Below are 114,409 nucleotides of genomic sequence, written 5' to 3'. Positions count from 1 at the left end.
CCTTTACTGTGCCCCCAGTGCGGCGGTGAGGGGTGGACCATCGGGCCCGCGGGGGCGACAGGGATGCCGATCCCTTTTCGTCCGGGCAGCGCCGAGTGGGGTGCTCTCTCTTTTGGCATTGCCACCATCGAGGTGGTTCCTTTTCCTTGAGCAAGCAAAGAAAAGTGACCCGGCCTCCGTCCCGCAGGGACTCCCTTCGGTCGCAGGCTATCCCGAGAGCGGCCCCGTTACTTCGTGAGGGAAGAGCAAAGTCACTGGGTCCCTGCTTTCGCAGGGACGACGCTGAGAACTGATGGGAATTTGCGGGCCGTGGGTGCGTTCGATGCTTCATTCCGCTGATTGGTTGACTCAACCCGTCAGATCGAAAGTGACTCGCGTAGCTGTAAAGCGCCCGGCGCAGGCTCAACGGAAACCACGGAGACGCGACCCGGCCCCTTAGGTTCTATGCTATCGCCCATGAGCACGCCCCCCGATCGCGAATCCTGGCTGGCCGCCCTGCGCCAGCGCATCCCCGAGTTGTCACCCGCCGAGGCGCTTGCCCGGCAGTCGCGAGGCGCGTTGCTGATCGACGTGCGCGAGGACGGAGAGCGCGCCAGCGGAAGTCCGCCCGGCGCGCTGGGCCTGTCGCGTGGTTTCCTCGAGCTTCGCATCGAACAGCTCGAAGCCGATCGCGAGCGAGACATCCTCACCTTGTGCGGTGGTGGCCAGCGTTCGTTGCTGGCGGCCGAGGCGCTGGAGCGCCTCGGTTATCGTCACGTTTCATCGGTGGCTGGCGGCTTCAATCGCTGGAAAGCCGAGGGTCTGCCAGTCGCGCTCGGCGCCCTGGATGCCGATGCCGCCGAACGCTACTCCCGCCAGCTGCGACTGCCGCAGGTCGGTGAAGAGGGGCAGGCGCGGCTGGGGCAGTCTCGCATCGCCTTGCTCGGCGCGGGCGGTCTTGGCGCCCCGGCTGCGCTGTATTTGGCCGCTGCGGGTGTCGGGCAGCTCACCCTGATCGACGACGATGTGGTCGAGCGCTCCAACCTGCATCGCCAGGTGATCCATGCGGACGCGCGTGTCGGCATGTCCAAGGCCGAATCGGCGCGCATCACGTTGGCCGCGCTGAATCCGCGTGTGCGGGTGGACGTGCGCCATGAGCGCCTGCAGGCCGACAACGTCGAGCGCCTGCTGGCCGGTCATGACCTGGTGATCGATGGCGCGGACAACTTTCCGGCGCGCTATCTGGTGTCCGCCGCGTCGCAGCGTTTGCGACTGCCGATGGTCTACGGCGCGGTCGAGCGCTTTGCCGGACAGGTCAGCGTGTTTGATCCACGGCGTGCGGATTCGCCGTGCTATCGCTGCCTGTTCCCGGAGCCGCCCTCGGCGGCCGAGGCGCCCAACTGCAGTGAGGCGGGTGTGCTCGGCGTGCTGCCCGGCATCGTCGGATTGTTGCAGGCCACCGAGGCGCTCAAGTTGCTGCTCGGCATTGGCGAGCCACTGGTCGGGCGGCTGCTCGGTTTCGATGCGCTGGCCATGCGTTTCCGGGAAACACGCCTTCCGCGCGATCCGGCGTGCCCGGGGTGCGGCGCCGAGGCGGCGTTTCGCGGTTACGAGGATATCCAGCAGCTTTGCGCTGCGCCGGGCTAAGCCGGCTCAGTCGAGATCGCCTGTCACCAGTGCGTAGACGGCGGCGTCTTGCGGCTGTCCATGCAGCGTTAGCCGTTGGCGGGCAATGCACTCGAGTCGGGCGCCGGCTTTTTCCGCCACCCGGCGGCTGGCCAGATTGTCGGCCGCGGCCACGATTTCCAGCCTCTGTAGTTCGGGCACCTGCAAGGCATGGCGGGCCAGCATGCGCACGGCCGCTACGGCCGCGCCCTGGCCCTGGCGCGACTGCCGCACCCAGTAGCCCAGGTTGGCCATGCGGAAATCGGACTGCCAATGATTGAGGCCGATGCTGCCGACCAGTTGGTCCTGGCGATCGACGATGGCCAGCGCGCATTCGTCGCCGACGCCGCGCCAGGCAAGCCGGGTGCGGGCGATCCAGTGTCGGGCGTCGTTGAGGGAGTACGACGGCGAGCACCAGCCTTGCCAGCGACCCACCGTGTCCATCGACTCGTGCAGGGCGGCGTGCAGCGACTCGGCATCATCGGGGCGATAGGCGCGCAGTCGCCAGGCGCCATCGTCCAGTTCCGGAGCGGGTACCGTCTCGCCGCGGTCCGGTGGCAGCAGTGAATAGACCGCGGCGGGCATGGCCTGGCCGTGGTCGACGATGCGATCGGGCGAGATGCCGTCAAAGTAACCGCCGGCCCGCTCGGCGGTGCGCCGGCTGGCCATGTTGTCCACCGCGACGACGACCTCGATGCGCGCAAGGCCCAGCGTTTCGAATGCAAAGGTGGCAATGGCCCCGACGGCCGCCAGGGCAATGCCCTTGCGCTGCTCGGACTGGCGCACCCAGTAACCCAGGTTGGCGCTGCGGCGATCCGCATCCAGCCGGTTGAGACAGATGTCGCCCAGCAGCCGCCCCGACACATCGAAGATGCCGAAGGCGTACATGGCGCCGTGCGCCCAGCCCTGCTGGCATTGCGCAATCCGGGCGGCGGCGTCCTCGTGGCGATAGCCGGCTTGCAGGCGCGGCAGCCAGTGGCCGGCAGTCTCCATGGATTCGCCGACCGCCTCGCACAACGCATTGATGTCGTCGCCCTGCCAGGGCCGCAGGCGCAGGGTGGACGTGGCGAGTTCGAGTGCTTCGGTCGGACGGGCGAGGGCGTTCATGCGATCCCGTTTGTGCGAGTAGGGTCGAGCCGGGATAATACGTCTCTTTGCAGGCAGCCCCCCGACCATGACCGCACGCATCCTTGACGGCAAGCGTATTGCACAGGAACTGATGGATCGGATCGGCCGCCGCGTCGTCGAGCGCAAGGCCAAGGGCCTGGACGCGCCGGGCCTGGCGGTGGTGCTGGTTGGCGATGACGCAGCCTCGTCGGTGTACGTGCGCAACAAGCGCAAGGCCTGTCATCAGGTCGGCTTCCGTTCCTTTGACTTCGACATGCCGTCCAGCACCACGCAGGAAGAACTGTTCGCGTTGATCGACCGGCTCAATGCCGATCCGGCCGTGCACGGCATCCTGGTGCAGTCGCCGTTGCCGGACCATATCGACGAGGACGCGCTGGTCGATCGCATTGATCCGGTCAAGGACGTGGATGGCTTCCAGGCAGTCAACGTAGGGCGTCTCGCGCTGCGCCGCTTCGGCCTGCGTCCATGTACGCCGCGCGGCGTGATGACCTTGCTGGGCCACACCGATCGTCCGGTACGTGGCCAGCACGCGGTGGTGGTCGGCGTGTCCAACCACGTGGGCCGTCCGCTCGCGTTGGAATTGCTGATCGCCGGTTGCACCACCACCTGCTGCCACAAATTCACGCGTGACCTGGAGAGTTTCGTGCGCCAGGCCGACATCGTGATCGTCGCGGTGGGCAAGCCAGGCCTGGTCAAGGGCGAATGGATCAAGCCTGGCGCCGTCGTGGTGGACGTGGGCATCAACCGCCTGGAAGACGGCCGACTGGTGGGTGACGTCGACTTCGCCGCCGCCGCCGAGCGCGCCAGCTGGATCACTCCGGTGCCGGGCGGCGTGGGCCCGATGACGGTGGCCACGCTACTGGAAAACACGCTGGAAGCGGCCGAGGAGCGCGCGCTGCTGCAGCACGGCTGAGGTCACGCGAGAGGGTCATTGTCGCGTCTGCGACAACGGATTGTTCATGCGGCGTGTGGCGAGCATGCCGCGTTCCGCGTATAATCCTCTCTTTGCAGCGGGACTTTTCGCATGCGCATCCTCGCCGAGGCTCTCACCTACGACGACGTCTACCTCGTTCCGGCCCATTCGGCCGTCCTGCCGCGTGACGTAGACACTTCCACGCGGCTGACCCGAAACCTGCGCCTGAACATCCCCATCGTGTCCGCCGCCATGGACACGGTCACCGAAGCCCGCCTCGCCATCACCATGGCCCAGCAGGGCGGCATCGGCATCATCCACAAGAACATGACCGCCGAGCAGCAGGCCGCCGAAGTGCGCCTGGTGAAGAAGTTCGAGGCGGGCGTTATTCGCAGCCCGATCACCGTCGGTCCGCACACTTCCATTGGCGAAGTGCTGCGCCTGACCCGCGCGCACAACATTTCCGGCGTGCCGGTGGTGGAAGGCGAAAAGCTGGTTGGCATCGTCACCAGCCGCGACCTGCGCTTCGAGCGCAAGCATGAAGATCCCGTGCGCAACATCATGACCCGCCAGGACAAGCTGGTGACGGTGCGTGAAGGCGCCAGCCAGGACGACGTGCTGCAGCTGCTGCACAAGCACCGCATCGAGAAGGTGCTGGTGGTGAATGACGACTACCAGCTGCGTGGTCTCATCACCGTCAAGGACATCCAGAAGGCTCGCGACAATCCGAACGCCGCCAAGGATCGCCTTGAGCGCCTGGTGGTCGGCGCTGCGGTCGGCGTGGGCGGCGACACCGAGCAGCGCGTGGAAGCGCTGGTTGATGCCGGCGTCGACGTGATCGTGGTCGACACCGCGCATGGCCATTCGCAGGGCGTGATCGATCGCGCCGCGTGGGTGAAGAAGCGCTTCCCGCAGGTGCAGGTGATCGCCGGCAACATCGTCACCGGCGAGGCCGCGCGTGCGCTGCTCGACGCTGGCGTCGATGCGGTGAAGGTGGGCGTGGGCCCGGGCTCGATCTGCACCACGCGTGTCGTCGCTGGCGTGGGCGTGCCGCAGATCACCGCCATCGACCTCGTCGCCACCGCGCTGAAGGACGAGATCCCGCTGATCGCCGACGGCGGCATCCGCTACTCCGGCGACATCCCCAAGGCGCTGGCCGCCGGCGCATCCACCGTGATGCTGGGTTCGATGTTCGCTGGCACCGAGGAATCGCCGGGTGAAGTCGAACTGTTCCAGGGCCGCTCCTACAAGAGCTACCGCGGCATGGGCTCGCTGGGCGCCATGGCGCTGGGCTCGAAGGATCGCTACTTCCAGGACGAGGCGGACGCCGACAAGCTGGTGCCGGAAGGCATCGAAGGTCGCGTGCCGTACCGCGGTCCGCTGCGCAACATCATCCATCAGCTCATCGGCGGCCTGCGCGCCTCGATGGGTTACCTGGGCGCCGCCACCGTCGAGGACGTGCGCCAGAAGGCGCAGTTCGTGAAGGTGACCAGCGCCGGCGTGACCGAAGCCCACCCGCACGACATCCAGATCACGAAGGAAGCGCCGAACTATCGGCTGAATTCGTGAGGCAAGGGATGGCGCCGCGACTCCATCGCAGGCGCCGTCTCGCGTTACACACTGGGATGACCTTGCAGAGCCGTCATTCCAGCGCAAGCTGGAATCCAGCGTCTTTGGTTTCGTGCATAAAGGCACTGGATGACTCGCGAAGCTCGCCCCTTGGGGGCCGCCCTTTGGGCGTTCTGCGCGCTTCGCGCTTGTCCGGCTTTCGCCGGGATGACGGTAGTGAAGTCATTCGCAGGTCGGGGCGTTGCGGCGTTCCGACCTTTCTCTTTTTCAAACTCTGATTCCCGCCGCCATGACCGATATCCATAGCGACAAAATCCTCATCCTCGACTTCGGCGCGCAGTACACCCAGCTGATCGCCCGGCGCGTGCGCGAGATCGGCGTGTATTGCGAGATCTGGGCCTGGGACCACGATCCGGCCGAGATCGCCGCGTTTGGCGCCAAGGGCATCATCCTGTCCGGTGGTCCGGAGTCGACCACGCTGCCGGGCGCCCCCAGGGCGCCGCAGGAAGTGTTCGACTCGAGCCTGCCGATCCTTGGCATCTGCTACGGCATGCAAACGCTGGCCGCGCAGCTGGGCGGCGCCACCGAGGCGGCCGATGCGCGCGAGTTCGGCCACGCGGAAGTAGACATCGTGGCCAAGAGCCGACTGTTCGCCGAACTGAGCGACCACGACAGCGTGCATCGCCTGGATGTGTGGATGAGCCACGGCGATCACGTGTCCAAGGCGCCGCCGGGATTCGTCATCACCGGTTCCACCGACCGCATCCCGGTCGCCGTGATGGAGAACGAGGACAAGCGCTGGTACGGCGTGCAGTTCCATCCGGAGGTGACGCACACCAAGCAGGGCACCGCGCTGCTCAAGCGTTTCGTCACGGAAATCTGCGGCTGCCAGACGCTGTGGACCGCCGCGCACATCATCGAGGACCAGATTGCCCGCGTGCGCGAGCAGGTTGGCGACGACCATGTGCTGCTGGGCCTCTCCGGCGGCGTGGATTCCTCCGTGGTGGCGGCTCTTCTGCACCGTGCGATCGGTGACCAGCTCACCTGCGTGTTCGTCGATACGGGCCTCCTGCGCTGGCAGGAAGGCGACCAGGTGATGGCCACCATGGCCGAGCACATGGGCGTGAAGGTCATCCGCGTCAACGCCGCCGAGCGCTACTTCACCGCGCTGGAAGGCGTTGCCGACCCGGAAGCCAAGCGCAAGATCATCGGCCGCCTGTTCGTCGAGATCTTCGACGAGGAATCGGCCAAGGTCACCAACGCCGGCCACGGCCAGGTGAAGTGGCTGGCGCAGGGCACCATCTACCCCGACGTGATCGAGTCGGCCGGCAGCAAGACCGGCAAGGCGCACGTGATCAAGAGCCACCACAACGTGGGCGGCCTGCCGGAGCACATGAAGCTCAAGCTGGTCGAGCCGCTGCGCGAGCTGTTCAAGGACGAGGTGCGCCGCATCGGCGTGGAACTCGGCCTGCCGCGCGAGATGGTCTACCGCCATCCGTTCCCGGGCCCCGGCCTGGGCGTGCGCATCCTGGGCGAGGTGAAGCCGGAATACGCCGAGCTGCTGGCTCGCGCCGACGCCATCTTCATCGAGGAATTGCGCGCCTGGGATCTGTACGACAAGACCAGTCAGGCCTTCGCCGTGTTCCTGCCGGTGAAGTCGGTGGGCGTGGTGGGCGATGCCCGTGCCTACGAATGGGTGATCGCGCTGCGTGCCGTGGAGACCATCGACTTCATGACGGCGCATTGGGCGCACCTGCCGTATGACTTCCTTGGCAAGGTTTCTAATCGTATTATCAATGAGTTGCGCGGTGTTTCTCGTGTCGTTTATGACATCAGTGGCAAGCCGCCCGCAACCATCGAGTGGGAGTGAGTCGGGCTACCCTTGATGGCTCGGCGAGTCTCAAGAAGTCTTGATAACTGCTTGATGGTAAAGACTTTATGATGTCGCCGGCTTCTGATCGTTGCGAGCTGCTGTTCTCCTACGGGACGCTGCAGCTCGAGCGTGTCCAGCTCGAGTCTTTTGGCCGGTTGCTGGATGGCGAGGACGACGCCATGCCGGGCTATCGCCGGACCATGGTGGAGATCACCGATCCAGACGTTCTCCGCAAGAGCGGCGAACGCTTCCACCCCATCGTCGCGCCCAGCGACAACCCGGCAGACGAAGTCGCCGGCAAGGTGTTCCGGATCACCGCGGCGGAGTTGGCCGCGGCTGATCGATATGAAGTCTCGGACTACAAGCGGGTCACCGTGCGTCTCAGGTCCGGCAGAAAGGCCTGGGTCTATATCCAGGCCTGACCCCGCCAGCGGGCGCGGGCGCCGCCTTCGGCATCACCAGGGCACGGTCTCGCCCAGGCGCGTGAGGTACTGCAGGCCGCTGCGACCGGTCTGCGCGGTCACCACGTCGACGACGCGCGGGATGCTCTCGCTGATCTCGAAGGTGGCGCCGGATCCGCCCATGTCGGTGCGCACCCAGCCCGGCGCGATCAGCAGCAGGGTGCGGGTGGATACGGATTGGCGGGCAGCGTAGCTGCGCATCAGGGTGTTGAGCGCGGCCTTGCTGGCGCGATAACCCTCCCAGCCGCCGTCATGGTTGTTGGCGACGCTGCCGAGTCCTGAGGACATGGCGGCGATCACGCCGCCGGGCGACACGAGCGCATCCAACGTTTCAATGACGCGCATCGGGCTGAGCGCGTTGGTGGTCATCATGCGGAGGAAGGCGTCGGTGCTGGTCTGGCCGATGGGCTTGTCTGCCTCGAGCGAGATGCCGGCGTTGACGAACAGCACGTCGAGCGGCGCGCCTTCCAGTCGCTGGCGCAGGGCGGTGATCTGTTCGGGGACATCGATGTCGAGATGCTCGATCAACAGCCGGCCATCGGCGCCGGCCTGCAGTTCATGCAACGGCGAGTGGCCCGATCCGCGCACGGTGCCGATGACGTTCCACCCACGCTTGAGGTATTCGGCGACGAGCGCATGGCCCAGGCCGCGCGAGGCGCCAATGATGAGCGCGGTCTGTTGCTTCTGTTGTTCGTTCGATGTCATGTCACGCCTCGTCGATGGGTATCAGGCGGATCGATCGAGCAAGCCTTGCAGCACGGTTTCCAGTGTGGTCACGGCCTTGCGTGAGCCGGCCTGACCGTGCTCGAAATCGATCCAGCCCTCGTTGAAGCCGTCGAGCATACGCATGCGAGGCTCAGGGTTCTGCATGCCTTGTGTGTGAAACAGGTGTTCCCAGGTGTCCCGGGGCACGGGTTCTGTGCGCACAGGGCGGCCGAGCACAGCAGCGAAGCCGCTGGCGATATCGAGGGCAGAGTAGCGGCGCGGGCCCTCCAGTTCGATGACACGATGACCCTGCCAGCTTTCCACCAGCGTGCCCGCGACCGTGCGCGCAAGGTCGGCCGTCGCGACCATGGGTATCGGGTGATCCAGAGGCTGCAGGAAGCTGGGAATCAAGCCGCTGCGGGCAGCGGCGACGTCCCATGCGGCATTCTCCATGAACCAGCCGGCGCGCACGAAGGCGGTGGGGATCGGCAGCTCGCGCAGTGCGGCCTCGACCATGCGGGAGTTGTTGAGCAACGAGAAGGTTGCGACGTGTGCGCCGACCGTGGACAGGAACACCAGCTTGTCTGGGCGCGCCACGGTCACGGCCTGGCTTACCGTCGCGATGATCTTGCGGATGCCGGGAAAGCCGGGCGCGGGATCGTAGTCGGGCGGAATCATCAGGAACACGCCGTCCACGCCGGCAAAGGCGGCGGTCAGGGCGTCGGCATCGTCGGCGGTGGCCAGTGCGATCTCGCAGCCCCGATCGATCCAGCGGGCCGCCTTGGCTTCATCGCGCAGGATCGCGCGGACGGCGTGGTCCGTTTCCAGCAGTTCATTGGCTACTTGGCCGCCAACCTGGCCGGTGACACCCATCACGGCATACATGTTCGACATCCTCGATGTGGCGGCGACGAGCCGCGTTCGGGGGTGATTTTGGGCGTCGGCCACTAGTTTCGCGATAACATCAATGGCAATTGATAGATGACAAAAGAGCACTAATTCATGGCCTTCGACGAACGCATGCTCAATGGCATCAGCGTATTCGCTGCGGTGGTCGACAGCGGCAGTTTTGCCGCTGCCAGTGAGGTGCTGGACATGTCGCCGCCCGGCGTCAGTCGGGCGATCGCGCGGCTGGAGGCGCGGCTGGGCATCCGCCTGCTCGATCGCACCACGCGCTCGGTTCGCCTGACGGACGAAGGCCGACGCTTCCACGCCCAGGTGCTGCCCTTGCTGGCGGGGCTGGAAGAGGCCGCGGCCAATGCGGCGCAAGGTGCGACCATCGTGCGCGGACGGTTGCGCGTGCACATGGATCCCTTGTTCTCGCGCCTGGTGCTTGCCCCGCGCGTGGGTGAATTCATGGCGGCGTACCCGCAACTGGAGGTGGAGCTGGCCACGCGCGATCAACTGGGCGACATCGTGGCGGACGGGTTCGATCTGGCCGTCCGTTTCGGCGAGCCGCCAGACTCCAGTCTGGTGGCCCGCAAGCTGCTGGAGACGCGCATCCTTACCGTCGCTGCGCCGTCGTATCTGCGTCGCCATGGACGGCCATCACAGCCGCAGGACCTGGAAGGCGGCGCGCACGTCTGCATCGAGTTTCGCGATCCGGCGACGGGCCGTACGTTTCCCTGGGAGTTCCACCGCAAGCGCAAACGCGTCGCCGTGAAAACCTCGGGTCGCCTGATCGTCAACGATGGCGGCACCATGCATGCGGCTTGCGCGGCGGGCTATGGCATTGCCCAGGTCATGGACGTGGCCGCCGGGCCGCTGGTCGCAGGCGGCCAATTGATCGAGTTGTTTCCTGATTGGCCGGACGAGCGTTTTCCGCTCTATGCGCTCTATCCCTCGCGCCACCATCCGTCCGCCAAGGTGCGTGCCTTCCTCGATTTCGTCGTCGGCCTTGCTGCAGCGGTGTAGTGCCGGCTGGCCACTCGCCTTGAGCATCAAGTGGGAGGCGGCGCCCTGGCGAGTCCGCCGGATGGAAGGCATTCCCGTCACTGACGCCATGGAAACGTGGGTGCACGCGGTAGAATGCCGGCTCGCGCACGTTTCCGCAGCCATTTATGACCGACCAGATTCCGCTCCCGGAGCCGGCCTTTTCCGAGCAAGACGAACGTTACATGCGCCGTGCGCTGCAGCTGGCGGCGCACGCGCGCGATGCCGAGAACGAAGTGCCGGTGGGCGCCGTACTGGTACAGGGCGAAGAGATCATCGGCCTCGGCTGGAACCGCAACATCACGCTCAACGATCCCAGCGCGCATGCGGAGATCATGGCGCTGCGAGCGGCGGGCGAGAAGCTGTCGAACTACCGCATGCCCGGCGCGACGCTGTACGTGACGCTGGAGCCGTGCGCGATGTGTTCCATGGCGCTGGTGCATGCGCGCATTGGGCGCGTTGTCTATGCGGCGACTGATCCCAAGACCGGCGCCGCAGGCAGCGTGTTCGATACGCTGATCTCGGACCGGCACAATCATCGCGTCGCGGTGGAGGGCGGTCTGCTGGCGGACGAATCCTCGACCATGCTGCGCGAATTCTTCCGCGCCCGCCGCTGACGTCTCAGTGCGCGTGGGGGCGCCAGTAAGGACGCAGTTCTTCCAGTCGCGTCAGTGAATGCACGGACTTCTTCGAAGCATCGAAAGCCATGCGCTTGGCCCAGCGGCGAAACGGCTTGAGCTGGGGGCCTTCCTCGCCGCTCCCTGCCAACGACGGCAACAGTGCGCTTCCCATCATGTAATCGTGCGCCTGTCCGAGGTGGCCTTGCAGGTCCGCCAGTTGCTTGAGCCACGCGGCTGACGACTGCCTGGGAAACACGTGCTGATACAGCTCGATCGTGTAACGCAGCTTCTTCGTGGCGGTGCGCAGGCGATGCAGGCGTTTCTGGCCGCCATCCAGCTTGGCGGCGCGCTTCTTCAGCGTCCCGAAACGCTCTTCGATCGCCGCCGCCGCCACCTGACGCACCGCGCTGTCGCTGGGCGGATCCAGTGACAACACCCAATGTCGCCATGCCTGCAAGGGAACCGCGAGATCGTGTTTCTTGAGCGCGATCACCGCCTGGCGATGGGCTTCCTGTTGCCGGTCGGACACTGTCTGCCGCATTTGCTCGGGATCGCCGAGCCTGGCGCCTTCCTTGCCGATGAACGCAGGCAAGGTCGCGTCGCTGAGGATGTCGATGTCCCGGCAAGACCCGGTGGCTTCGCGGCACTGGCGCAGATAGCGCAGCACGTCGTCCAGATCATCGTCGGAAAACCTGGCGACGTCTTTCAAGGTAGCGGTAACGCGGCGCAAGGACACGCGCCAGGCGTGCAGCAATTTCGCGTCGTAGGGCTCTTCGAGCAGGCGCTTGCGTGCGTCATGCGCCTTGGTCATGTGGCTGTCCAGCGATTGCCGGATGCAGTCGAACGCCGACTGCCTCTCCGTGCGCCCCCTCGCTCGACCCGAGGAAACACGGGATGCGGTACCGCGATGCTGCAACCTGGCATTCATGGAAACCTTCCAGACGACCGGGGATTTCTACTTTGCATCAAATTGTCACAATTCGCGAGAGACTTACCGTCGCGGGCTTCACACTATGAAAGCCAGGGCCCCGGCGCAGGATTGTTCGATTTTCAGGCTGAGCAGCGGATCGGCGCGGGTGCGCCCCAGGTTGATCGCCGCAATCGGCTTGCCGTCGCGCGCGGCGGCCGCCACGAAGCGGTATCCCGAGAACACCATCAGCGACGAGCCGACCACGAGTACGCCGTCGGCTGCGTTCAGCGATGTGATGGCGGCGTCAACGCGCCCGCGCGGCACGCCTTCGCCGAAAAACACCACGTCGGGCTTGAGGATTCCACCGCAGTCCGGGCAGGGTGGAACATCGAAGGTGGAAAAATCCCGTCCCTCCAGATCCGCGTCGCCGTCTGGCGCGTCTCCGGCGTCGAGCTGCGCCCACGTCGGATTGAGCTCGACCAGAGTCCGCTGAAACTCGTCGCGGGGAAGGCGACGATCGCAGGACATGCAGCGCACCTCGTCCAGACGGCCGTGCAGGTCGATCACCTGACGGTGTCCGGCCGCCTGGTGCAGGCCGTCCACATTCTGGGTGAGCAGCATGGCGACATGGCCGTGCTGCTCAAGGCGCGCGAGTGCGTGATGGGTGGCGTTGGGGCGGGCTCGCCCGAAGCGTCGCCAGCCAACCAGGCTACGCGCCCAGTAGCGCTGCCGGGTCGCCCGCTCGCCCATGAAGGCCTGGTAGGTGACCGGCTGCGGGCGCTTCCAGCCGCCGTCGCTGTCGCGGTAATCGGGAATGCCCGAATCCGTGCTGCAACCGGCGCCGGTCAGTACGAACAGGCGCGGATGCGCGGCGATGAAATCGCGCAGGCGCTCGCGGTCTTGCTCCAACGACGGCGATGCGGTTGAAGCGCTTTCCGGGGACATGGTTTCAGGCGACTGCACGAGCCCGTAGCTCCTCGACGGCGCCGGCGATGTCCGCCGGATCGTCCACCTGAACCACATGCGAGCCGCCGTCGACGAAGTCGGTATCGGTCTCGTGCGCCCAGGTGACGTGGTAAGGCATGTAGACGCCCCATCCACCCAGCTGCACCACCGGCGCGATGTCAGAGCGCAGAGAGTTGCCAACCATGGCGAAGCGTTCCGGCGTCAGTGAGAACTCCTCGAGCACGCCGAGATACGCGCGCTCGTCCTTCTCCGAGACGATCTCGATGCGGTGGAACAGGTCGGTAAGGCCGCTGTTCGCCACTTTCTGCTCCTGGTGGAACAGGTCGCCCTTGGTGATCAGCACTACGCGGTGGTTCGCTGCGACTGCTTCCACGGCGGCGCGGATCCCGGGCAGCAATTCGACCGGATGCGCCAGCACCTGCTTGCCGAGTTCAATGATGCGGTGCAGGTCGTCGGCGCTGATGCGCGACCGCGTGATCTCGATGGCCGATTCCAGCATCGACAGCGTCATGCCCTTGGCGCCGTAGCCGAACAGCCTGATGTTGCGCCGCTCGGTGGCCAGCAGGCGGTCGTGGACGTGGACGTCCGCCAGATCCACGTACTCGCCGATGATGCGCTCGAACTCACCGTGCGCGGCCTGGTAGTAACCCTCGCTGTGCCACAGCGTGTCGTCGCCGTCGAAACCCACCAGTTCAATCACGTGATTCACCTGCTGCGTGTTGCCATCAGCGCGCCTGTCGCGCTGGCGTAGGAATTTTCCCAGAAAACCCGCGCGACCGCCGAGGGTCTTAGCAGACACCGTTCAGGACAAGCGACTGTGGCAGGAGGACGCAGGCCGGGCACGCGGCAGCGGACGTCCTAGAATGGCTCATCGCCCCTCAGGCATCAGCCCCATATTCACCATGCCTACCACACTGTCGCTCGTACCCAAGGCGCCGCTTCCCCAGCCGACACTGCACAGCGAGTGCTCCGGAACCTCGGATCGCTGCGCGTTTTCGCATGAATGCCTTTCCACCGGCTATCGAAGGAACGAGCTGGAGGCGCTGCACGGCCTGGTCGAGCACATGCAGGAGCATGACGAGGGCAAGCATCTGTTTCGTCGTGGCGAGCCATTCCGCGCGATCTATGCCGTGCGCAGCGGTTGCGTGAAGACCTCGATATACAGTCGCGACGGCCGCGAGCAGGTGCTCGGCTTCTACCTGCCCGGCGAGGTGGTTGGCCTCAACGCCATCTATCCCGATTGCTATCCGTGCGATGCGATCGCGCTCGAGTCCACCACGTTCTGTCGCTTCTCGTTCCCGGCGATGAGCCGTCTCGCCGCTGAGGTTCCGGTGGTGCAGAACCACCTGTTCCGGCTGCTGAGCCGCGAGCTGGGCATGGCCAGCATGCTGGCGGGCGATCACACTGCGGACGAGCGCGTCGCCGCGTTCCTGCTCGACCTGGGCGAGCGCCAGGGTCGCCGCGAACATTCCACCACCGTGTTCCATTTCCCGATGTCGCGCAGCGATATGGCCAACTACCTGCGCCTGGCGCCGGAGACGGTGAGCCGTGTGCTGAGCCGCTTCCGTGACCGCGGCTGGGTGGACATCACCGGCCGGCATGCCCGCCTGCGCGATCCCGTCGCGCTGCGCGAGGTCGGCGCCCCCTTGCTGCAGGCGGCCGCGGCCGGCTGAGCCGATGCGCCGCTCAGTGCGGCGCGTCGACCTTTTCGGTGGAGAGTGCTTCGGAGGAGGATGCCGCGTCCTGTGGCTTGTCTTCCGGCTCGGGCTCTTCCATCAGCGGCAACATGCCCGGGCTGTCCAGGTCGTCGAACTGCTGGTGGTTGACTGCCCAGAAGAAGATCACGACCGCCACGATCACGATCAGCAACGTCACCGGGATGAGCACCAGAAGGATATTCATGCCAGCACGTCCGCTTCGCGGGCGACGGGACGCCCGATGCGCCAGGCATTGAGCACCACGGCCAGCGAACTCACCGACATGCCAATGGCCGCCAACCAGGGTGGCACCAGGCCCAGCGCCGCGAACGGCACGGCGCAGAGGTTGTAGCCAAGCGACCAGCGACGCCCCTGGGCGATCACGTCCCGCACCTGGCGGGCGATGGCGCGCGCCTCGACCAGTCCGTGCAGGCGCCCGTGCAACAGCAGGAAATCGGCATGCGCCTGGGCCAGGTCCGTACCGCTGGCCAGTGCGGCCGACACGTCGGCGCCCGCCAGCACGGGTGCATCGTTGTTGCCATCACCCACCGCCAGGGTGATGTGGCCCTCGTGGCGCTTGCACTCCAGCAGGGCGAGCTTGTCCTGGGGCGTGCAGGGCGCATGCCACTCGGTGACGCCAAGACGGTCGGCCATGGCGGCCGCGCGCGCCGCGGTATCGCCGCTGGCGATGACGGCGCCGATGCCCAGTCCGCGCAGGGCCTGCAGGGTCTGGGCGGCGTCTTCACGTGGCGCCTCGCCGACGCTGAAGGCGATCAGCGGGCCGGAGTCATCGGCCAGCCACAGGTCACCCTCCGCCGCGTCGGCAACCACGCCGGCGAAACGGGAGTGCCCGAGACGCAGGGCTAGGCCTTGTGCGACACCGCTGATTCCGCCTCCGCTGGCGACCTCGACACGCTGGGCGTCCGGCACGCTCGCGTGGCCCGCAGCGGCGGCGACGGCGCGCGCGAGCGGGTGGGAACTCTCGCGGGCGAGTGACGCGGCCAATGGCAACCAGTCGGCCGCATCGCGGCCGCGGCAGCAACGCGCCTGGGCGACGTCAATGTGCGGCTCAGTCAGCGTGCCGGTCTTGTCGAACACGGCGATGTCCACCTCGGCCATGCGCGCCAAGGCGGCGCTGTCCGCAACCAGCACGCCGCGCTGGGCGAGCACGCCGAGAGCCCGGGTCAGGGCGCTGGGTGAGGTAAGTGCGAATGCGCAGGGGCAGGCGATCACCAGCACGGCCACTGCCGATTCAAACGCGCGCTGCGGATCGACCAGCAGCCAGCCGGCGGCGGTCAGCAGAGTGAGCAGCAACACGCGCGCCACAAAGCGGCGCAGCGCCACGTCGTCCGCCGAGGCGGCGGCGTCACGGGCAATGCGGGCCTGGGTGCTGAGGGCGCCCACGCGCGCGGCGGCGGTGTCATTGCCGCTGTGCTCCACCTGCAGCTCGATCGGGCCGCCGACCAGCACGCTGCCGGCGACCAGATGATCGCCGCGGTAACGCACCACCGGCCGCGACTCGCCCGAGAGCAGGGATTCGTCGACCTGCACCTGCTCGCTCGCCAACCTGCCGTCGGCAGGCACGATGCCGCCTTCGCGGACGAGCACCCGGTCGGCGGGCAGCAGTTCGATGGCCGGGACGGTTTCGAGGCTGCCGTCGGCGAGGCGCCGCTCCGCAAAGAGTGGCGTGCCGTCGATCACGGCGTCGCCCAGCGCGCCGCTGCGGTGGCGCGCCTTGAGTTCGATGTAACGTCCCGCCAGCAGCAGGAACACGAACATGCTCACCGAGTCGAAGTAGATCTCGCCGCTGCCGCGCACGGTGTTGATGGCGCTGGCGACGAACACCAGCCATACCGCGATCGCCACCGGAAGGTTGATGCCCAGGCGGCGCTCGCGCAGCTCCTGCAGCGCGCCGCGCACGAACGGATGGGCCGAATAGAACACGACCGGCGCGGTGGAAATCAGGCCGAGCCAGCGGAACAGTCCGCGCGTGGTGAAATCGACAAAGTCGACCACGCCGATATAGATGACGAAGGCGTACGTCATGACCTGCATGGCGCACATGCCGGCGACCAGCAGCCGCTTGAGCATGTCGTGGGCTTCGCGTGAACGCGCGTCGTCGATGCTGTCGCTGCGCAGCGGCTGCGCCATGCAGCGCATGGCGGCGAAGGTCTGCAACAGGGCCGGCAACGAGGTGCGCTCGCCGTCCCACACCACGCGCACCCGCTTGGCGGGCGCGTCGACGGCGACGCGCCGCACACCGGGCAGCGAGTGGATCATCTGCTCGAGTCGCAGCACCTGCCGCGCGCCCTGCAAGGCGTCAACGCGCAGCGCGACCTCGCAGTGCCCGTCCTGCCGCCTGCGCACCACCTGGGCCGCCAGTTGCGGATGTGACCATGCTTCGTAGGTGTTCATCGTGGCGCGCTGCTATGGCTGCTCGACGGCACGCCGAACACCGGATGCTGCGTTGCCAGTGGCTTGTCCGCGTAACGGGCTCCGAGCACGATCATCCACACGCAACCGGCAAGAGAGGCTGCAAAGATCGCCACGCCAAGCCAGAGGATCGGTTGCCGATACCAGGGCGAGCCTGGTACCGGCGCAGCGGGATGGTTAATCGACATGGTCCGGGTGGGACAGGCTGTACACGTACGAGGCCAGCACGCGGATCTGATCGTCAGTCAGGCGCGGGCTCCAGGCCGGCATCTGGCCCTGGCGGCCGCCACGGATGGTGGTCTCGATATCCTCCACGGTGCCGCCGTGCAGCCAGATCTTGTCGGTGAGGTTGGGTGCGCCCAGCGCCTGATTGCCCTTGCCCTCCGGGCCATGACAGGCGGCGCAGGTAGCAAACAAGGGCTTGGCCGCGGCCGCCTGCTGCTCGTTGTGCGGCGAGCCGGAGAGGCTCAGCACGAACTGCGCGAGGTTCTTCACGTTCTCCTCGCCCAGGCTGGCCCAGGGCGGCATGACGCCGGCGCGGCCATCATGGATCGACGTGAAGATCGCCTTGCCGTCGCCGCCATAAAGCCAGTCGTTGTCGGTCAGGTCCGGGGCGCCCAGGCGCTGGTTGCCCTTCGCTTCGCGCCCATGGCAAGCGGCGCAATTGTCCAGGAACAGCCGCCGGCCGAGCTGCTGGGCGGCAGGGTCGTGGGCAAGCTGCTCGATCGGATAGAGCGAGAAGCGCTTCATCATCTCGTTGAGCTTGGCGTTGTTGGCGGCGACGTTCGCGCTCAGCTCGCCATGCGAAGTCCAGCCGAGCAGGCCCTTGACGCGACCGAAGCCGGGAAACAGGGCCAGGTAGATGAAGCCGATGACGAACATCGTCGCCGACATGAATATCCACCAGCGCGGAAGGTTCTGCAGACCCTCGCGCAGCACGCCGTGGGCCCACACGTGGCCGGTGGTGCCGTCTTCCTGCACCGGAATCTTGGCGCGGGGGGCCCACACGAACAGGAACAGCGTGATGCCCAGGTTGAGCACGATCAGGAACATGATCCAGAGCGACCAGAACAGGCTCATGGCTGCTGATCCTTTGCGGGCGTCGGTTGCGCCGCGGCTTGGTTGTCCAGGTCATCTTCCATCGGCAACTGCGCCATGCGCGTGAACGGCTGCTTGTGGCGGCCGCTCCAGGCCCAGGCCCAGATGCTGATGAAGGTGACCATCATCACCACGATGATCACGCCGGTCAGGTGACCCCAGAAATCCGCCCAGACGTCGCTCATGGCTCGCCTCCGTCATTGGCTGGGCCGGTGGAACCGCCGAGGCCGCCGGCGGGTTCGTTCTTGATGCCCAGTCCCTGCAGGTACGCGATCAGCGCCTGCATCTCGGTCTTGTCCTTCACGGCATCCGGAGCGCTTGCGATGTCGGCGTCGGTGTATGGGTCGCCGAGCTTGCGCAGGCCGCGCATGCGCGCCTGGATGTCGGCGCCATCGATCTTGGCCTGGGTCAGCCACGGATAGCCCGGCATGTTGGACTGCGGCACCACCTGGCGCGGATCGATCAGGTGCATCTCATGCCAGCGATCGGAATACTTGCCGCCGACGCGGGCCAGGTCCGGACCGGTGCGCTTGGAGCCCCACTGAAACGGGCGGTCGTAGACCGATTCCTCGGCCACCGAGTAGTGCCCGTAACGCTGCGTTTCGGCAGCAAGCGCGCGGATCATCTGCGAGTGGCAGAGGTAGCAGCCCTCGCGCACGTAGATGTCGCGACCGGCCAGGCGCAGTGCGTCGTACGGCTTCACGTTGGCCGGCGCCTTGACCGCATGGGCTTCCATGAACAGCGGGGTGATCTCGGCGAGGCCGCCGAGCGACACCATTACTGCGGTGAGGATGCCCAGCAGGGCGGCATGCTTCTCGATCGCTTCGAATTGCTTATAGGACATGGCGCGCTCCTCAACCGGCCGCCGGGATCGGAGCGGGCACCTGGTGCGGCTCCGGTTCGGGGATCGGCACCGGGATCGGCTTGATGATCCGGGCGCGCGCGTCGGCCGCGGTGTGCCACAGGTTCCACGCCATCACCACCATGCCGCTGAGCACGAACATGCCACCAAGCCAGCGGATCAGGTACATCGGCTTGATCGCGATCAGGCTGTCCAGGAAGGAGTAGGTCAGCGAGCCGTCCGCATTGGTGGCGCGCCACATCAGGCCTTCGGTGACGCCGGCGGTCCACATCGAGCCCAGGTACATCAGCAGGCCGGTGATGTGCAGCCAGAAATGCAGTTCCATGGCCTTGTTCGAATGCATGGCCGGCTTGCCCAGTGCGCGTGGCGCCATGGCGTACAGCGAACCGATGGTGATCATCGCCACCCAGCCGATCGCGCCGGAGTGCACGTGGGCAATGGTCCAGTCGGTGTAGTGCGACAGCGAATTGACCGTCTTGATCGCCATCATCGAGCCTTCGAAGGTGGCGGCGGCATAGAACACCAGCGCGAGCACCATGAACTTGGCGGCCGGGTCGGTCCTGAGCTTGTGCCAGGAGCCATTGAAGGTCAGCAGGCCGTTGGCGGCCGAGCCCCAGCTGGGCATCAGCAGGATCAGCGAGAACGCCATGCCCACCGACTGCACCCAGTCAGGCAGCGCGGTGTACATCAGGTGGTGCGAGCCCGCCCACATGTACACCGAGATCAGCGCCCAGAAATTGACGATGGAGAAGCGGTAGCTCCACAACGGCTGCTGGGCCTGGCGCGGCACGAAGTAATACATCATGCCGAGGAAGCCGGCGGTGAGGAAGAACGCCACCGCGTTGTGGCCGTACCACCATTGCACCATCGCATCGACCACGCCCGAATAGACCGGGTACGACTTGGTCAGGCTGATTGGCAGCGCGATGTTGTTGACGATGTGCAGCAGGCCGACGGCGATGATGAACGCGCCGTAGTACCAGTTCGCCACGTAGATGTGCCGGATGCGGCGTCGGGCCAGGGTGGCGAAGAACACCACGCCGAACGACACCCACACCACGGCGATCAGGATGTCGACGAACCATTCCGGCTCGGCGTATTCCTTGCTCTGGGTGATGCCCAGCGGCATGGTCGTCATCGCCAGCACGCACACCAGCTGCCAGCCCCAGAAGGTCATCTCCGCCAGCTTCGACAGCGCCAGTCGGGTGTGGCCGGTGCGTTGCACCACGTAGTAGCAGGTGCCCATCAGCGCCGAGCCGCCGAAGGCGAAGATCACCCCGAAGGTATGGTCGGGGCGCAGGCGGCTGAAGGTGAGCCAGGGAATGTTGAAGTTGAAGACTGGCCACATCAGCTCGGCGGCGATATAGACGCCAACCGACATTCCGATGATGCCCCACACTGCGGCGGCCAGAAGAAAGAGGCGAACGACTTTGTCGTCGTAGTACTCAGTGTTAGGCATAACGAACCACCCTGTTCAATTGAAGGATGTTGCCTTGCGCGAACGTCGCACTTCGATGACGCAGATCAATTTTTCCAGGCAGCCGCGCTCGCAAGTCGCGTGGCTCATTGCCGCAGTCCGAAAATCCCTCCGGATAATGATGCGCGCTTCCCCGGCCAGCTTCCACTGTCGCGGGCGACTGATTTGAGTCAGTGACCGTGGCTGATCCCGTGGGCAACCTCCGCGGTCGACCCAAGCGGAGGCGGTATGACCCACGTCGTCACGGAAAATTGCATCAACTGCAAGCACACTGACTGCGTGGAAGTGTGCCCGGTGGACTGCTTCCACGAGGGGCCCAATTTTCTGGTGATCGATCCGGACGAATGCATCGACTGCACGCTGTGCGTCGAGGAGTGTCCGGTGGACGCGATTTACGCCGAGGATGACGTTCCGGCGGAACAATCGCTTTTTGTTGCGATCAATGCCGAGCTGGCGCGCCAGTGGCCGGTGATCGCCACGAAGATCCCGGCCTTGCCCGATGCCGAAAAGTGGGACGGCCAGCCGGGCAAGCGGAACCTGCTGGTGCGTTAAGGCAATACCTGTTCAGTATTGCCTTGAGGACTGCTCAAGCGCTCCGGGCCCGCCAGCGATTGACGGTGAAGCCGATGGCGAGCATCGCGGCGACCGCCAACTGCGCCAGCAGTGACTGCCAGGTCGGATAGATGCCAAGCCATTCCACCGACGGCACCGGCGCGATGCTTACAGCCGTCCATCCCGCCTCCTGCAGCGCCGCCACGCCCTTGCCGGTGAGCACGACGGCAAGCACCGCGATCAGCGCCGAACTGGCGGAGAAGAACACACCCAGCGGAAGGCGCCGACTGGTTCGCAGCAGCACCCAGGCGATCAGGCCCAGCACCAGCGCGCCGGTGGCGATGCCAGCCAGCAGCCATGCGCCCTGGCCCTCACTCCATAGCGCCGCGTAGAACAGGATGGTCTCGAATACCTCGCGGTAGACCGAGATGAAGGTCAATGCGAACACGAACCACGCCGAGCGACGGTCCAGCGCGGTGGCCATCTTCGCCTTGAGATAGGCCTGCCACCGGCCACCGATGCTCTTCTGGTGCATCCACAGCCCGACGCCGAGCAATACGGCGGCGGCGAACAGCGATGACAGCCCCTCGGTGAGCTCGCGGCTGGCGCCGCTGATGGTGATGGCGTAGCTGGCGAGCGCCCAGGTGATGGCGCCGGCAAGCAGGGCCAGTAGCCAGCCGGCGTGCACGTAGCGGACGGCATCGTGGCGCTCGGCCTTGCGCAGGAACGCGAGCAGCGCCACCACCACAAGCAACGCCTCGAGGCCCTCGCGCACAAGGATGGTGAGAGCGCCGAGAAACACCGTGAGCGGGCTGTTGGCCGTCTCGGTCAGGAGATGGTCGGCTTGCACGAGCAGGCCATCGATTGCAGCGGCGTGCGCGGCCACCTCTTCGGCGGTCGCCCGATCGGAAAGCAGGGTGCGGTAGGCGCCCATGCCGGTTTCGATCTGCGCACGCAACGCGACATTGCGTGCATTGAGCCGGGCTTCCATCGGCTCGACGCCATCAAGGTAGGCCGAAAGGGCGTATTGGCGTGCATCCTCCGCATCACCGTGGCGATAGCTCGCCACGCTTGCCGCCAGGCGCGCCCGCGCCAGCGCGATGCCTGACAGGGCTTGGTGCACGGCAGTGGGGTGGGCGCGCAGGTAGCCGATGATGAGCCTCGCCTGATCGGCGCCCAGCGTGGTCGCGAACTGGTTCACGCGTGCGCGGGACAATTCATTGAGCGAGGTGATGTCGCTGCGCGCAGCGTCGCTGCCTTGCCAGGCCCGTTCACCTTGCTCGGCAGCCTGCGGATACGCCAGCGTGCCCACGTAATAGGCCAACGCCCAGCGATCGTCGCTGGAGAGTGAGGACGCGAAGCCCGCCATCGGCGTACCGGCCACGCCCTGTGTGATCACTTCGTAGAGAGAAAGCGCACTGCGCTGGTCGGCGCGTGTCGGGTCGGTGAAGTCGATGGGGCGTGGCGATAGCGTGCGGCCGATCGGGCCGTCGCCATGGCCGCCGGCGCCGTGGCACGCGGCGCATTGGGACTGGTAAAGCTCGGCGCCGCGCGCCAGATCAGGCGCGCGGGACGGCGCCGTGGGAACCGGATAGGCCTGCAACAAGCCGTCGGCCAGGGCGTGCGCCTGCTGGGCCACCCGTTCCGACGAGGACTTGGCGTCGATGGAGGCGACCAGTGCATCAGCATCGCGCAGCAATGTCGGAGTGGTCGACGAAGGCGGCAAGCTGCGAATGTGCTCGCGCGCCTGGCCCGCGAACTCGCGCATTTCGTTGTATTCCGATGCGCTGGTAATGGCGCCGTCGTGCACGGCGCCGGCATAGTCCGTGGCCAGGTAGTCGAGCATCTGCCACGTCTGCGCGACGGTGGCGGCCGTATCGCCAGTCGCTGGCGACTGGGCTCGCGCGGGAACCACGGCCAACCCGAGGGCGAGCAGGCAGGCATACCACACGCCAATAAGAGTCATTCGCATTTGTGCAGTTTACGCCTGTGCTTGCGCGTTGACGAGAGATCGGCGTCGACGTTTTGTCGCGGCCGGATCAGCGCACGATGTGCAGCGGTCCGAGCGCCCGCGAGGGATGCTCCAGCGACAAGCGGCCCATATCGAGGCCCATGCTCAGGCCCTGGGCCACGCGTTCAGCGGTGGCGATGAACAGGTCGGCCGGGCCCGGCTCGAACACTTCACGCGCCGTTTCGCGCCACAGGGCCAGCCAGCGATGAAACAGCGCCTGCGGAAACGGCGGCAGGGCGCGATGGGTTCCCATCGGGTTGCCCTGGTAGCGTCCCGAGCGCAGCACCACCGAGGACCAGAAGTCGCGCAGGATCACCTTGTGCGCCGGCCAATCGTGGATCGCCTGGTTGAATACCGGGCCGAGTTCGTCGTCAGCACGCACCTTGTCGTAGAAGCGATCGACCAGCGTGGCGATGCCCACTTCGGTGGCCTGGTGGAAGAGCGCCATGGGCGATAACTCCGAAGATGAATGAGCGGGCTCAGCCGGGTTTGCCATCGCGGCGCGGGGTCAGGTAAATCCAGGCCGCGCGAACCACCCAGGGCGCCAGGGCCAGCAGCCACAGAGCGGCGGCCAGCACGTACAGCGGCCACGGCCGCTCAGCCGCGTCGGCGAGGACGCGCACCATAGCAGCCAGCTGCATGCCGACAAAAGCGAGCCAGGGAATTGGCCCCATGGTGAGCGGGCGCCCCGAATGACCGTGGGTGACGCGCGTCACCATGGCCACCAGCATCGAGGCCAGGAAACCGATGGTGAGCGCGTGCAACGGCGCGCGCGCCCAGCCACTGGCGCCGTGCACAAACAGCGTCAGGCTGTCGGCGGCAAACAGCGCAAAGGACAACGGCAGCCAGGCCAGCGCGATGTACAGCACGGCGAGCAGGCCGGGCTTGCGCGCCTTCCAGGGTTGCCAAGCGATCCATTGCCAGCCGAGCAGGGCCGCCAAGGGCAGGTCAGCCAGCCAGCGCCAGCGCGCGGCGCCAGCAAGATCGAACGCCAGGTGGGCAAGCACGAGCACCCATACGCCGGCCAGCGAACCCAGCGGGCGGACGACGCGGTAACCCGGCACCACGTTGTTGCTGAAGAACGGCACCATGCGGTGAGCGACAGTGAAGTACACCGGCACGAGCAGGCCAAAGGTGCCGATGCTGATGGCGGCCTGCATCAGGTTGGGTGAACCACCGCAGGCATAGCCCAGCGCCAGCGCCAGGCCCAGCGCCCCGAACGCCAGCGCGGCAAACGCGGACACCGCCCAGCGATCGCGGCCACCGTTCGCGCGCAGTCGGGCGCCGAGCGAGGTCATCGCGACCAGCCAACCAGACAGCATGGCCAGCAGTCCGGCCGGCAGCAACATCGGCACGCCGCTTTGTGCAGCCAGCACCAGAATGCCGCCGCCCAGCACCAGCGCGAATACGGTGGCGTAAACGCGTCGCGGCACGTCGGGAAGACTCATCCAGCGCGGGAACACCGTCAGCAGAAAGCCGAACACAAACGGCGCCAGCGTGGCGTACTGCATCAGGAAGCCATGGGCCCACATCGAGGGCATGGCCTGGCGGGGAAACGGCAGCCCCTGCCAGGCGGCCACCAGGGCCCAGGTCCACCAGATCATGTTGGCCAGCAGCGCAAGGGCGCCGATCAGGAACATGCCGCGATGGGGGGCCGCCAGCAGCGTGGAGAGCGGCGGGATCGCACGGGACGAGGTGTTGACAGTCGACATGGGGGAAGGGGCTGCGGCGGGAGCGGGCCGAAGTCTGGCAATGGGGTTGGCGGTCTTGCGCTGATCTGAGTCAGATTCTGCCAGAGAGTCCGCCGCCATGCGGCCTGGCGGGCCGGAACGTGGCCACCAGGCCATGCTCATTCGGTAGTACGGGCCGTTGCCGCATTCGATATGGCCGTGCAACAGCACCATCCAAAATTGCTCGTTCGGGTTCGCTGGACGCGAGCGCATCGGCACGCCGTCGAAGGTCGCGTCAGTGGTTTGCCACGTGAGGGCCCGGTCGTCGAAGCGACCGGGCCGGCGGGTTCACAGCTGGCTCATGCCGCCGTCAGCGATGATTTCCGTGCCGACGATGAAGGCCGACTCCGGCGCGGACAGGTGCAACACCGTGGAGGCGATCTCGGCGGGCTTGCCGAAACGGCCCAGTGGCACCTGCGCCTGGATCTGCGCCGCGGTGGCGTCCAGCGCAGCCTTGTCCAGGCCAAGCTTGCCGTAGAGCGGCGTTTCGACCGGGCCGGGGCTCACCACGTTCACGCGTACGCCGCGCGGCAGCAATTCGGCCGACAGGGTCTTGGCGAGCGAGATCACCGCCGCCTTGCTGGCCGCATACACGGACGAGGACGGCATGCCCAGGTGCGCGTTGATCGACCCGTTGATCACCACCGAGGCGCCCGCGTTGAGCAGCGGCGCCAGCGCCTGGATCTGGAAATAGGGGCCTTTCACGTTGGTATTGAACGTGAGGTCCCACAGGGCTTCGTCCACATCCGCCAGTGGCGCGAATTTGGCGATGCCGGCGTTGATGAATATGCCGTCCAGCGTGACGCCCTGGCGCGTCAGTTCTCCGGCGAGTTCTTTGGCTGCCGTGGCCGAGGCGGCGTCATTGCGCAAGGCAATGGCATCGTGGCCCAGGGTGGCCCTGGCTTGCGCGAGCTGAGCCTCGTCACGGCCGGTGATGACGAGGCGTGCGCCCTCGGCCGCGTAGGCCTGTGCGGTGGCGAGACCGATGCCGCTGGCTCCGCCGGTGACAAGGATGGTTTTGTTGGCGAAACGATTCATGGCGTTCTCCCATGTCGGGGGTGGTTGACGATGGAGAGATGGTGCGCCGGCGGCGGGCGTGGGCCGTACCATCGGGCCGACGAACATGTTCGAATTCGTCGAACATGTTGTGAAGTGGCCGACCGGGGCAGTCCTGAAGACGCCTGCCTTTGACCCGAGCCAAGGCTCGCTGCTGTCGACGACAGGCCTCATCAACGGCGCGCTAACCGCGCCGGGGAGTAGAGGGTTGGCGAACGTGGCCGCCGCGAGGCATCTGTGCGCCCGCGGTATTCCGGGGCGCGCGCCAGCAGGTAATCCCGTGGTTCACGGGTGACCATTCGGGCATCGCGGGCAACGGGGCGGGATCGTGCATCTGGAACGGCCCGTCGGCGTAGACGATGCGGCCATCCACCACGGTAAGGTCAGAGACGATCTGCCGGATATCTTCGTCCGCAACGTCGAAGTAGTCGTCTGACAGCACCGCGAAATCGGCCAGTTGGCCAACATCGAGCTGACCCTTGATGCCTTCCTCGCCGGTGAACCAGCTGTTGGCGTGGGTATACATGGCCAATGCGGACGCGCGGTCGAGACAGCGCTCCCTTGGATAGAGCGACAAGCCGCCAAGCGTCGTGCCGGTGGTCAGCCAATGGAGCCCGATCCACGGGTCGTAGCTCCCCAGTCGCGCGGCATCGCTGCCGACGCCGGCGTGAACGCCCAGTTCCAGCATGCGACGGAAGGGCGGCGCGTGCGCCGTTGCCTCGGCGCCATAGCGCTCGGCGAAGTACTCGCCCTGGTAAGCCATGCGCGGCTGCACTGTTATGCCGCCGCCCAGGCGCGCGATCCGTTCGAGGTTGTGCTCGGATACTGTTTCGGCATGGTCGAAGAACCAGTGCAGCTCGTGCAACGGAATCTCGCGATCGACGCGCTCGAACACATCGAGCGCATGGCTGATGGTCTCGTCATAGGTGGCGTGCATGCGCCACGGCCAACGGTTGGCCGCGAGATGGCGGATAACCGGCTCCAGCTCCACTTCCATGCTGGGCGGCGTCGCCGGGCGCGGTTGACGGAAATTGCTGAAGTCCACCGCCGCATGCACCAGCAGCTCTCCTGCGCCATTGAGCCTGTAGAACGCATCGCCCTGGCCGGGATGCAGGGTCGAGGTCAGGTGGGTGTAATCGCCCAGCTCCGCATGGGGAGTGCTGGCGCCAAGGTGATACGCCACGCGCACGCTCAAGAGGTGATGCAGTTGCAACTCCTCGATGACGCGATGATCGTCCGGATAGCGCTGGCGCGCGGCGCCCGCGTCAATCACGCTGGTGACGCCAAGCCGGTTGAGTTCACGCATGAAGTGGCGCATGGCGTTGAGCTGGTATTCGTACGGCGCGGAGGGCGCGTGCGACAGGGCGTCGTCCAGTAGCGACAGGTTCGGCGCAGCAAGCAACAGGCCCGTGGGCGAACCGGATGCATCCCACTCCATGTGCGCGCCGGGCGGATCAGGGGTGTCCCGCGTGTAGCCGCAAGCGAGCAAGGCGGCGCCGTTGAGCAGGGCGCGATCACCGAGATGGATGATCAGCACCGGTGTCGAAGGGGCAACCTGATTCAACTCGTCCAGCGTGGGCAGGCGACGCTCGGCGAACTGGTGTTCGCAGAAGCCGCCGACCACGCGCACCCATTGCGTCGCCGGTGTGCGCGCCACCTGTTCGGCCAGCAGGCGCATGGCCTCGGCGAGCGTCGGCACGCCATCCCAGCGCAGGTCCAGGTTGTAGCTCGGCCCGTAGCGCATGAGGTGGATGTGCGCATCGATCAATCCCGGAATCACGCGCCGCCTGCCGGCATCGATCATCAATGTCGCCGGTCCGGCCAGTGAGCGGATCTGCCCGTTCGTTCCCACGGCGGCGATATGGTCGCCATGGACGGCCAGCGCCTGGACTTCCGGGCGCTGCGCTACGCCGGTGTGGATCCTGGCGTTGTGGACGATGAGCGTCGGATGCCTGTTCATGGTCGTCGCCTGCCGTCATGCCGGCTCCCCGCCGGCAGGTCCGGAACTAGGTGTAAGCGGTGTTACGTGGACTTTGCGTGACTGCGAAGGTGGGTATTCGAAAAGTGTCAAGCGCATGCAACAGGTTGTTCAGGATGCCCGTCGTCTAGCTTGCGAGCGAATGAGATGAGATGGACGGCCAAACGCATGGCCGACGGAAATTCGGGTCATGTGCATATGCACAATGATCATTTCAGGGCCATCCGGTGCTTGGACAGCATGTGGTTACACGACAGGAGTTGAAAACATGGCTCGAATACGTAGACGGTCTGCAATGGCAATCCTGCGACGCCAGTCGCTGGTCATCGGCCTGGCCCTGTCACTGGCCGCGCCCGCCTGTTGTTTTGCAGACGACTACGATTTCTACAGCAACTGGCCGACGCATGTGGTGGCCTCGGACGGCACCGACTTTGGCCTGGCGGTGCTCTACCAGTACGACGTCAACAATTTCTCGCACGACGAGGGACGCTTCGAAGACGCCAGCACCGCCCGGCGCAAGTATCTCGGCCTGTTCCTGCGCAAGCCCGGCGTCTATGACGCCATCGTGCAATACGACTTCCAGGCCAGGCTGTGGGCAGACGCTTTTGTGCGCGTGCGCAGCAGCGGCGTGCTTGGCCAGGACCTCGGCAACTTCCGCCTGGGCTACTCGAAGACGCCGGTCGGCTTCGAAGGCGTGACCAGTAGTTCCGCGACCACCTTCATCGAGACTGCGCTGCCGACTCAGGCCGTGTGGGAGGGTCGCCGCGCGGGCCTGGACTGGGCGTGGATCAGGCCGCACTTCGTGCTGAACATCGGCGACTACTTCTGGCGCAAGGATTTCGATGGCAACAACCCGGGGCACACCTGGGCCGGGCGCGCCGCCTGGGTGCCGCTGAACGAGCAGGGCAAGGTGCTGCATCTGGGCCTGTCCGCGTCGCGCGAAGAGCTCGATTGGGCCAATGAGGGCAGCGTGCCGCCGACCGCACGCCTGCGTGCACGTCCCGAGGATGGCCTGTCGCCGGTGAGGCTGGTCGATTCGGGCAACCTGCCGTACAGCAAGAGTGTCGATCGCCAGGGCTTTGAGGCGTTGTGGATCGAAGGGCCGTGGTCGCTGCAGGGCGAATACCTGCAGGCGCAGGTGGATCGCAGCCTTGGCAAGCGCGATTACAAGGTGAACGGCTACTACCTGTTCACCACCTGGACGCTCACCGGCGAGTCGCGCTACTACAGCGATGGCAATGTGGCGGACCGCCGCTACAACGCGCGCAACCTGCAGGTGATCCGTTCGACCAGCCCCTGGGGCGCGGTGGAACTGGCCGTGCGCTACAGCGAGCTGGATCTCAACGACGGCTCCATCACCGGAGGCAAGGAGCACGACTGGACCGCGGGCGCCAACTGGTACCTGGGTGAACACCTGAAATTCCAGGCCAACTACGTCTGGGCCTTCAGCGATCGCGGCAAGCTGCAAGTGAACCCGCACATTTTCGAGCTGCGCGCGCAGGTCTATTTCTAAGTCGGAGCCGCCCGCGAGGCGGCTCGTCCTGCGCCGCAAGGTATTGCGGCGTAGCACATTGTCGCGCAACGGATAGGCAGGTCGTTCCGTGATAAATTTGCGACCTGAGTACGCGCAGGCGTGGTGGGGTCCGTGGCATTTCGGCGAAGGCAGTTTCGTCCCTGGGTGGCATGGCTGGCGTTGCTGGCCATGGCGCTCATCGTGGCGATGCCGGCGATCTCGCGCGTCATGCCGGTGGCCGATGCGCTTCCCCATAGTGCGCATCACCACGCTCACCATGGCATGGCCGAGGGCCATGCCCCGGCATTGCCCGATCACTCCGGGCACGGCATCGACCACTGCGGCTATTGCGTGCTTTTCGAGCTGCAATCGGTGCTGGCGTCGGGTCATGTGCTGTTTCTCGTGCCGGCCGCGCCGGTCGGCAGCCCGGAGCCCTGGATACCGACGGTCGAACACGACGTCCCGTCGCTGCTGGGCGCGCAACCTCGCGGCCCACCCCTGATCGGCTGACCCGCGCAGGCCGTCCGGCGTTCTGTCGGCTGCCCTGACTTTCCAGCCATCCTCCTTCGGAGTTTCCACGCGCGGCCGCGGTAGTCGTCGCGCGCGGATGCGCGCCGGGGTGGTCACCCATCGATGCGCCCGGCGTCGAGCCGTGGCAGTTGCCATATCCAGAGTTTTCATTTCATGCGTATCCCGACATTTGCACGGACAGCAATGGCCGGACCGGCGCGCGCACGCGGCGCGCGCCCACCGATGTCATGGGCCGGTGGCCCTTCGTTGTTGGCGCTCGCGACCTTTGTGGTCCTTGGCGCTGCGCCCGAGCTGGCGCAGGCCTGCGCCACCTGTGGTTGCACGCTCAGCACTGACGCCGCCACCGGTTACTCTGCGGAGTCCGGTTGGAGGGTGAACCTCGATTACACCTATATCGACCAGAGCCAGCTGCGCCACGGCAGCAGCAAGGCTTCGCCCGAGCAGGTGGTGAACCAGCCTTCGGATCCTTCCATCGGTGGTGGCGAGATCGAGAAGGACACCATCAACCGCTACGTCAACGCGACGGCCACCTACCGTTTCAACGCCGACTGGGGCGTGACTTTCGCCCTGCCGTACGTGCTGCGCGATCACTCGACCTACGGCACGCAACTGCAGCCCTTCACCCCGGCGGCCATCGCGCCGGACCAGATCAGCGAGGCCCACGTCGCCGGCATCGGCGATGCCCGGATTCTGGGCAGTTACCAGGGCTTCCTGCCGATGCACAACCTGGGCGTCGTGTTCGGCATCAAGCTGCCTACGGGGCACTACGGTGGGCAGGCGGACGACGGCGCCTTCGTCGGGCAACCCACCACCTTCAAGAACGGGCCGTCGCAGGGCCAGTCGCTGGATACCAGCCTGCAGGCCGGTACCGGCAGCACCGACCTGATTGTCGGCGCGTATTACTACCAGCCGGTGAGCCAGGATTTCGACGCGTTCGTCAACGGACAGTTCCAGGCCGCGGTGAGCCAGAAGCTTGACCAGCCGGGCACGGACTATCGACCTGGCAACCAGGCCTCGCTGAGCGTCGGCTTGCGCTACGAGGCGCACGCGAGCTGGGTGCCGCAGTTGCAGCTCAACTGGCTGCACAAGAGTGCGGACCAGGGCGCGCTGGCCGATCGCGCGGACACCGCGGGTGAGGTGGTCTACCTCAGTCCCGGCATCAGCGCGAGCCTGACGCCGCGCCTGCAGATGTATGCCTTCGTGCAGTTGCCGGTGTACAGCCACCTGCAGGGCTATCAGCTGTTTCCCAAGTGGACCGGCACGGTCGGCCTGAGCATGAAGCTATGACGACTTCCGTGCTCATCAGGGCGGAATCGAAGCCATCTCCGGGCAGTGCCGCGCGGATGCATGCGGCCATCACTTCGCCAGCCCGGCGCATCGTGGCGTGCCTGTGGCGACTGTGCCTGCTGGCTTGTCTGGTCGCGCCCCTGAACGCGGCTTACGCGAATGACCTCGTGGTAGGAGCGCCGGCGCCGCCGATCGCCCTGCACACACTCGACGGCAAGACCATCGACTTGCAGGCGTTGCGCGGCAAAGTGGTGATCGTCACGTTCTGGGCGACATGGTGCGAGCCATGCCGCGAAGAACTGCCCCTGCTGTCGCGCTATGCACGGGAGCACGCGGACCAGGGGCTGGTGGTGCTCGGTTTCAGCCTCGACGCGCCCGAGGACCTCGACAAGGTGCGGGCCGTGGCCGGCAAGCTTGAATTTCCGGTCGGACTGCTCGGCGATCCGCACGTACCGGGCTACGGGCGGATCTGGCGGCTGCCGGTCAGCTTCACCATCGACCGCAGCGGACGCCTGGTCGAGGACGGCTGGAAGGAGCGGCCGCCCGAATGGACGGCCAAACGCCTGGAACGCGTGGTGACACCGCTGCTGGAGCGCTGATGGATTCCGTCGGCGTGCTCAGTGCAGGCCGACGGTGTCGTGCGTGGCGTCGAAGATCTTCTGCGTGTCGTAGCCGACGCCGTTCTTGAACACCAGTGGCATATGCTCGATGGCGCTGGTGTCCTTGGTGGGGTCACCGTCGATCAACGCGATATCGGCACGCTTGCCTATGGCCAGCGTGCCCACTTCCTGATCTCGCCCGAGATAACGGGCGCCATTGGCGGTCGCCACCTTCACTGCCTGCTCGAAGGGAAAGCCTGCCTCGACCAGCAGCTCGATTTCGCGCTTGGAGGCGAATCCCGGCACCACGCCGCCGTAGCCCGTGGGGTCGGTGCCGGCCAGCAGCAGGCCGCCCGCGTCGGAGAATTGCTTCTCGAGCCTGGCGAGTTTGAGGTAGGTGTCCACCGACGCGCCGAGCTTGCCGCTCTGCGCCTTGGCCCAGCCGGCTTCGTACTGCGCGCGCACTTCGGGCAGCATCAGGTCGAGCGCGCCCTGCGGCGCCTTGGGCCGGCCGGGAAGGAAGGTTTCGAACACGGTCAGCGTGGAGGTGAGCGCCACATGGTGGTCGATCATCAGTCGGATCAGTGACTTCATCTCGGGCGAGGCCGGGTCCAGCGCGCCCAGCGACTGCGTGACATCGGCGCGCGCGGGGCACTGGTCAGGCTGCTTGTCCTTGACGAAGTCGGTGCTGACGAAGAAGCCGTGTTCGAGATTGTCGATGCCTGCCTCGACCGCTTCGCGATAGGTGACCGAGCACAGGTGCGCCGTCAGCTTGAAGCCGCGGCGGTGCGCTGTCTCGATCGCGCGCTGCAGTTCGGCGCGGGTGATCTGCATGTAGGCCTTGTAGGAGGTGACGCCTTCGTCGGCCCAGTAGTTGACCGTGCGCTCGGCGTCATCGGGGCCGCTGAGCACATGCACAGCGGGGATCGGCAGGCCGGGGCCGTTGAGGTAGGGCCCCGTCACGTCCATGTCCGGGCCGATGACCTTGCCCGCGGTAATCGTATCGCGCACGTTGAGGTCGGCATACGGCATCATCGAGCCTGCCGTGCGCAGCGTAGTGGTGCCGCCGGCCAGGTACAGCCGCGGGAAGCTGTAACTCATCTCGTTGTACTCGACGCCGCCGGCCGGATAGAACATGTGCTCGTGCACCATCACGAAACCCGGCAACAGGGTCTTGCCGTGCGCGTCGATCACGGTGGCGCCATCCGGCACCTTGATGCGGCTGGATTTGCCCAGCGCCGTGATGCGCCCGTGGTCCACCAGCAGGGTCTGGTCGCGGGCCGGCTTGCGGCCCGTGCCGTCCACCACGGTGGCATGGGTGAAGGCGATCACCGGCTGGGCATAAGCCACGAAATCCTTGTCGCCGGCCGGCTTGGTGTCCGCCGCCGTGGCCGCGCCCGCGGGCAGCAGGCCAGCCAGGATGAGTGCCAGAAACGTATGCCGCAGCGCCATGGATGTCCCCTTCGTTCAAGTGGGGAGCATCCTAGCAGCGCCTGCTATGGCGTCGTCAGCCGGCTTCCAGCAGCGCAACCGAGCCCTGGCCGCCGTCGGCGCAGATACTGACGATGGCGCGCGTGCCGGGAGGATGCGCGGCCAGTTCCTTCACCGTCTGGCTGAGGATGCGCGCGCCGGTGGCGCCGAAGGGGTGGCCCAGGGCGACGCTGCCACCATGGGGATTGAGCCGGTCGCGTGGGAAAGCGCCCAGTTCGCGGTCGACGCCTGCCTTGTGAGCGAGGAAGCCGCGATCCTGCAGCGCCGCGATGTGGGCCAGCACCTGGGCGGCGAAGGCTTCATGAATCTCCCACAGGCCGATGTCGTCATAGGCAAGCCCGTGACGCGCCAACAGCCGCGGAATGGCGAACGCCGGCGCCATCAGCAGGCCCTCGATGCGGAAGTCCACGGCAGCGATCTCCCAATCCACCAGCTTGACCCTCGGCACGTGGCTGGGCAGCCGTTCCAGGCCCTTCTGGGTCGCGACCCACAGGCTGGCCGCGCCGTCGGTGAGCGGAGAGGAGTTGCCGGCAGTCAGCGTGCCCATGCCGCTGGTGCGATCGAAGCTGGGTGGCAGCTTGGCCAGTTTCTCCAGCGAGGTATCCGCGCGCGGGATGCTGTCGCGGCGGAAATCGCCCATGGAAATCACCAGGTCGTCGAAGAAGCCCTGATCCCAGGCCGCGACGGCGTGTCGATGGCTGTCGTAGGCGATCTGGTTCTGTTCCTGGCGACCGAGGCGCCATTCCTTGGCGGTGATCTCGGTGTGTTCGCCCATGCTCAGGCCGGTGGTGCGGTTGACGATGCCCGGAATGTACAGGCTGACGTCACCCAGCTTGAGCGACAGCGCGTGCGAGACCTTCTCGCCGACCGAGCGCGCCTTCTGGAAGCGCCGGATCCAGTCGGACAGTCGCTGGTTGAGGCCGAGCTGGATGCGGCTGAGGCTGTCCACGCCGCCAACCAGGGCCAGTTGCATGCTGTCGTCGTCGAGCATGCCGGCCGCCTCGATCATGCCGATCATGCTGGTCGAGCACGCCATCACGGTGGAGAAGGCCGGGATGGTGGCGGGCGCGCCGGCATCCATCAGCACTTCGCGCGCGATGTTGCTGAAGGTGAGGTTGGGCACCACGGTCCCCCACACGGCGACATCCGGCCGCCTCCCGTCGGGTAGGCTGCCGAGCATGTGCCGCACCACCGGTACAGACAGCGCGATGGCGTCATAGCTGGCCAGCGCCGTGTCCACCTTGGCGAACGGCGTGCGCACGCCGGCGGCGAGCCATACCGGATGGCGGTAACGCGAGTGCAGGGTCATGTCGGGTTTCCTGGTGGACGGTTCAGGCGGTGGCGTACTGCCACACATGGCCTTCTGGCGCGCCGCGACCCAGCCTGTCGGGGAGGGGGTCTGTGGCGGCGGTGAAGTCGAGGGAGACCGAGTTGATGCAGTAGCGCATGTGCGTGGGCGGCGGGCCGTCATCGAACACGTGGCCCTGATGGCTGCCGCAGCGGGCACAGCGGATCTCCGTGCGCACCATGCCGTAGCTGGCGTCGCGCACATAGTTCAGGTGGGTTTCGTCGAAGGGCGTGGTGAAACTGGGCCAGCCGGTGCGGCTGTCGAACTTGGAGCCTGCCAGGAACAACGGCAGTCCGCACAGGCGGCAGCAGTACACGCCGGCGCGCTTTTCGGTCAGCAGCACGCCGCAGAAGGGCGACTCGGTGCCGTGGTCGAGCAGCACCTCCCGCTCCTGTGCGCTGAGCGAGGCGGCCAGGGCGTCGAACTGCAGCGGCGAGGGCGGGGAAAGATCGAAGGCGGCTGGGGTGCTCACGAAGGGTCCTCCTCGGCTATCCATCTCGACATGCCCGATGCACGTCACGGGTGACGCCGCCATGGTCGAGGCGATCGGTCGGGATTCAAGGGGGAGTCAACGGCCGCGTTCGCGGGCGCGCTCTTCGTCCAGCGTAAGGATGGCCTCCGGCGTCACCTCCAGCCGGGCCTTGGGGATGGGCTGGCCGCTGAGGTCGGAGTAGCCATAGGTGCCATCGGCGATCTTCTGGAGCGCGCGTTCGATGTCGTGCACACGGCGGTCGTCCACGTCGTGCTGGGCTTGCAGCACCTCTTCCTGGGCGCTGTCCTGCGCGGTGTCCTCAAACTCCGCCGCTTCGTCGCCGTGCTGTTCCTCGAACGCGCGGCGTTCTTCGTCGTCGCCGAGGAAATGACGACGCAACCCCTCCAGGCGTTGGCGCTGCTGCTCGATGAACTCCCGGCTCAGTTCGGCGTGCTGCTCGGACATGGCGTTTCCCCGTCATTGACGACACCCGCGACCAGCCTCTACCAATGGCACAGCCGCCGTTGCCGGCCGGTGAAGGGCGCCATTCGGAGTCGTGCCGGGGACGGCTTTCCTGCATCGGCGCCGGGGTAGGGGATATGAGTTCCGCCGGCCGGCGACAAGGCGGCTGCCGGTGGACGTGGACTCCGTCAAAGCCAGGCAACGATAGCTTCGAATGAGGCTGGGCGTCGTTGCTGTCGACGGTCTGGTTCACCCTGCCGCGACAGGTGTTGAAGGCGCCCTCTGCGCACTTACTGAGACTGCCACGCAAACATCGACATGGACGTCCAAACGAACTGGATGAAAAGGCGGTTCCGGCCAGGCTCGTGTCGGCATGATCGAGCCTTGATCAGGGCGGTCTGTGCATCCGTTTGACGTGAGTCGACAGCGTTCGGCACGCCCGGGCGCGTTGACGGGGCATTGATGCAGGCTAGGATGACCCAATCTGTAGAGGATTGCCGGGCAACGATGATGGCGGCTTATGGCCGCCACACCCTTCCGGTCGGGACAGACACTTCAGGGCAGGGCCACATGGCAAGGCAGAAGGCGCTAAAGCTGTACCGCAACATCGGCATCATTGCTCACATCGATGCGGGCAAGACCACTACGACCGAGCGCATCCTCTATTACACCGGTCGGAAGCATCAGATCGTGGACGTGCACGACACCAAGGAAGGCAAGGGGTCGACCACCACCGACTACCTCGAGCAGGAGCGCAAGCGCGGCATCACCATCCAGTCCGCGGCGGTGTCCACGGAATGGAAGGGTCATCAGATCAACCTGATCGACACCCCAGGCCACGTGGATTTCACCATCGAGGTGAACCGCAGCCTGCGCGTGCTTGATGGCGCCGTGGTGGTGTTCGATGGCGTCGCCGGTGTGGAGCCCCAAACCGAGACCAACTGGCGCCTGGCCGACCAGTACAACGTGCCGCGGCTTTGCTACGTCAACAAGATGGACCGCATCGGCGCCAATTTCGCCCATTGCGTGCTGGGCATCCGCGAGCGCCTTGGCGCCAATGCGCTGCTGTGCCAAATACCCCTTGGCAGCCATGACGAGTTCGTCGGGATGGCCGATCTGGTCGCCGGCGTGGGCTACCTGTGGAAGGGCCACGACAAGGACAGCCCCTGGGAGACCGTGCCGCTGGATGAGATCGCCAGTCGCGTGACGGTCACCAGCGCAGCCGACCAGGACTGGCTGGCCAGGTTGCCCGCGCTGCGCCAGGAAACCCTGGAGCATGCGCTGGCGATGGACGACGCGGCGTTCGAGAAGCTGGTCGAGTCGGGCGAATTCGAGATGGACACGCTCAAGCGCTGCATACGCGAGGGTTGCGTGTCCGGCAAGCTGACGCCGGTGTTCTGCGGCTCCTCTTACCGCAACAAGGGCGTGCAGCAACTGCTCGACGCTGTGATCGACTACCTGCCTTATCCGGGCGAAAACGGTGGCATCGCGCTGGTCGACGAGGACGGCCACGTGATCGGCGACCAGGGCGTGGTCGACGAGGCGCCGGCGCGCGCGCTGGCCTTCAAGGTGATCAACGACCCGTTCGGTACGCTCACCTTCTGCCGCATCTACTCGGGCGTGATCCGCAAGGGTGACAGCCTGCTCAACGTCACTCGTGGCAAGAAGGAGCGCGTTGGACGCATCGTGGAAGTGCAGGCCGACGACACCCGCGAAATCGACGAAGTGCGTGCCGGTGACATCTGCGCGTTCGTCTCCATGAAGGCGACCGAGACCGGCGATTCGCTGACGGACCCGGCGCATCCCGCGTTGCTCGAGCGCATGCGTTTTCCCGATCCGGTCATCAGCGTGTCGGTGGAACCCAAGCACCGCAACGACGTCGACAAGCTGTCCACCGCGCTCTACAAGATGGTCAAGGCCGATCCGTCGTTGCGGCTGGAAGTGGACAAGGAAACCGGCGAGACCGTGCTCAAGGGCATGGGCGAGCTGCACCTGGAAGTCACCGTCGACCGCATGCGCACCGAGCTTGGCGTCGAGGCCATCATGGGCAAGCCGCGTGTGAGCTTCCGCGAGGCCTTCGGGCAGCCGGTGGAACACACCTATACACACAAGAAGCAGTCCGGCGGCTCAGGCCAGTTCGCCGAGGTGACCATCGTGTTCGAACCGCAGGCCGCTGGCTCGGGCGTGGTGTTTTCCGACGAAGTCGTCGGTGGGCGCGTGCCGCGTGAGTACATTCCCGCGGTGGAGCACGCCGTGACGGTGGAAGCGCGCGAGGGCCAGATTGCCGGTTACGAAGTGGTGGATTTCAAGGCGCGGCTGATCGACGGCAAGTTCCACGACGTGGACTCGTCTGCGCTGGCCTTCGAAATCGCCACGCGCCAGTGCTTCCGCGAAGCACAACGCCTCAGTCGGCCAAAGCTGCTGGAGCCGGTGATGCGATTGGAAGTGGTGACTGAGCCGGATTACCTGGGTGACGTGATCGGCGACATCAACCGCCGCCGTGGCACGGTGAGCGACCAGGGCCAGCGCGGCGCCCAGGCGTTCGTGCAGGGCCATGTGCCGCTGGCGGAAATGTTTGGCTATATCAACTTCCTGCGTTCGGCCACGCGTGGGCGCGGCACCTTCACGATGGAATTCGACCACTACGAGGAAGTGCCGGCGAACCTGGTGGACAAGTTGATGGAGAAGGAAGCGAAGTAGGAACCTCGTGGCGGCGCGGACTCATGCCGAGTCCCGCCGCGCGCGCCGGCAGGTGGCACGACAGGGTGCACGCAGCTTCAACGCTGCGAATAAATACCGGCAAGGGATTGATGGTTTCGGGAGTGGCAAGCGAGTTGGCTTCGCTCGCTGTCACGTTCCTGACATACCTGGATCGGACCGGCATTGGGCCACTCGGATGTCCGCCTGAAGGGTGGGTCGTATCCGTCGCGGTAGGTCCAAGAGATCCTGCCTCTGTCACACGCATGGAGCGCACGCGGCGCGGTTTCCCCTTTGGCCGGTTCACGCAGCAACGACCCCTGCACAGGTATGGTCGGCGGCTTATGCCGGGGAGGGTTGCGCTCCCGATCCGCGATGAGCGGTCGCGCTCGCGAGGAGGGACAGCGTGTCGAGGAAACACCCCACCCATGACACGACCTGGGCCGCCGCACCTTTCCAGCCGGCAGGGTGGCGGGCGCTGTGGCCCTCGCGCCGCCCATCATCGGTCACGCATTGCTTTTGAAGACGCCTGGTGCATCCGCGCCAGGTGATTACCTACATGGAGCTCCCTGCATGCCGACGATCACCACCAAAGATGGTACCGAGATCTATTACAAGGACTGGGGCAAGGGCCAACCCGTCGTGTTCTCGCACGGCTGGCCACTGAGCGCCGACGCCTGGGACGCGCAAATGTTGTTCCTCAGTTCGCAGGGCTACCGGACCATCGCGCACGACCGGCGCGGGCATGGTCGCTCCTCCCAGCCCTGGGACGGCAACGACATGGATACCTATGCCGATGACCTGGCGACGCTGATCGACAAACTGGACCTGAAGAACATCGTGCTGGTGGGGCACTCAACCGGTGGTGGCGAGGCGGCCCACTACATCGGCCGCCACGGCAACGCCCGTGTGGCCAAGGTCGTGCTGATCGGCGCGGTGCCGCCCATCATGGTGAAGAGCGCCAGCAACCCCGGTGGCACGCCCATCGAGGTGTTCGACGACATCCGCGCCAAGACCCTGGCCGACCGCTCGCAGTTCTTCAAAGACCTTTCCGCTCCGTTCTTCGGCGCCAATCGCCCGAACAGCAAGGCCACCGAGGGCATGCGCGACTCGTTCTGGCGGCAGGGCATGGTGGGTGGGCTGAAGGGTTTGTACGAGTGCATCAAGCAGTTTTCCGAGGTCGACTACACGCCTGACCTGAAGAAGATCGAGGTCCCCACGCTGGTGATCCATGGCGACGACGACCAGATCGTGCCGATCGACGACGCCGGCCGGCTCTCGGCCAAGATCGTCAAGCACGCGACACTGAAGGTCTATCCGGGCGCTCCGCACGGGCTCACCGCCACCCATCAGGAGGAGGTCAACAAGGACCTGCTGGAATTCATCCGTTCCTGATTCACCCTGCGGGCCGGCCGTCTGCCACGCGGCCGGCCCGCTCATGACGCGCTGTACGGGAGACTCCCATGGCCATCACTGCAACCCCCACCCCCGGGAAAAAACTGCTCACGCCGAAGGACCACGCGCTCATCCTGATCGACTTCCAGTCGCAGATGGCCTTCGCCACGCATTCGATCGACGCGATCAACCTGCGCAACAACGCGGCGCTGGTGTCCCACGCCGCCGCCAGCTTCAAGGTGCCAACCATCCTCACCACGGTCGCGGAGAAGAGTTTTTCCGGGCCAATGTTCAGCGAGATCACTGAACCGTTCCCCGGGCAGGCGCTGCTCGATCGCACTTCCATGAACACCTGGGAGGATGCGGCGGTGATCAAGCGGGTCAACGAGATCGGCAAGGACCGCCTGGTATTCGCCGGGCTATGGACGTCCGTATGCATCGTCGGGCCCACGCTCTCGGCGCTGGACCAGGGCTACGAGGTGTACGTGATCGCCGATGCCTGCGGCGATGTTTCGGCCGAGGCGCACAATCGCGCGATGGATCGCATGGTGCAGGCCGGCGTACGGCCGATGACCTCGCTGCAATACCTGCTGGAACTGCAGCGCGACTGGGCACGCGCTGAGAGTTACGACAGCACCACCGGCATCGCCAAGCGCTTCGGTGGGTCCTACGGCCTCGGCGTCATCTACGCCAAGACCATGTTTGGCGCCCACGAGGGCTGAGCGGCAAGGCGCCGGCCCCGCCGGCGCGGAGAAGCACCCATGAAAACCTATCTGGTCTCGCTGGCCGCCGGCTTGCTGGTCGGTATCATCTATGGGCTGATGAAGGTGCGATCGCCGGCGCCGCCGATGGTGGCGCTGGTCGGGCTGCTCGGCATCCTGCTGGGCGAACAGCTGCCGCCGCTGGTCCGGCAGCTGTGGCATCACGAGGGCAGTGCGGTCGGCTGGGTGGACGACCAGGTCAAGCCGCACATCTTCGGCGAACTGCCGTGTGGCCCCGACATCAAGTCGCCGCCGCAGGACGAGGAGGCGAAGTCATGAGCACGGCCGAGCTGATCCTGCGCAACGGTCGCTTCACCACCCTGGATCGCGCGTTGCCCGAAGCGCAGGCGGTCGCCATCGCCGATGGCAAGTACATCGCCGTGGGCGATGCGGCGAGCGTGATGGCGCTGGCCGGCCCGCAGACGCGAGTGGTGGACCTGCAGGGGCGGGGCGTGCTGCCCGGCCTGATCGACAACCATCTGCACATCATCCGTGGCGGGCTCAACTACAACCTGGAGCTGCGCTGGGATGGCGTGCGTTCTTTGGCCGACGCCATGGCCATGCTCAAGCAACAGGTGTCGATCACGCCGGCGCCGCAATGGGTGCGCGTGGTGGGCGGCTTCACCGAACACCAGTTCGCCGAAAAGCGCCTGCCGACGATCGAGGAACTCAACACCGTCGCGCCCGACACGCCGGTGTTTCTGCTGCATCTGTATGACCGAGCCATCCTCAATGGCGCTGCGTTGCGCGCGGTTGGTTACACCAAGGACACGCCCGACCCGCCGGGTGGCGAAATCGTGCGCGATGGCCAGGGCAATCCGGTGGGTCTGCTGCTGGCCAAACCGAACGCGGGCATCCTGTACGCCACGCTGGCCAAGGGGCCAAAGCTGCCGTTCGAATACCAGCTCAATTCCACGCGGCATTTCATGCGCGAGCTGAACCGGCTGGGTGTTACCGGCGCGATCGACGCCGGCGGCGGCTTCCAGAATTACCCCGAGGACTATGCGGTCATCGAGAAGCTGGCTGGCGACAACCAGCTCACCATCCGCCTCGCCTACAACCTGTTCACGCAGAAGCCCAAGCAAGAGAAGGACGATTTCCTGAACTGGACGCGCACGTCGAAATACAAGCAGGGCGACGACTATTTCCGCCACAACGGCGCCGGCGAAATGCTGGTGTTCTCCGCCGCGGACTTCGAGGACTTCCGCCAGCCGCGCCCTGACATGCCCGGGTCGATGGAAGGCGACCTGGAAGAGGTGGTGCGCATCCTGGCCGAGAACCGCTGGCCGTGGCGCATGCATGCGACCTACGACGAAACCATCAGTCGCGCGCTGGACGTGTTCGAGAAGGTCAATCGCGACGTTCCACTGGAGGGGCTGCACTGGTTCTTCGACCACGCCGAGACCATTTCCGAGCGCTCGATCGACCGCATCGCCGCGCTGGGTGGCGGGGTCGCGGTGCAGCATCGCATGGCCTACCAGGGCGAGTATTTCGTCGAGCGTTACGGGGCCGCTGCGGCCCAGGCCACGCCGCCGGTGGCGCGCATCCTCGAGAAGGGGGTGAAGACCTCGGCGGGCACCGACGCCACCCGCGTGGCCTCGTACAACCCGTGGGTGTCACTGGCCTGGCTGGTCACCGGCAAGACCGTGGGTGGTCTTGGCATCTACCCGCGGCGCAACTGCCTGGATCGGGAGACGGCGTTGCGCATGTGGACCGAGTACGTCACCTGGTTCTCCAGCGAGGAAGGGAAGAAAGGGCGCATCGCCGTCGGCCAGCTCGCCGACCTGATCGTGCCCGATCGCGACTTCTTCGCCTGCGCAGAGGACGACATCGCCGACACTACCTCACTGCTGACGATGGTCGGCGGGCGGGTGGTCTATGGCGCGGGTGACTTCGGCCCACTCAACGAAGTGGACGTGCCGGCGGCCATGCCGGACTGGTCGCCGGTGCGCCGTTACGGCGGCTTTGCGGCATGGGGGCAGCAGCGCGTCCCCGCGCATCAGGCGTCGCTGGCGGCGTGCGGTTGCGGCCACGGTTGCGGGGTGCACGGACACCAGCACGCCACGGCCTGGTCGAGTGAGCTTCCGATCGCGGACCTGAAGTCGTTCTGGGGCGCGCTCGGCTGCTCGTGCTGGGCGGTGTGAGGGCAGGCCGGTCGCGATGAACGCATCCCTCGAAGGCCTGCTGGCGAAACTCGCGACGCCGCCGGTGCGGTGGCTCGCGCTGCTGGGTTTGTGTGCTGCCTACCTGCAGGGCGGCATCCAGAAGCTGCTGGACTTTCATGCCGCGGTGGCCGAGGCCTCGCATTTCGGCCTGTCGCCCGCGGCGGCCGTGGCGGCGCTGACCATCGTGCTGGAACTCGGCGCCTCGCTGATGATCCTGCTGGGCCTGTGGCGCTGGTTCGGGGCCCTGCTGCTGGCCGGGTTCACCTTGCTGGCCAGCTTCATCGCCAACCGCTTCTGGGCCGCGCCGGCGGCCGATCGCTTCATGATGACCAATGCCTTCTTCGAGCATCTGGGACTGGTCGGGGGCTTCGTACTGGTGGCCTGGCATGACCTGCGCTCCCGCGCGGACGCCAGGCAAAGAAAAATCACGTGACGTAACGGTTTGGCCGGGCATCATCCGGGGTGGTTAAGGCATCACGACCCAGAGAGGAGGAGTGACCCATGCGCATCATCTCGAATCTCAGGACTTTGGCGCGCCACCTGTTGCTGCCCGGTTTCGTGTTGCTTGCCATCTCTGGCGGCGTCCGGGCGCAGGACACGGCGCCGGCGTCCTCGTCCACCGTCGCCACCGCGCCGCAGTACAGCACCACCCATGTCTACGTGGAGCCGGCTGACGTCGATCACTTCGTGAAGGCTTTCCTCGGTACCTTCGGCGGCCAGAGCACCAAGCAGGTGGTGGCGACGGTAACACCCACGCCAAGCAGCACGACCTCGCAGCTGCTGCAGACCCCGGTAGGCACCGTGTCGCTGTTCGCCTTCAAGACGCCGGTCCCGTATCCCTTTGGCGCCGAACGCACCGGCTACATGGTGACCGATGTCGACGAGGCGGTTGCCGCGGCGCGCGCCGCGGGCGCCGATGTGCTGGTGTCGACGTTCCCCGATCCGATCGGCCGCGATGCGGTCGTCCAGTTTCCGGGCGGCGTGAACATGCAGCTGTATTCACACACCACGTCGCCGAGCTACGAGCCGTTCCAGGCGGTTCCCGAGAATCGGGTGTATGTCTCGGCCGACCGAGCGGATGACTTCATCAACGCCTTCCTGAAGTTCTCGCACGGCAACCTCGTGGCCGATGACACCAAGGCGCACGGCGCGGAGATCGGTCGCCCGAACGATACGTATCGCCACGCGCGCATCGCTTCGAACTTCGGCAACGTGTCGGTGTTTGTGACCGATGGTCACCTGCCTTATCCCCATGGCCGCGAAGTGACCGGTTATGAGGTGGCGGACCTGTCCAGCACCCTGGAAAAGGCCAGGGCAAGCGGCGCCAAGGTATTGGTTGAACCGTTCTACAGCTCCGGGCGCAACTCAGCCTTCGTGCTCTTTCCGGGTGGCTACGTGGCGGAGATCCATGCCCTTACCGGCCCCTGATAATGCATCCCGCGGCGTCGCCGAGCGGCGCGACGCACGCCATCGCCACGTTGTTCGGCTGGGCGGCCAGCGTGGCGCTGGTGTTGGGGGGCTGCCTGGCGTCACGGCCGCTCAGATCACAGGATGCGGCCACTGAATCCACCAACGCCACGCCGGCGCAGGACCAGGCCACCCGCCCGATCCTGCGCAGCAATCGTTGGCAGGAAGACTGGTCGGTGCTGGCCGATCCGGCCCTCCGCACGCAATGGGGCGACGCGCTGAAGTACATCGCACTGAGTGCGGATGATCCACACACGTATCTGTCGTTCGGCGTGAACCTGCGCGAGCGGGCGGAAATGTCCGATGCGGCGAGCTTTGGCGTCGGCGGCGTGCCCAACAACACCTACCTGCTGCAACGTTTCCAGCTGCATATGGACCTGCGCTTCGCGCAATACTGGCAAGCCTTCGTGCAGGTGGAAGATGCGCGCACCGTGAACAAGCAGGTCATCGGTGGCGCGGATCGCAACCCCTGGGATCTTCGGATGGCCTTCGTGGCTTACGTCCGGCAGTTCGACTCGGGCACGTTCAAGGCGCGGGTAGGGCGTCAGGATTTCGCCTTCGACCTGCAGCGCTTCGTATCCCTGCGCGACGGCCCGAACGTGCGGCAGTCATTCGACGCGTTGTGGGCGGACTGGGAGACCGGTGTCTGGCGCTTCATCGGCTTCATCAGCCAGCCCGTGCAATACAAGGACGAGCACCCGTTCGACGATACCTCCAACAGCCATTTCCGTTTCAGCACGCTGCGCGTGGAGCGGTTGCTGTGGGGGCATGACGAACTGTCCGCCTACTATTCGCTGTACAGCCGCGACAATGCGCACTACCTGGACGCCGTCGGCGACGAGCGGCGGGACGTCTATGACATGCGCTTCGCCGGTACGGCTGCGCCGCTCGACTGGGACGTCGAAGGCATGCTGCAGCGTGGCCACGTCGGCAACGAGGACATCCAGGCCTGGGGCGCGGGCGCCCGCGCTGGCGTGACCCTGGAATCCGTCGGCTGGCATCCGCGCCTGGGCTTGCAGCTGGATGCGGCCTCGGGCGACCGCCACCGCAACGATGGCGTGCTCGGCACCTTCAATCCGCTGTTTCCCAACGGCTATTACTTCACGCTGGCGGGGTTCACCGGCTATACCAATCTGCTGCACGTGAAGCCCAGTCTTACCGTCGGGCCGGCGCCGGGCCTGACCCTGATGGGCGCCGTGGGCTTCCAGTGGCGGCAGACCACGGGCGACGCCATCTACGTGCAACCCAATATCCCCCTGGCCGGCACGGCCGGGGAGGGTGGGCGTTGGACCGGCGTGTACGGCCAGGTGCGCGCCGACTATGCCTTCAACGCCAACTTCACCGGCGCGGTGGAAGCTGTGCATTTTGATGTCGGCAAGGCTATCCGCGCGGTGGGCGGGCGCGATGGCGACTATCTTGGCGTCGAGCTGAAGTTCATGTGGTGATACCCAGGCATCGGAGAGGACCGGCAATCGCATGTCCGACAAGCCCCTACTGCCGACCATCCTCAGCGTGAACGCGGGGTACGTCGACACCGCCGGCTTCCTCGCCCTCCATGGGCTGTTCACCGCGCATGTCACCGGCAACTTCGTCACCATCGGCGCCGCGCTGGTGACGGGCGCCTCAGGCATCATCGCCAAACTGCTGGCGCTGCCGGTGTTCTGCCTGGTGGTGATGGGCGCGCGACTGCTGCGTTATCGCCTGATCGCGCAAGGTCGGCCGGTGGTGCAGAGCCTGTTGCTGCTGAAGCTCGTCCTTCTTGTCGCGGCGGCGTGCATGGCGCTCTACCACGGACCGTTCGGCCAGGGGGATAGCTGGATGTCCACGTTGACCGGCATGACGCTGGTCAGCGCCATGGCGATCCAGAATGCGGTGCACCGTGTCCATCTGGGCAGCGCGCCACCCTCCACGCTGATGACCGGCACGACCACGCAGATCATGCTGGATCTCGCCGACCGCCTGCATGGCGTCAGCCTCGAACAGTCGAGCACGGTGAATGTGCGGTTGCTGCGCATGAGCCTGGCGGTGCTGGCGTTTGCGATCGGTTGCGCGCTCGGGGCGCTGCTGTACGCGTTCACCAGCATGTGGTGTTTCGCCGTGCCGCCCGTGCTGGCCCTGATGGCCTATCTGCGCCACGACGATGCCGCCGTGGATGCTCCTGCGAAGTAATCCTCTTCGATCCCATCCCACACGCAGGCTAAAGGAGACCCCTGATGAGTGATGCAAGCAAGACCAAGGAACGCCGCAAGGCCGCCCTCAATACGCCCACGCCGCTGGGCGCTGACGCCACCCGGGACATTTCCGCCGAGCTCAACGCCTTGCTGGCCGACGTGCTCGCGCTGTACCTGAAGACCAAGAACTTCCACTGGCACATGTCCGGCCCGTATTTCCGCGACTATCACCTGTTGCTGGACGAACAGTCGGACGAGATCTACGCCACCGTCGACCCCATCGCCGAGCGTGTGCGCAAGCTGGGCGGTACGACCTTGCGTTCGCTGGGTCATGCCGCGCGCCTTCGTCGCCTGCTCGACAACGACGCGGACTTCGTCACGCCCGACGACATGCTGGCCGAGCTTCGGGAGGACAATATCCAGTTGGCCGGCTTCATGCGCGCCACCCACGGATTGTGCGATGAGCATGGCGACGTGGCCACGGCCAGCCTGCTGGAGAACTGGATCGACGAGGCGGAGCGCCGCGTGTGGTTCCTGTTCGAGACCAGTCGGCACGCCTGATCGACGCCAGGGCGAAGGCGCAGGGGATCGCCAACTGCGCCTTCGTCGAGTCGAATTGGCTCGGGCCGTGCGGTCGGCCTGTCGTCCTAGTCCAGTCCGCGCCAGCGGGCGACCATGCCGACGCCCGTGGTAACGGCGCGGGAAAGCATGCGCAGCTCCAGCGGCATGGCGGGGCGGCGCACATCCAGCAGCAGGGCGATGCGTATACGGTCGCTGCGGTTCCAGACCTCGTGTGGATAGGTGTCGTCCCACAGCAGTGACTCGCCCTCGGCGAGTCGATATTCCTCACCGGCCAGCCACAGCGTGGCGCCCGGCTGGCCGTCGACACCGGGCGGCGCCTCCAGGTTCAGTTGATAGCGCAGGATTCCCCGGAATGGGCCAGAGTGCCGTGGGATGTGTTTGTGCGGCGCCAGGTATGACAGGGTGGCCGACAGCACGTCCGGCGCGGCTTCGAGAAGGCTCGCCAGCACCGGGCAGGCGGCCAGGTGCGAGCGCACGGGCTGCCCATAGACCTTCAGCAGGTACATGCGCCAATCCTTGCCGTCATTGGCTGAGAGATCGGCCTGGGTCGGCATGATCTCGTGGAAGCGCGGAATCGATGGCGCGTTGGCCAGCACGGCGAGCGCCTCCCGGCGGATCTGTGGCCAGGCCGCCTGGAACGTCGGTGCATCGGGGAAGTAGGTCTCGGCGTCCAGCACCGATGGGGTCTTGATCCTGGCGTCGTACACGCGGCGCATCGTCCGCGATGACAGCTCGTAGAGCGATTCCATCTTCCGCTTCCCCATGGTGCGTGGGCGCTCGACGCCGTGTCGGGCGGGCATTCCGGCGTCGCCCTGGAAATCACGGTAGCGGCGGCTGGTTCCTTGGCGCGTGAACGCACGGGCCGCCTGGCGGACAACATTCAGGTTCCTCAAGTCCCTCAGCTAGAGGCTCATAAACATTGAATTTCATGGAAATTCCGCTTGCATATTTAGTGTGACGTCACGTAAAATAAGCACGACCTTCAGGAGGATGCGCCATGGTTGACCCCCTTGATCCCGGAACCCTTTCTTTGCCGCTGGCGTTCAAGCGCAGTCGCGGTCGGCCGCGCAAGGTGGATGCATTGAGCGCAGCCGAGCGGGCCCGTCGTTACCGAGCCAGGAAGAAGGTGGTTTCAATGCATGCGGTGCCTGCCGCGATGTACGCGGAAGTGGTGCGTGAGCGCGACGAGGCCTTGGCGCGCATGGATGCGATGCGCCAGGAGCTGGAGCAGTTGCTGGCTCAGTTCACTCGCTGATCGCCGAATGAAGCAGGGCGGCTGAGCACCTCTCTGCTACCGCTCGCCATGACTTGACCCGGCGAATGTCCCGGGCTGTACGTCAGCCGGCGGCTGGACGGGAGGTGTGGCGCGACTCCCGGGCAAGCGAGTGTCGCCACGACTGGCTGTCGTTGCTCGCGCGCAAGGACAGCGGAGCGCTGAGTTCGTTTAGTGACCGATATCGATGACGCCGATCGCGCCACATGATCGGCGCGATCGGCGTTGTGGCGACATCAGGCGTTGACGGCCGCTTTGAGGGCCGCAGCCTGCTTGGGGAACCAGGGGCCATTGGTTTCCAGGACATCGCCGGCGATCTTTTTCGCATCGTCGACGCGATGCAGGGCTTTCAGGGCCTTCACCTGCTGCAGCGCCACGGCCAGCCGATTGGCGCCGTAGGCCTTGTCGGCAGCCTGAGCCAGATACGGCAGTGCGTCGGCAGGCTTGCCTGCATCCACCAGGCTGCGTCCGTATCGATAGGCGTAGACGTAGTCGTTCGGATAGGCAGCGATCAGCTTGCGCTGGTAGTCATCCAGCTCGCCTGCGCGCCCGGCGCGAACGAGGTAAGCGCGCAGGTTGTCGGCGAGATTGCGATCGCTGGCCAACTGGTTGCCCAGTCGCTGGCGAGTGAGCTGGATCGCCCGATCCAGCACGGAGGCTTCGCCAGTCGCGTCGCCGAGAGCCTTGTCGAGATCGGCGCTGGCGACCACGGCGCTGCGCTGGTCGGCACATGCCGGTTTCGTCACCAGCACCTGGCTGTCGAGATAGTGATCGAAGGTCTGGCGTTGCGGAGCCAGTACGGCTTTGCGCTGTGCCTCGGGCAGCTTGCTGCTGGCCTCCAGCAGATGGTCGAGTACATAGGGCCTCAAGCAACCCACGTCCTGCGACAACACCTTCTGCGCGTGCTCGATGATGCCGCGGTTGTCGGCAGCCTCGACGGACTTGGCCAGCGCAAGCTGGTCTAGAGCCAGGGTGACGCGACCCTGCTGGTGTGCCCGTTGCTGCAAGGCGGGAGGCAGACTCGCGAACCAGGCCTGCCCGGCGTCGCCTTCATCGCGCGCCTGGAAAGCCTCGAGCACGCCGGCCACTGCGTCGACGGAACCCTTCGCCGCATTGATTTTGAGGCTGTCCAGCGTGTTACCAGTCGCGAGAACCGCGTTGATCTGCGGATAGAATTTTTCGCGCGGCTGTTCGGCGGTGACGCGCCCCAGTTCGTTGCCGTTGGCGTCGAGCACGATGTAGCTCGGCAGGAACGAGACCTTCAGCTTCTTCATCCACAGCTGGCCGTCCGGCGAATCGGCGTCCGCCTCGACCACGATGGCCTTCCGTTTCACCTCATCCCAATCGGCGCCGCCAAGCACATGGCTCGCCATGTAGTAGCAGGAGTAGCACCACACGGCCTGAAAATCGACGAGCACCGGACGGTGCTGCTGCGCCGAGGCCTGGAGCGCTTGAGCGATCGTGGTGGGTTCCTTCTCTTCGGCGGCGTGGAGCATCGCCGCAGGCAGCAGGGAACAGAGCAGGGAGAAGGTCAGGGAGGCAATCCGGTGTCGGGCCAGGGTTTGCATGGTTGCTTGCCTTTGCTGGATGACGGTGCGGGTATCGGGAAGAAGTGGGATGACCGGCAGTGAAAGCCAGTCATCCGGTGGGTAGCGACGGCGCGCCGCCACCCGGACGGGTTCAGTAGTCGTAGGTGGCGCTCAGGCGCACATAACGTGGCTGCTGCCGGACCACCGCTGAGCCGTAGAGCGGGTCGGGCGTACCCGGGGAGATCTGGTAGTACGGGTACGCGTTGAGGATCGCCTGCGAGTTGAACAGGTTGAAGACGCTGAGCGACAGGCCAAGCTTGTGTTCGGCGAATTCAGGCCGGTACGTGGCGCCGACGTCGACCTGCTTGTTCCACGGCAGGCGGTGCGTGCCCGGAGGTGAGGGCTGGCCGCCGCACCAGTGGTAATAGCTGCCATAGCCGTCGGGGTCGGTCTGGTTGGGGCCGTAATAGCCAAGGCAGTTGCGCGGATTGCCCGAGACCACCGAGACATTGCCCGACACCAGCCATTCCGGAGTGAACTGGTAGTAGCCGAACAGCTTGATCTGGTGCGTGTGGTCGTTGCTCTGCGCGCCATTGCTGGAGGACATCAGGGCCGGGAAGTCCCAGTCGATGCTGGTGGACGCGGCCGTCTGGCGGATGTCCGAACGCAGCTGGCCCTCGGTATCGCCGTAGCTACGCGAGAACACGTAGTCGATCTTGCCGTACCAGTGGCCATCGAACGGGTGCTCCAGGAAGGTCTCCAGCGCGTAGTACTTGCGCTTGAGCGCCGGGAAGCCCATTTCGTCGTTGCTCAGCGTGACGCTGCGATAGACGCCGCTGGTGTCGGCCACGGTGAAGGTGTTCGCCTTGCCGGGGTTGATCAGGTAGCAGCTGTTGGTGGCGCTGACGTTGTAGCCCAGCGCAGCCGCCTTGTTCTCGATGGTGGGCACATCGCAGTAATCGTCAATTGCGCTGCGCAGGATGCGCTGGGTCAACTTGGCGCCGTACACCCACTGGTCGTCGATGGCCTTGGTGAAGCCGAGGATGAACTCATCCTGGTATTCGGGCTTGATGTTCTGCGCCGTCACCGTCTTCGGGTCGGGCAGCACGCCATAGGTGTTGTTCGGCGACACCGGGTTGGAGAACGGCGTCAGCCCGGTCGGCGTACCGTCGGCGGCGATGCCGGTGTAGGTGAAGTACTGCTGGGTGGCCACGTAGGCGCCGGCGGCATTGAGCGCAGGGTTGAGCGGCAGGCCCAGGTAATAACGCCCGGCGTTGCCGTAGACCTTGAAGCTGGAATCGCCGTTCACGTCCCAGCTGAAGCCAAGTCGGGGCGCCCACTGCGCATTGCGCTGGCGGATATAGGCGTCGCCGTTGGCGTTGTAGTCGGTGAACTGGTCGTTGCGCAGGCCCAGCGAGAGCAACCAGCGATCGGTGACCTGCCACTTGTCTTCGATGTACTGCGCGCGCTGCGCGGAACGCACGCTGGCGATCGAGCTGTTGACGTACTGGACGGCGTAATAGCCGGTGGCGCCGCCCGGATAATTGGCAGGCGCGCCCACGCCAAGGTTGGGAATGAGCGCCACCGTCGGCGTGGTGGTGTATGCGTAGTCCCAGTAGTAACCCGGCCCGGAAGTCTGGCTACCCTGGTCAATGGCCCGTGAATTCTGGTTGTCGATGCCGGCAGTGAGCGTATGCGATCCCAGCTGGTAGCTCAGGTCGATGCGCAGGTTGTCGGTGGTGTTGTGGCGGTTGGGGTTGTACAGCGAGGAGATCACCTGGCTGTTGCCGACCGGGTTGCCACCATTGAGCGCCGGGTTCTGGTTCTGGATGTCGCTGAGGTAGGTGAGGCTGCCGTCGTAATTGCCCGGCACGTCATAGTTCAGCGTCTTCATCTTGCCGTACAGGGCCGTGAAGGTAAGGCTGTCGGTCACATAACTGGTGAACTTCGCCGTGTAGAGGTCGCCGCCGGTCTTGGTGCGATCGTCGTCGTTGATGAAGTTGCCGCGCGTGAGCGTGCCGTAGTTGTAGTTGTAGATCGTGCCGGAAGTCTCGCGCTTGTTCGACGCGCCGGTCAGTTCCAGGATGTTGCTGTCGGTGATGTTCCAGTCCAGCTTGGCGTACCACTTGGGCAAACTGTAGTGGTAGTTCACGTAGGGCTTGGCGTTGGACACTTCGTTGACGGTGTTGCCGTCCTGTCGGGCCGCCTCCGCAGCGAGGAACAGGAACAGCTTGTCCTTGATCAGCGGGCCGCCGAGGTAGGCGTCATAGGTGGTGGTCCACTGGCGGTTCTTGCTGTTGGGGGCGTACAGGTTGCCGGCCACCGGCGAGGCGGGCAGGCCGTTGGTGTAGTACGTGTTGGTGGCGGAAGCCTGGGCGAATTCCGGCTCCCAGTTCACCTGGCCGCCGAAATGCCAGTCGTTGGTGCCACGCTTGCCGACCATGTTGATCACGCCGCCGTCGGATCGCCCGTACTGGGCGCTGTATCCACCGGTGTAGATTTCCTGCTGTTCGATGGCGCCGTAGGGCAGGGTGAGGCCGCCCAGGCCGCGTTGCGGCTCGGTGGTGTTGAAGCCGTTGATGTAATAGGCGTTCTCGCTGGCCGCCGAACCGCCGAAGCTCACCAGCGACTGGCCGGTCGGTCCGGTGTAGCCGCCGCTGTTGTTGGTCACACCCGGCGCAAGCTGCGCAATGGCTTCGGCCGATCGCGCCAACGGCAGCCGGGTCAGCTCCTGCGCAGTGATCACGGTGCGCGAGTCGACGCTGGTGACGTCGATCGGCGGCGTCGTATTGGCGGTGACGCTCACCGCTCCGAGATTCTTGGCCGCCGCGTTCTCGAACGAGACTTCCGTGCCGCTACCCACGCGCAGACTGATGTCGTTGCGGGCGTCGACCACCTTGCCATCGTGCAACAGGGACACCGAGTAGCTGCCCAGCGGCAATTCCGTGGCGTTGTAGCGACCGTGTCCGTCGACCGTCACCGTACGGCTGATGCCGGTGGTGCTTTTGATTTCCACGGTTTCGCCGCTGCCGGCGGTGACCTGGCCAAAGATGCTGCCGGTGGTGGACTGGGCAAAAGCGGGCAGGCTGCCCATGCCGATCAGGGTCGCCAGCGCGACGGCAAGGGTGCGCGGACGTAACGCAGTGTGGCTGTTCAAATCTCGCCTCTCGAAGGGTGCACGATGGGTCGCTGACGCCGGGCGCATCCATGCGCAGGCAGGAGTGCACGACTCCCGCGCCAGTGGCAGCGTTCGTAAGGAATGAATCCCCTGGGTCAGGCGTGGGGACGCCTGATGGCTCGACGTCCTGGCGTGCGTACGCGCGGGTATCGAACCGTGGCTCTATGAAAACCCGAGATGTGAACGAATGAAAGAGTTCGGCAGATGAGCGTTTCTCATGTAACTAAAACGCTGGGTTATAAGCCTTGCGCCGCTTGAGCTGACGCGCGTGCGTGGCGCAAAAAAAATCCCGCGACTTCGCACGTGGCGAGGCCGCGGGACTGTGTGGGGCGTGGATCAGGCTGCGACGATTTCCTCTTCCGCCTGTTCCACCGGCAGGCGGATCAGGTAGTCGAAGGCGCTCAGCGAAGCCTTGGCGCCTTCGCCCACGGCGATCACGATCTGCTTGTACGGGACGGTGGTGACGTCGCCGGCGGCGAACACGCCCGGTACCGAGGTTTCGCCGCGCGCGTCGACCTCGATCTCGCCACGCGGCGACAACTGCAGCGTGGCCTTGAGCCATTCGGTGTTGGGCAGCAGGCCGATCTGCACGAACACGCCTTCCAGCGCGACGTGGCGGCTCTCGCCGCTGCTGCGGTCGGTGTAGGCCAGGCCGGTGACCTTGTGGCCGTCGCCCTGCACCTCGGTGGTCTGCGCGCTGACGATCACGTCCACGTTCGGCAGGCTGCGCAGCTTGCGCTGCAAGACCTCGTCCGCACGCAGCTTGCTGTCGAACTCGAGCAGGGTGACGTGGCCCACGATGCCGGCCAGATCGATCGCCGCCTCGACGCCCGAGTTGCCGCCGCCGATCACCGCCACGCGCTTGCCCTTGAAGAGCGGGCCATCGCAGTGCGGGCAATAGGTGACGCCCTTGTTGCGGTATTCCTGCTCGCCGGGCACGTTCATGTTGCGCCAGCGGGCGCCGGTGGAGAGGATCACCGTCTTCGCCTTCAGCGAAGCGCCGTTGGCCAGCACGATTTCATGCAGGCCGCCTTCGCGGTCGGTCGGTATCAACTTTTCGGCGCGCTGCAGGTTCATCACGTCCACGTCGTACTCGTGTACGTGCTGCTCCAGCGCCGCGGCCAGCTTCGGGCCTTCGGTGTACGGCACGGAGATGTAGTTCTCGATCGCCATGGTGTCCAGCACCTGGCCGCCGAAGCGCTCGGCCGCCACACCCGTGCGGATGCCCTTGCGTGCGGCGTAGATCGCCGCCGCCGCGCCGGCCGGGCCGCCGCCCACCACGAGCACGTCGAACGGGGCCTTGTTCTTGAGCTTGTCGGCGGCGCGCTCGCCGGCGCCGGTGTCCAGGCGGGCGGCGATCTGCTCGACCGACATGCGGCCGGTGTCGAAGAACTCGCCGTTGAGGTACACGGTCGGCACCGCCATCACCTGGCGCTCGTTGACCTCGTCCTGGAACAGCGCGCCGTCAACCGCCACATGCTTGATGTTGGGATTGAGCACGCTCATCAGGTTCAGCGCCTGCACGGTGTCCGGGCAGCTGTGGCAGGAGAGCGACATGAAGGTCTCGAAGCGGAAGTCGCCGTCGAGGCTGCGCACCTGCTCGACGACTTCCTGCGAGACCTTGGGCGGATGGCCGCCGACCTGCAGCAGGGCCAGCACCAGCGAGGTGAACTCGTGGCCCAGCGGGATGCCCGCGAAACGGACGCTGACATCCGTGCCGGTGCGGTTGATGGCGAAGGAGGGCTTGCGCGCGTCGGCGCCATCGAGGCGCAGGGTGATCTTGTCCGACAGCGGAGCGATGTCTTCGAGCAGGCCCTTGAGTTCCTGCGAGCTATCACCGCCATCGAGGGAGGCCACCAGTTCGATCGGGTGGACGACCTTTTCAAGGTAGGCCTGCAACTGGGGTTTCAGATCGGCATCCAACATGATGACTCCATCTCCATCGGTTTATTCGGGGTGAGCGTCGCCTGCACCCGGTCTTTGCCGGATGTCGTGCACGCCCTGGAATTCGGAAGACGGACCCGGCAGGACGCCGGGTCCGGGGCGGCCCGATGCAGCGGGCCGCGGGATACAACAGCGGGGGACTTAGATCTTGCCAACCAGGCTGAGCGACGGCTTGAGGGTCTTCTCGCCTTCCTTCCACTTGGCCGGGCACACTTCGCCCGGGTGGGAGGCGACGTACTGAGCGGCCTTCACCTTGCGCAGCAGCTCGGACGCGTCGCGGCCGATGCCGTTGTCATGGATTTCGCACAGCTTGATCTGGCCTTCCGGGTTGATCAGGAAGGTGCCGCGCAGGGCCAGGCCCTCTTCCTCGATCATCACGTCGAAATTGCGGGTGATCGCGCCGGTCGGATCGCCGACCATGGTGTACTGCACCTTCTTGATCGCATCCGAGGTGTCGTGCCAAGCCTTGTGGGCGAAGTGCGTGTCGGTCGACACGGCGTAGATCTCCACGCCCAGCTTCTGGAACTGCTCGTAATGGTCGGCCAGGTCCTCCAGCTCCGTCGGGCAGACGAAGGTGAAGTCGGCGGGGTAGAACACCACCACGGACCACTTGCCCTTCAGCGTGGCATCGGTCACTTCAACAAACTGGCCACCCTTGTAAGCCTGGGCCTTGAACGGCTTGATTTCGGTATTGATCAACGACATCGGTGTTTTTCCGTTGGTTGTGGTTGGTGATGTAGGAACGTTACGGGGTTTGACACCATTGATCCAATTGATTGTTGAGATTGGAGTCATTGGTTGTGACTATGAAAGCCCGGCATCCGCCCGATGGGCCAAGACCCTGTACGTGGGAGGGACGCCGGACGAGCACTGCCCCGAAAGCATGTCGACGGAACTCACTGGCGGCAACCCGGCTGGATCACGCATCGCGTGAATCGCCCCGCCGGGTCTTCGCCTCAGGCGGGACCTTGCATGCTTGGCAGTCCGTCGATTCGTTCGGCATCCATAGGCATGGGGATGGCGGCGATCCGCTTCAACCCGACTCGCCGGATCTTCAAGGCATCGTTCATGCGAGTCGCGACGCGATGCCGCAGTCATGTTGTTGCGCTAGCAAGCGCCATGTGAGTCCGACGTGATCGCGTGAACCAGTCTCCGGATCGTTTCGCGAAGGATTGACGACGCTGCGGGCAGCTTGTACGAAGGCGGTGTGGTCACGCGTCGAGGCCACAGTCTGGCCACGTTTGCAGCTTGGGGCCAGCCGCTCGCAACACATCTCCTCACTTTCCAACGGTGGCTGTGATGGTGGCTTTGGCGACGGAGTACGTGATCGATGTGCATCACTGGAACGACACGCTTTTCAGTTTCCGCACTACCCGTGACCCGGGCTTTCGCTTCGACAGCGGACACTTCGTCATGCTCGGGCTGGAGGTGGACGGCAAGCCGCTGCTGCGCGCCTATTCCATCGCCAGCGCCAGCTACGAAGAACACCTGGAATTCGTCAGCATCAAGGTGGCGGGAGGTCCACTGACCTCGCGCCTGCAACACCTCAAGCCCGGCGACCCGATCATCGTCAGCCGCAAGCCCACCGGCACCCTCGTGCTCAACGACCTTAGGCCGGGCAAGCACCTGTACCTGCTCGGCACCGGCACCGGCCTCGCGCCGTTCCTGAGCATCGTGCGCGACCCGGAGACCTACCAGCGCTTCGATCGGGTGGTGCTTGCCCATGGCGTGCGCCGCACCAGCGACCTGGTCTATGCCCAGTACATCGAACAGACGCTGCCGCAGCATGAGTACGTGGGCGAACTGGTGCGCGAGAAGCTGGTGTACTACCCGAGCGTGACGCGCGAGCCGTTCCGGCATCGCGGGCGCCTCACGGACGCCATCGTCGACGGACGCCTGTGCGAGCACGCAGGACTGCCGCCAATGCATCCCGGCACGGACCGCGTGATGCTGTGTGGAAGCCCGGCCATGCTCGACGACGCCTGCGCCTTGCTTGACGGGCGCGGGTTTCGCGCGTCGCCGCGCACGCGTGAGCCGGGCGATTACGTCATTGAGCGGGCCTTCGTCGAGCGATGAGCAAGCGCACCTGCCTCGGCTTCAACGTCGGTTATGCCGATTGCGTATCCATGGCTCGCATCGTGCGAGTCGCCATCCCTTGATCGGAGGTCGTCATGAGCGAAGCAGTCCAGTTTTGGCCTGATCCGCCCACCACAGGCGCCGAACCACTGCAGGCATGGATGCCGCGGATCCTGCAGCGCGTGGAGTGCGCGTTGGGCGCATTGCTGCCCTCGGTGGAGGTCTTCCCTTGCGCGCTTCACGAGGCCATGCGCTACGCCACGCTGGGCGGCGGCAAGCGGCTGCGGGCGTTGCTGTGCCATGCGGCGGGCGAACTGGTGGATGCCGATCCACGCTTGTTGGATGGCGCCGCCAGCGCGATCGAGATGATCCATGCCTATTCGCTGGTGCATGACGACCTGCCGGCGATGGACAACGACCTGCTGCGGCGCGGCCAGCCCACCGTGCACGTGCGCTACGGCGAAGCCACGGCCATCCTGGTGGGCGATGGACTGCAGGCGCAGGCGTTCGTGGTGATCGGCGAGCTGTCCGGCAGCGCCGAGCAGAAGCTCGCCCTGTTGCACGAGCTGGCGCACGCCAGCAGTTCGCTGGGCATGGTTGGCGGCCAGGCCATCGACCTGGCCAGCGTCGGCCTGAGCTTGCCGCGCGAGGAGCTCGAGCGCATGCACCGCATGAAGACCGGCGCCTTGTTGCGCGCGGCGGTGTTGATGGGGGCGCACTGCGGTGTTTCGCCGATCGAACCGGGGCTACACCACGCTCTCGACGACTACCAGCGCGCACTGGGCCTTGCGTTCCAGGTGGTGGACGACGTGCTGGACGTGACCACCGATGCGGCCACGCTGGGCAAGACACCTGGCAAGGATGCACAGGACCACAAGCCGACCTATGTCTCGCTGTTAGGTCTGGACGCGGCGCGCGCGCTCGCCGGACAGCTCGGTGAGCGCGCGCGCGACGCCCTTGCGCCACTGGGCGCGCGGGCTGCGCATCTGCATGGGTTGGCGGACATGGTTGTGCACCGAGTCTATTGAGCCTGCCGCGGCGTCGAAATCACGCCTCCCGATACCACAGCAGGATGAGGCCGATCAGCAGGAAGCACGCAGGCCACACGTAGCCCGCGATCCTGCCGCCACGGCCGGGCAGGCGCAGCTCGAGCCAGCGTGACCAACCGGCCGCCACGCCGGCCAGGGCCAATGGCGTGTGGGTCAGCTCGACCAGCAGTTGATCCTTTACGTTGGCGATCTGGTGGTTGTGGGTCAGCAGCATGGCGCCGCCCACCGCGACGAGCAGCGGAAACACCAGCGCGGCGCGTTCGCTGCGCAGCCGGCCCGTCCGCACCGACCACTCGAAGACGCCAAACAGGATGATCAGCAGAACGAAGAGGCGGTGCTGTGTCACTTCCACGTCACGCCATGCCGCCCACCAGTTTTCCTGACCCAGCGGCCACACTTCCGGGTCGGATCGCACCAGCAGGAAACCGGCCAGCAGCAGGAACAGCAGTGGCCAATGCCGTGCCCACCCGACGCCGGCGCGGTTGAGCAGGGCCAGCAGTCCGATCAGCACCACGAAGACACCGGCCCAGTGATGGTTGTACTCGGACCAGGCGATGTCCTGAGCGTTGCGCGGTGGCGGCTCGCCCGAGCCCGGCACGGTGGCGGCCGGCGCCGCCATCTGCATGTGCGCAGCCTCCCGATCCAGTTGCACCTGCAGTTGCGAGATCGCCAGCGCATCGTGGTCGGGCGAATGGAAGCGTGGCCAGGCGGGCGCATTGCGGACTGCGATCTCGTGCAGGGTCACGCGATCGCTGGTGAGGTCGATTGCCGGCGGCACCGAGGTGAGCGAGGCGGCGGCAAAGAAAATCGTGAAGCCAATGCCGATTTCCACTTCGGCGAAGCGCCTCATCCGGAGCACCGGCGCATCGCGTCCCTGGCGCAGGCGTTCGGTCACGGTGAAGTTGCCAAGGCCCAGCACCAGCAAAGCCAGGAACATGGCGATCTTGGCGCTGACCATGACGCCGTAAGCCGTGCCATAGAAGCCCTGGGCGTCGCCGATATAGAACACGCACATGATCACGCCGGATGCCAGGATGCACGCCACGCCGAGCATCGACATGCGCGAAAAGCGTGAGCCGACCTGCGCCAGGCCCTGGCCATCATGCAGGTGGCGAAGCACCAGCACGAAGCTGGGTATACCGCCGATCCAGATGGCCGCGCCAAACTGGTGCAGGCCCGCCACCACCAAAAGCAAGGCGTTGTGGTCCATGCGCGCGAAGGCGTGCGTGGTCATGGTGGCGGCGACCAGCGTCAGAAAGCCGACAAGCAGCAGCGCTGTGCGTGCGACGGGGCGAGCGAGCGTGCGCCGGTTGAGGCACAGGGCGATAACCAGCGCGCAGGCGATCTTCGCGCTGCCGGAAAGCGCAAACGACGCCTGCATCACGTTGGAGAATGGCAGGCCGACGGTGCTCATCAATGCCGTCACCTGCAGCGCCGTGGCGGCCAGCTCGGCGAGAAACAGCCCGGCAGCGCTCCAGCGGGTAAGACGGAGCACGCGTTGCTCGAGCGCGCCCCCGTCGGGCAGCAACGACGACAGCGGGTGCAACAGGAAGCACAGGAACAGCAAACCACCCAGCATCATCGACTGGGCCACGATCACCAGTCCGTGCAGGATGACGCTCAGGTACGCGAAGAGGTCGACAAGCAGGGCCACGGCATCCCCCGGTGGTCAGGCGGCGATCGAGTTCGCGATTGGGTGTTACGGGGCGGCCGTGACGGTGAAGGGCAGGTCGCCGCGGGTGAGGTGGCCGTCCAGCGCAAGCGCCTGCCAGTGAAGGGTGTAGTTGCCGGGCTTGAGGTCGGCCGTGCTGTCCAGTTCGTTGGGCTTGTCGCCGTCGGCGGTGATCGCCAGCGTCGTTTCACTGTGGTCGGGCGCCACCAGCACCAGGCGTGAACGGGCCTGGTCGATCTTGCTGTTGTACTTGAGCACCACCTGTGTGTGGCCGGCAGGCAGGGCGCCATGGGCCTTCGGCGTACTGTCGAGCAGGACGGCATGGGCGCTGGCTCCGACGCTGGCGACGGCGGCGGCAACGGCCAGGGAGAGGATCACGAATCGGCGGCAACGACGCATGGTTGGCTCCAGCAGGGTATGAGGGGAATCAGTGAGGCTTGTCGGGCGCCTGGCACAGGCCGATCGAGTACAGCATGGCCGGCAGAAAGGCGAACGTGGATAGCAGCACCGCCAGCAGGCTGAGCAGCAGCACGATGCCCATGCTGGCCGTGCCGGGGTGGCGCGCAATCGCCAGGCTGCCGAATGCGGTGCCCGTGGTCAGCGCGGAGAACAGGACAGCGCGGGCGGTGGGCGAGCCCAGGAACAACTGCATGCCCTGACGCCAGTTCATCACGAAGTAGACGTTGAAGGACACGCCGACGCCGAGCAGCAGGGGCAGCGCGATGATGTTGGCGAAGTTGATGGAGAGCCCGCCGATGCGCGCGAGCAACGCGGTGAGCAGCGCGGACATCAGCAGCGTGGCCAGCACCAGGCCGGCGTCGCGCAAGCGCCGCAGCACCAGCATCAGCACGACACCGATGGCGAGCGTGGCGTACACGGCCGCCTCGCGAAACGCCGACAGGATGGTGTCGGCGGCCTTGATGGTGTCCACCGCCGATCCCGCGGCATCCGGCGCTACTTGCTGCACCGCCTGCACGAAGCGCCGCAGCCCTTGTGTCTTTTGCGCGCTCGCCGTCGGCGTGACCTGCACACGCACGCGGCCATCGGGCGTGAACCAGTCACGCTTGAGTTCGTCGGGCAGGTTTTCCATGGTGATGCGCTCGGCGGACAGCGAGTCGGCCAGCTGATGCAGGGTGTAGGGCAGGAACTGGGTCAGCGCCTGGTTGGCCGTGGCCATCTGTGCATCGGACCCCTTCGCCAGTTGCTCAAGCGCCTTGCCGATGCGGCGCAGCGGGGACTTGGCGTCCAGTTTGTCCGCCACGCTGGCGATACCTTCGGCGGTGTCCCTGGCTGCCGCGCGCATGTCCGCGTAGCTGGGTGTCGGCTGGCGTTCGCCGGGGTTGAGCACCGCGTACATCAGGTCCGACGCCTGCTGGATCTGCTCAAGCTTGTCGTCCTGGTGAGCGGGTACGAAGTCGGCGCCGGAAACCACCTGGGCCACTTCGGGCAGCTTGCCGAGCCGATCGCCGATGGTGCGGGTCGCAGCGAGGTCTTTCACCAGGATGTCCATGGTGAAGGGATTGGTGTTCGGGTCGTCCATCAGCGAGGTGAGCGTGCGCATCGCCTCGGTGTCGGAGCGCTTGGTATGCAGTGGATTGGCGTCAAATGGAATGGTGATGGCGGACCACAAGCCGGCCAGGCCGATCAGCGCGAACGCAGCCAGTACGCCCTTGCGATTGCGCTGCAACCATGCGTCCGCCTTGGCGCCGCCGGGTAGGGCGACCTCGGCGTGCGGCTCCTTCTTGGACAGCAGGCGCAGCAGCGCGGGGAGCAGGGTGAGGGTGCACAGCAGGGCCAGCAGCATGCCGGCTCCGGCGATGATGCCCAGCTCGGCCACGCCGGTGAAATCGGTCGGCGCGAACGCCAGAAAGCCGCAGGAGGTTGCGAGCGCCGCAAGGCCAATCTGGCTGACCACGCGATGGGCGGTCTCGTGCATTGAGTCATCGAAGTTGCGTTCGCTGAACATGCGAGCGCGCAGGCGCACGGCGAACTGGATGCCGAAATCCACCGCGAGCCCGACGAACAGCACCGCAAAGGCCACCGACACCAGATTGAGGCGACCCACCGCGAGCGCGGCGAAGCCAAAGGTGTAGATCAGCCCCGCCACCAGCGTGATGATCACCGGCACGATCAGGCGCCACGAGCCAAGCGCGAGCATCAGCCAGAAGATGAGCAGCACGCTGCTGCCGACGGCGATGGGGACGGCGCGATCAGTGAGCGAGGCGAATTCCTCATCGGCCAGAGGCACGGAACCCGTGTAGTTGATGCGCACACGCCCGGACTTCACTTCCGGCAGCGCGTTGGCCAGGCGCAGCATCTCATCGGTCGCGGCGCGACCTGGCTGCAGCGCGGTGAAGTCGCGAACGGGGTGGATGAGGATGAACTCCTGGCCGCCATTGGCGCCCACCAGTTGCGGCGTCAGCAGGGCCTGCCAGGACAGTGGCGACGCGTGGCCGCTGATGGCGTCCTCCATGCTGTGGGCGACGTTGCCGAGCGCGGCGTCATAGGACGACAGATCCTCGGTCATGCCGCGCCGCACGCCTTCGACCATCAGGTCCAGGCCATGGAACAGGCCGCGCGCGGTCGGATCGGTCGCCAGTGGCCCCAGCAGCGGCTGCGCCTGCAGCATGCTGCCGATGGTGCTCTCCAGTTCCTTTGGGGGTAACAGCAACAGCCCCTGGCGGTTGAAGAACGGACTGATGCCCGGCGTGGTGGAGGAGCGGAAGTGCGTGGGATCGGCCCTGAGCTTCTCGTTGAGCGCCTGCGCCGCGATGCGCGCCTCTTCTGGCGTCGGCGCGCGCACCACGACAGTAAGCGTATCGCTGAACTGCGGGAACTGGCGGGCAAAGGCCTCGCTCTGCTGCCGCCATGGCAGCTTTTCCGAAAACAGGTGGTCTGAATCGGTGTCGATGCTCAGTCGATGCGATGCGGCGTACAGACTGATCAGCAGGAGCAGGGCGCCCAGCAGCAACACGACGAGATAATGGCGATCGCTGCGATCGACCAGCCAGACCAGCCCTTTGTGGATCGCTCTGAACACGGCGCCGGCTCTCCTGGCTCCCAGGTGGCTGGCCGTTGTTCGCGAGGCCAGGCCTGGCATTCCGAAAACGATGGTGAAACGTTAGCAGGATCAAGGCGGTTCGTGACCCAGCCCGTTGCCGGTGGCGATGGCGGCGGCACGCAGCGAGCGGGTGGCCCGGCGCATGCGTGTGGCCAGTCCCGGCAGCGAGCCAAGCAGGCCCGGATGGCGCGCCAGCGTGGCCAGCATGGGTAGTGGGCGCAGCCTCCCCCATGCATCGATGCCCGCTTCGAGCGCCGCGGGCACCGTGTCGTCGCGCTCATCAACGATCGCCCGCAACACCACGAAGGGCAGGCCATGCTGGTCCGCGACGCTGGCGACACCCGCGCTCTCCATGTCCACTGCCATGGCCTGGTGGCGATCCCGCATGGACGTCTTGGCCTCCGGTTCGTACAGCGGGGTGGGCAGGCTCAGCAGGATGCCCTCCATGCGAGAGGCCAACCCGGCAGCTTCGAGCTGGTCGTGCAGCGAGGCCCTCCAATCCGGAGTCGCCACATAGTCGACGCCATGCTGGTCGACGATGCGCTCAGGGCAGAACAGTGTGCCGCTGTGCATGCCGGGCGCGAGCGCGCCCGCCACGCCGAACACCGCCAGGGCCGTGGCACCGGCCTCGACCAGCGCCTGCGCAGCCTCGCGCGCGGCGTCCTGTCCCATGCCTGCAAGCCACACCATCGCGCGATCGCCGTGTGCAACCACCTCCATCGGCGGCAATGTGTGGCCGGTGAGCGCCCGCGCTTCGGCGGCGAGGGCGAGGACGATGCCGACCCGGCAGGGCCTCACTGCGTCGCCCGCGATCGCGGGACGTCCCGCAGCTGTCGGTAACGGGTCAGTGCCCATAGCGGAAAATAGGCGGTGTAGCCGTGGTACTTGAGAAAGAACACGCGGGGAAACCCCGGCGCATTGAAGCTCGGGTGATACCAGAGGGCAGCTTCACGCTCGCCGTCGGCCTGCTGGTCATCGAGCAGCCACTGCACGCCGCGCCAGACCGCCTCGGCATCGTGCTCACCAGCGGCGATGAGCCCCAGCAGCGCCCAGGCCGTGCTGTGCGCCGTGCTGACGCCGCCGTTGGCGCCGCGTAGCGACGGATCGTAGTAGCTGTCGTTGGTCTCGCCCCAGCCGCCGTCGGCGTGCTGGCAGGACAGCAGCCATTGCACCGACTTGCGGATCCACGGCTGTTGCATGTCTTCGCCCACCAGCGCCAGTCCGCCCAGCACCGACCAGGTTCCGTAGATGTAATTGGTGCCCCAGCGCCCCCAAAAGGCGCCGTCGGGCTGTTGCGCCTTGCGCAGATACGCCACGCAACGGTGGATCGCTTCCTGGTCCTGCGGCCGCGCAAGCACGCCGAGGCAGGCCAGCACGCGCCCGGACACGTCTTCGGTCGGTGGATCGAGCATGGCGCCGTGGTCGGCGAACGGGATCTGGTTGATCAGGTCATGCGTGTTGTCGCGGTCGAAGGCGGCGAAGCCGCCGTTGGACGACTGCATGCCCACCAGCCAGTCGGCGGCGCGCGCGATGCGTTCACGCAGGGCCTCGGCCCTGGGCGTGCCGCGCGAGGTCACATGCAGCAGGGCGGCGATGACTGCGGTGTCATCCAGGTCCGGGTAATACGCATTGGCGTACTGGAAGGCCCAGCCGCCGGGCGCCAGGCGTGGCGCCTGCACGGCCCAGTCCCCCTTGTGCTCGAGCTCCTGCAGTGGCGTCAGCCAGTCCATGGCGCGCTGCACGGCGGCCTGGGTGGCGTCGTCGGGACTGGCCCGAAGTAGCGCCATCGCGGCCCATCCGGTGTCCCACAGTGGGGAGACGCAGGGCTGGCAGTAGGCAGTGCCGTCATCGCGATGCACGATCAGCTTCTGCAGGGACTTAAGGCAAGTGGCGCGCGCGGGATGGTCCTTGGCATAGCCGAGCAGTTCCATCGCCTCGAGCGCGTTGACCATGGGCGGAAAGATCGCGCCCAGGCCATCTTCGCCGTTGAGCCGCGGCAGGAACCACTGCTCGGCCCGCTGCACCGCCTTGCGACGCACGGCGGCGGGAATCCACGGGTCGCAGGCGCGCCCGATCTTGTCCAGCACCAGGAACAGCCGGCTGATCAGGCCGTGGCTGGAAAAATAGTGACGCTCCTGCTCCGGCGGCGTGACGAACAACTCGCGCACGTCCACGCGCCGCGGATTCTTCGCGGTCGCCTTCAGCGAGCACAGGACGAACAGCGGAACCATGGTGGTGCGGGCCCAGTACGACACCTTGTCGAGATGAAACGGGGCCCAGCGCGGAAACAGCATGATCTCCACTGGCACGTAGGGGGCGGCGCGCCAGGGAACCTGCTGGAACATGGCCAGCAGGATGCGCGTGAACACGTTGCTGCGGGCGGCCCCGCCCATCGCGAGAATCGCGTCGCGGGCACGCTGCATGTGCGGTGCATCCGCGGCGTCGCCGGCGGCCTTCAGCGCGTAATAGGCCTTCACCGAGCAGGACACATCCATCGCGCCGCCGTGGTACAGCGGCCATGCGCCATGCGTGTCCAGGCACTGCTTGAGGCGAATATAGCGCGCGAGCTTTTCCTGCAGCACCTCGTCGATCTCGTCGAGGAAGTGCATCATCAGGATGTATTCGGCCGAGATGGTGCAGTCGGTCTCGAACTCGAAGCACCAATGCCCGTCCTCGCGTTGCCTCGCCATCAGCGCGAGGCGCGCTCGTTCGATGGCCCGGTCGAGTCGGTCGGCGGCGGGCTGCGGGTGGGGTGCATCGCGGCGTGCGGCATCGATGACGGTGGCGGAGGTGTCCGTCATAAGAAGCGAGCGTCTTCAGGGTTGCGCCGCGAAACCGCGCTATCGAGGTAGCTGGCGCGACGCCAGGGCCAGGCGCGTGGCACAGACTGCGTCGCGTCCCAGTTCGGTCCGAGCGTGGTCAGGGGCAGCTTGCGCGCAGCAGCGGCAAACAGCCAACGCACGGCCGGATCGTAGCGATCAGACAACTTGGTGAGGCTGATCGTCTGCGCTACCGCCGCGCGCGACACCTTGACCTGCGCACCGGCGGAGAAGTCGAGGTGCTCCTGCAAGTTGCGCAGCGTGAGCACGGCCAGGCCAATGCTCCACAGGCAGAAACGCCGGAAGCCGGTGTGCCGCGCCGGCACGATCAGGGTGTACTCGACCGCGCGGCATAGATGGGCATGGGCGACGCCAATCAGTTCGATCATGGCGTCGGCATAACGCGCGTCCTGCTGGCCCGGCTGCAGGTCGTTCAATTGAACGCCTCGCCGCGAGAACACTTCCTGCGGCAACCAGCACACGCCGTGATGGCGATCCTCCCACTGGTCCTTGAGGATGTTGGTCATCTGCAGACCCTGGCCAAAGGAGACGGCCAGGCGCATCAACGTGTGCGATTGTGTAACCAGTTCCGGTTCATAGTCGATCAACAGTCGCGTGAGCATTTCGCCGACCACGCCAGCCACGCAGTAACAATAGCTATCCATGTCGCGCAACGAATCAAGCCCGCGCAGGCTCACGACGCCCTGGAAATGGTGCATGCCCTTGCACATCACCTTCAGGCAATCGGTGATGGCGGCTTGCTGGATGGGAGTGAAGGTGCGGGTAATTTCCAGCACCAGCGGCAATTGACGAAGCAGGTCGCGCTCGGCCTCCGAGGTGGCGTCGGAAAGCCGTGGCGCCAGTTCAGCCGCAAAGCTGCGCGCATCAATGCGTCCGGTGACGGCCTCGACAAAGCCGGCTTCGTAGCGGCCTTTTTCGTCGACCGAGAGCGCGGGCTCGTCCTCGATGGTGTCGGCGATGCGGCAAAGCAGATAGGCGTTGGCCACGACGTGGCGCAGCGCGGGCGGCAGCTGAGGTATCGTCAACGCGAATGTGCGGGACACCTTCGGAAGCATCGTCGCCTGAAAGTCCCAGGCGTTGCCCGGGCTGGCCGCAGCGACGTCTTGCGCATTAAGCATCGGCATGCCTCGGCTTTCCTTATGTATTCACATACAGAGAAACGCGAGATTTCGCGATGGTAGCACCCCGTTCCTGGAGGCTGCAGCCATCTGATCAGAGCAAATGTCGTCGAACCGTCTAGGGATGCCCGGAGTATGTGAAGCCGATCGCGGATGGTCCATGGCGGCGCGGCACGACGGATCGGCTTCGTTCATAATGAACTGACACTCATCCTCGGGTTCAGGGATTGCCTGCCCTATGCGTTCTGGGTTCCTGCTGATGTCGGTCGGGCCTGCCACTGCGGCGATCCCATCATGAGATCGCTGGTCACGGGCGCGACCGGTTTCGTCGGATCGGCTGTTGTGCGCCGCCTGCTGCGCGAGGACCACCGCGTGCGTGTACTGGTGCGCCCCGGCTCGGATCGCCGCAACCTGCAAGGGATCGACGTGGAGGTGGTGGAGGGCGACCTCATCAACGCCTCGTCGCTGGTCAGGATTTGCGACAACTGCGATGCCGTGTTCCACGTGGCCGCCGACTACCGCCTGTGGACGCCTCAGCCCCAGCAGCTTTACAGCACCAATGTCGAAGGTACGCGGGCCTTGCTCGAAGCTGTCCGTCGCAGTGGCGTGCCCAGGATGGTCTATACGAGCAGCGTGGCGACGCTCGGTATTCCCGCCGACGGCCAGCCGGGCGACGAGAATACGCCGGTCACGCTGGATGACATGATCGGCCACTACAAGCGTTCGAAATTCCTTGCCGAGCGGCTGGTGTGCGAGTACGCCGCCCAGGGTGTTCCCGTGGTCATCGTCAATCCGTCCACGCCGCTTGGGCCACGCGACATCAAGCCGACGCCAACCGGACGGATCGTGCGCGACGCCGTTGCCGGGCACATGCCGGCGTATGTCGATACGGGGCTCAACATCGTGCACGTGGATGACGTGGCCGACGGTCACTGGCTTGCGCTGCGCCATGGCGCCGTAGGTGAGCGCTATATCCTCGGTGGAGCCAACCTGAGCCTGCGTGACCTGTTGTTCGAGATCGCCGACATCGTGGGTCGCAGGCCGCCACGATGGAAATTGCCGCATGCTGCGTTGATGCCGGTGGCCTATCTGGCCGAGGCATGGGCGCGCATCAGCGGACGCCAGCCCATCGCGACGCTGGAGGAGATACGCATGTCGCGCAAGCGCATGTTCTTCACCAGCGCCAAGGCGGAGAGCGCGCTCGGTTATGCGGCTGGCCCGGCGCGGCTCGCCGTGGAAGATGCGGTGGCGTGGTTCAGTCTGCATCACGCCTGAGCCTCAGCGCAGGAAGCGCCGGATCAGGCGCGCCATCCGTGGCACGAAAGTCGGGCGCAACAGGCGAGGGTCATAGCCATCCATGCGGTAACTGTCCTGCGCAAGGCAGAGGTCGAGCAGTTCGCCGGGTTTCAGTTCGATGCCGATCTGCTCGTGGCCGGTCAGGGTGAAGTTGGCGTCCTGCATCTCACCGTTGTTGTCCAGGCCCTTGGCGATGCCGATTCGCTCCCAGATCAGGAACAGCCACGCACGCATCACTTTGCATTCGAACGTGATCCGTCGCCACAGCGACAACTGCCTGCGATGCCAGGCCACCCAGTTGGCGAAGAACAGGATGTGGCGTGCTTCCTCCTGCATCACCGGCTCGAAAGTGTCCACCAAATCGGCGGGAAAGTAGCCGGTGCGCTTGGCCGACTCGAACAGGCCGAAGGCGAAGAAGCTGTCGATGCACTCGCTGTAGCCGGTCACCAGCCAACCCCATTCGGGGTCGGACGGTATTTCATATGTTGGTTCTGGCGCCAGCGCTATGCCGTAGGCCTCCACCATCTTGCTCAGCACCACCTTGTGGCGGGCTTCCTCGTCGCCGTCCATGGTGAGCGCTTCATGCAGGAGCGGGTCGTTGACCATCGCCGTGTAGGTCGCCACACGCAGCTTGGCCTTGCCCTCGGTCTGTACCGCGATGTCCCAGATAGGCAGCGAAGTGATGCGATGCAGGGCGTCTTCGCTGAGCGCCGGCCATTCAATCACCGCCGGTTTATAGGGATTGTGCGTGTCCAGCAGCATGCGGCAGAACAGCCGTTTGTGCGCGTCCGAACCGAGGCGGATGCGGCCCGGCTCGGCGCCCAGCCAGTGGCGCATGGCGTGGTCGGCAGCGGCAAGCACATCGTGCGACATGGGTTACCTCCCTGGTTCAGCCCAGCCTGTTTTCGGTGGCCTCGGGCGACAGGCTGGCGCGATCGGCCTGGATGCGATGGCGCAGGCGCTGCGCCTCGGCCCATTGCCATGACAGCAAGGCGGGAACTCCAAACCCGACCTCGCGCGCGCGCTTCACCAGGGACAGTGCAATGGCGGCGTCCGGCGGCAGGCCGATCAGGTGGCCAAACAGCACCAGGCCGCCCTCCTGCACGCCGAGACCCGCAGGCACGAAGAAGATCATGTAGCGCAGCGTGTGGGTGGCCGCCTCGATCGCGAGCGCATCCCATACGGTGATGGGATAGCCCAGCAGTTGCAGGGCCAGCCAGCTTTCGAAGCTCCCGGCGATGAAGCCGAGCAACTGCCACATGCAGGTCACGGCCAACCGCAGCGGCCGCGCGTAGAGGACGCGGATCTCCTCGTCCAGTCGCGCACCGTCCAGCAATGCCGTGAGCCGGGAAGGGCCGCCGAGCAATTTCTCGGCGACCGCATCCAGGCGGGAGAAAGGCTTGCCGTGTCGCAGCAGAAGGATCAGCACGATGGGCAGCGGCAGGCCAGCCACCAGTGCGCCGATCACCGAGTTCATCGTGCCGATGTGTTCGGTCAGTCCCACCAGCAACAGAATGCCGAGGGCCGCGAAGATGTACTGGCTGACCAGCGTGAGCAGGACCTCCATCACCACGCTGGCCGCCACCACGGCGCCGTCGAGGCCTCGCCATTTGACGATGCGGATGCCGGCGATCTCGCCTCCGACGTTGGCCACCGGCAGCAGGCGGTTGCAGGCTTCGCGGATGGTGGCCACCCATAACAGGAACGTCACGGTCGCGCGTCGCTGCGGGTCTCGTGGCGCCAGCAGGTTGCGCCAGCCGAGTACGTCCAGCCATAACGGGAACGCGTGGAACGGTACCAGCCAGAGCAGGGCCCAGCCCGCGTGGTTGAACGCGGCCCGGATGGCCGTCCAGTCCTGATGCACAACCAGCACGATGGCGAGGGTCAGGCCCAGCAGTCCAGCGACGTAGACGAGGTATTTCATGCGGCCGCCGGATCGCTGAAGCCACGGCAGAGGTGGCACCGCTCTGCGATCGCCTGGTGAACGCGCGGCGAGAGCAGGGCGGCCAGTTCGTCCGCGTGCCGATAGTCAGCCATGCTGGGCGACAGCTGTCCGTGCGTCGCCGGATGCAGGTACATCTCGCTCAGCCCGGCGGGCATCTGCTGCAGCAGCGTGAGCAGGACGCTCTCGTCCATGCCGCCGGTGTGGCGGAGGCCAAACACGTGGTCGTTGTAGCGCACGCCGGAACGGCGCAGGCGGCGCCGCATCAGCGCCAGCCACGGGCGCAGCCATGGCCCCATGCCCGGTTCGGCAGGCAGCCTCACCGCGCGCAGCCCGTAGTCGCGGCCGATCGACAACAACAGCCCCAGCACCGTCGGGTGCAGATGGAAATGCTTGTGTGCATTGACGTGGTCGAGCGCCAGTCCGGTAGCGGCGAACGCCTCGAACTGTGCGCGAATCTCCGCGGCAAGCTGTCGTCGCACGCGAGGGAGAAAGAAAAACCGCATGCCGTCGCCGACCATGCGGTTTCCGAATCGCCCGTGCGGGTCCACCAGGTCGGGGATCTGCGCCGATGGCAGCGCCGCCCGTCCATCAGCCAGCACCAGATGCAGCCCCACGGCCAGTCCGGGCAGGCGTCGGGCACGCTCCACTGCATCAGCGGCTGCGGGGGCGGTGACCATCAGGCTCGCGGCGCGCAACACGCCGTCGCGATAGCCGGATTCCACCGCCTGGTTGACTGCCTCGTGCAGCCCGAAATCATCGGCGGTCACGATCAGTCTTGGTCGGATCGGGGGCGAGGGCGGACTCATGGCGCGGCCACGCTGGCCTGTCACGCCTCGTGGGCGCGAAGGAAGCGGAAGAATTCCACGCCCTCGCGCAGGCGTCGCCTGGTCATTTCCCAGCTTCCCAGCATCTCGCGCACGATCTCCCAGATCTTCGAAGGCCGGAAATAGAAACGGCGGTAGAAGGTCTCGACGCCGTGGAAGATTTCCTCTTTCGACAAGTGCGGATAGCTGAGCATCGCAAGTTGGACGCCCTTGTCGTTCACGAGGTTCGTCGCGGTGTTGGGTTCGAGCCAACCGTTCTCGATGGCTTGCTTGTACAGCGAGGTGCCGGGATAGGGCGCCGCCAGCGAAACCTGGATCGTGTGAGGATTGATTTCCTTGGCGTACTCGATGGTGCGTGCGATGGTCTCCTTGGTCTCGCCTGGCAGGCCGAGGATAAAGGTGCCGTGCACGACGATGCCCAGCTTCCGGCAGTTCTCGGTAAACGTGCGGGCGATATCGGTGCGAAGGCCCTTGCGGATGTTGTGCAGGATCTGGTCGTCGCCCGATTCGTAGCCCACCAGCAGGAGGCGAAGTCCGTTGTCCTTCATGATCTTGAGCGATTCGTAAGGCACGTTGGCCTTGGCGTTGCAGCTCCAGGTCCAGCCCATGGCGTGCAGGCCCCGCGCGATCTCATGCACGCGCTCCATGTTGGAGCTGTCGGTGAAGGTGTCGTCGTCAAACATCAGTTCGCGGACCTCGGGCATGTGCTCCTTGATCCACTTCGCCTCGGCCAGCACGTTGGCGGCCGAACGCACGCGATAGCGGTGCCCGCCCACGGTCTGCGGCCACAGGCAGAAGGTGCATTTGGAACGGCAGCCGCGACCGGTGTAGATCGAAACGTACGGGTGCTTGAGGTAGCCGATGAAATAGCGTTCGATCTTCAGGTCACGCTTGTAGATCGGCGCCACGAACGGCAGGTCGTCCATGTGCTCGATGGTGGCGCGCGGCGGATTGTGCTGCACGCTGCCGTCGGGTCGGTGGAAGCTGAGGCCTGCGATGTGCTCGAACGGGCGGCCTTCGGCCACTTCCTTGCACGTATAGTCGAATTCCTCGCGCGCCACGAAGTCGATGGCCGGGGATGCCTGCAACGATTCGTGCGGCTCCACCGCCACCTTCGCGCCCACCATGCCAATGAGAATGCCGGGACGGCGCTCCTTGAGCATCTCGGCAAACTTCGCATCGGTGGGGAACGATGGCGTGCTGGTGTGGATGATCACCAGGTCATACACGGCGGCGATGCTCAACGTGTCGTCCACGGAGAGCTCTTCCACCGGTGCATCGAGCAGTCGCGATCCGGGCACCAGGGCAGCTGGCTGCGCCAGCCATGTGGGATACCAGAAGCTCTTGATCTCGCGCTTGGCCTGGTAACGGGAACCGGCGCCGCCGTCGAATCCGTCAAACGACGGCGCCTGCAGAAAAAGCGTCTTCATGGGATAGCCAAGCTCCTGCCGCAGTGATGCCTGCGCTTGCAATGAGTTGTTCACCACACTTCACAGCTTCGTCTTCAAGAATAGCGCGACGGCGTGTGGTCACGTGCATGGAGGACATGGTCACGCCAGTGCACGCGCCAATGGACCAGGGCGCCGGCCCATTCCACCAGCAACAGGACGTCACGAAAAGGGGTAAGCCAAATGTCACGCCAAGGTGAAGAGCGGGCCGTGTCTCGCCACGACACGACATAACGCAACACGCGGGCGACGCCGCCGCACAGGACGGCAAGCAGACCGATCTCGGTCGGCTCCAGAACGCACACCAGCAACAGAAGTGGCCACGTGAAGCAGATGAAGCTGAAGAAGAAACCCATCGGCGAGATCGCGCGGATGGTGCGGAGCCAACGTAATTCCCGACGCCACAGACTGCCGAGGTCTCTTTCGCTGATGGTGGTGCCGACCTCCACATCCGACAGCACGGTGCGCAGTCCCAGGCGGCGGCTGAGCTCGCCAAGCCAGAAGTCGTCCGCGAGCGTGTCCCGCAAGGCCTCGAATCCCCCCATGCGGCGCAAGGTTTCGCGGCGCATCGCAATGGTCGAGCCGAACGCGAAGTGGGTCGATCCGAATGCATGGGCAAGTCGGACCGACGGGGCGAACCAGTCATCGATGAACAGGCGCCCCATGCGGGCAATCGGTTGCTCCGTGGCCAGGCCGTGATAGAGGCAGGTGACGATACCTATGCCCTCGTCCTGCAGCGGCACGCAGACGCGGCCGAGATAGTCTGATGGCACGCGGATATCGCTGTCGGCCAGCACCAGCCAGTCGTGGTTGGCGTGGGCCAGGAGGTTGATCAGGTTGCTGACTTTGGGATTGGCACCATGCACCTGCGAGTCGACCACCAGGGTAATCGTCCGTTGCGGAAACTCCTGCTGGAGGCGTTTCACCACGGCCACAGCCGGGTCGTCGGACTCACGCACACCGCACAGCAGTTCGTAGATGGCGTAGGCCTGCTCGCAGAAGCTGCGCAGGTTCTCATACAGGTCAGGCTCCATCCCATGCAATGGCTTGAGCACGCTGACCGGCTGGCTTGCCCAATCATTCACGTCCACCTGTGGATGCTTGATCGTGCGCGCGTGAACCACGCAAGCCCAAAGGCTGAGGTAGGCGTATGCGATGGCGCACAGGCCGAGTGGTATGCCGAGCCACGGCAGGACATGTGTCAGGGCGGCATAGTGCGGCGTGTGCATGGCTCGGACGCGACCCTCCTTCAGACTCCAACGGTAACCGATGCGCCCAGTGAATATCTTGTGCCGCAACCATCCCGTTCATGCGAGCAGGATCGTGACAGGCGTCGCAAGATTGCTGCTGGTCATGGCCGGCCTCGCATGGGGTGTTGCGACGGCCATGCAGGTAGCCGTCGACCAGACATCCCCGCCGGCGACGGACATCGAAGGCGACTGGCTGGTGCAGACCCGTGACGCGATCATCCGCATCGAGCGCCATGGCGACCAGTTCGAAGGTCGCATCGTGTGGCAGTTGCACGATCGGTATGGTCCGGAAGATGGGTCCGAGCGCAGCGGCAAGATCGTCACGGACATGAATAATCCAGACCCGGCCCAGCGCTCCCAGCCACTCACGGGGCTGCGCATGCTGTGGGGGCTACGTTACGACGTGGAGCGCAAGGCCTGGGTCGATGGGCGGGTCTACAACCCCGACAGCGGCAAGACTTACCACTGCCTTGTGCGCCTGCCGGAACATGATCGCCTGATTCTGCGCGGTTATATCGGCGTGAGTCTGCTGGGTGGCAACACCACCTGGACGCGCACGCACGAGCCGTTTCCCGCCTCGGCCAGCGCAGCCACCACGGTGAACTGGCGTGATTCGTTGGTGATGGTTTCCGATCAAGGCACTACTCGGCGGCGATCATCCTTGCTAGCCTCCGGCATCCGTGTCGCGAACTCGCTCCGGCGGCCTCATATGTGAGGAAAGCGTGACGAACGGGCCGCACGCTGTCTGCCGGACGAGAGAGGTTTACCCTTGACCAACCGCGAGCTGGACTATCTGGAAGGCGCCTGGTCGGGAAGTGTGGTTTCCTTCCACGACGAACCCTTGGTGCTGGTGGATGAACACGACCGGGAAATGGGTTTCCTGGACAAGACCTCCGCGCATCTCGGGCAGGGCATCCTGCATCGCGCTTTCTCCCTGTTTGTATTCAATTCTGCCGGCGAGCTGCTGTTGCAGCAGCGCGCTCAGGGCAAACGGTTGTGGCCGGGTTACTGGTCCAACACCTGCTGCAGCCATCCAAGGCGCGGGGAAAGCATGGAGAAGGCGGTTCATCGCCGCCTTCGCGAGGAGCTGGGCCAGGCGTGTGAGCTGCACTTCCAGTTCAAGTTTCAGTATCAGGCGCAGTTCGATGACGAGGGCGCTGAACACGAACTGTGCTGGGTATACGCCGGGCGTTGCGACGAGGCGCCGGTGGTCAATGTCAACGAGATCGCCGCCTTGCGTTACGTGTCGCCGGATGCGCTCGATGAGGAAATCGCCACGCATCCTGAGCACTTCACGCCCTGGTTCAAGATCGAGTGGGGACGCCTGCGCGCGGAGCATGCTTACCTGTTCCAGTCCCATGCGTCACTGCCGTCCTGAGCTTGTGTTTACGAGCGTGGCAGGGTGGCGTGTCAGGGCTTGAGCACTTGATGGCGCAGTTACCCTCGACGGCGCCTGGAGCCATGGTCCATCGATAGGTGACGAGGAGATTCCGTTGGGCATTCCTCTTATTCAGCAGATCAAGATCGCCCGCTACATCCTTGGCAAGAAGCTAAGCGGGCAGAAGCGCTATCCGCTGGCGATGATGTTGGAGCCGTTGTTCCAATGTAATCTCGCCTGCGCCGGCTGCGGAAAGATCGACCATCCCAAGGAGATACTGCAGAAGCGCATGAGCGTGGAAGACGCCTTGCGCGCGGTGGACGAATGCGATGCCCCGGTAGTCTCGATTCCCGGCGGCGAGCCGCTGATCCACAAGGAACTTCCGCAGATCGTGCAGGGCATCATTGCGCGCGAGAAGTTCGTCTACCTGTGCACCAATGCCATCCTGCTGCCCAAGCACATCGACGAATACACGCCTTCGCCGTATTTCACCTGGTCGATCCACCTGGACGGCCTGAAGGAACGGCACGACGCCTCCGTTTGCCTTGACGGTGTATTCGACAAGGCGGTGGCGGCCATCGAACTTGCCTTGTCGCGCGGCTTCCGCGTCACGATCAACTGCACCCTGTTCAACAACGAGAAGCCCGAGGAAATTGCCGAGTTCTTCGATTTCGCCATGGCTCTGGGCATCGAGGGCATTACCGTGTCGCCCGGTTATAGCTACCAGCATGCGCCACGGCAGGATGTGTTCCTGGCGCGCTCGGAAAGCAAGCAGTTGTTCCGCGATGTGTTCCGGCTCGGCAAGACGCGTCGGAGCAAATGGGTGTTCAACCAGTCGTCGATGTTCCTGGACTTCATCGCCGGCAACCAGAGCTATCAATGCACGCCCTGGTCCAACCCTACCTACAACATATTCGGCTGGCAGAGGCCGTGCTATCTGCTGGTCGACGAGGGCTACGCCAGCTCCTACAAGGAGCTGATGGAAGACACCGCGTGGGACAAGTACGGCGTGGGCGTCAACCCCAAGTGCGACAACTGCATGGCGCACTGCGGCTTCGAGGGCACGGCGGTGGACGACACCTTTGCCCACCCCCTGAAGGCGGCGCACGTGGCGACCTTCGGCCCGCGCACAGATGGCGCGATGGCGCCCGACTTGCCGGTGCGCTATGGCGATCTTGCGGATGCCACCGCCATCCGTATTCCGGTCAGTGCGATCCGGCGCCGTGACGCGGCGTCGGGGGTGGATGCCGGTCGCTGAGCCATGTTCGCTCTCGCCTGCGCTGTGCTGGCGGCTCTCCTGTGGGTCGGCCTGCTGCTGACGCCATGGCGAGCATGGAGCACGCGCGAACGGCTCGAAGCAGATTCGGAATGCCGGCTGGACCTCAGTGAAGTGACGGTGCTCGTGCCCGCGCGCGATGAGGCCGCAGGGTTGGCTGCAACGCTCACGGCCCTTCAGGCGCAAGGGCCGGGCCTCACCATCATCGTGATCGACGACCAGTCCACCGACGATACTGCTGCGGTGGCCTCGTCATTCGCTGGCGTCAGGGTGATCCAGGGGCAGCCGTTGCCGCCTGGCTGGGCCGGCAAGCTCTGGGCGCTGGAGCAGGGCAGGCGGCACGCGGATACGCCACTGGTGCTGCTGCTTGATGCAGACATCGAACTCAGGCCCGGCATGCTTGCCACCTTGCTTGCGTTCAAGCGACGACAGCAGAGGCAGTTCGTCTCGCTGATGGCGGATCTGTGCCGCACCAGCGTCTGGGATCGCCTGTTGCTGCCGGCATTCGTGTATTACTTCAAGCTGCTTTACCCGTTTGCCATCTCCAACTCGCCCTCGACACTGGTGGCGGCCGGGGCGGGTGGTTGCATCCTCATGGATACGGAGCTGCTGCAACGCACGGGCGCCTTCGGCAGCCTGCGTGATGCGCTAATCGATGATTGCGCGCTGGCGCGGCAGGTGAAGCGGGCAGGGGGGCGTACCTGGATCGGGCTGAGCCGGGGCGTGGTGAGCCGGCGCTCGTATGGGAGCTTCGCCTCGATCCGTCGCATGGTGGCTCGTTCGGCCTTCACGCAGCTGGGTTATTCAACGACGCTCCTCTTGTTGGTCACGGCAGTGTTCCTGCTGGCCTATGGCGCGCCGCTGGCGTTGCTGGGGTGGCCCCATGCCTGGCCGTGGGCGTGGGTGGCATGGCTGTCGATGATGCTCAGCTATCTGCCGATGTTGCGCTACTACCGGATGTCCCCGGGCTGGGCCTTGCTCCTGCCCGTGAGCGCCGCCCTGTACCTGGGCATGACCTGGAGTTCCGCGCTGGGCTACTGGCGTGGCGTGCGTTCGCAATGGAAGGGGCGCGTTTATGGCGCCGGGTCCCCGGGCGCCTGAGGCGGGGGCAGGGACGAACCCGATTGCCCATTTCGTCGGCTCCGGTTAGCGTGCACCTGGTTTGGTCGCAAGGCTTGCGACGCGCTTTCCCGGGATGGATTCGACGAACATGAAACTGCTCAACTTCCATGCGTCCGATGGCATTCGTGCCGGCCTGCTGCGCCCAGCAGGCGTGGAGGACCTGGCGCGCTCGGGACATTGGCAGGGCCCTCTGCCGACGTCGCGCGATGGCATCGAGCAGCTGGCTGCCCGGCTTGGCGAGGCTCCGGCCGAACTGCTGCCGCTGGAATCCCTGCGGCTGGCTCCTGTGGTGCTGGCCCCGGAAAAGGTGATCTGCATCGGTCTCAACTATCGCCGGCATGCCGCAAGCGCCCAGATGAGCCTGCCCAAGGCGCCGTCGATCTACGGCAAGTTCGCCAACAGCCTGAGTGCGCACGGCGCCGAAGTCGCGCTGCCGGTGGTCGATCACAAGTACGACTACGAGGCGGAGCTGGGCGTGATCATCGGCAAGGAGGCACGCGACGTGCCCGAATCGCGCGCATTGGACGTGGTGGCCGGCTACTGCTGCGTCAACGACCTCAGCGCCCGTTCGCTGCAGCTGGCGACCAGCCAGTGGACGGCGGGCAAGATGCTCGATGGCTTTCTGCCGGTCGGCCCGTATCTGGCTACGCATGACGAGATTCCTGACCCGCAGACGCTCGGCATTCATTGCTTCGTCAATGGCGAGAAGCGCCAGGGTTCCTCGACCGGCGACATGATCTTCGGGGTGGCCAGCCTCATCGCCTTCCTGTCGCGACTGGCTACCCTCAAGCCGGGCGACGTCATTGCCACCGGCACACCCGAAGGCGTCCAGGCCGGCGTCGCGCGCCCGCAGTGGCTGAAGGCGGGCGACGAAGTGGTGGTCGAGATCGATGGGCTGGGCCGGCTGGTCACCCGACTCACCGGTCCCGTCCGGCGACGGGAGGCGCATCCGGAAAGCGCCTAGCTTCAGGCAAGCGCCCATCACGGCGCCCGGTTCGCGCGGGGAAATGCAGGCAAGGCAGATCGCTCGGCGCCTTAGCGGTCCAGAACCAGCTCAAATGTCACCGACGCAGGATCCTCAGGGTCGGGTCGGCTGTGGAATCCCAGGTAGCTGGCCAGGGCGTGAGCGCCTGCGCATCGCACGGCGTCCACGGCATACATGCGATGGATGCCACGCATCCGGGCGACGCCGATCAGGTGGTTCATGAGAATGCTGCCCACCCCGCACTGGCGCCACGATGGATCGACTGCCGCGGCACAGTCGCAACACATCCCGTCGTCGTTGACGCGATACCTGGCCGTGCCGATCACCTGTTCATCACCGTCTTCGCGCACCAGGGCGAGGATGCCGAACTCATGAGCTTCGTCCAGATCTGTCAGCTCGGCGCCGATGTGCTCGGACGTGGGCTTGATGATGCCAAGAAAGCAGTACTCCATCACTTCTGGCGTCAGGCGCGACACGAAATCCTGCTCGAGTGTGGCGTCATCGGAGTGAACAGGGCGGATGAGAACCACCTTGCCATTGCGAAGCCGTCCCATCCAAACGCCTTGCGGCGCCATGGCTGGAATGGCTGGGTTGTTTGCAGGAATGGTGTTGAGGTCTGACATGTCGCGGTCCTCGGGATTCAAGGCCGCCGCGTTGCGGGCCGGACAAGCATCCCTGTCATGCCACGACCCCGGGCGGCCCTGGGTTCAATGGATGTCCCGCGATGATGCGCCGAATCTTTCCCTACGTCACGTACGTGTCATGCGCAATTCGTGGACTCACCCTCCATGAGAGCGGTGCGCGCGTCTCTACATCGTTTGGACGGCCGAAGTTGAGGGTTGCGTAACCCGCTCTGGCGAGGGCAGGGGAACGCCGTCGCGCGTCTCGATGAGCGTGTGCCTCCACACTTTCTTTGCTCCCGATTCGGCTCAAGGCATCCACTGGCCGCCGTTGACGTCAAACGTGGCGCCGGTGATGAATCCAGCCTGTTCGCTGACCAGCAGCGACACCAGACGCGAGACGTCCTGGGGTTGGCCGAGCCTGCCCATCGGGATGCCCGCCACGATGGTCTTCAGCAGGTCGGCGGGCACGGCGCCGACCATGTCGGTTTCGCAATAGCCTGGGGCGACCGCGTTGACGGTGATGCCCTTGCCGGCGCTCTCCAGGGCAAGGGATCGTGTGAATCCGATCACGCCTGCCTTGCTTGCGGCGTAATTGGCCTGACCCACCTGGCCTTTGCGTCCGTTGATCGAACTGATGTTGATGATTCGACCGTAGAGCCGTTCGCGCATGCCGTTGATGACGCCACGGCACATGTTGAACATCGATCCGAGATTGGTGCGCATCACCTCCAGCCACTGCTGCTCCGTCATGCGATGGAACATGGAGTCACGGGTAATGCCCGCGTTGTTGACCAGAACGTCGATCGGCCCGATGTCGCGCTCAACCTGCGAGATCCCTTCCACGCAGGCCTGGTAGTTAGAAACGTCCCAGGCGTAGACGGGTATTCCGGTCTCCGTCTGCAAGGTGCGGGCCGCCGCCTCATTGCCCCGGTATATCGCCGCCACCTGCAAGCCGTCTTGATGAAGTGCAATGGCGATGCCGCGTCCCAGTCCGCGGGTGCCACCTGTTACCAGTGCAACTCGGCGCATGCTGAAAGTCCTCGTCGCGGCGTTGGCCGCATTGCGGGTTGATTGGTCCAATCCTTCGCCATGGCGCTCACAGGGAGTGGGTCGCGCCGCGGCCGGCGTGCGGTTCGTGCGGATGGATGGAAGGTCATGCGACTTTCCGCACTAGGTGTGGTAGTGAATGCCGGGCTCACCGACGCTCACGCGCGTACCCGCGCGGCCATCGATGATGGCGACGATGTCCGGCAGCGCGCCGATGACGGCGTCCTTGCCTGTCTCACGTGCAAACTCGATGGCCGCCTGAACCTTGGGGCCCATCGAGCCCGCGGCAAAACCCAGCCGTTCGAGTTCGTCCGGATGGGCTCTGGCGATCGATCGGCGCGTCGGCTTTCCCCAGTCCACATAGGCGGCATCAACATCGGTGGCGATGATCAGCAGGTCCGCATGGAGTTCCTGTGCAAGCAGCGAGGAGCAGAGGTCCTTGTCAATCACTGCTTCCACGCCAACCAGTTTCCGGTCCTTGTCATACATGGTGGGAATGCCGCCGCCGCCGGCGCAGATCACGATCGTGCCGTGTTCGATCAGCCACTTGATCGGGCGGATCTCAAAGATGTGGCGGGGGCGCGGACTGGCCACGACCCGGCGGTATTTGTCGCCGTCGGGAGCGATGCTCCAGCCTTTCTCCTTGGCGAACCTCTCGGCGTCTTCCTTTGTGTAGACCGGCCCAATCGGCTTGGTGGGGTTGCCGAACGCTGGATCATTCGCGTCGACCTTCACCTGGGTCAGGATGGTGGCGAAGGGAACCTCATAAGGCAGCAGGTTGCCGAGCTCCTGCTCGATCATGTAGCCGATCATGCCCTCGGTCTGGGCGCCCAGAACGTCGAGCGGATAAGGCGCCACGTCCTTATAGGCAGCGCCCTGCAGCGCAAGCAGGCCCACCTGTGGGCCGTTGCCGTGCGCGATCACCAGTTCGTTTCCCGGCGCAACTTCGGCGATCTGCTGCGCGGCGGTGCGCACATTGTCGCGCTGGTTTTCAGCAGTCATGGGTTCGCCGCGACGCAACAGCGCATTGCCGCCCAGTGCTATGACGATACGCATAATCGGCCTCCATCCATCGGGCAGGGTGGTCGCATCAGAGATCGGCGAGCGTCGACACCAGGATGGCCTTGATGGTGTGCATGCGATTCTCCGCCTGCTCGAAAGCGATATTGAGCGGAGACTCGAAGACTTCCTCCGTCACTTCGACGCCGTTGGCGAGATTCGGGTACTTGGCGGCGATCTCCGCGCCGACCTCGGTCTCGCTGTTGTGGAAGGCCGGCAGGCAGTGCATGAACTTCGCCTGCGGGTTTTCCGTGGCCTTCATGAGCGCCATGTTGACCTGGTAGGGCAACAGCGCCTTGATGCGCTCGCCCCAGGCCTCGACGGGCTCACCCATCGACACCCACACATCGGTGTGGACGAAGTCGACGCCCTTGACGGCGGCCTTGGCATCTTCGGTCAACAGCATGCGCGCGCCACTCTCGGCGGCAAATTCCCTGCACAAGGCGACGTGGTCGTCATGCGGCCAGAGGGATTTAGGCGCCGCGATGCGCACGTCCATGCCAAGCTTGGCGCCGATCAGCAACAGGGAATTGCCCATGTTGTTGCGAGCATCGCCGAGATACGCGTAGCTGATCGAGGTCAATGGCTTGTCGCAATGCTCGCGCATGGTGAGAACGTCAGCGAGCATTTGCGTCGGGTGGTATTCATCGGTCAGTCCGTTGAATACCGGTACGCCGGCAAACTTCGCCAGCTCCTCGACGATTCCCTGTTCGAAACCCCGGTATTCAATGGCGTCGTACATGCGTCCCAGCACGCGCGCCGTGTCCTTCATGCTCTCCTTGTGACCGATCTGCGATGAATGTGGGTCGATGTAGGTCACGTTCGCGCCCTGATCGTAGGCAGCCACCTCAAAGGCGCAACGGGTGCGGGTGGACGTCTTTTCGAAGATCAGGGCGATGTTCACGCCCTTCAGATGTTGCTGTTCGGTGCCGCTGTATTTCGCGCGCTTGAGGTCACGCGACAGGTCGAGCAGGTAACGCAATTCGCGGGGCGTGTGGTGCAGCAGGCTAAGAAGGCTTCGATTGCGCAGATTGAAAGCCATGTCGTTTCTCCACGGATGGTCTTGGATGGCGCTTCGCCGGGCCGGCGGAGCCCCGCCGTATCCTGTCTAGTAGTCCACAGGGTCGCGGCTGATGGGGCAGGTCATGCAATGACCGCCTCCACGTCCGCGCCCCAATTCGCCCGCAGTAATGGTGATGACCTCGACGCCGGCCTTGCGCAACAAGGTGTTGGTATAGGTGTTGCGGTCATAGCCGACCACCACGCCGGGCTCGATGCAGACCACGTTGTTGCCGTCATCCCATTGCTCGCGCTCGGCGGCGAAGCTGTTGCCGCCCGTTTCGACCACGCGCAGCTTCGGCAGGCCGAGCGCGTCGGCGACGACCTCGATGAACGGCTTTTCCTCGCGGCGCAGGTCGACGTCGCCGGGACTGGAGTCGTCCGGGTGCACAGTGAAAGCCACGATTTCCTTGACCACCTCGGGAAAGATCGTCACCAGGTCGCGATCGCAGAAGGTGAACACTGTGTCGAGGTGCATCGCCGCACGTGACTGGGGCAGGCCGGCGATGATGATCCGCTCGGCGCCCCCTCTGGAGAACAGGGATTGCGCCAGCTCGCCGATGGCCTGGCGCGTGGTCCGCTCACCCATGCCGATCAGCACGACGCCCTTGCCGATGGGCATCACGTCACCACCTTCCAGCGTCGATGAGCCGTGGTCCTGGTCCGGGTCGCCGTACCAGAACTCGAAGTCATGGTCGACGAAATCGGGGTGGAACTTGTAGACCGAAGCCGTCAGCAGGGTTTCCTGGCGACGGGCCGGCCAGTGCATGGGATTGAGCGAAACGCCGCCGTAGATCCAGCAGGAGGTGTCACGGGTGAACAGCATGTTCGGCAGTGGCGGCAGCACGAAGCTGGACTGCCCCAGGTACTGGCGAAACATCTTGAGCGGCTTGCTGTGACTGGTCTCGGGAATGTCCTCGGCCACCACGCCGCCAATCAGGAATTCGACGATCTTGCGCGGCTCCAGGCTTTCGATCCAGGCGCGAACCTCATCGACCAGCGTGACGCCCACGGTGTTCGGGCGGATTTTCCGGTCAAGTATCCATTTCAGCGCCTCGGGATTCTGGATCGTTTCGGCGAGCATGTTATGCATTTCGACCACGTCGACGCCGCGTTCGCGCATCTTCGTCACAAAGTCGAAGTGGTCGCGCTTGGCCTGGCTCACCCACACGACGTCGTCGAACAGCAGTTCGTCGCAGTTGCTTGGCGTCAGGCGCTGGTGCGCCAGGCCTGGCGAGCAGACCATCACCTTCCGGAGCTTGCCGACTTCGGAATAAACGCCGGGTTTGACCTTCTCCGAATTCATCGCGTTTCTCCTGCCATCAAGAGATGAGGCCTAAGGGGCCCCGCGGGCGCACCGGGTGCACCGATCACATCAGCCGCAACGACCCCCTTCTCGACTTGCTCTGGCGTCACGGCATCGCGCCGTGCGCCTGGTAAAGAGCCAACCGCATTAACGATTCGGATTCGCCCGTGTTGTGAAGCCATATCGACAGGATGACTTCGATGAATTGAGGCAACGCGTCCTGCGCTAGTTTGGTCTGGAATAAGCCGGTTAGTCAGACGGGCCAACCGACGCGACCATAGTCCAGCCACCGTAAATGTCGCGTCGGCGTGCGCGATGGATGGTCGTGTGGACTTTTTGTGAAACACGATGCTGCTCTGCGCCAATCGCGGATCCACGCGGCTGCAACGCCACGGCCGACAGTGCGCCCAGTGGAGGAGGGCAGGGTGTCGTGGAGGGCTTGCATACGCGCGACGACGCTGTGCAATGCCCGGGATAATGCTTAAGCAAAAAGCGCAAGGATTCCTTGCGATCGTCACGAAGGCATACGGTGCAACGAACTTGCGAATGCTGGGCTGCACAACCAACGCCGCGGTGTTGTCACCGAGGTCTCGTGGCTGGTATGCGGTCGAACACAATAAGGCAACGCCTTCATGCCATCTGCCGCGTGGTGTTGCGTGGAGGCACGCCGGCTTGGGTTCAGAACGACCCGAACAGTGCCCCTAGTGGAATGATGATGAGCAGCGCCACGATGGGCGGAAGGATGCCCACCGCGACGATGTCGCGATAACTTTCCCGGTGCGTGGCGCCGCACAGACCGAGCAGTGTGACGATGGCGCCGTTGTGCGGCAGCATGTCGAGCGTGCCAGAGCCGATGGCGGCCACGCGATGCAGTAGCGATGGATTGATGCCGGCGGCCTCGGCCGCAGCCTTGTAGAGGCTGCCCATGGCGTCGAGGGCGATCGTGAGCCCACCTGAAGCCGAGCCGGTGAGGCCGGCAAGTACGTTGGTGGCGACGGCAAGCGAGACCACAGGGCCACCCGGCACCGCCAGAACCTGTTCGCGTATGTAGTGAAACGGGGGAAGGGCGGCTATAACGCTGCCGAAGCCGGCCAGGCAGGCCACGCTGAGCGCTGGTATCACCGAGGCGTGCGCGCCTGCATCTACGCTGTCGCGCAGGCGGGGCAGGCGAGCTCGATGCAGCAGGATCAACACGACAATGGCGGCGGCCAGCGCCACGATTACCGACCACACACCAGCCACGGCAGCCATGAAAGTCGATCCCCATTCGGGTTCGGCCAGATACGCCAGATCCATGCGTGGCAGCACCAGGAGCGACATCACCAGGTTCACCACGGTTACCACCACGAGTGGCGCAAACGCGGCGAAGGGCGATGGCGGCGCCTCGGTTGAACTTGGCTCGCCCGCTTCGGCAAGATCAAATTCGTCGGCCAGCGCCCCGCGGGATCGGTCGGATTCCGTTCCGGACAGCACGCTGTGTGGTGCATCGTCATCGACGCTGAAGCCTTCGCCTTTGCCTTGTGCGCTTCTGCAGGCATGAGAGAGCCAGAGCATGCCAAGCCCGAACATCGTGGCGGCTGCGATAAGTCCCAGCCCCGGCGCCGCGAACGGGGTCGTGCCGAAGAAGGGCATCGGTATCGCATTCTGGATGGCGGGCGAGCCGGGTAGCGCCGACATGGTGAACGTGCTGGTGCCGAGCACGATGGCGGCAGGCATGAGTCGCCGGGGTATGTCGGCCGCGATGAACACTTCCCTCGCCATCGGCACCAGCACGAAGAAGGCGACGAACAGACTGACACCGCCGTAAGTGACCAGCGCGCCGGCCAGCACCACGGCGAGGATCGCGCGTTCCGTACCCAGCCAGCGAATCATGGTGTCGGCGATGACGCGGACCGAGCCGCTGTCATTCATTAGCCTGCCGAAGATGGCGCCAAGCAGGAACAAGGGGAAGAAACGCCCCAGGAAATCGGCCGTGCCGACCATGAACAATTGCGTCCAGCTCGCCAGCAACGGGTAGCCTGAAAACAGCGCCGCCACCATCGCCGTCAGTGGAGCCAACACGAGAACGCTCCAGCCGCGAAAGGCAAGCCCGATCAGCAGCGCCAGTGACAGGATCATGCCGATGAGGCCAATGGCGTCAGAGGTCATAGGAAAACGCGTCGATATCAAGGGTGGCGGCCCGACCCAGTTGCGAGCCATGGGCGTCGAGAAATTGCGCGGCCGCATCTCGGCCCGCGTCCCGCAACATCAACAGAAAGGGCCACTCTGCATTGAGCTTGGAGGAATAGCCCAGTTCCAGCATCACATCCCCGGTGATGCGGTGCATGCGCATGCCGGCCCAGTGCGCCGCTTCGCCTTTGCCGGGGTCCGCGACCTGCCGTAGCAGAGCGAGCATGCGGAGTTCTTTCAGGAGCACCGCGTTGAATGAAACCTCGTTGAGCCGGTTGAGGATGTCACGGGCAGCGCGCGGCAGTTCGGGGCGTGCGACCGGATTTACCTGGATAAGGAGCGTGTCCTGCGAATCACACTCGCGCACCAGCGGCGTGATCGTCGGGTTGCCCGAGTAGCCGCCGTCCCAGTAAGCCTCGCCATCAATCTCCACCGCGTGGAACAGGTTCGGCAAACAGGCCGAGGCAAGAAGCACATCCGCGCTCAACTCGCGATTGCGGAACACGCGACCCTGGCCCGTGCGAACGTTGGTCGCGGTCACAAACAGCTTGATCGACCCCTCATGCAGATGGTCGAAAGCGATGCTCGAGGAAAGGATGTCCCGGAGTGGATTGACCCCGTGTGGATTGAGGTCATAAGGCGAGAAGGCGCGCGCCGCCATGTCCATCCATTGGAACACCGGAGAGTGATCGAGCGTCCAGCGGCCCAGCAACACATCGAGCGGCGTGCGCCGGAGCGGGCTGAACATGGCGGCGTCGGACACTTTGCGCCAGAACTGCTCCAGCGCCTGGCGCGCGCCGTTCGCGCCGCCCTTGGCGTAACCGTGCGCCAGAACCGCGGCATTCATGGCACCCGCCGACGTGCCGGATATCCCGTCGATGGTCAGCCAGGATTCCTCCAGCAGACGATCCAGCGCACCCCAGGTGAACGCGCCATGCGAGCCGCCACCTTGCAACGCCAGATCCACGAGCACCGGCTCGTGCTTCATGGGCAGGCATCCCCGGTAGTTGCGCCACAGGGGCCACACCCAGACATGGCGAGTCCAGTTCGAAGCAAAGGTGACGGCTGCATGCGGCCTCCGTGGTCACCAGTCAATGTGCCTGTGCCGAGGTCAACGCATGGTGCATGGGTGACGCTGAGGCCGTGTCTTTAAAGCAGCGCTCCCAAATGGCTTTCGCGAACGCTCCGATCGGGTGAGGCTATTGAGGCTAGTCGTGGGGCCACGGAGGCGATGGGGAACACGGTGCGGCCAAGCCCGCATCTAAAAATGGCGCCATCCAGTATTTTACATAATATACATTATGCGAAATTGGTGATGCTTCTGGCCGGTGGCATGGCCCTCGCATATTGGACCTTCCCGTAGCAAATGTTCTCCGCAGCGAAACCTCTACTTCCTTTTGAGCGCACTCAAGGTTGCCCCGCCTACGCAGTTCTGATGTCCACTGCGTGCACTTTTGGGTGCGCACATTTCGCGCTGTGCCACCCGCGGTGTACACCTTTGAGAGCTCCGCAGATGTTGGTGTCCATATTTGGAAGCGCTACTTGACCTAGGCACTAATGGAATTTGCGGGCTTCATCGGTCAGTCGACTGACCTCGGCACCTAAATTTGGGCGGCAGCGCCACCTAGTTTGTGCCATGTGTGCACTTGAATCTGGGCCAGTGGCGCAAACAACCGGAAGGACTGCGCCATCGTTACTGCAAGCCCTTGGCATCCGGCGGTGCCCAAGACCACGCCCAGGACTGTCAACCGACAAAGCCTGATTCAACTGACGCTATATAGGCGAGCAAGTCATCCGCTTGCCCTTCGGCGACAAGCTGTAACGGCGTCTTGCCACGAAAGGCGGCTAGCGGCTCTTCCAACCATTCCATCACCTTGCGACGATCAAGTGCTACTTCGCTCGCTGCAAGGATCACTCTATCCAGATCAGCCATGGGGCTTCTCGCTTTGCGCGCGAAATCAGTACTCGGGAACTCATTTTGATGCGGCATCTTAACGATACCGCGAATTTCGCACAGCGGCTGCGTTAGGCCTCAATCAGCATATTATTGAGGCCTAGCTATGCGGGACCGGCTGTTTTTGGATACAGAGCGGGCGACCGATGAAGCGCGAAATCTGGTGAGCCTTGCCCTAATCAATGCCGACGGCACGAATGAGGATTCCCATGACCCGCCCCACCAAGCAGCTCAGCATTACCCTGCCGATTGAGATGGTCGATCTGATCGCCAGCAAGGTCAGGACGGGAGAGTACGCCTCGGAAAGCGAGGTCATTCGGCATGGCCTGCGCATGCTGATGGCGCACGACCGAGCGGTGGAGAACTGGCTGCAGTCCGAGGTGGCCGTGACTTATGACACGATCAAGGCAGATCCGTCGAAGGCCATCAGCCCAGCCGATCTGCGCGCTCGCCTGGCCAAGTTGCGGACCTGGACGACAGCTCACCCACGGCAAGGCGACCCAAAGTGACCAGGTGCCAGCCTCATTTGGTTGGTGCCATTCAATCCTCAGTCTGAGATTTGGGCTTATGAGCGATGACCAATATATGCGCTTCGACTCAAGGGACCGCTGTGGCTCCCTGGCCCGAATTTAGGCGTCGCCTCGCTGCTTGCTGATTTGTCGGCGCGTCGGCATCTTTTTGGCTTGGCCGCGCTTTGCCAGTGCCTTGGATACTGTGGGGCGATCTTTCCGTTCTGTGGCTGCCGAGTAGGCCCTCGATAGTGCCTTTTCCAACGCCGCAACCTGACCCGCGTGGCGGGACGCTTCCTGTTCAAGGTGGCGTGTCTGCTCAATGGCGGAGTCACACCGATTTTGGATCGTTGTAACGACATCCCGGTGCCCCCGTTCGGCCGCTTCGTACCGGTGCTGCCATTGCTTTGCATCTTGCCGTGCGCGGTCGACTTCTTGGTGAGAACGGTCCTCCACGGCGCGAATATGCACTTCTTGGCGTTCGCGTTCGCTTTGCAGGGCGACCTGATGGTCGTCCAGCTGGGCTCGGAGCAGCTGGATCAGACCCGCTTGTTGGTCACAATGGTCTTGCAGGCGATCCCGCTGCAGCACCAGGTCGGCTCGCAACGCATGGCTGTCCTGCAATTGGCCATCCAGCGTCGTGCAGGCGTGCTCGGCCAGCTCCCGGGCTGTCTGGGCTTGGGCGATGGCGGTTTCCGCCGCCTGCAGGCGGGTTTCCCAGGTTTCGCGCTCGCGGGCCAATTGGGCCTGAGCGGTCGCCAGGGCGGCGCGTTCGTTGGCGACACGGCTTTCCAACACACGCTCGGCGTGGTCGGCGGCGAGGCGCCACAGCTCGAGCATCGCCTGCCCCACCGCCTCGGGCACTTCCGGCAGGGCGCTCAGTTGTCGCAAGCGCTCCCCCAGTTGCCTGCGCCAGGCATCGAGCATGCGGGTGATCGTGTTGGGCGAGCCGGTGCCGAGTTCCGCGCGCACCTTCTCCACGGTCGGGTTGTCGCCGGCGCCCAGGATGGCGTCCGCGGCCCGATTGACCTGGTCCTGAGTGATGCCTCGCGCCATGAAAAGGTCTCCTCGATCCGCGCCCTGCCCGCTTGGTTTCGTACTCGCGATAAGTGATGATTATCGTGGGTAGACGCCCTATTTCGTAGTATACATTACATATTATGAAAGATATTTCACCGATCCCGACCCTCGCCCAGCCGGCCTCCAGCCTGACGCTGCCGATCCAGCTGGCCCAGCAGGCCGCCGACGCGGTGCGCGAACTGCTCGCGGAAGCGGCCGCCGCCAACACCACGCGCAGCTACGCCAGCGCCCTGCGCTACTGGGCCGGCTGGCATGCGGCGCGCTACGGCATCGAGCTGACGTTGCCGGTGCCCGAGGCCACCGTGCTGCAATTCGTGGTCGATCACGTGGTGCGCCGATCCACCGACGGCGAACTGGCCTGGGAGCTGCCGGCGGTCGTCGACCAGGCCCTGGTCGCGGCCGGCCTCAAGGCCAAGCGCGGTCCGTGGACACTGGCGACGGTCCGCCATCGCGTGGCCGTGCTGTCCACGGCGCACCGGCTCAAACACGTGGCCAATCCGTGCGAGCAGCCGGCGATCCGTACGGTGCTGAGTCGCGCCGCCCGCGCGGCGGTCAAGCGCGGCGAACGCCCGCGCAAGAAGACTGCGATTACCTTGGCCGAGCTCGAGGCGATGTTGGCCACCTGCGACGACAGCCTCGAAGGGCTGCGCGATCGCGCCTTGCTCTGCTTCGGCTTCGCCAGCGGCGGCCGTCGGCGCAGCGAGGTCGCCGCGGCCGATCTGCGCGACCTGCGCCGGATCGGGCCGCAGGGTTTTATTTACCGGCTGGAGCACAGCAAGACCCAGCAAGCCGGCGTGACCGCCACCTCGACACCGGATAAGCCGGTGCTGGATCGGGCAGCCCAGTCGCTGGAGGCCTGGCTGGCCGCCGCCGGGATCACCGAGGGTGCGATTTTCCGGCGGCTGTGGAAGCACCGGGTCGGCCCTGCCCTCTCGCCGGCCGCGGTGGGTGAGATCGTGCAGCGGCGCGCCAGGCTCGCGGGCCTGGAGGGCGATTTTGGCGGGCACAGTCTGCGTTCGGGCTTTGTGACTGAAGCGAGTCGTCAGGGCGTGCCGCTGCCGGCCATCATGGCGATGACCGAGCATCGCGCGGTGTCCAGCGTGATGGGGTACTTCCAATCAGGCAGCGCGGCGGACAATCCCGCCGCTCGCCTTTTGGACGACAACTAGGGGGGCGCTGCAACTCGTCAGCGAGCGCCCCATTGGTTTGGACACTTCGGCCTGCAATGCCCCGTGCAATTACCCCAAGTGGTAAGTGGGGGCGTAAGGGAGAAGGCGGCATCCGAACGGTCCCTTTATCCGGAACTAAGTGCCTCGCTATGCTTCTGCACATCGCACTCCACAGGGACGAGCCGTGCACCTACATAAGATTAAGGCAACCAATTTCCGCATCTTTGGCGACGGTATCACGGGCCCAAAGCTCGACTGGACACTCAATCCGACGCTCAACATCTTGGTTGGCGAAAACGATGCGGGAAAGTCGGCGATTGTGGATGCCATCCGCCACGTACTTTGGACTACTAGCTTCGAGTCCACGCGCCTGCAGGAGCAAGACTTCCACGTTTTCGGTGACAAGCGCACAACCGAGCTGACTATCGAGGCGACCCTCAAGGGCCTCGACGAGGATCAGCAGGCGGCGCTCCTCGAGTGGCTGACCTACGAGGCTGATGGTCAAAGCACGCTGCACCTGACCCTCCACGCACGATGGATTTCAGGCACACCAAAGCGCCGCGCCCGCGTCGAGACCGAAATCCGCTGTGGCGTCGACGGCACCGGGCCGGAACTGGGCGCGGCCGCCCGCGAGATGGTCCGGACCACCTACCTCCGGCCTCTTCGCGACGCCGAAAACGAGCTTCGCTCGGGGCGAGCCTCTCGCTTGTCGCAAATCCTCGCCGCCCACCCAGACACCCAAGGCCAGAAGGACAATGATTTCGACAGGGAAAAAGTTGGTGAGCTACCAACAACTCTGGTGGGCCTGATGGCCCATGCGCAGCACCACATGGGTAATCACGCGGTCATTAAGGCCGTCGAGAAAGTCATCAACGCCGATTACCTCGCTAAGTTCGCATTCGCCGGAGATACGCTCGCAGCCCGCATCCGGCTCGCCACGGAGCTGGCACTCAATCCTATTCTCGAACGATTCGAGCTCACCCTCCAGCCCGCCGGCAACGTCCATGCCGACGTCCGCAGCCCACGCGGCCTCGGCTACAACAACGTGCTCTTCATGGCCACCGAGCTCGTGCTGCTAAAAGAAGGCGATGAGCTCGCCCTGCTGCTCATAGAGGAGCCCGAGGCGCACCTCCACCCTCAGCTCCAGGATCGCGTGATGTCACTCCTCGCCGAGACCTCCGCAGACATCAAGAGCCCGCTGCAGGTGGTCATGACCACCCACAGCCCGTCGCTGGTAGCCGGAGCTCGCGTCGAGGCCATGACCCTTGTCGTCGGTGGCCGCGCCTTCCGACTCGATGGGGAGACCACGAAGCTCGAATTGTCTGACTACGCCTATCTCCGCCGCTTTCTAGAATCGACCCGCGCCAACCTCTTCTTCGCACGTGGCGTCGCCATCGTCGAGGGTCCAGGCGAAGCGCTGCTACTCCCGGCTCTCGCCAAGGCTTGCGGGTTCGATCTTGCCAAACACGGCGTGTCGGTGGTTAACGTTGGCGACGTGGGCCTATACCACTACGCCCGTATCCTCCAGCGAAAGGATGATATCGCGCTGCCTGTCCCGGTTGCCTGCATTACTGACTTCGATGTCGTGCCGGACGGCGCTAATTACGTCGCCAAGAGCGGCGCCGCGAAAGCAGGGGCTGGCGACGATGAGGATGATCCGCGGGAGTGGGAAGAATACGCCCAGGATGGTGCCGCCGAAGTTGAGGGCGAAGATGGCGCTGGCGAGGAATCAGCTAGCGCTAAGAAAACGAAGCCCAAGAAGCGTTTTTTCTCTAACTACACCAACGAAGAGCTCGGCCTACGGCGCGAGACGAAGCAGAAGCGCGCCGAGGGTGGTAGCACCATTGTCTGCGTTTCCGAACACTGGACGTTGGAGTATGACCTCGCCTACTCGGGCTGCTGTGAATTGATGCACATGGCCATCGGGCTTGCCGTGGCGGCAAAGAAGCACGGAGGATTCCTGCCTGAGGACGATTTTGCGAAGGTAAAGAATGCCCGAGTCACGGCATGGAAGAAGCTCCTCACACAAGAGCTCACACAGGAAGCGCTTGCGTGCGAAGTATACAAACCCCTGTACAAAAAACTGGCCTCAAAGGCTGTAACCGCCCAGTACGCAGCAGCCCTTCTCGAAAGTGGTGACTACGGTCAAGGCGAGCAACTGTTCAAGCTCATCCCGCCTTATCTCCAGCGCGCCATCCACCACCTGATGCCCGGTGACAAGAAGGCTGACGCATGACCATTCCGCACATTGCGGAGGAAGACCTCACCGCCCTCACCACTGCCTTCCCAGTCCTCGACTTCACCTCGCCCGAATGTCGGGCGGTCCTGCTTGCAGGCGGGAGAATCGACGTCCAGGCTGCGCCGGGCAGTGGCAAGACCACGATTCTCGCGGCGAAACTCTACTTGCTCAGTCGCAAGTGGGCATCTGACCGCCAAGGGATCTGTGTCATCAGCCACACCAACACCGCCGCCAATGAAATCCGCCACCGCTTGGCGGGCACGCCTGAAGGTACGCGGCTCCTCGCTTACCCCCACTTCATTGGCACCATTCACGCCTTCATCAACCAGTACCTCGCTTTACCCTGGCTGCGAAGCGAGGGCGGTAAAGTTGACATCATTGACGACGAACTTTTCGGCCGCCGGGCTCTCTCTGCCGCGCGGTCAAACTGGACAGTTAAGACTTGGGCGAAGCAGCAGTTTAACGGCGACGAACTCATCGAAAAGATGCGATATGCGGGCGCCGAACTCGACATAGTTTCCGGCAAGGGCTTTCCGTCGGAGAAGAGCGAGTCGGGAAAGTACCTGCGCAAGGTTAAAGGCGACCTCGCAAAGAAGGGCATCTTCCGACACATCGACATGTTCGCGTACGCCGAGCGCGCGATGGCGAATGCGCCCGACCTCCCCGTCCTTCTCGCAAAGCGCTTTCCGCTCGTGATGATTGACGAGATGCAGGACACGTCGCCGAGTCAAACAGCACTCCTCACCAAAGCCTTTGGCAAGGGAGCTATCGTCCAGCGATTCGGCGACATCAACCAACGTATCTTCATTGACGATGATGGCGACGAGAGCGAAGACGGCACCACCTTCCCGGAAGAGCCAGTGCTACCCATGAGTACTAGTCGGCGCTTCGGACCGGTCATTGCTGGCATCGTGTCACAAGTACGGCAGGTCGGTGACGCCGTCGTCGGTAAAGGCCCCGATGTTGCTGCGCCCCCGACCATTTTGGTTTACAAACCAGACTCCATCGGGCGCGTCATACCCCAGTTCGGGGCGCTCGTCCTCGATGCATTCGATGACGCGACCATTGCGGCCGGTGGTCATGTCCGGGCAATTTGCGCCAGAAAGAGTGGGGACGCAAAACAAGTTCCCGGTCGCCACGTCGGTGACTTCTGGCGGCCGCTGGCCGTCGACTCGAAAACCGCGGCGCCGAGGCGCGCGAACGCGTGGCTCTTGCTCGCTGACGATATTGGGATGGGGCGCGCCCCGATCGAGCTTGGCGACCGGGTCGAGCGCGTGCGGCGCATCATCCTCCTAGTCTTGCGCGAAGCGAAGGCATCGATTGCTACTGATGTCCGCGAACCATGGCAGCTCTTCCGCGCGCTTCGCGACGCGGACGTCGACCTCCATTCCTTGCGCCGCGCAATCCGGGACATTGTCATGGACCCGGGCGCCGGGTCGACCGACAAAACCCGCACAACAATCATTAACGCCTTGCATGCGGCTCTGAAGCCTCTCCTTCCTGGCACAACAATCAAGCAATTCGCAGGCTTCGACGTCTTTGCCCATCCTGCGGGCGGCGACGATGCTCCCGCCGAAAATGCATTGCTACGCACTTGTACGGTTTCAGTGGGCGACCGGACCGTGAACATTACGGTCGACACGGTCAGCAATACAAAAGGGGAGACGCATCTTGCGACGCTCTACCTCGAGTCGTTTGGTCGTTACTCCAAGCGGTTCGACGTTGTTGAGGCGCTTGCATGCCTGACTGGACGTAAAACGTCCAAAGGTAAGCAACCGGGGACCCTCCCGGCACAGCTTCGCTACAACTACGTGGGCTTTTCGCGCCCCACTCGCTTTCTTTGCCTTGCCATCAATAGCGAGCGGCTCGATGAGAGCGATCTCGGCAAGCTCATCGATGCCGGTTGGCGGGTCCAGAGCGTCATCTAACGATCAATGCGCCAAAGAGCTCATAGTTGCTCCCGCTAAAGCTGCGCCGCACCCGAACCCGCTAGTGCTCCAGATCGTACGTAGGCCAGGTTGCCATATCTCTCCTGCCGATCGGATTGGTTTGCGCGCAAGTAGAAAGATTGCAGAGTAATCATTTTGCGGGCCGGCAGCCAAGTTTTTGACGCACCAGTACTTAAAGGGGCCACTCCACTGCCTTTAGCGCCTCTTTGTAACGCTCCCCAAAAGCGGGCTCGATCTCGTAAGCGTAGTTCACCAGGCCATGTATGTGGTGTCGAAAGCCGATCAATGATTGAAATCCCAAATGCCTTGCATGCTTAACGGGGCCGGCTTTCGGGCTTTGCAAGAAGAAAACATGCTGCCGAAGCTTTGCCCTAAACTCACGAGTTAGCTTAGGTCTGTCGGTATCAACGAGAAGTCCAAGAAGCAACTTGCGCGCACCAGGGGGCGAGATTGCTGTTTTCGTGGCATTGGGTGAAAGCCCAAACGCGCGCATTTCGCCGTACACTTTTTGAATGACGGAGTGACACTTCTGGCGACTAAATTCACCAGAAGTCGAGAGCGCGAGATCATCGGCGTAACGGGTGTATATGAGTCCGTACTTTTCGGCGATGGCGGTGATATTGGCGTCAAATTGTCGAACGGCCAGATTCGCCAACATGGGGCTTGTTGGCGCCCCCTGGGGCAACGATCCTTTTCGAAAATACTGGTAGCTCGGGATCGCAGACCAACGCGCCGGCTCCACATCCCAATACTTATACGACCGAAGACGAGTCTTCGAATACACGCGCGTACAGATACGAGCAAGCTCGAACGAGATCAATGGTTGATAGCCGAGTTTTCGGAAGACGCCGTAAGCCGCGGACTCACTTATCGACTCAAAAAAACTCCTCACATCAAGCTTGATGAGCCACCTTGATGAGCAGTGAGGCAAGACAGCATCGGAAATGTTGCAGTTCTTTCCGTAAGCAGTGCTAGCGCTATGCGCCGGCGCGACCGCAAGAATTCTCTGAGCTATCCATTTCTGGACGCGCATCAGTGCAGGACTTGGCACGGCAATGACGCGATACCGTGCATGCTGTGGCGAGGACGAGCGCTTGCGTACCTTGAATGTTCGATATGGCTCTGGATCTCGGCGCTCTACAATTGCTCGCAAGAGCGAATAGTCAACTCCCGACCTGTACGCGAGATGTTTTAGAGAAAAAAGCGTCGGGACATGGGGATTGGCCGCGCAAGTGATGTTGCCAGTGCGCACGGCGTTTTCCAGAACCGAGGGGTCTATGCCTCGCCTCTGCCCTAATGATCTGTAACGCTGAGGGCTCCAGTGGGTCATCTACTTTGACACCCGTAGGGTGAGACAGGTCGCACGATGCAGTAAGACATCCGCACGTGCCGCGCAGCGGCAATCGTGTGACCTGCCTTAGCATCAAGCGAGAGCTAATACGAAGGGAAGCAGACTCTGCACCCCGCTTACTTACGGTTAACTGTAAGCCGGCACCGGGCTAGGCCCGGCTAACTAGAATTCCCCACTGGCGCCCTCAGCGCAGTGGGATAGTACTCCCCTGCTGGTTCGGCGGAAACCTCTGCCCCATTATGTTGACGATGTTCGCGGAACCTCCGGATGGACGCCAGCTCCGCCTTTCCCGCATCAGTGAGGCGGCCGTTCGATGATATCCAGTCGTTTGCAGAGCACCGGTCGATCGCCCTTCGTACTTCTTCGTAGGTTAGGCCGGTTTTGGCGGCAATCGCATCAACTCGCCCGGGCCAATTCGTTGATGCGGCAAGCACCAGTAACAACGGAGCAGCGCCAACCTCTAAATCCAAGTCGACAGCGACCTGAGCCAACCGCTGCTGCCTCATGCTCGCGAGTCGATCGCGAATATCTTCACCGTGCGTGACTGAAGAAGAAAATACGTGACGTGTGTGGGAGGTGACTCTCTTGGGGAACAGGGGGAGCCACCTCCTGCTGCTTACGTGAAGTATCCGCGGAGCGTTGTTAGGAATACCGTGAGCAAAGGCCATCAGTACACCCTTACCTCCAAAGCCCATTGACTTCACCGGATCTGCCTTACGTGGGTCGTACCGCATGCAAACATCCACGACCATCTTTGCCTTCTCACGTGAAAAAAGGTCAGAAACAGTTGGGCACAAAGCAACCGTGAAAATGGCCGGCGAAGATGCGTGCTGCAAGACGCGTCGCCGTCCGACGGTGGTTGCTGCATACGCAACGACTTCAAAGTGCATGCCGTGCGTGTGCCGCCGCGACCACCAACTTTTAACGGAAGCCATTTGCCAGGCGGCTTCAAAATAGTCCGCTATACGCTGGCCGCTCCCGACGAGGTCCGTTACCAGCATGAAGCGCCGGATTCGATGCGCTCTAATTTGATCCGGGCCAGGGTGATTGAATGCCTGACCTGGCCGCTGGCGACATACCTCAGAGATGAGTTGGGCCACTAGGCCTTCACTTCCAACGTCGTGCGTCGACGGGTCGAGCGATTGCAATGGCTCCGGGCCATTCCCAACAGCCCTGCGGCGAGGAGTTTCACGCTCACTGAACAGCGGAAGCACGGCGTCATTTTCGTCTTTGGGCAGCTCTCGCTCGACGTACAGACCGACAGGGCCATCTCCGTTGTCGAGACGTTCAATAAGCAAGGCTCTCAACCTTTCGGTGAATTCATCTCGAGAGACAAGCAGCATCGATCGCAGTAGATCGACCACGATCGGCTGATCGGCGACGTTAAACTGAGCAAGCCACGCTTGAACTGGCTGGGACTCAATAAAGGATGTGTTGCCTGCCACTAGTCCTCCGTCATCCATGCGCCCTAAACCAACGCTTCATCCGCTTCATCATACGGCAGCCAGACGCAAGTTCCGAAGGGGGTGATCGAACCCGGGAATAACTTGAAGGACTTCGGATTGCGGGCATACATGCAAAATGCTGCTCGGGCTCTACCCGTGATAACACGGGCTGATCAACACCCTGCCTGGTGCCGTCGATGCTCGTGGGGCTCTTGGCTCCCTGGCGGAATCGGACCGTTCTCCCACGCCGCGCTGAGCAGGGCCTCGCGGAATCGGTCCACCATGGTGCGACCGTTGATGCCGTAGGCCAAGTCTTCTCGACCTCGACTGGGGTTTGTGGAGAACATACGTGAACTTACGTAGACCTATAGCCATACGAAACGAGTTGGATTGCTCGGGGTGGCGATGAGCGTAGGTTCCCGAAGTCGCGACTCCCGCTCTTCGTTACGGAATTGCCGAGGAGGAAACCATGACTGCTTTTCCCACTGTCATTGGTGTTATCGGAATCGGAATGCTGCTCACAAGCGCCGGGCCAGCGCTATCCGATACCGCGAACGCCCAAAACGCCGGCTGCTCAATGGCGACAGTCAAAGGACCATACGCCATTTACGGACAAGGGACCGTGTTTGTCGGCAGCCCGCCCCAACCAGGTCTCGAAGTTGATGTCGGAACCACGACCCTCGATGGGCGAGGGAAACTGACTGGATCCCTTGTTTTCAGTTTCAACGGAAAAATTCTCCGAACAACATTTGTCGGCGATTACGTTGTTAACCCCGATTGCACTATGCGCCTAGCCATCCAAGATAGTCTCGGCGAACATCTTCAGCAGGAGGGGGTGGTGATCGGTAATGGAGACGAGGTTCGCTTCATTGGGACGGATCCTGGTCGCGTCATCGCTCGTGTCGCGAAGAGGATGCATTGAAATGCTCACTTTGGTGGTGCGCACTATGTCTCTTTGACAGGGGCCACCATTCCGACGGCACCTGAACGCCTCTTGGTACCTGATTGCTTTGCGGGGCCCCGATAGTCAGAGGCCTCTGAGGGGTCTGCGATGCAACCAAGTCTTTGTCAGGCTATTTCCTCCAGCCATTTGGTATCGAGTTGCCTGCGCGCGCCTCGCGTTCGACTTTGCATTGCGGCTTATGTATTAGCAGTCTGCGGGCTTTCGGCTGAAGTCGCCGACGGCCAAACCACTGACAGCCAGGGCTTCGTGACTAATTGGCCCGGCATTGCGGTGGCGCGGGTAAATGGCAACCCCTTACCGCTGTCTACCCCAGGGGGATTTCCGCCATTGAGTGTCTCCGCAAGCGATGTTCAGGATGGCTTATGCAGCGAGATCCAGAATGTAATCACTGCCAAGCTAAAGCTATCCAAGGTGAAGTGGGACAACTGCAAACTCCCAGCCAGCCTCGAGACGCGCATTAGGTCGCTCGGGCCCAACCAGTTCGGACTGAAGGTTATTGCTCATGGGGTGGCAATCACGTTGGATTACGCTGTGCAGAACATTGGCACTGCCACCTTCAACATTACGGGCGATTTCGAGTGCGACTCCGTCATTGCTTACGCAGACATCTTCACAGGCGCGAGTTCGACCAAAGTGCCACCGGCCACAGTTCAGAGCGCAACAGCCACCCTTTCTAACTTGAAAGCGGCCGCGCTTAACCTGCAGGCAGACTTCGCCAGTTCTGCAAGTGGCCCTGTGCTCGACTCCATTCAGAAACAGGAGTACGACGGATCGGCAATCGTCGCGTCTGTCGTGGCGGCACAGAATTCGGCGCTCAATGCGACGGCCATCCAAGCCCAACAGATGATTCGCACCAAGGGAATCGCACCGGATATTGCAGCCGATCCTAACGCGGACGCGATGTTTATGCTTAATGCCGCTCTAGTGCCGGGCGGCAACCTCGTCTATAGCCTTATCCGGAATAGCGTGGCCCCGCCCGCGCCCGTCAATTGCTCAGGTAGCGCCACGAGATCAGGCGGCGTTGAGGTGGTTTGCTATTCGATCGCACCTAGCGGTGCTGTCACGTACGATGCAACAAGTCGCATGAGGCTAGAGAGGCTCAGTGGAGGGTCATGGCAGGTGGTAGACAACGGTCTAAGCAACAGCTGGGACCTCCCGCCTCCGCGAGCGGCGTTGCCGCTGTTTGAAGATCCCCTGGTGAGTAACTCTCAACCAACCGCAACAAGTGGCAGCTATCGAGTCGTGGCCTACAATGATCGGGGGCCATCCCCGGGGGCTACTTTCAAGGTGACCCCTAAAAATTTGAGTTCTGATCCACCCGCAAGCACAAGTCATCCCGACTGTGGGGCCGGGTCTGCACCGTTTGCGAGATGCACAACAATCACTACGCCGCCTGGTATTCACTAGAAACGCTGGCGCTCATACGGTAGTGAAAGCCGCTCTTCGAATGCGCCCAATTGAAGAGCTCCGGGCTTCCGCCATTGCGGAGGCCGTGCTTCCTGCCACTCTCGTGGATCACGCACCGGCTGCGCCCAGTGAGCTTGCGGATGTACGGCATGCGGACGCCGCCGTCGCTCCAGCTTGGCTCATTGATGGTTGGCGGCCCGCCCTGCGCCATAAACTCGCCGGCTTCGCATAGGTCACGCACTTGACACGGGCAATGCCACGCGGACGTAGGGACGCAGCCATTTTCTGAATGGGACTACACTTGCCGGAGAGTATCCTGATCACAGTGTACTTTTCCGTCCTCAAATTCGTAGCCAACACTCCAACCGACAAACGTGCCGTCGCCTTGCCTTTGGTAGAAGTAGACGCCAATGTCGGTAGCCATCTTATTAGCTGACTTTATGTTCGGGTGCCAAAAAAGACGAAGGAATTGCCCATCAAATATTCCTTCTACATCCCACACAATTTGTTTCACCCCATCCATGGTCAGCTTGCCATAGACTCGCCCCCTGCGTTGACGAGTGAAATCGATTCGGGCTTTCTCTTGAGTTCCACCATCGGGTCTCCACTGCGACTCCCAGGTGGACCCCTCAAGCGACGGAATGCCTGATGTCGCTGTTAGGCGCGCCAAAAAATCCGATCGCCCCGCCAGGCCGCCGAGTATGGCACCGCCGAGCGTACCAACGGAGCCAATGTAGGCTGCTAATACTTCGGGTGCCATACACGTCTCCGTCGCCAGGTCATTGAATGCGCCAAAACTCCTGGGCCTGATTGAGCCTGAAGAGAGCGCTGCATGAGGTATGAAGCAACCTGCTCTCAACCTTCGGGTGCCAGCCAAGGATTTTGCAAGCTAGCGCCAGTTGTGCGACGTGACTATCGGCCGTACGGCGTAAATCAGCTTCACCTGGCTCGTCCCCGGGCCGGCTCGCCCAGTCGTGAGCAGCCCAATGGATGCTCGGTGCGCGCGCGATACAACTGTGCGAAGGAACAAGCTGTAGATTCGAAGCGCGAAGCCCGCCGAGCCTTGCGCAACAAAGGCTGGCGGTCGCGAACGGAAGCATTGGGTCGGCATCATCCATGGAAAGCGGCTAGGGATTGTTGAGTCTTACAGGGCGACGCAGCGCCATGTCCATTCGACGTGCCTAGAGATTGTTGCAGGCCAGGCGACAAACATGGTCAGTACCGGGTCACGATAACACCAGCTAACTGCATGGGTGCATGGTGACGTTGCACATCGCCGGCTTGACGAAGTAGCCGGCTTGAGTTGTGCCTGGACGCTCGACGAAGAACCCGGGCATCCCTGGTTGATGTGAAGCGCATTGAAATCCCGTGTACAGATCTACCGAATGGTGGTGTCCATGCATTGCATGGCTAACGTGACGATCGAAATATCGCCCACTCGGCTTGAGCCCTGAATTCGCCCCTTTGGGTCGACCCCTGAATGGATTGCCCGTGGACTTCACAAAAATCCTCGTAAGCCACTAAAAAACGGCATGCTCCGTAGAAAATCACTGAGGGTGCCGAGCCTGAAGTTCCACTGCTCGATGTCGGCTTTCAACCGCCCAGTACAGAGACGTCAATGCAGCTCGATTCGCAACCTGAGACGCTGCAGTTTTCACAACGGTAGATAGCGCCTTGTTGTCTCCTATTGATATCTTTCCGAGAAAGCCAAGCCCAATCGAGAACCCTCCCATTGATTGAGAGACCAGAGAACTCACCGTCGCGGCTTTATCACCGGATGCGTTGGAAAAGATGCGAAGAAGATCGGCATTGTCACCGCTCCACTCACACTTGTCTGAATGGGCAGGAATGACGACTTTGCTCTTAGGGTCAAGCAGTAGTCGCGTCGGCTCTTTCGTGTTGTTGCCTATGTAGAATGTGGTCTTCCCGTCGGAGGGCGTGTCATCGGAAGTCAAAATCGGCATTACATTCATAGAGTCGATGATGTAGTCGAGCACCACAGACAGGACTGCTGCAATTTCCTCGTCCGAGATCGTCGTGGAGATCGACGGTATCGCAAGATCGGTCCCATAGATGTCCCGGTATTTGCCTTCGTAGTAAACACTTAGATAGTCCCAAAGTGTTACTTCCGCTTGAGAGCCTCCCTGAAGGATCCTTGGGTCACGGCGATTCTTAGAGTTGACTCGAATAGTGGCAGCCGATTTATCTGATAGAAGCGTCTGGACAAAAGCTTTCAATTGACCATGCGTAAGCTTGGATGGCACGTCAAGCTTGGCAATTTCGCCCTCACCGTCAACCTTGAAGTTCGCCGCCCTCAGGCCGGCGGCATTACCCTGGAGGATCGCCCGCGCAATAATGGCTCCTATTGCAGGAACGACCTTGTCATCTTTCAGGCTCGGCGGTAGGGATTGTTGCACATACGCGATTCGCTTCTTTAGATCTTCAGCACTCGCGAGCGGCACGTATTCGTTAGTTCCAGTGGAACGCATTGGATTGATCAGTGGCATCGACCCGCCGCCACTGCCTCCAACGCAGGCATCTACCAGCTGGATGGGCGGCGGCATGACAACGCTGGAGTCGATCGCAGTGCAACTTGCAGTGAGCAAGGCTAGACCAAGCGTGCAAGCAGTCATAGCTGAAGTACGAATCCACATAGCCCCCCCCCCGTAGACCAATTGTTGATAGTTCAGGAATCGACTGAATATCCTTTCGTCATCGTCTAGGTTTCGTTGCGACTTGCCTCCTGGCGCCGTTCTCTTTAAGTGAGATCGCTTGGCTTGCTGTGGTGGTGGAGGTTGGTCCAGCGCAACGCATTTGCCTTGACCGCCGTTGCTTGTTGACGAGCTTTGGTCAAGCCAGCCAGTCGTTGCGTAGCTTCTACGCGACCGGCCGGGGTCGACTGGAGGGCTCGATTGTTGGATCTTTGATTGACATCTCCGTTGGATTGCAACAATCGAGTGGATGGCATTGCCTAAGCCTAGGCGGCACTTTTTAGGCGCATCTACTTACCTAAAGTTGTAGGGATATTGGAGGCGCGCCGCGTCGCGCTGTCTGCTGCTTCACCGGAAGCGCGGTTTGATCCAATTTTCTGACAACCTCATATGTGCCGGCTCTACAGCTTCACGCGAAAGGATTTTTCAGAGCGTGGCTTTCCATCGCCAACTCGGCATACATCCGCTTCAGCCTGGCACGCTCAACCTCGATGTCCCGCAGACGCTGCACATCCAAGGCTTCCATGCCTCCGTACTTGGACTTCCACGCGTAGTACGTGGACTCGGAAATGCCAGGTTCTCGGCACACATCCTTGACCTGCCGACCGCCTTCGACCTGCTTAAGCGTCGCGACGATCTGGCTCTCGGCGAACTTGCTGTTGCGCATGGTGGGTCTCTACGGGGCTGGTTTGCCCGGAGACATCCAGTTATGCATGGAGTGGAATTACGGGAAGACGACAACGGCTACTTCAGGATAGAGGGCCGGTATATTTTACCTCCACTACCGTTGAGCTAACGATGATCCCCTCAGAGATTACCGAGCCGTTGTCAGTCATGTTGATGGTGCTGCCTGATCCGCCAGTGAACAGCTGCTTCTTCTTTGTTTCCGCGTTTGCTTCTGAAAAAAATACTTCGCCGTACTGCGCGAGCTCGGGCGTGTTCGTGTCGATTTCGAGGCGCTCGACAACCCACTCTGCGGAATTTCCAACGAGCTCGGTTCCTGCTGGTGCGGTAGCCAGGAAGTGCGCCGCGACGTTGCTTGTGACGTTGTATAGGAAAATCGTAGCCTCGGTCGTCGACCCAGCCGACACACATATGAGGCAGTTGACAGTATCACCCGGAGAGATGGGTAGATTGCTTATCCAGTATGATCCCGCCGGATACCATTCCCACCATGGGTTGAGCTGACGCGAGATATTGCCACCCGACGTCATGACGTCCGAGTCGCACCCTGCCTGTAACACGTCTCCCGAACCGTCTATCCCGTCAATCCCAACCCACGTGGATGCCGAATACCAAACACCATCCTGTGCGTTCGCCGGGGGGTATGCGTTAGGGACGGTCCAGGTGCCTTCGACCCATTGAAAGCTATCGCCAGCCGGCGCGTGAACCACAGCGCCTGACCAGATGTCTGTCGACTCGACATCATGCTTGCCGCGCTCCAGTTGCGGCAGGCGCCGTTGCTTATAGGGCATGGCGCGAAACTGGGGGGTGATGAAGCGAGTGCCTCGGGTCATCACATTCTCCCAGCGCGCAGCTAGTCGCGGATCTGACGGGCGTTTGGGAAGCCCAAGGCGAGCAAGTTCCTTTTCGTCGCTCTTAAGTGGGTCAAAACCCTTCGGTGGCTTAGGGAATGTGCGAACCTGCAGGTTCTCAGACAGCTTGATGGTTGCCATGCGCTTGTCCTCCTCGAGAGTTGTGTTGTCGCCGCATGCTCTTGGTGAGCATTGCCCTAACACGAGTCGCCACCTTTTGCGTGTTCGCTGCGGCTTGGCTCTCAAGTTTCCCGCGCTGCCTTGCTCAATCTATCGGCCATTTGGTTGACACAGGAGCTGCGACTCCCGCTCGAAAGCCGGGAGTGATTCGTTGGCATCGTTACCAAACAACGCGTGGCCGCCGCCCGGGTAGCGACTCCTTTCGTCGACGATGCGCGTAATTGGACGAAAGAGGAATCAAGTTGCGAAATGGGCTTGTCGCAAACGTGCGCAAAACTACGTAGAGCGTGGCTCCGGGAAGAATGTGCTCTCGCCTTTGCCAACTATCTATCGAATGGAGAGCATCCTTTAGCTATATCTTGCATCACTTGATCGGCGATCGCGGCACGCAAATCAAGTCACTTGATTCAACGTTTTCGGATTGTCGGTCTGGCCCACCCTTTTGTTCTGCGCGGATCACATGCCAAAACCCCAGCCCACAGTAGTCAGTCTCTGCGGGGCGTCTCGACTGTCAGCATTAGTCAGAAGCGGAGATTCGGCCGGCGCTTGATAACACGGACGAATCGCTCAGGAGCAAAGGATGGCAATTCCTCTGTCTCAGCTTGCGCACCACTGGCGGGCTCACACAGCCCCTGCTCTAATCCAGCCGCGACCAGACGTCTACTGGCCGTCCGGCTGGTTTTTTCCCCATGCACGCTGGCGGACAGGCGGCTTAAACTCAACTAGCGCCCCGTGGTTCTCGCTGGCAATCGGCGGGTGCACGCTGTACGGACCTAGCAGCAAGAGAGGCGAACGTATCGATACACGGCTCTGCAGGCCACAATTACAGGGGCGCCCGCTCCCAAGGAGAGTAGCTCTGCAGCGGAGCAGGTGTTCTCGGGCTGCGTGGGACGGTCGACTGCACATTGATCGTATTCTGTCGGTACCGCTCCCTTCCCAGGAGAGGTATTCGTTGAATTTTATGAGTGAACCAGGTGAAAAAAAGCGAGGGCACCAATGGCTATCGGCGTGATAGGCGTTGATTCCGACGCAGGCATCCACTATCCAGACATTTTGACTACAGCGAAGCGCTCGGCTCTACCAAGAATAGTGAGATTTTGGGGACGGTATTTTAAGGGCCCAAACTCTGTGGGAGGGCCTCAGTACTCCGGCGATGCCGAAGGACGCCTGTTCCAGAAAGAGAATATCCTTCTGATGCCGTTAGCTCGACAAACTAACGCGGTTGGCGGAAGCAGGACGCTCGGCTCTAGCTTAGCCAAGGGCAACGTGGATGCTTTTTTTCAAGAGGTCGATGTGGAACATGCCGTTAGCGCCTCGATCGCTAAAGAGCTCCTATTCTTCCTCGACGTCGAGCCCGGCACTGATTTGTCTGAAGACTTTTACCTTGGCTGGTCCGAAACATTATCCAGCGAAGCTAGCAGAGTGACAAAGGGTCGAATCGGCTTTGTTCCGGGCGTTTATCTGAACCGATGCAATAACAAAGAATCGGTCGCTGTGCTAAACAAAATACGAAATGAAGGCGGTTATTGCGCTGGCCTGATGGTGGCTTCATACAGAACCACCGACAACCCAGAAGAACCGGTCGACTGGACAACTGCGCATGTAAGTCCATCGATGGCTACTGATATCCCCATTTTGGCATGGCAATACGCCGCAGATCGCCCGCCAAACAAACATTTGGACTACGTGCAAGTGAATCCTGACGCCAAGATCCAAGAGTACCTACTGTCCCGCCTAATCGTCCCAGCGTAGAAGCGGAACGTAACGGCCTTCGACTCCGCAAATTGCCCGGCCCCAAGAATTTTCAAGTGCTTCCAGCAGCGGAAGGAGCTCAGAACTGATCACGACAGATATTCTGCAGGGTGTGTGCGGCGGGCCTTGCACCCGCGATAACACGGGCTAATCGCCCTGCCCCATGTCCGCCATGGGTCGGAAGCGGACCTTCTTGCACCTTACGAAGCCGTTGGCTAATAGGCCCGTACTCTCACTTTCAACGTTTGACCATGGGCGGGAAGCCTGAGGCCGAAGGCTGTTTCGTCGCCGTTGAGTAGACGATCCACTTTCCAGTCACCTTCCTCGAAGTGACCTTCTTCCACCGAGAGCAGCATGGTGTTGGTCATGGGTGCCCCCAGTTTCGTCGCGAAGATGATGTTGGCATTCATGCCAGCGATGAGAAATTCACTGGGACCGAGCTGGCCGATCAGCACGCGGCCATTGCGTTGAGGATTGCCGCGGCCGCGTGGGCCACCGTAGCCATCCGTGACAGCACCAAAACGCACGGAAGCATCGAAGGCGTCAAAGCCCAGCCCGAGATTGGCAACCCCTTCTTGCTCAATCGCCGCCTGCACATGGCCGGCATCGCTAAGCGAGCGCCACACATTGGCCGCAGGTCCGAGGAGCGCGTAGTTCAAGGCATTCTCACTGCCCCAGCCTTTGTAGGAGTTCAGGTCCTCGGCCGAGAGACCGGCGTCGACGCCGAAGGTGGATATCCCAATCGCGTTCTTCGCGGCAAAGACCATAAACATGTTTTCGGCATGGTGGACGGAACCACCCGTTTCGGGAACAAAGAGCGCGTTGTCAGGGTGGCTGTAGAGGGTCAGAAGATCCCTGTAGGCATCGAAATTCTCGTCGTAAATGTCGGGCCCGATGATATCGATGGCCGGTGCGACCTGCTTCCACATAGCAAGCAGGTAGGCGACGGCGCCGCCACTGGGTGAGGAGAAGCCGGGCCGCAGCAGGCCCGGCTGCTCCCGTGGCCAAACGTTGACGTACATCGGGAGCGGGTACACCGCTTTGCCCGCTTCCGCGACGGAGCCTATATACCGTGCAGTCCAGTAGGACATGAACGCTTCCGGCGCGCGCTCGGCGAAAACCTGTATCCATGTGCTGCCGGCGGGCACCGTCTTTCTCAACGAAGCAAGGGCCTCCGCCGGTACCGGTCCCTTAAAACTGGCCGTCGCCTCCGCCGAGTAGTCGCGGTCAGCACCGAGCACGCCGGCTTCATTTTCCACCTGAATGAGTATGACCGTGTGCGCGGTGCCGTCAAACTCCTTCAGATGCGCCATCAGCCTAGCAAACGCCGTGCGATCTGCATCCCGGCTAGCATCGGACATGGGGCTCAACGCCTGGACCGGATGGTTCGTGGCATCGAGCACAAGTGGAAATCTGGCGGGGTTTTCCTTCACCCATGACGGGACGTAGGTCATCGCGCCGTTTTTCCATGTACCAAACCATAGAAGCGCTAGGTGAAGGCCCTGTATGCGCGCTCCCTTGATGATGGCGTCGATGGCGGTGAAGTCGAACGTCCCCTCTTTCGGCTCAATGGCATCCCAATAGACTGGCAGGGATACCGTGTTGCAGTGCATGGCGTGCAAAACGGGCCACGCTGCATCCATCGCCGCGAGAAAGCCGTTGGAGTTATGTACTTGGGCCCCCAGGATGAAGTAGGGCTTGCCGTCCACCTGCAGCTGGTAGTGGTCGCCGTGTCGTTCAAGCCGCGGAAGATTTCCATTTTGCGCAAGAAGCGCGGGCGAGAGGAACGTGGCAGATAAGAACAGAGAGAGACGAAGGAATAGAGCAACGATGCGCTTCAAAGAGTGACCTTGGAGATAGGAAGCCATTCTTACCTTCATAACGAGGAGTTTGCCCAATAGTACGTTATGCGCCGTGCGGGACATGGGCACCCTCAATACGTCTGCTATGGGTCGGAAGCAGACACTTACTTCCACTTCGCACGCCTCGTTGGGAATCATCCCCCGAAGTGCCCGGTTACCCCAAGGTGCAGCTCTTTGTTTAGGGCATCGTTGACGTCGCAATACTTGCCCTTCGCAACTGAAGTCTTGAGCTTTTTGAAATAGAGTGCCGGCCAGCCCGGAACCCCGTCCTCGTTTTTGGCCAGTTCGTAGTATGTGAAATGCACCGTGTCGGCGTCCGCATAGCTCTCCTTGATTTCTCGATCCGCCAAGACGATGCGTGCTGGTTGCGTTCCGGCCCCCTTGAGCAGGCGGAAATCATGTAGCACGCAATCAGCACCCCCGCTTACCGTAAGAAGGTCGTGTTCCTCGTCTTCTTTGTCTTCAACAGAGCCGAAGCGTGGAACGAGGTTCCATTGATCTCCGTCGCGGACGTAGAGAGTGACGACGTCAAAGCCATGCGCGTTGAAATTCTCTCGCCACGCCCTAAAAGCCAGGAACTCCTTGCCGTCGAGGACAAATCGATTAATGCCGTTAGTGATTGATATCTCGGCATTGATTTTCTGGTCGGCGGCGACAGACAACCCGGCCCTGCCAGCCAACGCGGCGGCCAGTCCAGCAACAATGATCCACCGCTTTTTCATTCCCTTCCCCTGGCAACCTAAGGTCCGCAATGGGTTGCGGTTTCAGCCGGTCGATACAACACACTGAAACCTGCGCGAGCAGTTGACGTACCGATTTCATCGGTGTCGTTACATCCATGCCCGCAAGTGCATTGGTTAGAGTATTGGGTGGTGCAATTCGCGCACTCATGCCCGCTGCGCAACGAGCGCGTGCAGCATGGCATTCTCCCTCTGTAACGGCGCGATCTGTGCGTTTTGTGCCTGCAGTTGCTCGATCTCGAGTGCATGCATGTCCAAACCTATCTGGCGTGTCGCCCAGCCGATCAGTTCGATTTCATCGGGTCGGAACACGTGGGCTGACGGCTTTGGGCCAACGACGGTTAGGCCGATCACCTCGTTGCGGTTAACCATTGGCGTGACCAGACAGCCAGCTAGCACGCCGTCGGGCGCTTCTATCGGCTCGAGCGTGGCACGCACGCTGACGAGCGTCGGGAGGTCCCCATCGAGAACGGCCGGTGAGTCGGCGATGCCGCCTGCCGCTCGCGTGTAACCATGCCCATCCTTCACATAGACCGCCGTCTCGGCGCCGCCGGCGTACTGGCTCAAGGTCCGGACAAACGCTGCGGTCAGCGTCGACGCCTCAATGAAGAAGGGCGCTTCCTTTACAAACCGACGTAGGCGCTCCTCGGCTTTCTTCCAGTTGCTGAAGAAGAGGCTCTCGATCAAGTGCTCGACCCAGTCACGTACCCGGTGGAAGGCGAGGAAAATGCCGACGGCGACGGCCGCATCCACGAGCACGTTCTTCTCGCGGCCACCAATGGACACGAAGTGGTCCACCGCCCATTCGACCAGACCAAAGGTGGCGAGCAGCGCGGCGCTGACCGCGCCATAGACCAGCGTGCGGTTCACTGCGAAACCGATGTCGACGACGCGATGACGCAAAACCGCGTAGGCGAACACGCTGGCGCCTAGAATTGGGGCCCCCAACAACATCAGCACTAGCGGATTGGCCGTAGTCCACTGATTGCCGGTGGCATAGATGAGGGCACCAACGAACTGCAGGCTCGACAGCAGGCCGATGGCGGCCAGCATGAAGGCGTAGCGCGTCCGGTCCATGCCCACGGATTCGCGCCACGCGGCGCCGAGTGCCAACACTGTCAGCAGGAGCCCTATGCCCGCTGTCGTCGTCCACACCGTCACACCCATGGAATGAGTCAGCACCAGCGAACGTCCCGTCAAGTCCACCCAGACCACGCGCCCCGCCAACATGGCCACCACCAGGGTGTAAGCGCCTAGGGCGATCAGCCAGCGCCGCGGGAGTTTGCTGCGGGTCTCGCGGCGTGCAGCGAGCGCGAAGGCCAGAAACAGCACCGGAGGGGCGAACTGCATAAGGTCGCCACCGCAGTAGATCGCTGTGCCGATCCAGGAGGCGCCTTCAAGCAGATTCGGATTGGTATAGGTGAGGCCGAGGCCGACAAGAGCCGCGCCCAATAGAACGACCGAAGTTCGACCGCGACTGCGCAACGTCACTAGCAGGCCGATGAGTGCCGGTACCATCCAGGCGCTGCAAATAACGATCGCCAGCCGGCGCTCGGCCTGGTCCTGCGCCAGTTCGTTGGCGGGGATGGAGCGCGGGGCGGCCGTCAGCGTGTAATGGGAGAGCGCAGCCTCATGTCGGAGGGTCAGCCCGACTGACTCGCCGGCCCGAAACTGGCGGACAGCATCAGCGGCTCGATCGTACCGGATTGCATCGCCGGGCCGTGCGCCCGCCGTTGCCAGGGGAGAGCCCGGCTCCACCTTGACGATACGCCAGAACCCGTCAGGGCCCGCCTCCTGCTGTAGGACACCCACGCGCCCCTCCCCTGGGTAGCCGTTCAACGCTTCCCAAATCCATAACGACATATGCGCGAGCACCAACAGGCCGAGCACCAGGATCAACGCCTGCCAGTAACGCGGAACGCGCGCAGGCTCCAACTCGCGCCCAAACGTGCTGCTCGATGCCGCCATGACGATAGTCCCCCCTGTAACTTCCCTTCCCCCTGCATGTGCTGGGTCCGCTTGGGTTGCAAGCAGGCCCAACAGCCCCTGCCAGCACTATGACAGCCATTCCCGGTCCTCGCACCTAGCTTGGCGCTGTCCCTCCGGGTCTCATGCAAGAGCGCCAGCTTGGACTGTTTTACGACCTCCCCATTGAAGCAATGCTCGCCGCGCTGTGCGGATCTGGCAGCAGGTACCATGCCTTTAGGAGGGTCTCTTGCTCGGGCGTCTCGATGGCACCAGGGCGCACTGCGCGCACGATGGCGACGGCTTGGCCTGTGCTCTTAGCTAGCTGCAAGGGCAACGACTGGCCCGCAGTGTATGCAGCCTGATGGCGCTGGTCCGACTGGCGCTCGCGTGCAGGAATTTTGGCGCTGGCGTGCAGTTTGCTTGGCGTCGCTGCGCAGTAGCGCTGGTGTCCGCGTGCAGTTGGGCGGTCTTTTCCACTTCGACCGTCCGCTTTGGGTTGCGAGCTCAACCGGTCAACGCAACACCCCAAGACTGTGTCTGCAGAACATGCGTTGCGGTGGCTACCGAGCTCAAATTCGTTGCTCGAAGGCCAGCAGGCCGGAAGTACCTTAATTCCAGGGCAAACCGACCTAATGGGACAGCAGCATCGTTAGATGGGCCACCAGGAAAGCGTAGAAGATTGATATTCCGCGCAAAACGATTTCATCAAAGTGTTGCGTTGACCGGTTGAAACGGCAGTCGGAAGCGGACACTCCGATTCTGTCTGCTCACCGCCTTATCTTAAGCGGGGTTCTTCGTTAAAACGTATAAGAAGGAGAGCGCAATGAGCGAGAACAACAACCACCAAATGAACTTTGCCGTCGCTGACTTTGGCGACGTCCCTCCTGTGCTAAACACGGCCTTTCCTCCTGTTCTGTCGCTCGGGACTGGGCAATAAATGCCCCCAATATGGCCTACGGATAGCGGGTCTGCTCAGGGTCGGAAGCGGACCTTGCCAGATTGCCGGCGAGTCGCCTTGGCCGCAAGGTCTGCAAGAGGTTAGCAGCGCGCATTCAACACTGGAGTGAAGCGGCGGCGAAACCGGCCGCCTTGAACGAGTGGTTAGCGCGCACGTGTGCCACTGCTCTTAACTGACCAGCGAATCGAGCAGATGCTGGTAAGCTGAGCTTCGGAGCTGAGGACAGCGACGCACTGACGCACTCGGCAGAGCCGCAACGCCACCGGTCCATAGCGTAGGAGTCTGCAGCAACCACAGTGGTTAGGTTGCTGCCAATAAATGCAGCAGCCTCAACCCAAGGAGAGATCATGAAGCGCGTAGTCGTTGTCTTGATGTTCGGATGGTTGTTGGTGGGTGCGACTCACGCCTTGGCTGCTACGGGCGAGAAGACGGAAGAGGACGTCCGCAAAACAGCTCAAGGAGCGATGTTGGTCACGGGCACCATCGAAGTGAATCCCGATGGCACGCTCCGCAACTACACGCTGGACCATCCTGAGAAGTTGAAGCCGGTCGTCGTAGCCGTGATCGGGAAGGCGCTGTCGTCGTGGCGGTTCAACATGTCCGCACCTACCACCGAAGTGGTGAAGACGCAGATGAGCCTGCGAATGGTGGCCACGCCTATGGGGGACGGGAAGTACAAAGTAGCGGTCGAAGGGGCCTCATTCGGGGATTCCGGGACCACCGGCTATCAAGTCTCCTATAAGGAACACAAATGGCAGCCGAAGTATCCCAATGAGGCGATCTCCGCGTTCGTGAGTGGCAAGGTCTACCTCATGGTCCGCATCGGTCGAGATGGCACGGTGCAGGAAGCGATTGCCGAGCAGGTGAACCTTGACCAGTACGGGACCGAAGCGGACATGGATCGATTCCGCAAGGTGCTTGCTGATGCCTCGCTGTTAGCTGCACGCCATTGGACCTTCAACATACCGACGAGGGGGCCGGATGTGGACGATCCTTATTTTGTCGCCCGCATTCCATGCACGTTCACCCTGCAGGCGCCGGGGCTTCCTAAGCCCAAGGGATATGGTGAGTGGCAGACCTACATTCCGGGACCTCGCCAAACGCCGCCCTGGAGTGGCAAGGCGCTGGCCAACCAGTCGCCGGACGCGGTATCAGGGGACGGCCTGCAAACGGGTGACTCGCGACTGCAGCTTGTGACACCGGTCGGTGGTGCCTGATTTCACCTTCGAAACCAGAGTTCGCTTGAGCGATTGCGCACAAGCGAAGATGCCGGATCCTTGCAGCACAACCAACGATCTTCACCGAAGCCCCCAGAGCATCTTTCGATGGGGAGTGTCCGCTTTGGGTTGCGACTTCAGCCGTAGCGTGCTGACCAATCCCCAGCCTTCGCCATAGTTCTTCGTTTGTCATTCTTGTATTACTTTGCGCTAGAACGAAGCACCTTTTGGACGTCGACGATGTCCACGCCCTGAAGTTCGCCAAGCCAACGGTCCAGCCACGGCTTGTGCGTGGCTCCAACAATCACCAATACACGGGCGCCCGGATGATCCGAAAACGTCGTGCGGATGTTGGTGGCCATCCGCATGTTGCGCCCTTCCCACCCAGCAACGTAACGCTGCCCGTAATGCTCGGGAGACGAGTCCTGCAACGCGGCGCCGAAATCGACTTCCGAACGTAGCTGTTGGTTCGCCGGCAAGTTGACGAAGCGATAGAGCGCGAGCATGTCGCCCTGCTTTGCCAGGGCGGCTTCGCGGTCGTTGACGGGTTTGGCGCGCGCGGCAGCCCGGTCCCATGCTCCTTGCACAGCCTTGCTGAAGGCAACCTCGTCCTCGACGTCGAGGTTATCCGCGGTGTGGTCATCCATTGAATAGATTCGCTGCAGGCCAAGCCTCGCCGCGAGCGCAGCGCCAATCAGGTTGGTCTCGTCCTGCCGCACCTGCGCCCGGTTCAATGTGGCTACCAGCTCTTCATTAAGGCCATCGCCTGCGCGTCGCTCCGTCTCTGGCAGCTGCAGCCATTGCACAAGAGCGGAACCAGGTTCCCCGGAGGCGAGGAACGTCGCGGCGAGGCGTCGTCGCTGCGCGGACGTGGGTTCTCTGGGCCAGCTCTTGAGCAGGCGCCTGGATTCGGCAATGGCCGCTGGCACATCCATGCCGGTCGCGGCCTGGGCCTTGGATGTATCCGGGCAGTAGTGCGCCACTTCGTCCGCAGGGTAGATCGTTGGATGGCGACGCATAAGGTCGCAGGTTTCCCCCGGCAGGTTCTCCGTGGCGATGACGGTGGGGGCGAAGTTGGCGAGCCGATCCAGCAGTGGTGCCAACTCCTTCGGACCGATTTCGACCCCCTTCGCTTCCTGCCCCAAATGTACGCTGCCCAGCACCATCACCTGACTGCGCGGTCCGATCATGGACGCGTCCAGCGCATCCAGCCTCACTTGCGCCTGCGCCAACACGGGTATCGCCAACGTCAACCCAACCAAGTGTCCGATTATTCGTCGCTGCATATCTATCTCCTTGAATGCAAAGGCGCATGCCGCCGATACTCGCGATCGATTTCGCTCAACAAATAGCACCGGCGCGCCCAGGAAACGAAGTGCGCATAGTCATGGCAGTCGACGCACACATTCTGAAGCCCCATCCGGGGTGCCGGACGCGGAGACCTCCGTTCTAGGCGATGCTCACGTCTATGTGACGAATTTCTGGCCGCATGCCCGTGAAGGCGACGACGGTGTTGTGGAGTTCGATCATGTCCGCTCCGGGTCGGGAGCGGACCTTACGCTCTATTAGCCGCCGCCCATCGTCGACTGGGTGTCGCCTTTTACCCCAATCGTCCGTACATCGACTTGCTTCTGGTCCGGTGTGGCGGCCATCACCTGCAATGTTCCGCCGGCATCGGCAGACTTCATCATGACAACGGGAATGCCTTGGTTGTCCGCTACGGCAAACATGACGTGGCCCTTAGCGTCCACCATCATGCCAACACGATCCGACTCCTTGCCATCAGCCACGTTCGGCGCATCTAGCCCCAAAGCCACGCGACCATTGTCCATTGTCGCCATGCCGCCGCGTTCGTGACCCGTCTTGTCGTAAAGAACGACGCCGGCGGCGCGACTAACGCGCTTGGTGTCCTGCTTGTCCTGCCCAAGCCTGATGCGCACGGCTCCGGAATCGTCGACCACTACCACACGATTGGCCGTCACCCGTCGCTGCGTTATGCCGCCGATCCCGTACCAGGCAAGGCCAAGGGCAATCACAACTAACAACAGGCCAAAGAGCATCCATTGCGTGCGTCGCAATGAACGTTCTAAGTGTTCGATGCGGTTTTCATAAACTGCCTGGCTCGTCGAATTCATCGAAACTCCTCAACAGTTTGTGGAGATCACAACGTATCAAGCCCCGCCGAATCCGGGCAGTGCCCGGCGGCTCGGTAACAGGCCGTAGAACACCGCTACTTTTTGCGACGACAAGACCTGGGAAAGGTCCGCAATGGGTCGGAAGCAATGGGATGGACTCCTCCCCGCCCTCGGCATCTAAGAGTGCCAGACTGGAGTTGC

The 114,409-nt window shown here is 63.7% G+C and carries 98 protein-coding genes and 1 pseudogene; 41 read left to right on the top strand and 58 right to left on the bottom strand.

All coding sequences use genetic code 11. The features are described from left to right. The first annotated feature begins 456 nt into the window (after positions 1-456). Entirely contained in the window at positions 457-1,626 is a 1,170-nt protein-coding gene (gene moeB / locus DVT68_RS16670; protein ID WP_114826233.1) for a molybdopterin-synthase adenylyltransferase MoeB, read from the top strand. A gap of 6 nt (positions 1,627-1,632) precedes the next feature. Here moeB and DVT68_RS20760 read toward each other — a convergent pair whose 3' ends face one another. Continuing rightward, entirely contained in the window at positions 1,633-2,751 is a 1,119-nt protein-coding gene (locus DVT68_RS20760) for a GNAT family N-acetyltransferase (protein ID WP_233523527.1), read from the bottom strand. 67 nt (positions 2,752-2,818) lie between these two features. Between DVT68_RS20760 and folD the strand changes: the two genes are divergently transcribed. From folD to DVT68_RS16645, 4 genes are all read left to right on the top strand, one after another. Beyond that, on the top strand, positions 2,819-3,685 hold the full coding sequence (folD, locus tag DVT68_RS16660; RefSeq protein ID WP_114826232.1) for a bifunctional methylenetetrahydrofolate dehydrogenase/methenyltetrahydrofolate cyclohydrolase FolD: 867 nt from the start codon (positions 2,819-2,821) through the stop codon (positions 3,683-3,685). Between the two features lie 111 nt (positions 3,686-3,796). Next, positions 3,797-5,254 carry an IMP dehydrogenase gene (gene guaB, locus DVT68_RS16655; RefSeq protein ID WP_114826231.1) on the top strand — a complete coding sequence of 486 codons (1,458 nt, stop codon included), beginning with the start codon at positions 3,797-3,799 and terminating at the stop codon, positions 5,252-5,254. A 289-nt stretch (positions 5,255-5,543) separates the two neighbouring features. Next, the gene (guaA, locus tag DVT68_RS16650) at positions 5,544-7,124 is read left to right on the top strand and encodes a glutamine-hydrolyzing GMP synthase (protein ID WP_114826230.1); all 1,581 of its coding nucleotides are present in this window, start codon (positions 5,544-5,546) and stop codon (positions 7,122-7,124) included. Positions 7,125-7,192: 68 nt separating this feature from the next. Beyond that, the gene (locus DVT68_RS16645; RefSeq protein WP_233523526.1) at positions 7,193-7,549 is read left to right on the top strand and encodes a gamma-glutamylcyclotransferase family protein; all 357 of its coding nucleotides are present in this window, start codon (positions 7,193-7,195) and stop codon (positions 7,547-7,549) included. Between the two features lie 33 nt (positions 7,550-7,582). Here the strand turns inward: DVT68_RS16645 and DVT68_RS16640 are convergent, their stop codons facing one another. Both DVT68_RS16640 and DVT68_RS16635 read right to left on the bottom strand, forming a co-directional pair. Beyond that, the gene (locus DVT68_RS16640) at positions 7,583-8,293 is read right to left on the bottom strand and encodes an SDR family NAD(P)-dependent oxidoreductase (protein WP_114826229.1); all 711 of its coding nucleotides are present in this window, start codon (positions 8,291-8,293) and stop codon (positions 7,583-7,585) included. A 21-nt stretch (positions 8,294-8,314) separates the two neighbouring features. Further along, positions 8,315-9,241 carry an NmrA family NAD(P)-binding protein gene (locus DVT68_RS16635; RefSeq protein ID WP_199536105.1) on the bottom strand — a complete coding sequence of 309 codons (927 nt, stop codon included), beginning with the start codon at positions 9,239-9,241 and terminating at the stop codon, positions 8,315-8,317. Positions 9,242-9,295: 54 nt separating this feature from the next. On the opposite strand from DVT68_RS16635, the gene DVT68_RS16630 reads away from it, so the two are divergent. Continuing rightward, complete coding sequence (locus DVT68_RS16630; protein ID WP_114826227.1) at positions 9,296-10,207, top strand: LysR family transcriptional regulator; 912 nt, start codon at positions 9,296-9,298, stop codon at positions 10,205-10,207. A gap of 146 nt (positions 10,208-10,353) precedes the next feature. Beyond that, a complete protein-coding gene (tadA, locus tag DVT68_RS16625) occupies positions 10,354-10,842 on the top strand; it encodes a tRNA adenosine(34) deaminase TadA (protein WP_114826226.1) in 489 nt (162 codons plus the stop codon). A 4-nt stretch (positions 10,843-10,846) separates the two neighbouring features. Here tadA and DVT68_RS16620 read toward each other — a convergent pair whose 3' ends face one another. From DVT68_RS16620 to DVT68_RS16610, 3 genes are all read right to left on the bottom strand, one after another. Beyond that, a complete protein-coding gene (locus DVT68_RS16620; RefSeq protein ID WP_158543527.1) occupies positions 10,847-11,656 on the bottom strand; it encodes a CHAD domain-containing protein in 810 nt (269 codons plus the stop codon). A 195-nt stretch (positions 11,657-11,851) separates the two neighbouring features. Next, a complete protein-coding gene (locus DVT68_RS16615) occupies positions 11,852-12,700 on the bottom strand; it encodes an NAD-dependent protein deacetylase (protein WP_114826450.1) in 849 nt (282 codons plus the stop codon). A gap of 4 nt (positions 12,701-12,704) precedes the next feature. After that, positions 12,705-13,421, bottom strand: a complete 717-nt coding sequence (locus tag DVT68_RS16610) for an HAD family hydrolase (RefSeq protein WP_114826448.1) — start codon at positions 13,419-13,421, stop codon at positions 12,705-12,707. Between the two features lie 202 nt (positions 13,422-13,623). Between DVT68_RS16610 and DVT68_RS16605 the strand changes: the two genes are divergently transcribed. After that, positions 13,624-14,394 carry a Crp/Fnr family transcriptional regulator gene (locus DVT68_RS16605; RefSeq protein ID WP_114826224.1) on the top strand — a complete coding sequence of 257 codons (771 nt, stop codon included), beginning with the start codon at positions 13,624-13,626 and terminating at the stop codon, positions 14,392-14,394. A gap of 13 nt (positions 14,395-14,407) precedes the next feature. On the opposite strand, the gene ccoS is transcribed toward DVT68_RS16605, so the two are convergent. The 7 genes from ccoS to ccoN are packed head-to-tail and all read right to left on the bottom strand — an operon-like array spanning position 14,408 to position 20,270. Continuing rightward, on the bottom strand, positions 14,408-14,623 hold the full coding sequence (ccoS, locus tag DVT68_RS16600; protein ID WP_114826223.1) for a cbb3-type cytochrome oxidase assembly protein CcoS: 216 nt from the start codon (positions 14,621-14,623) through the stop codon (positions 14,408-14,410). After that, positions 14,620-16,833, bottom strand: coding sequence for a heavy metal translocating P-type ATPase (locus DVT68_RS16595; RefSeq protein ID WP_114826222.1), 2,214 nt, complete (start codon positions 16,831-16,833; stop codon positions 14,620-14,622). Before DVT68_RS16595 ends, ccoS begins: the two co-directional genes overlap by 4 nt. Beyond that, on the bottom strand, positions 16,830-17,039 hold the full coding sequence (locus DVT68_RS16590) for a hypothetical protein (protein WP_114826221.1): 210 nt from the start codon (positions 17,037-17,039) through the stop codon (positions 16,830-16,832). The genes DVT68_RS16595 and DVT68_RS16590 overlap by 4 nt, the downstream gene beginning before the upstream one ends. Next, on the bottom strand, positions 17,029-17,931 hold the full coding sequence (gene ccoP / locus DVT68_RS16585) for a cytochrome-c oxidase, cbb3-type subunit III (protein WP_114826220.1): 903 nt from the start codon (positions 17,929-17,931) through the stop codon (positions 17,029-17,031). Before ccoP ends, DVT68_RS16590 begins: the two co-directional genes overlap by 11 nt. Further along, positions 17,928-18,134 (bottom strand): cbb3-type cytochrome oxidase subunit 3, encoded by a 207-nt coding sequence (locus tag DVT68_RS16580; RefSeq protein WP_114826219.1) that lies wholly within the window; start codon positions 18,132-18,134, stop codon positions 17,928-17,930. The genes ccoP and DVT68_RS16580 overlap by 4 nt, the downstream gene beginning before the upstream one ends. Next, entirely contained in the window at positions 18,131-18,793 is a 663-nt protein-coding gene (gene ccoO / locus DVT68_RS16575; RefSeq protein ID WP_114826218.1) for a cytochrome-c oxidase, cbb3-type subunit II, read from the bottom strand. Before ccoO ends, DVT68_RS16580 begins: the two co-directional genes overlap by 4 nt. Positions 18,794-18,803: 10 nt before the next feature. Further along, complete coding sequence (gene ccoN / locus DVT68_RS16570; RefSeq protein ID WP_114826217.1) at positions 18,804-20,270, bottom strand: cytochrome-c oxidase, cbb3-type subunit I; 1,467 nt, start codon at positions 20,268-20,270, stop codon at positions 18,804-18,806. A gap of 246 nt (positions 20,271-20,516) precedes the next feature. On the opposite strand from ccoN, the gene fdxA reads away from it, so the two are divergent. Further along, entirely contained in the window at positions 20,517-20,840 is a 324-nt protein-coding gene (fdxA, locus tag DVT68_RS16565; protein WP_114826216.1) for a ferredoxin FdxA, read from the top strand. A 34-nt stretch (positions 20,841-20,874) separates the two neighbouring features. Here the strand turns inward: fdxA and DVT68_RS16560 are convergent, their stop codons facing one another. From DVT68_RS16560 to DVT68_RS16540, 5 genes are all read right to left on the bottom strand, one after another. Further along, positions 20,875-22,806, bottom strand: a complete 1,932-nt coding sequence (locus DVT68_RS16560; protein ID WP_233523525.1) for an FTR1 family protein — start codon at positions 22,804-22,806, stop codon at positions 20,875-20,877. Positions 22,807-22,879: 73 nt separating this feature from the next. Then, positions 22,880-23,299, bottom strand: a complete 420-nt coding sequence (locus DVT68_RS16555; RefSeq protein ID WP_114826215.1) for a group III truncated hemoglobin — start codon at positions 23,297-23,299, stop codon at positions 22,880-22,882. Positions 23,300-23,330: 31 nt separating this feature from the next. Next, positions 23,331-24,563, bottom strand: coding sequence for an NnrS family protein (locus tag DVT68_RS16550; RefSeq protein WP_114826214.1), 1,233 nt, complete (start codon positions 24,561-24,563; stop codon positions 23,331-23,333). A 306-nt stretch (positions 24,564-24,869) separates the two neighbouring features. After that, entirely contained in the window at positions 24,870-25,619 is a 750-nt protein-coding gene (locus DVT68_RS16545) for an SDR family oxidoreductase (protein ID WP_114826213.1), read from the bottom strand. A gap of 202 nt (positions 25,620-25,821) precedes the next feature. Beyond that, positions 25,822-27,597: an amidohydrolase gene (locus DVT68_RS16540; RefSeq protein ID WP_114826212.1), complete on the bottom strand. Its 1,776-nt coding sequence runs from the start codon at positions 27,595-27,597 to the stop codon at positions 25,822-25,824. Positions 27,598-27,910: 313 nt separating this feature from the next. On the opposite strand from DVT68_RS16540, the gene DVT68_RS16535 reads away from it, so the two are divergent. The 4 genes from DVT68_RS16535 to DVT68_RS16520 all read left to right on the top strand — a co-directional run bounded on the left by DVT68_RS16535 (position 27,911) and on the right by DVT68_RS16520 (position 31,545). Then, the gene (locus DVT68_RS16535) at positions 27,911-29,128 is read left to right on the top strand and encodes an OprO/OprP family phosphate-selective porin (RefSeq protein WP_114826211.1); all 1,218 of its coding nucleotides are present in this window, start codon (positions 27,911-27,913) and stop codon (positions 29,126-29,128) included. A 120-nt stretch (positions 29,129-29,248) separates the two neighbouring features. Next, positions 29,249-29,638, top strand: coding sequence for a DUF2946 family protein (locus DVT68_RS16530; protein ID WP_325050443.1), 390 nt, complete (start codon positions 29,249-29,251; stop codon positions 29,636-29,638). A 174-nt stretch (positions 29,639-29,812) separates the two neighbouring features. Further along, complete coding sequence (locus DVT68_RS16525) at positions 29,813-30,946, top strand: transporter (RefSeq protein WP_233523524.1); 1,134 nt, start codon at positions 29,813-29,815, stop codon at positions 30,944-30,946. A 56-nt stretch (positions 30,947-31,002) separates the two neighbouring features. Beyond that, positions 31,003-31,545 (top strand): TlpA disulfide reductase family protein, encoded by a 543-nt coding sequence (locus DVT68_RS16520; RefSeq protein ID WP_114826209.1) that lies wholly within the window; start codon positions 31,003-31,005, stop codon positions 31,543-31,545. A gap of 18 nt (positions 31,546-31,563) precedes the next feature. Here the strand turns inward: DVT68_RS16520 and DVT68_RS16515 are convergent, their stop codons facing one another. The 4 genes from DVT68_RS16515 to DVT68_RS16500 form a co-directional block, all read right to left on the bottom strand. Next, the gene (locus DVT68_RS16515) at positions 31,564-32,997 is read right to left on the bottom strand and encodes an amidohydrolase family protein (protein WP_114826208.1); all 1,434 of its coding nucleotides are present in this window, start codon (positions 32,995-32,997) and stop codon (positions 31,564-31,566) included. Positions 32,998-33,052: 55 nt separating this feature from the next. Next, complete coding sequence (locus DVT68_RS16510) at positions 33,053-34,345, bottom strand: acetyl-CoA C-acyltransferase (RefSeq protein WP_114826207.1); 1,293 nt, start codon at positions 34,343-34,345, stop codon at positions 33,053-33,055. Between the two features lie 22 nt (positions 34,346-34,367). Next, on the bottom strand, positions 34,368-34,856 hold the full coding sequence (msrB, locus tag DVT68_RS16505; protein ID WP_425477522.1) for a peptide-methionine (R)-S-oxide reductase MsrB: 489 nt from the start codon (positions 34,854-34,856) through the stop codon (positions 34,368-34,370). A gap of 96 nt (positions 34,857-34,952) precedes the next feature. Beyond that, positions 34,953-35,321, bottom strand: coding sequence for a TraR/DksA family transcriptional regulator (locus DVT68_RS16500; RefSeq protein WP_114826205.1), 369 nt, complete (start codon positions 35,319-35,321; stop codon positions 34,953-34,955). Between the two features lie 567 nt (positions 35,322-35,888). Between DVT68_RS16500 and fusA the strand changes: the two genes are divergently transcribed. The 10 genes from fusA to DVT68_RS16450 all read left to right on the top strand — a co-directional run bounded on the left by fusA (position 35,889) and on the right by DVT68_RS16450 (position 46,535). Further along, the gene (fusA, locus tag DVT68_RS16495; RefSeq protein ID WP_114826204.1) at positions 35,889-38,018 is read left to right on the top strand and encodes an elongation factor G; all 2,130 of its coding nucleotides are present in this window, start codon (positions 35,889-35,891) and stop codon (positions 38,016-38,018) included. A 570-nt stretch (positions 38,019-38,588) separates the two neighbouring features. Continuing rightward, a complete protein-coding gene (locus DVT68_RS16490) occupies positions 38,589-39,410 on the top strand; it encodes an alpha/beta fold hydrolase (protein ID WP_114826203.1) in 822 nt (273 codons plus the stop codon). 68 nt (positions 39,411-39,478) lie between these two features. Further along, positions 39,479-40,132 (top strand): hydrolase, encoded by a 654-nt coding sequence (locus DVT68_RS16485; protein WP_114826202.1) that lies wholly within the window; start codon positions 39,479-39,481, stop codon positions 40,130-40,132. Between the two features lie 39 nt (positions 40,133-40,171). Beyond that, entirely contained in the window at positions 40,172-40,450 is a 279-nt protein-coding gene (locus DVT68_RS16480) for a DUF1427 family protein (RefSeq protein WP_114826201.1), read from the top strand. Further along, positions 40,447-42,315 (top strand): amidohydrolase, encoded by a 1,869-nt coding sequence (locus DVT68_RS16475; RefSeq protein ID WP_114826200.1) that lies wholly within the window; start codon positions 40,447-40,449, stop codon positions 42,313-42,315. The genes DVT68_RS16480 and DVT68_RS16475 overlap by 4 nt, the downstream gene beginning before the upstream one ends. A 16-nt stretch (positions 42,316-42,331) precedes the next feature. Beyond that, on the top strand, positions 42,332-42,769 hold the full coding sequence (locus DVT68_RS16470; protein ID WP_114826199.1) for a DoxX family protein: 438 nt from the start codon (positions 42,332-42,334) through the stop codon (positions 42,767-42,769). Positions 42,770-42,837: 68 nt separating this feature from the next. After that, a complete protein-coding gene (locus DVT68_RS16465) occupies positions 42,838-43,764 on the top strand; it encodes a VOC family protein (protein ID WP_233523523.1) in 927 nt (308 codons plus the stop codon). Positions 43,765-43,766: 2 nt separating this feature from the next. Continuing rightward, a complete protein-coding gene (locus DVT68_RS16460) occupies positions 43,767-45,248 on the top strand; it encodes an alginate export family protein (protein ID WP_114826198.1) in 1,482 nt (493 codons plus the stop codon). A 31-nt stretch (positions 45,249-45,279) separates the two neighbouring features. Further along, entirely contained in the window at positions 45,280-45,972 is a 693-nt protein-coding gene (locus tag DVT68_RS16455; protein WP_114826197.1) for a YoaK family protein, read from the top strand. A gap of 44 nt (positions 45,973-46,016) precedes the next feature. Further along, complete coding sequence (locus DVT68_RS16450) at positions 46,017-46,535, top strand: Dps family protein (RefSeq protein WP_114826196.1); 519 nt, start codon at positions 46,017-46,019, stop codon at positions 46,533-46,535. A gap of 86 nt (positions 46,536-46,621) precedes the next feature. Here the strand turns inward: DVT68_RS16450 and DVT68_RS16445 are convergent, their stop codons facing one another. After that, positions 46,622-47,305, bottom strand: a complete 684-nt coding sequence (locus DVT68_RS16445) for an aspartyl/asparaginyl beta-hydroxylase domain-containing protein (protein WP_114826195.1) — start codon at positions 47,303-47,305, stop codon at positions 46,622-46,624. 248 nt (positions 47,306-47,553) lie between these two features. Here DVT68_RS16445 and DVT68_RS20340 point away from each other — a divergent pair, with 248 nt between their 5' ends. Then, on the top strand, positions 47,554-47,811 hold the full coding sequence (locus tag DVT68_RS20340) for a hypothetical protein (RefSeq protein WP_147281758.1): 258 nt from the start codon (positions 47,554-47,556) through the stop codon (positions 47,809-47,811). Positions 47,812-48,065: 254 nt separating this feature from the next. Here DVT68_RS20340 and DVT68_RS16440 read toward each other — a convergent pair whose 3' ends face one another. From DVT68_RS16440 to ahpC, 4 genes are all read right to left on the bottom strand, one after another. Further along, on the bottom strand, positions 48,066-49,397 hold the full coding sequence (locus DVT68_RS16440; protein WP_114826194.1) for a thioredoxin family protein: 1,332 nt from the start codon (positions 49,395-49,397) through the stop codon (positions 48,066-48,068). Positions 49,398-49,509: 112 nt separating this feature from the next. Further along, positions 49,510-52,515, bottom strand: a complete 3,006-nt coding sequence (locus DVT68_RS16435) for a TonB-dependent receptor (RefSeq protein WP_114826193.1) — start codon at positions 52,513-52,515, stop codon at positions 49,510-49,512. Between the two features lie 357 nt (positions 52,516-52,872). After that, positions 52,873-54,462 (bottom strand): alkyl hydroperoxide reductase subunit F, encoded by a 1,590-nt coding sequence (gene ahpF, locus DVT68_RS16430; protein WP_114826192.1) that lies wholly within the window; start codon positions 54,460-54,462, stop codon positions 52,873-52,875. A 159-nt stretch (positions 54,463-54,621) separates the two neighbouring features. After that, on the bottom strand, positions 54,622-55,185 hold the full coding sequence (ahpC, locus tag DVT68_RS16425) for an alkyl hydroperoxide reductase subunit C (RefSeq protein ID WP_114826191.1): 564 nt from the start codon (positions 55,183-55,185) through the stop codon (positions 54,622-54,624). Between ahpC and DVT68_RS20335 the strand changes: the two genes are divergently transcribed. The 3 genes from DVT68_RS20335 to DVT68_RS16415 all read left to right on the top strand — a co-directional run bounded on the left by DVT68_RS20335 (position 55,172) and on the right by DVT68_RS16415 (position 57,584). Beyond that, positions 55,172-55,414, top strand: a complete 243-nt coding sequence (locus DVT68_RS20335; RefSeq protein WP_147281757.1) for a hypothetical protein — start codon at positions 55,172-55,174, stop codon at positions 55,412-55,414. The two genes, ahpC and DVT68_RS20335, sit on opposite strands and share 14 nt — an antisense overlap. A gap of 362 nt (positions 55,415-55,776) precedes the next feature. After that, positions 55,777-56,556, top strand: coding sequence for a ferredoxin--NADP reductase (locus DVT68_RS16420; protein ID WP_425477528.1), 780 nt, complete (start codon positions 55,777-55,779; stop codon positions 56,554-56,556). A 95-nt stretch (positions 56,557-56,651) separates the two neighbouring features. After that, on the top strand, positions 56,652-57,584 hold the full coding sequence (locus DVT68_RS16415) for a polyprenyl synthetase family protein (RefSeq protein WP_114826189.1): 933 nt from the start codon (positions 56,652-56,654) through the stop codon (positions 57,582-57,584). A gap of 19 nt (positions 57,585-57,603) precedes the next feature. On the opposite strand, the gene DVT68_RS16410 is transcribed toward DVT68_RS16415, so the two are convergent. From DVT68_RS16410 to DVT68_RS16385, 6 genes are all read right to left on the bottom strand, one after another. Beyond that, positions 57,604-59,259 carry a copper resistance D family protein gene (locus DVT68_RS16410; protein WP_114826188.1) on the bottom strand — a complete coding sequence of 552 codons (1,656 nt, stop codon included), beginning with the start codon at positions 59,257-59,259 and terminating at the stop codon, positions 57,604-57,606. Positions 59,260-59,304: 45 nt separating this feature from the next. Beyond that, positions 59,305-59,676 carry a copper resistance CopC family protein gene (locus tag DVT68_RS16405; RefSeq protein WP_114826187.1) on the bottom strand — a complete coding sequence of 124 codons (372 nt, stop codon included), beginning with the start codon at positions 59,674-59,676 and terminating at the stop codon, positions 59,305-59,307. Positions 59,677-59,704: 28 nt separating this feature from the next. Continuing rightward, positions 59,705-62,317 carry an MMPL family transporter gene (locus DVT68_RS16400; protein WP_199536100.1) on the bottom strand — a complete coding sequence of 871 codons (2,613 nt, stop codon included), beginning with the start codon at positions 62,315-62,317 and terminating at the stop codon, positions 59,705-59,707. A gap of 90 nt (positions 62,318-62,407) precedes the next feature. Then, positions 62,408-63,136, bottom strand: a complete 729-nt coding sequence (locus DVT68_RS16395; protein ID WP_233523522.1) for a phosphorylase family protein — start codon at positions 63,134-63,136, stop codon at positions 62,408-62,410. Next, positions 63,133-65,139: a squalene--hopene cyclase gene (gene shc, locus DVT68_RS16390; RefSeq protein WP_199536097.1), complete on the bottom strand. Its 2,007-nt coding sequence runs from the start codon at positions 65,137-65,139 to the stop codon at positions 63,133-63,135. Before shc ends, DVT68_RS16395 begins: the two co-directional genes overlap by 4 nt. Then, positions 65,136-66,302, bottom strand: a complete 1,167-nt coding sequence (locus DVT68_RS16385; protein WP_233523521.1) for a phytoene/squalene synthase family protein — start codon at positions 66,300-66,302, stop codon at positions 65,136-65,138. The genes shc and DVT68_RS16385 overlap by 4 nt, the downstream gene beginning before the upstream one ends. Positions 66,303-66,590: 288 nt before the next feature. Between DVT68_RS16385 and hpnA the strand changes: the two genes are divergently transcribed. Next, positions 66,591-67,571 (top strand): hopanoid-associated sugar epimerase, encoded by a 981-nt coding sequence (gene hpnA, locus DVT68_RS16380; RefSeq protein ID WP_114826185.1) that lies wholly within the window; start codon positions 66,591-66,593, stop codon positions 67,569-67,571. A 3-nt stretch (positions 67,572-67,574) separates the two neighbouring features. Here the strand turns inward: hpnA and DVT68_RS16375 are convergent, their stop codons facing one another. The 5 genes from DVT68_RS16375 to hpnI all read right to left on the bottom strand — a co-directional run bounded on the left by DVT68_RS16375 (position 67,575) and on the right by hpnI (position 73,038). Next, complete coding sequence (locus tag DVT68_RS16375) at positions 67,575-68,465, bottom strand: ferritin-like domain-containing protein (RefSeq protein WP_114826184.1); 891 nt, start codon at positions 68,463-68,465, stop codon at positions 67,575-67,577. Positions 68,466-68,481: 16 nt separating this feature from the next. Next, on the bottom strand, positions 68,482-69,516 hold the full coding sequence (locus tag DVT68_RS16370) for a lysylphosphatidylglycerol synthase domain-containing protein (RefSeq protein ID WP_114826183.1): 1,035 nt from the start codon (positions 69,514-69,516) through the stop codon (positions 68,482-68,484). Continuing rightward, the gene (gene hpnK, locus DVT68_RS16365) at positions 69,513-70,304 is read right to left on the bottom strand and encodes a hopanoid biosynthesis-associated protein HpnK (protein WP_233523520.1); all 792 of its coding nucleotides are present in this window, start codon (positions 70,302-70,304) and stop codon (positions 69,513-69,515) included. The genes DVT68_RS16370 and hpnK overlap by 4 nt, the downstream gene beginning before the upstream one ends. Positions 70,305-70,363: 59 nt before the next feature. Further along, the gene (gene hpnJ / locus DVT68_RS16360; protein WP_114826182.1) at positions 70,364-71,791 is read right to left on the bottom strand and encodes a hopanoid biosynthesis associated radical SAM protein HpnJ; all 1,428 of its coding nucleotides are present in this window, start codon (positions 71,789-71,791) and stop codon (positions 70,364-70,366) included. Positions 71,792-71,865: 74 nt separating this feature from the next. After that, positions 71,866-73,038 (bottom strand): bacteriohopanetetrol glucosamine biosynthesis glycosyltransferase HpnI, encoded by a 1,173-nt coding sequence (gene hpnI / locus DVT68_RS16355; RefSeq protein ID WP_114826181.1) that lies wholly within the window; start codon positions 73,036-73,038, stop codon positions 71,866-71,868. A 94-nt stretch (positions 73,039-73,132) separates the two neighbouring features. On the opposite strand from hpnI, the gene DVT68_RS16350 reads away from it, so the two are divergent. The 5 genes from DVT68_RS16350 (at position 73,133) to DVT68_RS16330 (ending at position 77,799) form a co-directional block, all read left to right on the top strand. Beyond that, positions 73,133-73,774 (top strand): DUF2147 domain-containing protein, encoded by a 642-nt coding sequence (locus DVT68_RS16350; protein WP_158543526.1) that lies wholly within the window; start codon positions 73,133-73,135, stop codon positions 73,772-73,774. Between the two features lie 54 nt (positions 73,775-73,828). Then, positions 73,829-74,437, top strand: coding sequence for an isopentenyl-diphosphate Delta-isomerase (gene idi, locus DVT68_RS16345; protein WP_233523519.1), 609 nt, complete (start codon positions 73,829-73,831; stop codon positions 74,435-74,437). A gap of 115 nt (positions 74,438-74,552) precedes the next feature. After that, the gene (hpnH, locus tag DVT68_RS16340) at positions 74,553-75,695 is read left to right on the top strand and encodes an adenosyl-hopene transferase HpnH (protein ID WP_114826179.1); all 1,143 of its coding nucleotides are present in this window, start codon (positions 74,553-74,555) and stop codon (positions 75,693-75,695) included. A 3-nt stretch (positions 75,696-75,698) separates the two neighbouring features. Beyond that, complete coding sequence (locus DVT68_RS16335; RefSeq protein ID WP_114826178.1) at positions 75,699-76,814, top strand: glycosyltransferase; 1,116 nt, start codon at positions 75,699-75,701, stop codon at positions 76,812-76,814. A gap of 109 nt (positions 76,815-76,923) precedes the next feature. After that, positions 76,924-77,799, top strand: coding sequence for a fumarylacetoacetate hydrolase family protein (locus DVT68_RS16330; protein ID WP_114826177.1), 876 nt, complete (start codon positions 76,924-76,926; stop codon positions 77,797-77,799). A gap of 71 nt (positions 77,800-77,870) precedes the next feature. Here DVT68_RS16330 and DVT68_RS16325 read toward each other — a convergent pair whose 3' ends face one another. The 8 genes from DVT68_RS16325 to DVT68_RS16290 all read right to left on the bottom strand — a co-directional run bounded on the left by DVT68_RS16325 (position 77,871) and on the right by DVT68_RS16290 (position 87,016). Next, the gene (locus DVT68_RS16325) at positions 77,871-78,443 is read right to left on the bottom strand and encodes a GNAT family N-acetyltransferase (RefSeq protein ID WP_114826176.1); all 573 of its coding nucleotides are present in this window, start codon (positions 78,441-78,443) and stop codon (positions 77,871-77,873) included. A 306-nt stretch (positions 78,444-78,749) separates the two neighbouring features. After that, positions 78,750-79,472: an acetoacetyl-CoA reductase gene (gene phbB, locus DVT68_RS16320; RefSeq protein WP_114826175.1), complete on the bottom strand. Its 723-nt coding sequence runs from the start codon at positions 79,470-79,472 to the stop codon at positions 78,750-78,752. Between the two features lie 141 nt (positions 79,473-79,613). After that, a complete protein-coding gene (arcC, locus tag DVT68_RS16315; protein ID WP_114826174.1) occupies positions 79,614-80,546 on the bottom strand; it encodes a carbamate kinase in 933 nt (310 codons plus the stop codon). A gap of 34 nt (positions 80,547-80,580) precedes the next feature. Continuing rightward, complete coding sequence (locus tag DVT68_RS16310; RefSeq protein ID WP_114826173.1) at positions 80,581-81,591, bottom strand: ornithine carbamoyltransferase; 1,011 nt, start codon at positions 81,589-81,591, stop codon at positions 80,581-80,583. 66 nt (positions 81,592-81,657) lie between these two features. Continuing rightward, entirely contained in the window at positions 81,658-82,914 is a 1,257-nt protein-coding gene (gene arcA / locus DVT68_RS16305; protein WP_114826172.1) for an arginine deiminase, read from the bottom strand. Positions 82,915-83,592: 678 nt separating this feature from the next. Continuing rightward, entirely contained in the window at positions 83,593-85,062 is a 1,470-nt protein-coding gene (locus DVT68_RS16300) for a GntP family permease (protein WP_233523518.1), read from the bottom strand. Continuing rightward, positions 85,052-86,071: a patatin-like phospholipase family protein gene (locus DVT68_RS16295; RefSeq protein ID WP_114826171.1), complete on the bottom strand. Its 1,020-nt coding sequence runs from the start codon at positions 86,069-86,071 to the stop codon at positions 85,052-85,054. Before DVT68_RS16295 ends, DVT68_RS16300 begins: the two co-directional genes overlap by 11 nt. A gap of 756 nt (positions 86,072-86,827) precedes the next feature. Beyond that, positions 86,828-87,016, bottom strand: a complete 189-nt coding sequence (locus DVT68_RS16290; protein ID WP_158543525.1) for an antitoxin Xre/MbcA/ParS toxin-binding domain-containing protein — start codon at positions 87,014-87,016, stop codon at positions 86,828-86,830. A 230-nt stretch (positions 87,017-87,246) separates the two neighbouring features. Here DVT68_RS16290 and DVT68_RS16285 point away from each other — a divergent pair, with 230 nt between their 5' ends. Then, positions 87,247-87,546 (top strand): ribbon-helix-helix domain-containing protein, encoded by a 300-nt coding sequence (locus tag DVT68_RS16285; RefSeq protein WP_199536095.1) that lies wholly within the window; start codon positions 87,247-87,249, stop codon positions 87,544-87,546. A 120-nt stretch (positions 87,547-87,666) separates the two neighbouring features. Here the strand turns inward: DVT68_RS16285 and DVT68_RS16280 are convergent, their stop codons facing one another. After that, positions 87,667-88,602, bottom strand: coding sequence for a DNA-binding protein (locus DVT68_RS16280; RefSeq protein ID WP_114826169.1), 936 nt, complete (start codon positions 88,600-88,602; stop codon positions 87,667-87,669). Between the two features lie 104 nt (positions 88,603-88,706). Between DVT68_RS16280 and DVT68_RS16275 the strand changes: the two genes are divergently transcribed. The 3 genes from DVT68_RS16275 to DVT68_RS16265 all read left to right on the top strand — a co-directional run bounded on the left by DVT68_RS16275 (position 88,707) and on the right by DVT68_RS16265 (position 93,962). Next, the gene (locus DVT68_RS16275; protein WP_114826168.1) at positions 88,707-89,795 is read left to right on the top strand and encodes a site-specific integrase; all 1,089 of its coding nucleotides are present in this window, start codon (positions 88,707-88,709) and stop codon (positions 89,793-89,795) included. A 184-nt stretch (positions 89,796-89,979) separates the two neighbouring features. After that, entirely contained in the window at positions 89,980-92,031 is a 2,052-nt protein-coding gene (locus tag DVT68_RS16270) for an ATP-dependent nuclease (RefSeq protein ID WP_114826167.1), read from the top strand. Beyond that, positions 92,028-93,962, top strand: coding sequence for a UvrD-helicase domain-containing protein (locus DVT68_RS16265; protein WP_114826166.1), 1,935 nt, complete (start codon positions 92,028-92,030; stop codon positions 93,960-93,962). The genes DVT68_RS16270 and DVT68_RS16265 overlap by 4 nt, the downstream gene beginning before the upstream one ends. A 193-nt stretch (positions 93,963-94,155) precedes the next feature. On the opposite strand, the gene DVT68_RS16260 is transcribed toward DVT68_RS16265, so the two are convergent. Beyond that, positions 94,156-95,235, bottom strand: a complete 1,080-nt coding sequence (locus DVT68_RS16260) for a reverse transcriptase family protein (protein WP_158543524.1) — start codon at positions 95,233-95,235, stop codon at positions 94,156-94,158. A gap of 257 nt (positions 95,236-95,492) precedes the next feature. After that, a complete protein-coding gene (locus tag DVT68_RS20330) occupies positions 95,493-96,779 on the bottom strand; it encodes a phosphoribosyltransferase-like protein (protein ID WP_147281756.1) in 1,287 nt (428 codons plus the stop codon). A 469-nt stretch (positions 96,780-97,248) separates the two neighbouring features. Between DVT68_RS20330 and DVT68_RS20325 the strand changes: the two genes are divergently transcribed. Continuing rightward, on the top strand, positions 97,249-97,701 hold the full coding sequence (locus DVT68_RS20325) for a hypothetical protein (protein ID WP_147281755.1): 453 nt from the start codon (positions 97,249-97,251) through the stop codon (positions 97,699-97,701). A gap of 129 nt (positions 97,702-97,830) precedes the next feature. After that, the gene (locus DVT68_RS20320) at positions 97,831-99,150 is read left to right on the top strand and encodes a hypothetical protein (RefSeq protein ID WP_147281754.1); all 1,320 of its coding nucleotides are present in this window, start codon (positions 97,831-97,833) and stop codon (positions 99,148-99,150) included. A gap of 295 nt (positions 99,151-99,445) precedes the next feature. Here DVT68_RS20320 and DVT68_RS20315 read toward each other — a convergent pair whose 3' ends face one another. From DVT68_RS20315 to DVT68_RS16230, 4 genes and pseudogenes are all read right to left on the bottom strand, one after another. Further along, a complete protein-coding gene (locus DVT68_RS20315) occupies positions 99,446-99,910 on the bottom strand; it encodes a hypothetical protein (protein WP_147281753.1) in 465 nt (154 codons plus the stop codon). A 787-nt stretch (positions 99,911-100,697) separates the two neighbouring features. Further along, positions 100,698-101,657: a hypothetical protein gene (locus DVT68_RS16240; RefSeq protein WP_147281752.1), complete on the bottom strand. Its 960-nt coding sequence runs from the start codon at positions 101,655-101,657 to the stop codon at positions 100,698-100,700. 570 nt (positions 101,658-102,227) lie between these two features. Continuing rightward, positions 102,228-102,528, bottom strand: a pseudogene (locus tag DVT68_RS16235) (transposase); the annotation flags it as partial. Positions 102,529-102,610: 82 nt separating this feature from the next. Continuing rightward, positions 102,611-103,537 (bottom strand): G1 family glutamic endopeptidase, encoded by a 927-nt coding sequence (locus DVT68_RS16230; protein WP_114826160.1) that lies wholly within the window; start codon positions 103,535-103,537, stop codon positions 102,611-102,613. 1,035 nt (positions 103,538-104,572) lie between these two features. On the opposite strand from DVT68_RS16230, the gene DVT68_RS20310 reads away from it, so the two are divergent. Next, positions 104,573-105,328: a hypothetical protein gene (locus tag DVT68_RS20310; protein ID WP_147281751.1), complete on the top strand. Its 756-nt coding sequence runs from the start codon at positions 104,573-104,575 to the stop codon at positions 105,326-105,328. A 215-nt stretch (positions 105,329-105,543) separates the two neighbouring features. Here DVT68_RS20310 and DVT68_RS16225 read toward each other — a convergent pair whose 3' ends face one another. The 3 genes from DVT68_RS16225 to DVT68_RS16215 all read right to left on the bottom strand — a co-directional run bounded on the left by DVT68_RS16225 (position 105,544) and on the right by DVT68_RS16215 (position 109,898). Further along, on the bottom strand, positions 105,544-107,196 hold the full coding sequence (locus DVT68_RS16225; protein WP_114826427.1) for a DUF5597 domain-containing protein: 1,653 nt from the start codon (positions 107,194-107,196) through the stop codon (positions 105,544-105,546). 128 nt (positions 107,197-107,324) lie between these two features. After that, on the bottom strand, positions 107,325-107,912 hold the full coding sequence (locus tag DVT68_RS16220) for a carbapenem self-resistance protein CarG family protein (protein WP_114826159.1): 588 nt from the start codon (positions 107,910-107,912) through the stop codon (positions 107,325-107,327). Positions 107,913-108,077: 165 nt separating this feature from the next. Beyond that, positions 108,078-109,898, bottom strand: a complete 1,821-nt coding sequence (locus tag DVT68_RS16215) for a hypothetical protein (protein WP_114826158.1) — start codon at positions 109,896-109,898, stop codon at positions 108,078-108,080. Between the two features lie 1,305 nt (positions 109,899-111,203). Here DVT68_RS16215 and DVT68_RS16210 point away from each other — a divergent pair. Further along, the gene (locus DVT68_RS16210; protein ID WP_114826157.1) at positions 111,204-112,073 is read left to right on the top strand and encodes an energy transducer TonB; all 870 of its coding nucleotides are present in this window, start codon (positions 111,204-111,206) and stop codon (positions 112,071-112,073) included. Positions 112,074-112,273: 200 nt separating this feature from the next. Here the strand turns inward: DVT68_RS16210 and DVT68_RS16205 are convergent, their stop codons facing one another. Both DVT68_RS16205 and DVT68_RS16200 read right to left on the bottom strand, forming a co-directional pair. Further along, positions 112,274-113,359: a DUF5694 domain-containing protein gene (locus DVT68_RS16205; RefSeq protein ID WP_114826156.1), complete on the bottom strand. Its 1,086-nt coding sequence runs from the start codon at positions 113,357-113,359 to the stop codon at positions 112,274-112,276. A gap of 279 nt (positions 113,360-113,638) precedes the next feature. After that, positions 113,639-114,208 carry a hypothetical protein gene (locus tag DVT68_RS16200; RefSeq protein ID WP_114826155.1) on the bottom strand — a complete coding sequence of 190 codons (570 nt, stop codon included), beginning with the start codon at positions 114,206-114,208 and terminating at the stop codon, positions 113,639-113,641. Positions 114,209-114,409: the final 201 nt, after the last annotated feature.

Origin of the sequence: Dyella solisilvae (genome assembly GCF_003351225.1) — a bacterium.
In the GTDB taxonomy this organism is placed as follows: Bacteria; Pseudomonadota; Gammaproteobacteria; order Xanthomonadales; family Rhodanobacteraceae; genus Dyella; species Dyella solisilvae.
Note: the sequence above shows the minus strand (reverse complement) of the source record. Positions and strands in the feature narration are given on the sequence as shown.

What these genes read in the sequence shown, in the direction of transcription:
- DVT68_RS16295 (WP_114826171.1), bottom strand. Translation starts at nt 86,071, where the DNA reads ATGAAGCACGAGCCGGTGCTCGTGGATCTGGCGTTGCAAGGTGGCGGC.
- DVT68_RS16580 (WP_114826219.1), bottom strand. Translation starts at nt 18,134, where the DNA reads ATGAGCGACGTCTGGGCGGATTTCTGGGGTCACCTGACCGGCGTGATC.
- DVT68_RS16480 (WP_114826201.1), top strand. Translation starts at nt 40,172, where the DNA reads ATGAAAACCTATCTGGTCTCGCTGGCCGCCGGCTTGCTGGTCGGTATC.
- arcA (WP_114826172.1), bottom strand. Translation starts at nt 82,914, where the DNA reads ATGAATTCGGAGAAGGTCAAACCCGGCGTTTATTCCGAAGTCGGCAAG.
- DVT68_RS16500 (WP_114826205.1), bottom strand. Translation starts at nt 35,321, where the DNA reads ATGTCCGAGCAGCACGCCGAACTGAGCCGGGAGTTCATCGAGCAGCAG.
- DVT68_RS16325 (WP_114826176.1), bottom strand. Translation starts at nt 78,443, where the DNA reads ATGTCAGACCTCAACACCATTCCTGCAAACAACCCAGCCATTCCAGCC.
- phbB (WP_114826175.1), bottom strand. Translation starts at nt 79,472, where the DNA reads ATGCGCCGAGTTGCACTGGTAACAGGTGGCACCCGCGGACTGGGACGC.
- ccoS (WP_114826223.1), bottom strand. Translation starts at nt 14,623, where the DNA reads ATGAATATCCTTCTGGTGCTCATCCCGGTGACGTTGCTGATCGTGATC.
- DVT68_RS16490 (WP_114826203.1), top strand. Translation starts at nt 38,589, where the DNA reads ATGCCGACGATCACCACCAAAGATGGTACCGAGATCTATTACAAGGAC.
- ccoN (WP_114826217.1), bottom strand. Translation starts at nt 20,270, where the DNA reads ATGCCTAACACTGAGTACTACGACGACAAAGTCGTTCGCCTCTTTCTT.
- DVT68_RS16475 (WP_114826200.1), top strand. Translation starts at nt 40,447, where the DNA reads ATGAGCACGGCCGAGCTGATCCTGCGCAACGGTCGCTTCACCACCCTG.
- DVT68_RS16370 (WP_114826183.1), bottom strand. Translation starts at nt 69,516, where the DNA reads ATGAAATACCTCGTCTACGTCGCTGGACTGCTGGGCCTGACCCTCGCC.
- DVT68_RS16215 (WP_114826158.1), bottom strand. Translation starts at nt 109,898, where the DNA reads ATGGCGGCATCGAGCAGCACGTTTGGGCGCGAGTTGGAGCCTGCGCGC.
- DVT68_RS16220 (WP_114826159.1), bottom strand. Translation starts at nt 107,912, where the DNA reads ATGAAAAAGCGGTGGATCATTGTTGCTGGACTGGCCGCCGCGTTGGCT.
- DVT68_RS16200 (WP_114826155.1), bottom strand. Translation starts at nt 114,208, where the DNA reads ATGAATTCGACGAGCCAGGCAGTTTATGAAAACCGCATCGAACACTTA.
- DVT68_RS16205 (WP_114826156.1), bottom strand. Translation starts at nt 113,359, where the DNA reads ATGCAGCGACGAATAATCGGACACTTGGTTGGGTTGACGTTGGCGATA.
- DVT68_RS16280 (WP_114826169.1), bottom strand. Translation starts at nt 88,602, where the DNA reads ATGGCGCGAGGCATCACTCAGGACCAGGTCAATCGGGCCGCGGACGCC.
- DVT68_RS16520 (WP_114826209.1), top strand. Translation starts at nt 31,003, where the DNA reads ATGCATGCGGCCATCACTTCGCCAGCCCGGCGCATCGTGGCGTGCCTG.
- DVT68_RS16265 (WP_114826166.1), top strand. Translation starts at nt 92,028, where the DNA reads ATGACCATTCCGCACATTGCGGAGGAAGACCTCACCGCCCTCACCACT.
- DVT68_RS20315 (WP_147281753.1), bottom strand. Translation starts at nt 99,910, where the DNA reads ATGGCACCCGAAGTATTAGCAGCCTACATTGGCTCCGTTGGTACGCTC.
- DVT68_RS16535 (WP_114826211.1), top strand. Translation starts at nt 27,911, where the DNA reads ATGGCAATCCTGCGACGCCAGTCGCTGGTCATCGGCCTGGCCCTGTCA.
- DVT68_RS16440 (WP_114826194.1), bottom strand. Translation starts at nt 49,397, where the DNA reads ATGCAAACCCTGGCCCGACACCGGATTGCCTCCCTGACCTTCTCCCTG.
- DVT68_RS16415 (WP_114826189.1), top strand. Translation starts at nt 56,652, where the DNA reads ATGAGCGAAGCAGTCCAGTTTTGGCCTGATCCGCCCACCACAGGCGCC.
- arcC (WP_114826174.1), bottom strand. Translation starts at nt 80,546, where the DNA reads ATGCGTATCGTCATAGCACTGGGCGGCAATGCGCTGTTGCGTCGCGGC.
- shc (WP_199536097.1), bottom strand. Translation starts at nt 65,139, where the DNA reads ATGACGGACACCTCCGCCACCGTCATCGATGCCGCACGCCGCGATGCA.
- DVT68_RS16590 (WP_114826221.1), bottom strand. Translation starts at nt 17,039, where the DNA reads ATGTCGATTAACCATCCCGCTGCGCCGGTACCAGGCTCGCCCTGGTAT.
- DVT68_RS16640 (WP_114826229.1), bottom strand. Translation starts at nt 8,293, where the DNA reads ATGACATCGAACGAACAACAGAAGCAACAGACCGCGCTCATCATTGGC.
- DVT68_RS16375 (WP_114826184.1), bottom strand. Translation starts at nt 68,465, where the DNA reads ATGTCGCACGATGTGCTTGCCGCTGCCGACCACGCCATGCGCCACTGG.
- DVT68_RS20325 (WP_147281755.1), top strand. Translation starts at nt 97,249, where the DNA reads ATGACTGCTTTTCCCACTGTCATTGGTGTTATCGGAATCGGAATGCTG.
- DVT68_RS16335 (WP_114826178.1), top strand. Translation starts at nt 75,699, where the DNA reads ATGTTCGCTCTCGCCTGCGCTGTGCTGGCGGCTCTCCTGTGGGTCGGC.
- hpnJ (WP_114826182.1), bottom strand. Translation starts at nt 71,791, where the DNA reads ATGAAGACGCTTTTTCTGCAGGCGCCGTCGTTTGACGGATTCGACGGC.
- DVT68_RS16465 (WP_233523523.1), top strand. Translation starts at nt 42,838, where the DNA reads ATGCGCATCATCTCGAATCTCAGGACTTTGGCGCGCCACCTGTTGCTG.
- guaB (WP_114826231.1), top strand. Translation starts at nt 3,797, where the DNA reads ATGCGCATCCTCGCCGAGGCTCTCACCTACGACGACGTCTACCTCGTT.
- DVT68_RS16225 (WP_114826427.1), bottom strand. Translation starts at nt 107,196, where the DNA reads ATGGCTTCCTATCTCCAAGGTCACTCTTTGAAGCGCATCGTTGCTCTA.
- ahpC (WP_114826191.1), bottom strand. Translation starts at nt 55,185, where the DNA reads ATGTCGTTGATCAATACCGAAATCAAGCCGTTCAAGGCCCAGGCTTAC.
- DVT68_RS16240 (WP_147281752.1), bottom strand. Translation starts at nt 101,657, where the DNA reads ATGCCACTGATCAATCCAATGCGTTCCACTGGAACTAACGAATACGTG.
- DVT68_RS16455 (WP_114826197.1), top strand. Translation starts at nt 45,280, where the DNA reads ATGTCCGACAAGCCCCTACTGCCGACCATCCTCAGCGTGAACGCGGGG.
- DVT68_RS16445 (WP_114826195.1), bottom strand. Translation starts at nt 47,305, where the DNA reads ATGGAATCGCTCTACGAGCTGTCATCGCGGACGATGCGCCGCGTGTAC.
- DVT68_RS20310 (WP_147281751.1), top strand. Translation starts at nt 104,573, where the DNA reads ATGGCTATCGGCGTGATAGGCGTTGATTCCGACGCAGGCATCCACTAT.
- DVT68_RS20760 (WP_233523527.1), bottom strand. Translation starts at nt 2,751, where the DNA reads ATGAACGCCCTCGCCCGTCCGACCGAAGCACTCGAACTCGCCACGTCC.
- DVT68_RS16470 (WP_114826199.1), top strand. Translation starts at nt 42,332, where the DNA reads ATGAACGCATCCCTCGAAGGCCTGCTGGCGAAACTCGCGACGCCGCCG.
- DVT68_RS16540 (WP_114826212.1), bottom strand. Translation starts at nt 27,597, where the DNA reads ATGAACAGGCATCCGACGCTCATCGTCCACAACGCCAGGATCCACACC.
- tadA (WP_114826226.1), top strand. Translation starts at nt 10,354, where the DNA reads ATGACCGACCAGATTCCGCTCCCGGAGCCGGCCTTTTCCGAGCAAGAC.
- hpnA (WP_114826185.1), top strand. Translation starts at nt 66,591, where the DNA reads ATGAGATCGCTGGTCACGGGCGCGACCGGTTTCGTCGGATCGGCTGTT.
- DVT68_RS16230 (WP_114826160.1), bottom strand. Translation starts at nt 103,537, where the DNA reads ATGGCAACCATCAAGCTGTCTGAGAACCTGCAGGTTCGCACATTCCCT.
- DVT68_RS16560 (WP_233523525.1), bottom strand. Translation starts at nt 22,806, where the DNA reads ATGACTCTTATTGGCGTGTGGTATGCCTGCCTGCTCGCCCTCGGGTTG.
- DVT68_RS16550 (WP_114826214.1), bottom strand. Translation starts at nt 24,563, where the DNA reads ATGTCGACTGTCAACACCTCGTCCCGTGCGATCCCGCCGCTCTCCACG.
- DVT68_RS16290 (WP_158543525.1), bottom strand. Translation starts at nt 87,016, where the DNA reads ATGGCTGATCTGGATAGAGTGATCCTTGCAGCGAGCGAAGTAGCACTT.
- moeB (WP_114826233.1), top strand. Translation starts at nt 457, where the DNA reads ATGAGCACGCCCCCCGATCGCGAATCCTGGCTGGCCGCCCTGCGCCAG.
- DVT68_RS16645 (WP_233523526.1), top strand. Translation starts at nt 7,193, where the DNA reads ATGATGTCGCCGGCTTCTGATCGTTGCGAGCTGCTGTTCTCCTACGGG.
- DVT68_RS16555 (WP_114826215.1), bottom strand. Translation starts at nt 23,299, where the DNA reads ATGGCGCTCTTCCACCAGGCCACCGAAGTGGGCATCGCCACGCTGGTC.
- DVT68_RS16605 (WP_114826224.1), top strand. Translation starts at nt 13,624, where the DNA reads ATGCCTACCACACTGTCGCTCGTACCCAAGGCGCCGCTTCCCCAGCCG.
- DVT68_RS16330 (WP_114826177.1), top strand. Translation starts at nt 76,924, where the DNA reads ATGAAACTGCTCAACTTCCATGCGTCCGATGGCATTCGTGCCGGCCTG.
- DVT68_RS16630 (WP_114826227.1), top strand. Translation starts at nt 9,296, where the DNA reads ATGGCCTTCGACGAACGCATGCTCAATGGCATCAGCGTATTCGCTGCG.
- DVT68_RS16620 (WP_158543527.1), bottom strand. Translation starts at nt 11,656, where the DNA reads ATGACCAAGGCGCATGACGCACGCAAGCGCCTGCTCGAAGAGCCCTAC.
- DVT68_RS16460 (WP_114826198.1), top strand. Translation starts at nt 43,767, where the DNA reads ATGCATCCCGCGGCGTCGCCGAGCGGCGCGACGCACGCCATCGCCACG.
- DVT68_RS16285 (WP_199536095.1), top strand. Translation starts at nt 87,247, where the DNA reads ATGACCCGCCCCACCAAGCAGCTCAGCATTACCCTGCCGATTGAGATG.
- DVT68_RS16275 (WP_114826168.1), top strand. Translation starts at nt 88,707, where the DNA reads ATGAAAGATATTTCACCGATCCCGACCCTCGCCCAGCCGGCCTCCAGC.
- DVT68_RS16300 (WP_233523518.1), bottom strand. Translation starts at nt 85,062, where the DNA reads ATGACCTCTGACGCCATTGGCCTCATCGGCATGATCCTGTCACTGGCG.
- folD (WP_114826232.1), top strand. Translation starts at nt 2,819, where the DNA reads ATGACCGCACGCATCCTTGACGGCAAGCGTATTGCACAGGAACTGATG.
- DVT68_RS16405 (WP_114826187.1), bottom strand. Translation starts at nt 59,676, where the DNA reads ATGCGTCGTTGCCGCCGATTCGTGATCCTCTCCCTGGCCGTTGCCGCC.
- DVT68_RS16595 (WP_114826222.1), bottom strand. Translation starts at nt 16,833, where the DNA reads ATGAACACCTACGAAGCATGGTCACATCCGCAACTGGCGGCCCAGGTG.
- ahpF (WP_114826192.1), bottom strand. Translation starts at nt 54,462, where the DNA reads ATGTTGGATGCCGATCTGAAACCCCAGTTGCAGGCCTACCTTGAAAAG.
- DVT68_RS16310 (WP_114826173.1), bottom strand. Translation starts at nt 81,591, where the DNA reads ATGGCTTTCAATCTGCGCAATCGAAGCCTTCTTAGCCTGCTGCACCAC.
- DVT68_RS20340 (WP_147281758.1), top strand. Translation starts at nt 47,554, where the DNA reads ATGGTTGACCCCCTTGATCCCGGAACCCTTTCTTTGCCGCTGGCGTTC.
- DVT68_RS20320 (WP_147281754.1), top strand. Translation starts at nt 97,831, where the DNA reads ATGCAACCAAGTCTTTGTCAGGCTATTTCCTCCAGCCATTTGGTATCG.
- ccoO (WP_114826218.1), bottom strand. Translation starts at nt 18,793, where the DNA reads ATGTCCTATAAGCAATTCGAAGCGATCGAGAAGCATGCCGCCCTGCTG.
- DVT68_RS16525 (WP_233523524.1), top strand. Translation starts at nt 29,813, where the DNA reads ATGCGTATCCCGACATTTGCACGGACAGCAATGGCCGGACCGGCGCGC.
- DVT68_RS16385 (WP_233523521.1), bottom strand. Translation starts at nt 66,302, where the DNA reads ATGCCGATGCTTAATGCGCAAGACGTCGCTGCGGCCAGCCCGGGCAAC.
- fdxA (WP_114826216.1), top strand. Translation starts at nt 20,517, where the DNA reads ATGACCCACGTCGTCACGGAAAATTGCATCAACTGCAAGCACACTGAC.
- guaA (WP_114826230.1), top strand. Translation starts at nt 5,544, where the DNA reads ATGACCGATATCCATAGCGACAAAATCCTCATCCTCGACTTCGGCGCG.
- ccoP (WP_114826220.1), bottom strand. Translation starts at nt 17,931, where the DNA reads ATGAGCCTGTTCTGGTCGCTCTGGATCATGTTCCTGATCGTGCTCAAC.
- hpnI (WP_114826181.1), bottom strand. Translation starts at nt 73,038, where the DNA reads ATGCACACGCCGCACTATGCCGCCCTGACACATGTCCTGCCGTGGCTC.
- DVT68_RS16615 (WP_114826450.1), bottom strand. Translation starts at nt 12,700, where the DNA reads ATGTCCCCGGAAAGCGCTTCAACCGCATCGCCGTCGTTGGAGCAAGAC.
- fusA (WP_114826204.1), top strand. Translation starts at nt 35,889, where the DNA reads ATGGCAAGGCAGAAGGCGCTAAAGCTGTACCGCAACATCGGCATCATT.
- DVT68_RS16510 (WP_114826207.1), bottom strand. Translation starts at nt 34,345, where the DNA reads ATGACCCTGCACTCGCGTTACCGCCATCCGGTATGGCTCGCCGCCGGC.
- DVT68_RS16485 (WP_114826202.1), top strand. Translation starts at nt 39,479, where the DNA reads ATGGCCATCACTGCAACCCCCACCCCCGGGAAAAAACTGCTCACGCCG.
- DVT68_RS16545 (WP_114826213.1), bottom strand. Translation starts at nt 25,619, where the DNA reads ATGAATCGTTTCGCCAACAAAACCATCCTTGTCACCGGCGGAGCCAGC.
- DVT68_RS16210 (WP_114826157.1), top strand. Translation starts at nt 111,204, where the DNA reads ATGAAGCGCGTAGTCGTTGTCTTGATGTTCGGATGGTTGTTGGTGGGT.
- DVT68_RS16450 (WP_114826196.1), top strand. Translation starts at nt 46,017, where the DNA reads ATGAGTGATGCAAGCAAGACCAAGGAACGCCGCAAGGCCGCCCTCAAT.
- DVT68_RS16515 (WP_114826208.1), bottom strand. Translation starts at nt 32,997, where the DNA reads ATGGCGCTGCGGCATACGTTTCTGGCACTCATCCTGGCTGGCCTGCTG.